Source organism: Variovorax sp. GW822-FHT04A09, from assembly GCF_058801005.1.
In genome coordinates this window covers 1352462-1463298 of the sequence record NZ_JBXAMV010000001.1, presented here as the reverse complement: position 1 = coordinate 1463298, position 110837 = coordinate 1352462, and the positions used below count along the sequence as shown (strand labels likewise).

Below are 110837 nucleotides of genomic sequence, written 5' to 3'. Positions count from 1 at the left end.
GCTCGGGCACCCCGCACAACTTTCCCGACCAGCAAGCCGCATGGAACCAGGGAAAGATGGACCGCTGGATCCAGTTCAAGAACCAGGCCACGATGGGCTACTACCTGCGCGAGGACATCCCGTTCCAGTTCGCGCTGGCCGATGCCTTCACGGTGTGCGATGGCTACCACTGCTCCATCCTCACCGGCACCGACCCCAACCGCATCGTGTTCTGGTCGGGCTCCAACTTCAACCCGGAGCTGCGCAAGAAGGGCATCAACAGCACCGACACCGACTCCGAACCCGTGAACTCGCGCTGCTGGCCCAAGCCGTCCAACTGGGTGGCGGGCCGTCCGCAGGAGGCCGACGGCTCGGGGCAGAAAGACCCGATCAAGGGCGACTACAACTACAAGTACGTCAACAACGCCTTCAAGTGGGACACGCTGCCCGACGTGCTGCAGAAGAAGGGCGTCAGCTGGCACATCTACCAGAACATGAACAACAACTGGACGGGCGCCATGCACGGCTGCCTGGCCTTCGAGAGCTTTCGCACCGCGCAGCCGGGTTCGCCGATCTATGAGCATGGCCTCACGGGCGGCCCCGAGGCGGCCGACGGCGCCACCAACTTCCTGGCCCAGCTCAAGCAGGACGTGATGACGGGCAAATTGCCGGACGTCTCGTGGGTGCTGCCCACGCAGGCGCTGGCCGAGCACCCCGGCAGCAGCGAAGGCACGGCCGGCGCCGCCGACTTCATCGCCGACGTGCTGGACGCGCTCACGTCCAACCCGGCCGTGTGGAGCAAGACCGCGCTGTTCGTGACCTTCGACGAGAACGACGGCTTCTTCGACCACCTGGCCATGCCGGCCGTGCCCTCGTACGACGCCAACGGCACGCTCATGGGCAAGTCGACCGTGCCGCTGGAGGGCGAGTACTTCGACGCCTCGGTGGGCAGCTACCTGGCCGCCGCCGACAACACCACCACCGGCAAGATCCGCCCCTGGGGCCTGAGCTCGCGCGTGCCGATGTACGTGGTATCGCCGTGGAGCAAGGGCGGCTGGGTCAACTCGCAGGTGTTCGACCACACCTCGGTCGGCCGCTTCCTCGAGAAGCGCTTCGACATCACGGTGGACGCGATCAGCCCGTGGCACCGCGCCGTGTGCGGCGACCTCACGACCTGCTTCGACTTCGTGAGCCCGAACGACCCGGTCGTTCCCAAGCTGCCCGACACGAGCAACTTTCCCGCGATCAATGCGGCGCAGCGGCTGCTGCCCACGGCCCCTGTGAGAAACGCCCCCGCCACGCCGCAGCCGCTGTACCAGGAGACCGGCACGCGCTTCTCGCGCGCGCTGCCTTACGAACTGCACACCAGCGCGCGCGTCGAGGCGCGCGGCCTCGTGCAGCTGGTGTTCGCGAACTCGGGCACGCAGGGCGCCGTGTTCCATGTGTACGACAAGCTGCACCTGGACCGCATCCCGCGCCGCTACACGGTCGAAGCCGGCAAGCAGCTGGCCGACTACTGGAACACCGGCGCCAGCGACAGCGGCAAGTACGACCTGTGGGTCTACAGCACCAACGGCTACGTGCGCAGCTTCCAGGGCGACGCACTGGCCTTCGACACCGCCGGCTTCAAGCCTGAGGTGCAGGTCTGCTACGAACCGGTCGACGGGCAGGTCTACCTGAAGGTGCACAACACGGGCAAGGCGGCCGGCAAGGTCACGGTGACGGCCAACGCGTATCGCAACGACGGCCCCTGGACGCTCGAGGTCGCGCCGGGCGCGACCGGCATGCTGCACTGGAGCCTGGACAAGAGCGGCTACTGGTACGACTTCACCGTCAGCGCCGGGCACACCGAGCGCCGCTTCGCGGGCCGCGTCGAGACCGGCAAGCCCGGCGTCAGCGATCCGGCCATGGCCCTGCACCTGAAGGCCTGAGCGTCATGAAGCGCAAGAACAACAGCACGCACACCCTGCTCGGGCTGGCAGTGGCCCTCGGCTCGGCCGCCGGCATGGGCGTCGCCTCGGCCCAGCTGATCACCTGGGACCCGGCCAAGGGCAACCTGGGCATCGGCGACAAGGCCGGCACGACCGGCGTCACGGGCAGCAACGACCTGGCCTTCGGCAAGGGCGCGGGCAACAACGTCAGCACCAACTGGAACCTGGCCATCGGCGAGGGTGCCGGCACCGGCGTGTCGGGCAAGAACGCCAACCAGGCCATCGGCTACTACGCGGGCACCAACGTGGTCGGCGGCTGGAACCAGTCGATGGGCCGCAGCGCGGGCCAGAACGTGACCGGCGACTACAACAACGCCGTCGGCTTCTGGGCCGGCACCGACGTGAAGGGCAACGGCAACGAGGCCTACGGCAGCAACGCCGGGCGCAACGTGACCGGCAACGCCAACCAGGCCTACGGCGGCGATGCGGGCCGCAACGTGACCGGCAGCAACAACCTCGCCACGGGGCAGGGCGCGGGCAGCGGCGTCACCGGCTCGGGCAACCAGGCCTCGGGGCAGATGGCCGGCGCGCAGGTGGCGGGCAGCAACAACGTGGCCATGGGCCAGGCTGCGGGCGGCGGCGTGCAGGGCAACCAGAACCTGGCGCTGGGCACGGCGGCCGGCCAGGGCGTGGTGGGCAGCCACAACATCGCGCAGGGCAGCGGCGCAGGCCAGAACGTCATGGGCAGCGGCAACATCGCCATCGGTGCCGACGCCGGCGTGTACGTCAACGCGAACCAGGCGATCTCGCTGGGCAGCGCGGCGCGCGCGAGCGCCGACAACGCCATTGCCGTCGGCAGCAACGCATCGGCCTCGCATGCCAACAGCGTGGCGCTCGGCGCGGGCAGCACGACCACGCGCGGCGCGCAGTCGAACTACGTGGCCGTGGGCATGAGCGGGCTGCAGTCGTCGACCGGCGAAGTGGCGCTGGGCAACCGCCAGCTCACCGGCGTGGCGCCCGGCAGCGCGCCCGATGACGCGACCAACGTGGGCCAGGTGCAAGGCATGGTGCAGCAGGGCGTGAGCACTGCCAACGCCTACACCGACAGCGTCGCCGCGCAGGGCCTGCCGCTGGGCAAGGCCTACACCGACTTCACTGCTGCGCGACTGCAAAGCCAGATGGACGAGAACGCGCGGCGTGCCTATGCCGGTATTGCAGGCGTCGCCGCGATGGAAGCTGCGCCTGTCGTGCCGGGGAAGATCAGCTATGCCGTGGGGCTGGGCAACTTCCGCAGTGAAAGCGCGATGGGGGGATCGATCCGTCGCACCTCGCAGAATGGGCGCTACAGCGTGACGCTTGGCGTTGGTGCGAGCAGTTCGGGCGTGGTGAGCCGGGTGGCGTTCACCGGGGTGTTCGACTGATCTTGTTCAGGGCGACGATCCCGCCGACGGGGTACCTTGCTCCGCGAATGTCCTCCGGCCTGCGGCCTCCCCCTTAATTTCGCTGCGCAAGGCACCCCATCGACGTGATCGTCATCAGCAGTGGTCGTTGATCGGCGAGCACCAGCCGCGTACCCTGTGCTCAGGACACTGGGTGCTTCCCGCAGCGAAATCAAGGAGGAGGGGCGCAGCCCCGGGGGACATTCGCGGAGGGAAGTACCCGGTGGCCTGTGCACGCGCCCTGAAGAAACTCACTCCCGCGTGAGAACGAAGCGCTTCTGAATCCCGCCAGCCGCAGAAGGAGCAACCCACAAGTCGAACTCACCCGGTTCAACAACAGGCTTCATGTCCCGCCCCAGAAACTGCAGGTCGTCATTGCCGACAGCGAACTCGACCACCTCCGAAGCACCCGGCGCAATCCGCACCTTGCGGAAATTCTTCAGCTCGCGCACCGGCCGCGTCACGCTCGCGGCGCGCTGCGCCAGGTACAGCTGCACCACTTCTTCCGCCTCGCGCGTCCCCGTGTTGGTGACGGTCGCGCGCACGCGCAGGGTCTTGCCCATGGCCAGGCGGTCCGTGCTCAGTTCGACCTGGTCGTAGCGCACCGGCGCATAGCCGATGCCGAAACCGAAGGGGTACAGCGCCTCGTTCGTCGCGTCCAGGTAGCGGGTCTTGAAGGCCGTGCCCGGTGCGCTCTCGGGCGAGGGGCGGCCGGTGCGCTTGTGGGCGTAGTAGTAGGGCACCTGGCCCGCAGTCTGCGGAAAGCTCACGGGCAGGCGGCCCGAGGGATTGGCGTCGCCGAACACCACGTCGGCGATCGCGTGGCCGGTCTGCACGCCGAGGAACCACGTCACGAGGATGGCGCGCGCATCGCGCACGGCCCCCTTGAGCGCCATCGCGCGGCCGTTGCTCAGCAGCACGACCACCGGTTTGCCCGTGGCGGCCACGGCTTCGGCCAGGTCCTGCTGGGCCTGCGGCAGGCCGATGTCGCTGCGCGAGCGCGACTCGCCCGACATCTTCTGGCTCTCGCCGATGGCCAGCACCACCACGTCGGCCTCGCGCGCGGCGGCCACGGCGGCTTCGATGCCGCCGGTCAGCGGCGATTCGACGTTCGCGCCGCGCGTGACGGTCAATCGCGAGGCCTCGGTGCCCAGCGCGGCATGCAGGCCTTCGTCGATGCCCACGGGCGCGGACTGGCCCGGGAACAGGCTCCAGGAGCCCATCAGGTCCTTCGTGCCCTCGGCGAAGGGGCCGATCAGCGCGATCTTCTGCGGGCCGGTTTTCGCCAGCGGCAGCAGCTGGCCCTCGTTCTTCAGCATCACGATGGAACGGCGCGCGCTCTCGCGGGCCAGTGCGATGAACTCGGGGTTCTCCACGCGCTGTGCGGCCGGCGGACCGTCGAGGCCGCGCATCGGGTCATCGAAGAGGCCGAGCTTGAGCTTGACCCGCAGCACGCGCCGCACGGCCTCGTCGAGCCGCGTCATCGGCACCTCGCCCGAGGCCACGAGGTCGGGCAGATGGCGGATGTACAGGCCGCTTTGCATGCTCACGTCGGTGCCGGCCATGAAGGCCAGCTTGGCGGCCTCGCGGCCGTTGGCGGCGTGGCCGTGCTCGATGAGCTCTTCGTCGGCCGTGTAGTCGGACACCACGAAGCCCTTGAACTTCCACTCGTCGCGCAGCACGCCGGTGAGCAGCGCGGGGTTGGCGGTCGAAGGCACGCCGCCGATCTCGTTGAAGGCGCTCATGACCGACAGCGCGCCCGCGTCGATCGCCGCGCGAAACGGCGGCAGGTAGACCTCGCGCAGCGTGCGCTCCGAGATCTCGCTCGTGTTGTAGTCGAGCCCGCCCTCGGCCGCGCCGTAGGCCGCGAAGTGCTTGGGCGTGGCCAGCATCGAGTCGGCGTTCGCGAGGCTGCTGCCCTGGAAGCCGCGCACGCGCGCCGCCGCGAACTGGCGTGCCAGGTACGGGTCTTCGCCCACGCCTTCGAGGCCGCGGCCCCAGCGTGCATCGCGCGCGATATCGACCATGGGCGCGAAGGTCCAGCGAAAGCCGTCGGCCGTGGCCTCGACCGCCGCCGCGCGCGCGGTGCGCTCGGCCAGCGCGGGCTCCCAGCTCGAGGCCTCGGCCAGCGGCATCGGGAAGATGGTGCGAAAGCCGTGGATCACGTCGGCGCCGAAGATCAGTGGAATGCCCAGCCGCGACTCGCGCACCGCCACCTGCTGCAGCCGCCGCTTGCCTTCGAGGCCGGCGTTGTTGAACAGGCCCGTGAGGCGCCCGTTGCGCACGTCCTCGGTTTCCTGCTGCCCGTTGCGCCAGCCGGCCTGCGGGTTGTTCGGGATGTTGATGTCGGCCGGGCCGTAGAGGCTGAGCTGGCCGGCCTTTTCCTGCAGCGTCATGCGCGCGATCAGCGATTCGATGCGGGCTTCGGTCGCGTCGGAGGGCTTCAGGTCTTTGGGAATGGACGCCGCGGCAACGGGGAGGGAGAGGGCGGACAGGACGAGGGCGAGAACGGCGGCTTTTCGAACATGCATGGCCGCCTATTCTGCAGACAACACCCGCCAGCCCCGGCCAGCGGGTTTCCGCCCTGGGCGTAGGGCCTTGTCCGACCCGGCCCCTTCACGCCATGCCGGTCAGTCCGCACTCAGCCGCAACCGGCTCGGCAGTCGCTTCTCGATCGCGAACTTCAGGAGCGCCGCGCAGCGGAAGATGCCGTGCGCGAACTTGCCGTAGGGCAGCGTGAGAAAGAGCGCCATCACCACGCCCAGGTGCACCGCCAGCAGCAGCGCCATGAAGCTCGTGTCGCGCCACGCGAGCAGGGCCAGGCCCGTGAGGCTCGTGAGCAACAGCAACGCGATGAAGCCGCGGTCCATCGGCCGCTGCGCCGCGTCGCCGTGCGCGGCATGGCGCCGCAGGTTGAGCCACAGCAGGCCGACGGGGCCGATCACGAGGCCGATGCCGCCCGTGGTGCCCAGCAGCACGGGCAGGCTCGTGAGCGCATAGGGCGCGTGCAGGCCGAGCAGGTAGTGGTACAGCGTCGCCACGCCGGTGGAGGCGAAGCACAGCATGAAGCCGTAGAAGGTGAAGTGATGGAAGCGCCGGCGCCAGAGCGTGAAGCGGTCATCGGCGTTGTTGCAGCCTTCGCCGTGGCCGCCATCGAGGTACTTCAGGCGCAGCGCGTCGTGCGCGGCTTCGGCGCTCGCTGCGCGGCGCACGCCCGGCAGGTCGGGCGCGTTGCCCGGGTCGTTCGCGGGCGAGACCTCGCGCCAGAAGCGGCGCGTGCCCATGGCCAGCGCGAACATCACGAACAGGAACACCGCGCCGAACACCAGTGCCAGGAAGTTGTGCGGAAAGATCGCGTAGAAGTTGCCCGCGAGCGGCGCGTGCAGGAGCGAACCCGACATCGCCACGGCCAGCACAAGGAACAGCGCGAGCCCGCCCGCCAGCGCCAATGCGACGGTGAGCCCGGCCCGCTTGTAGAGCGCGCCCATCGCGGGCGGCCAGGCGTAGTCGTGGTAGGTCTGCAGGCGCACCTGCGCCATCGCCTGCGGCACGTTCACGGCGAACTCGTGCGGCGGTGCGTACTGGCAGGCATGCAGGCAGGCGCCGCAGTTGTGGCACAGGTTGGCGAGGTAGTGCGTGTCGGCCTTGCCGAATTCGAGCCGGCGCGTCATGGCGGGGAACACGGCCCAGAAGCCTTCGCAGTAGCGGCAGGCGTTGCAGATCTGCAGGATGCGAGCGACCTCGCCCTCGGAAGCAGTGAGCGGCAGGGCGGGCTGGATCGGGATGACGCGCTGCGATGGCGGGGTACTGCCGATGCCATCGGCATCCGTACGGGCGCGTGCGACGAGGTCAGTGAGCTGCTGCAAGGGCGGTCTCCGGAGAGTTCTTCGAATGGTTTTTTGCCGCACGCGCAGCCTGCGTCCCGGCGATGCGCCCGAAGGCCGTGCCGATGCTCATGCCCACGCCGGCCGTGTAGCCCTTGCCCAGCACGTTGCCGGCCATCATTTCGCCGGCCACGAAGAGGTTGGGGCTCGGGCGTCCGCCGAAGCGCACGGCGGCGGTCTCGTCCACCTTGAGGCCCAGGTACGTGAAGGTGATGCCGGGGCACACGGGGTAGGCGTAGAAGGGCGCGGTGTCCAGCGGGCGCGCCCAGTGCGTCTTTGCCGGCGCGATGCCCTCGGTGTGGCAGTCGTCCAGCGCCGTGTGGTCGAAGCGGCCGACGCGGCAGGCGGCGTTGTAGTCCTGCACGGTGCGCACGAAGGTGGCTTCGTCCAGGCCGATCTTCTGCGCCAGTTCGCCGAGCGTGCCCGCCTGCGTGCCGGGGAACACCGGCGGCATGAAGCGCCCGACCGCCTGCTGGTCGATGACCGACCACGCGATCTGCCCCGGCTGCTGCGCCACGAGCCGGCCCCAGATCGCATAGCGCTTGGGCCAGAAGTCTTCGCCCTCGTCATAGAAGCGCTGCGCCTCGCGGTTGACCACCACGCCGAGCGACACGCAGTCGATGCGCGTGCAGATGCCGCCGTCGTACAGCGGCGCACGCGCGTCGATGGCCACCATGTGGCCCTGCGACGGATCGCCGATGCTGTCGGCACCCGCGTCAATCATGTGCCTGAGCAGCACGCCCTGGTTGAAGCGCGTGCCGCGGATGAGGAAGTTGTCGGCTGGCCACTCGCCGCGCTCGTTCTGCCCCCACGCCTCGCGCAGCCAGTCGCGGTTCGATTCGAAGCCGCCCGAGGCCAGCACGCAACTCTTCGCCGCGATGCGCTCGCCGGCCTCGGTGCGCACGGCCACGAAGCGCTCGCCGTCGAGCTCGACCGAGGCCACTGGCGTGTCGTAGCGGACCTGCACGCCGAGCGCTTCGGCGCTGCGGTAGTAGGCGTTGACGAGCGCCTTGCCGCCGCCCATGAAGAAGGCGTTGGTGCGCGCCACATGCAGCGCACCCGACAGCGGCGGCTGGAAGCGCACGCCGTGGCGGCGCATCCAGTCGCGGCAGTTCGATGAGGCGCGGATCACGAGGCGGGCGAGGCGCTCGTCGGTGAGGCTGCCGGTCACTTTCAGCAGGTCTTGCCAGTACTCCTCTTCAGGGTAGGCCTCGACCAGCACGTCCTGCGGCGCGTCGTGCATGCAGCGCAGGTTGCGGGTGTGCTGCGAATTGCCGCCGCGCCATTCTTTGGGCGAGGCTTCCAGCAGCAGCACCGAAGCGCCGGCTTCGCGCGCCATCAGCGCGGCGCACAGCGCGGCATTGCCGCCACCGACAACCAGTACGTCTATCACTCGTGGGTCTCCTTGGAATGCAGGAGACTTTAGGCAGCACGGCCTTCACGGGAAAGACCGATCGAGGCAACAGGTGTTCAGCTTTCGAGAAGACTTGCACCGGCCCAGCGGCCTTCGCTGACCAGCGTGCGCGCCGTTTCGGCGACCATCACGCGCGCGGCCAGCGCGGCGGGCGAAAGCTCGTCGTCCGACAGGCTCACGAGCAGGTTGCGGCGCCCGACGTGCGCGTCGGCAATCTGCGTGAGCGCGAGGTCGTCGCGGTCGTGCCGCGCGGTGGCGGCGCCGGGCTGGATGGTGGCGCCGTGGCCGGCACGCACCGCGTCCATCAGCAGCGCGAGGCCGTCGACCTCGGCCACGATGCGCGGCGCCACGCGCGCCCGCGCAAAGGCGGCCATCAACGTGGCGCGCAGGCCGTGGCTGCCGCTGGGCAGGATCAGCGGCACCTCGGCCAGCTGCGACAGGCGCACCTTCTTGCCCGTGGGGCGCGGCGTGAGTGCGGGCGACGCGATCACGAAGAGCTTTTCGGCCAGCAGCGGCGACACGCTCCAGCGCCGCGGCGTGTCGGTCTGGAACAGCACGGCCAGGTCGAGCTGGCGCGCGTGCAGCATGGTCGTGAGGTGGCCCGACAGCGCCTCGACCATGTGCAGCCGCACCTCGGGGTAGCGCGCCTGCATGGCCTGCATCAGCGGCACGCCCAGCACGGTGGCGGTGGTGGGCGCCAGGCCCACGCTCACATGGCCCGACAGCCGCGCCTGCTGCGCCGCGCGCACGGCGTCGTCGGCGTGGCGCAAGGTGAGTTGCGCCTGGTGCAGGAAGGCCAGGCCCGCGTCGGTGGGCATGACGCCGGTCGAATGGCGGCGCAGCAGGCGGGTCGAGAGTTCGCTTTCGAGCCGGCTGATCTGCTGGCTCAGCGCCGAGGTGACCACCCCCAGCTCCACCGCCGCGCGGCCCATGCTGCGCAGCTCGCAGACCTTGACGAAGTAGCGCAGTTGTCTCAGTTCCATGCGCGCATCATGGCGCAGGCACGGCGGCGGGCTGGCCGCGCCGCAGCAACAGCCATCCGAACAGTGGGGCGGTGATGTACATCACGACCGAGTAGATGGCGGCCGGCAGCGCGAGCGGAAAGCTCCCCAGCACGCTCACCGCGATGAAGATGGCGAGCGTGGAGTTGTGGATGCCGATCTCGTAGCTGATGGCGGTGGCCAACGGCTTGTCCAGGCCGGCCGCGCGGCTCAGGTAGTAGCCCGCCAGCAGGCTCACGAGGTTGAACAGCAGCACCGGCACGCCGATCTCGGCGAAGGTGGTGGTGATGTTCTTCCACTCGTTGGCAATGGCGAGCACCGTGACCACCGCGAGCACCACGGCGCTGAAGATCTTGGTCGGCTTTTCCATGCGCGCCGCGAAGTCGGGCTTTCGCGACGCGACCATCATGCCGATGGCCACCGGCACCAGCACGATGGCGATCACCTCGACCAGCTTGCGCGTCTGCAGCGGCACCACCTGGCCGCTTTGCGCGAAATGGCCAATGGCCCAGTTGGCGATGAGCGGCAGCGTGACGATCGACAGCAGCGTGTTCACGGCCGTGAGCGAGATGTTCATCGCCACGTTGCCGCCGAACAGGTGCGAGAACAGGTTGGCCGAGATGCCGCCCGGCGAGGCCGCCAGCAGCATCAGCCCGATGGCGAACACCGGCGACAGGCCGAAGCCCACGATGATCGCGTAGCAGGCCAGCGGCAGGCCGATGACCTGCAGCACGAGCGCGATGGTCACGGCCTTCGGGTGCTTGAACAGGCGCCGGAAGTCGTCGAGCGAGAGCGACAGCCCCAGCCCGAACATCACGAGCGCGAGCGCGCCGAACAGGAACCGGGTCACGATGAGCGTGGTGTCCATGCGGTGGTGTCTCCTCTTGGGTTCTTCTGCTTAAAAAAATGGCTGCCGGCACCCGTCGCGCGGGCGCTGGCAGCCGTGGAAACCGGGATCGACGTCTGTCTTATTGTTTGTAGCTGTCGTCGATGCGGTCGAGTTTGCGGATCAGCGAAGGCCAGACGAACATGCCGCCCAGGCCGCCGCTTTGCACCTTCATGGCCTGGCCCACGCCGTCGATGATCCGCGGGTCCACGTGCGTGAGTTCACCGCCGCCGGCCTGCGCGGCGATCTGGATCTGGCAGGTGTTCTCGAAGGTGTACATCGAAAGGAAGGCGTCGGCAATGGTCTTGCCGCAGGTCAGCAGGCCGTGGTTGCGCAGCATGAGGAAGTTGGCGTGGCCCATGTCGGCCTGCAGGCGCGGCTTCTCGTCGTCGCGGAAGGCCACGCCTTCGTAGTCGTGGTAGGCCAGCGAGGCCAGCACGAAGGTCGACTGCTGGCTGATGGGCAGCACGCCGTTCTTCTGTGCGCTCACGGCGATGCCGGCGCGGGTGTGGGTGTGCAGCACGCACTGGATGTCCTCGCGCGCGGCATGCACGGCGCTGTGGATCACGAAGCCGGCCGGGTTCACGGGGTAGGGCGAGTCGATGATCTTGTTGCACTGCTGGTCGACCTTGACCAGGCTCGAGGCCGTGATCTCGTCGAACATCAGGCCGTAGGGGTTGATCAGGAAGTGGTGCTCGGGGCCGGGCACGCGCGCGCTGATGTGCGTGAAGACGAGGTCGCTCCAGCCGTACAGCGCCACCAGGCGGTAGCAGGCGGCGAGGTCGACGCGCAGCTGCCATTCTTCGGCGGAGACGAGCTTCTGGATTTCGGAGGCGGAGGTGGCGTTCATGGGAGGTCCTTGGTCTTGATCAGGCAGCGGTCGGTTCTTGCAGAACGGTCTTGTAGACGCTCTGCTTGGGCTGCGCCATCAGGCGGCGCAGCATGGGCTCGAACTCGCTGATGGGCAGGGTCTCGGCCTTCGGGTCGAAGGCCGGGTTGTCGTAGAGCGCGCAGAACTCGGCCGTGCGCTCGTAGTGCGGGTGGTCCTTGAAGCTGTCGCGCATGTCGCGGTCCAGCCCGATGTGGTGGAAGAAGTAGTGGCCCTGGAAGATGCCGTGGTTCTGCACCATCCAGTGGTTGGCCTCGCTCACGAAGGGCTTGAGGATGGCGGCGGCGATGTCGGGGTGGTTGAAGCTGCCCAGCGTATCGCCGATGTCGTGCAGCAGCGCGCACACCACGTACTCCTCGTCGCGGCCGTCGCGCAGCGCGCGCGTGGCGGTCTGCAGCGAGTGCGTGTAGCGGTCGACCGGAAAGCCGCCGTAGTCGCCTTCGAGGATCTGCAGGTGCTTGATCACGCGCGCGGGCAGGCCGCCCGCGAACTGCATGAACTCGCCGCCGATCAGTTGCCAGTCTTCGCGCGTGCTGTCCTGCATGCGCTTGAAACTTGCCCGTGCGTTCATCGTGTGGGGTCTCCGTTCTGGGGGGATGGCGGCCACTGTAGACCTGCGCTTGACCTTCAACTGTCAAGAATTTGACAATGCGAGGTTCTGGTAAACCCGCCTCCGGGCGCCTTTTCTCTTCCCTTTTCCCCCATGGCCACCTCGACCAAGCCGCGCCTGTCGGCCGCGCACCGCGCCGCGCTCGACGGCAACCCCTGGTTCACCAGCATGCCGCGCGCGCAGCGCGACGCGCTGCTGGGCGCGGCCGAGTTGCTGCATGTGCGGCGCGGCACCATGGTGTTCCGCCAGGGCGACCCGATCCATGCGGCGGGCGGTGGCTTCTACGGGCTGGTGGCGGGCACGATCAAGATCTCGTCGCTGCGCCAGGACGGGCGCGAGGCGATCCTGGCGGTGCTGGAGCCGGGCAACTGGTTCGGCGAGATCACGCTCATCGACGGCTCGCCGCGCACGCACGACGCCACCGCGCTCGAAGCGCTCGATCTGCTGGTGGTGCCGCCCGAGGCCTTCGTGCGGCAGATGCGCGACGTGGTGTTTTCCAACGCCATCGCCGCCATGCTGGCCGCGCGCGTGCGCATGCTCTACGGCCTGGCCGAAGACGCCACCTTGCGCAGCCTGCGCGCGCGCGTGGCGCACCGGCTGCTGGTGCTGGCGCGCGGCGATGCCACGCAGTCGGTGCACCTGCGGCACGAACTCATGCTGTCGCAGGAGGCGTTGGCCATGATGCTCGGCGTGACGCGCCAGACGCTGTCCAAGGAGCTCAACGCGCTGGCCACCGAGGGCGTGGTGTCGCTGGGCTACGGGCGCATCGAGCTGTTGTCGCTCGAGGCGCTGCAGGGGCTGGTGCGCACCGGCTGAGGGTCTTGTCACAGCGCGGGCAGGGCGCAGGCGTATAAGACTTTCCCGGCCCGTCATTCCGGCGGCCCGGTGTCTTATTTCTTCACTGGAAGGTGGCGAATCATGAGCAACAACAAACCGACGGTCGTCCTGGTCCATGGTTTCTGGGGTGGTGCGGCGCACTGGCACAACGTCATCGTGGAGCTGCTGCGCAAGGGCCACACGGCCATCCGCGCGGTCGAGCTGCCGCTGACCTCGCTGGCCGACGACGCCGAGCGCACGCGCAAGATGGTGGCGCAGGTGCAGGGGCCGGTCTTGCTGGTCGGCCACTCGTACGGCGGCGCGGTGATCACGCAGGCCGGCGACCTGCCCAACGTGGTCGGGCTGGTCTACATCGCTGCCTTCGCACCCGACGCGGGCGAAAGCCCCGGCGGCATCACGCAGGAGCATCCGCCCGTGGCCGTGCCCAACCTGGCGCCCGACAGCGACGGCTACCTGTGGGTGATACCCGAGAAATACCACGAGAGCTTCTGCCAGGACCTGAGCGCCGAAGAGGGCCTGGTGATGGGCCTGACGCAGAAGGCGCCGCTGGCCAGCACCTTCGGCGACACCATCACGGCGCCGGCCTGGAAGAAGAAGCCGTCGTGGTACCAGATCTCGAGCGAGGACCGCATGATCTCGCCCGTGAACCAGGAGCGCATGTCGGCGCGCCTGGGCGCGAAGAAGGTCATCACGCTGGCGGCCAGCCACGCCTCGCTGGCCTCGCAGCCGCAGGCCGTGGCGGCGCTCATCGACGAAGCCGCGAGCGCTGCCTGAGGCCGGCTACGCGCAGCGCTCGGTGCGCTGCGCAGCCGTCGGGCGGGCCCGCCAGCCGAGGAACGCCACGGCGCAGGCCGCCGCGACCACGATCGCCACGGCCACGCCCATCACCGAGAAGAAGGCCTGGTCGAAGGCCGTGTGCGCGAGTGCCACGAGCTGCGAGGCGATCGGCGCGGGCAGCGTTTCGGCGGCCAGCAGCGCGGCGTCGATGCTGTCGCTGGCCGAAGCCGGTACGGCCAGGCCGTCTGGAATGACCAGCGCGGCGGTGTAGCTCGCCGAGAGCACGCTGCCCAGCAGCGCGATGCCCAGCACGCCGCCGAGTTCGTACGACACCTCTTCGATCGACGCTGCCATGCCGGCGTGTTCCACGGGCGCGTTGTTCATGACCGCGTTGGACGCCGCCGTGATGGTCGCGCCCACGCCCAGCCCCAGCAGCACCAGGATGGCCGGCTTGAGCAGGCCTGCGGCATCGACCGCCAGTGCCAGCGCGCACAGCGCCAGCGCCGTGGTCACGAGGCCGCCCAGGATGACGGGGCGCGAGCCGACGCGTGCCAGCAGCAGGCCCGCGAGCGGCCCCGCCACGAAGGCGGCCAGCGGCAGCGGCAGCAGGGTGAGGCCCGCCTGCAGCGGCGTGAGGCCGACCACGAGCTGCAGCCGCTGGCTGAACACCAGCTCGACACCGATCAGCGCCACCGAGGCCACGATGGCTGCGATCACGCCGCCCGAGAAGTAGGCGTTGCGGAACAGGCGGAAGTCGATCAGCGGCGCGCTGCTGCGCCGCTGGCGCCGCACGAAGAGGGCCATGGCCACCACGGCAAGCACGCCGGTGATGGCGGCTGTCGTGACCGAGGGCGCGAACTTGGTGAGTTCCTTGATGGTCAGCACCAGGAAGACCAGCCCCGCCAGCACCTGCACCGAGCCGATGAAGTCCCACGGGCGCGTGCCGGTGTTCTTCTGCGTCGGCAGCAGCCACAGGGCCAGCACCAGCGCGAGCACCACCACGGGCACGTTGATGAGAAACACAGAACCCCACCAGAAGTATTCGAGCAGCACGCCGCCCACGACCGGCCCGAGCGCCGCGCCGCCCGAGGCCACCGAGGCCCACACGCCGATGGCCACGGCGCGCTCGCGCTCGTCGGTGAACACCAGCCGCAGGATCGCCAGCGTGGCCGGCATCATCATCGACGCGCCCACGCCCAGCAGAGCCCGCGCGGCGATCAGTACGGCCGGGTTCGGCGCGTAGGCCGCGCACAGCGAGGCGATGCCGAACACGGAAAGACCCGCGACGAACATGCGCCGGTAGCCCACGCGGTCGCCCAGCGCGCCCATGCCCAGCAGGAAACCGGAGACGACCACGGTGTAGGCGTTGAGGATCCAGAGCTTCTCGGTGGCCGACGCGGCCAGGTCGTGCGTGAGCGTGGGCAGCGCCGTGTAGAGCACGGTCATGTCGACCACGATCAGCAGCAGCGCCATCGAGACGATGCCGAGCGTGATCCATTTCTTGGCGGTGGGGTTCAAGCCATTCATGGCGTGGCCCTCCGGTCGTGCGACTGTGCGGTGGTGCCGTCCAGTTCCTTGAGCATCGTCACCGAGACCGTCGCGCAGCCGCGTGCGTGGAAGAAGTCGTGTGCACGCGCGTTGCCGATGCCGCTTTCGAGAAAGAGGCGCTGGATGCCGTGGCGTTGCAGCTCGGCGCAGACCCAGTCGAAGAGCCGGCCGCCCAAGCCCAGGCCCTGGAAGCGCGCGTCGACGACGAGGTCGTCGAGCGTCGCGAAGCTGCGGGCGGCGCGGCGGGTGTCGTCGATCGAAACCAGCGCGAAGCCGGCCAGTGCGCCGTCGGTTCGCGCGACGGCCACGCGTGCGGTGGCGGTGGACGGGTCCAGCGCCAGGGTCTCGCGCACTTGCGCCATGAAGACGGCGGGCAGGTCGGCGCGCCATTCGCCGAGGGCCACGGCGCGCTGCTCCTGCAGCTCCGAGTGGGAGATGTAGAAGGGGGAAAGTTGCTGCAGGAACAGGGCGGTCAACGCCTGCGCCTGGGAAGGATCGCTGCACCAGCTCAGTTCGAACGCCGGTGTCGTCTTGTTGTTTGCATTCGTCATGGCGCCATGTTGCGCCATTAAAATGAATGAATAAAGATGAAATCCATCTGATAAATAGATGAGTAGGTGGCCGAAATGGAATGGACCGTCGACCAATTGCGCCAGTTCGTGACGACCGCCGAGTGCGGTTCGTTCTCGGCCGCGGCGCGCCATCTGGGCAAGGCCCAGTCGGCCGTGAGCACCGCCATCGGGCTGCTCGAGGTCGACCTCGGCGTGGCGCTGTTCGACCGCTCGCGCCGCAACGCGCAGCTGTCCGACGCGGGCCGGGTGTTGCTGCTGGAGGCGCGCGAGCTGCTGCGGCAGGCCGAGCAGCTCGACCAGCGCGCCCGCTCGCTGCATGAAGGTGACGAGGCCGCGCTGTCGCTGGCGCTGGACGAAGCCCTGCCGTACACCGCCATCGGCACGCTGATGCGCGAGCTGTCGGTGAAGTTTCCGAGCCTCGAGCTCACGCTCTTGAACGGCACCGCGACCGAGGTGGCCGATTACGTCGAGCAGGAGCGCGCCAGCGTGGCCTTTCACTTCGACCGCGGCCCGGTGCGCGCCAGCTTCGACCAGCGCCACATCGGCAGCGTGCGCCAGGGCGTGTTCGTGGCCAGCGACCATCCGCTGGCCGACGGCCGCACGGTGCGGCGCCAGGACCTGGCGCGGCAACGCCAGCTGCTGATGCATGCGGACGACGTGCACGAGGTGGCCTACAGCCCGCGCGTGTGGCGCTCCGACAGCTTCTACAGCACGGCCGAGATGGTGGCCGACAACCTGGGCTGGGCCGTGCTGCCCATCAACATCGCGCGCTACGAAGGCTTCAGCAAGGCGCTGAAGGAAGTGCCGTGCCCGTCGCTGGCCTTGCCGCGCTTGTCGGTGCGCATGCTGTGGCTGCAGGGGCGTCCGCTCGGCGCGACGGCGCTGTATGTGCAGCAGCGCTTCACCGAGCTGCTGCGCGACAGCGCCGTGTGAGGCGCGTCAGCGGAGCACGCGGCCGTCGGCCGAGATGCTGATCAGGTCGATGCTGCGCACGTTGTCGCGCAGGCCGGGGCGCAGGTTGATGCGGAAGCCGCCCACGTCGTAGTCGGTCATCGCCGTCATCGTGCGCTGCAGGGTGGCGGTGTTGAAGCCGCGGCCCGCGCGGCGCACGGCCTCGCCCGCGGCCTTGGCGGCGATGAAGCCCTCGAGCCCTTCGTACGACGCGGTCTGGTCGGAGTTGTCGACCGCCGCGAGGTACTCCTTGACGATCGGAATGGCCGAGGGGCGCGGCGAGGGCACCACCTGCGAGATCACGATGCCGCCGATGTCCTTGCCCAGCTCGGCGTAGAGCGGGTCGATGCCGACGATCGAGAAGGCCATGAAGTTGCCCGTGTAGCCGCTCTTGCGCAGCTTGCGGATGGCGCCGGCCGTGGTGCCCGAGAGCGACACCAGCACGATGGCCTGGGGTGTCTGCTGCTGCACGGTCTTCAGCGCGGCGTCGAGCTTGTCGGCGCCGGCGGGCACCAGCGCGCTCGCGACCAGCGGCGGCAGCTTGAGTTCGGTGACGGCCTGCTGCACGGCGGCCAGGCCGGCGCGGCCCATGGCGTCGTCGTCGCCCACCAGCGCGATTCGCTGTTGCCCCACGGTGGCGCACTGGCGCACGATCTTGAGGGCCTCGTCGATCATGCCGGGGCGCACATGGAACACGTTCGGATGCTCGGGGCCGCGCAGCGTGTCGGACGCGGCAAAGGGCGCAAAGAGCAGGCTGCCCTGCTGCGTGGCCACCTTGGCGCCGGCCTCGCTGCTGGCGGTGCCGACAAAGCCGAACAGCATGTCGGCCTTGTTCGCGCCCAGCAGCGTGCGGGCGTTGGTGGTGGCGCGCGCGGCGTCGTAGCCGTCGTCCAGTTGCAGCAGCTTCAGCTGCAGGCCGGTGGCGGCGTTGCGTGTGTTGAAGTCGCTCACGGCGAGCCGGCTGCCGGCCGCGAAGGCGTTGCCGATCTCGTTGGCGCTGCCGGTGAGCGGCACCGACTGGCCGAGCAGGACGACGCGGGCCCCGGCGGCGGCCGGGCGTGGCGTCTGTGCCAGCAAGGGACGGGTGATGCCGAGGCCGCTTCCCAGAAGCAGCATTGCGGAGGCTTTTCCCAGCCATGTCCTGCGAGACGCGTTCATTGGCTACCTTTTGCTAACAATAGTAAAAAAGTGTAGCAATTTCGAGGCCAGGGCGGAAGGCGCGGGTGCTCCAGAATTGCCCTGATGAAAACAACTGTGTCCTGGGTTCTGGGAGGGATGTGCGCGGCGCTCGCCGGTTGCGTGGTGCCGCCCCCATCGAAGGTGGTGGAAAAGGCGCTGCCCGCGCCGGAGGTCTTCGTGCCCGTGGCGGCGCCGCAGCCGCCGCAACCGATGATCGAGCCGCCACCCCTGCCGCCGCCATCGACGATCGAGCCGCCACCGCTGCCACTGGCGGGGCCGCCGATGGCCTTGCCGCCGGGGCCGACCCTCATGGCGGCGCCGCGCGCCGATTCGCGCGTTGCGGCGGACGCGGTCGTGACGGAGCCGGTGATCCGCCGGCGCCGCTACCCCAGCTACCCGTCCGCGCTGGTGGAAGAGGGCATCGAGGGCCTGGTGGTCACGGCCTTCTTCGTCGGCGTGGACGGCAAGCCCGAAGACATCCGCGTCGAACGCTCGCCGCACCCGCTGCTGTCGCAAGCGGCGACCGATTCGCTCAAGGGATGGCACTTCGACCCGGCGCGCACGGCGGACGGGCGTGCGGTGCGCGCCCGCATGCGGCTGCCATTCCGCTTCAAGCTCGTCGAGTGAGCGGGGGAAGGTGACGCGCGCTCAGGCGCGTTTTTCGAACACCAGGTCCCACACGCCATGGCCCAGCTTGAGGCCGCGGTTCTCGAACTTCGTGAGCGGGCGGTACGCCGGCTTGGGCGCGTAGCCGGTGTCCGGCGCGGTGTTGCGCAGCAGCGGCTCGGCGCCCAGCACTTCGAGCATCTGCTCGGCGTAGGGCTGCCAGTCGGTGGCGCAGTGGATGTAGCCGCCGGGGCGCAGGTGCTGCGCCAGCTTGGTCACGAACTCGGGCTGGATCAGGCGGCGCTTGTTGTGGCGCTTCTTGTGCCAGGGGTCGGGAAAGAACACGTGCACGCCGGCCAGCGTGCCGGGCTGCAGCATGTGGTCGATCACGTCGACCGCGTCGTGCGCGCAGATGCGGATGTTCGAGATCGACTGCTCGCCGATGCGCTTGAGCAGCGCGCCCACGCCGGGCTCGTGCACTTCGCAGCACAGGAAGTTGGTCTCGGGCAGTACCGTGGCGATGTGGGCTGTGGCCTCGCCCATGCCGAAGCCGATCTCCAGCACCGTCGGGCCCACGCGGCCGCCGAAGGCCGCCGTGAGGTCGAGCCGCTCGGGCGTGTAGGGCACGAGGAACAGCGGGCCCAGCTCGGCGAAGGCGCGGGCCTGGCCGTCGGTGGTGCGGCCGGCGCGCTTCACGAAGCTCTTGAGGCGGCGGTGCAGCGGGTGCGGCTTGCCGTCGGTGGCGTCGTCTTCGGGGGAGGCGGGCAGGTCGTCGCCGGGCGGGAGGTCGTTGGACACGGTGTCGGGAATGTTCATGAGGGCCGCGAATTGTAGAGATCGCGCCATTCGGGCACCCAGCCGGCCAGGGCGGCGGTGCAGTGGCCGGCGGCCGTGGGGCGCAGGCCGAGGGCGCGCGCGGCGGTGTCGAGCGCGGCCAGCGCGGCGTGCGGCGTGGCGGTGTCGATGGCCGTGGCGCCGTTCTGCTTGGAGAGCTTGTCGCCGTCCGCGCCGCGCACCAGCGGCGTGTGCAGGTAGCTCGGCGTGGGCAGGCCGAGCGCCTGCTGCAGCAGGATCTGGCGCGCCGTGTTGTCGGCCAGGTCTTCGCCGCGCACCACGTCGGTCACGCCCTGTTCGGCGTCGTCGACCACCACGGCCAGCTGGTAGGCCCAGGGGCCGTCGGCGCGGCGCAGCACGAAGTCGCCGACCTCGCGCTGCACGTCCTGCTGCTGCGGGCCGAGGCGGCGGTCGTGCCAGTGCAGGTCGCCGGCCGGCATGCGGTGCGCGGCAAAGCGCCAGGCGCGCGCGGGCTTGCCGTGCAGGCCGTCGCGGCAGGTGCCGGGGTAGACGCGCTCGCCGTGGCGCTTGTGCGCATGGCCGAGCCGGGCCAGGGCCAGGTCGATGTCCTTGCGCGAGCAGCCGCAGGGGTAGGTGAGGCCGCGCGCCTGCAGCGCGGCCAGCGCCGCTTCATAGTGCGCGGTGCGCTGCGTCTGCCACTCGGGCGGTTCGTCGGGGAGCAGGGCGCAGTCGGCGAGCTGGCGCAGGATGTGCTCGCCCATGCCGGGCAGGCAGCGCTCGGTGTCGGCGTCCTCGATGCGGACCAGCCAGCGCGCACTGTCGCCGCGCGCACGCACGTCGAGCCAGCTCGCGAGCGCGGCCACCAGCGAGCCGGCGTGCAGCGGGCCGGTGGGCGAGGGGGCGAAGCGGCCGGTGGCCCGCATCCTTTCTTGGAGGACTTAGAGAACGGCCAGGGCCAGCGACAGGCCCGACACGAAACCGTCTTCCACGCGGTGGCCGATGCACCAGTCACCCGCGATGCCGATGCGCGCCTTGGCGTCCCACAGGTGGGTCTGGCCGACGGGCACCTGCGTCTGCGCCTCGGGCCAGCAGCGCGCCTTGGCGTGGCTGGGCGTGGCGTGGATGCCGGTGATCTCCGAGAAGGCGCGCAGCAGCTTGGCCTCGATGCGGGCGGGCGTGTCGCGCAGGTGTTCTTCCGACCATGTGGCGCTGGCCTGCAGGGTCCAGCGCTCGACGCGCTCGCGGCCGGGCTTGGACGATTCGCGCGCCAGCCACGCCACACGGTGGTGGGTGCTGCGCGCCACGTTCCATTGCGGGCCGAGGTGCGACATGTTGGCCTGGTTGGCCTGGGGGAAGGCGATCATCAGCGTCCAGCAGGGCGCGATGCGCACGGGTTCGATCCTGCGGCTCAGCGTGGCCGAGCGGTCGCCGCCGGCGAGCAGCTCGCGGGTGCGCGCGGGCGGCACGGCGAGCAGCACGGCGTCGAAGCCGGAGTACACATGCTGCGAATCGTCGGCGCCGGCGGTGCGCAGCTGCCAGCGGGTGGCGTCGAGCGCGTCGGGCTCGATGCGGGTGACTTGCGTGCCGGTGACGAGCTGCTCGCCCAGCGGCGCGGCCCAGTGGGCCACGAGCGCGTCCATGCCGGGCTGGGCGACCCAGTGCGGCTCCAGCGAGGGCAGCGCCGCCTCGGCCACGCGGCCGTGGGCGTCGAGCACGCGCACGAGGTTGGCGCTCCAGGGGCGGCACAGCGCGGGCGTGGTGGCCAGCACCTGTGCAAAGCGCGGATCGCGCACGGTGAAGTACTGCGCGCCGCTGTCGAAGCGGCCGAAGGCTGTGTCGATGCTCGCCATCCGCCCGCCCGGCGTGGCCTCGCGTTCGAACACCGTGACGCGGTGCCCGGCCTGCATCAGCGTGCGGGCACAGGCCACGCCGGCAATGCCGGCGCCGATCACGGCGAAGTGGCGGGCGGCGGCGGGAGTTCGGTGGCGGTCGGCGGTGGCGCGGGCTTTGGCTTTGGGCATGGCGGACTCTTTTCTTTTGACAGGGTGATGACGGAGGAGGCCGTGCACACTCTACCTCGGTCTGCGCGCGTCCCCGGGCTGGGGGCGACCCTTATGCAGCCGCGTATTGCGGCCGCGCATCGCGTGGCGTTCAGCGGCCCCGGTGCCGTTCGAGCAGCGCCTTGCGCGTGCCCTCGTGCTCGAACTGCGCGAGCCACCATTCGAGCGCGCGCCCCGGCTTGCCCGCGCTACGCACGCGCCACGCGCAGTGCATGGTGCCCAGCGGAGGCTGGCGTTCGGTCTGCAGTTCGACGAGATGGCCGGCCTCGATGTAGGGCCGCGCCATCGGCTCGGGCAAAAAGCCGCCGCCCAGGCCGTGCAGCTGCGCGGCGATCTTGGCCTGCATGCTGGGCACGGTGAGCACGTCCTGCCCGCCGACGAGGTTCACGGTCATGCTCGGCCCGCTGCGCACCGAGTCGGCCGCGGCCACCGCGCGGTGCTGGCGCAGCACCGCGTCGCTCAGCGGCTGCGGCAGGCGCGCGAGCGGATGGTGCGGCGCCACCGCGAACACGAAGCGCAGTTCGCCGATCGGCCGGCTGCGGATGCCGGTGGCGGTGAAGGCCAGGCTCGCGGCATCGAGCACCGCGCCGATGGCCAGGTCGGCCTCGCCGCTGGTCAGCGCCTCGATGGTGCCGAGCAGCGTCTCGTCGCGCAGCTTCAGGCGCGTGGGCGGCTCGAGCGCGAAGAAGGCGGTGCACAGGTCGAGCAGCGGGTCGCGTGCGATCACGCTGTCGACCGCGATGGTCAGCATCGGCTCCCAGCCGGTGGCCACGCGCTTCACGCGGTTGGCCACGGCGTCGATCTCGCCGAGCAGGCGCGCGGCCTCGCGCAGCAGTTCGGCGCCGGCCTCGGTGATGCGGGCCTGGCGTGCGCTGCGGTCGAACAGCAGCACGTCCAGGGCGTCCTCGATCTGGCGCACGCGGTAGCTCAGCGCGCTGGGCACCAGGCCGAGCGCGCGCGCGGCGGCGGCGAAGCTGCCGGTGGTGGCTACCGTCTGCAGCATGGCCAGCGCGTCGGGGGTGAGGACGTCTCGGGCGCTCGTCATGGGGTGGGCTCTATCGTTCAAATAATTTGAATGATGCCATCAAAACCGGGCGTCTTTCAGAGGGGGGTGGAGGTCCAGAATTCTTCTCATCCGCTGCGCATCCGGCGCGGCCCACGACGAAAGCCCCGGCGCCCGAACCGGGTGGGGCAGCAAGGAGTTCGATATGTTGCAAGTGCGTAAATCCCAGGAACGCGGTTATGCCGACCATGGCTGGCTGCGCTCGTTCCACAGCTTTTCCTTCGCGGGGTACTACGATCCGGCCTACATGGGCTTCGGCAACCTGCGGGTGATCAACGAAGACCGCGTGGCGGCGGGCGCCGGCTTCGGCACCCACGGCCACCGGGACATGGAGATCATCAGCTACGTGCTCTCGGGCGAACTCGCGCACAAGGACAGCATGGGCAACATCGAATCCATTCCGCCGGGCGACGTGCAGCGCATGAGCGCCGGCCGTGGCGTGATGCACAGCGAGTTCAACCACAAGGCCGACCAGACGACGCACTTCCTGCAGATCTGGATCGAGCCCAAGGAACGCGGCATCACCCCCGGCTACGAGCAGAAGCAGTTCAGCGACGCCGAAAAGCGCGGCACCCTGCGCCTGGTGGCCTCGCCCGACGGCCGCGACGGCTCGGTGACGGTGAACGCCGACGCGCGCCTGTTCGCCGGCCTGTTCGACGGCAGCGAAACCGCCAGCCTGGCGCTCGACCCGCAACGCAAGAGCTACGTGCACCTGGTGCGCGGCGAGCTCGAAGTCAACGGCCAGAAGCTCGTGGGCGGCGACGCCGCGATGCTCGAAGGCGAATCGCAACTCACGCTCGGCGCCGGCAAGGATGCCGAAGTGCTGGTGTTCGACCTGACGGCCTGAGACGGCGTCTTTTTTCCTGTCCCTTTTGCTTCAACAACCAACGAGGAGTTTCACCATGGCCATTACCACCACAACCACCGCCCCCAACGCCGCCCAGGACACCCTGGCACTCATCGGCCGCGTGCTGCTTGCAGCGCTGTTCGTGCCCGCAGGCTTCGGCAAGCTCATGGGCTTTGCCGGCACCGTGGGGTACATCTCCTCGGTGGGCGCGCCGCTGCCGCAGGTCGCGGCGGTGATCGCGATCGTCGTGGAGCTGGGGCTCGGCCTGCTGCTGCTGGTCGGCTTCAAGACGCGCGTGTCGGCGATCGTGCTGGCGATCTTCACCGTGGCCGCGGCCGTGATGTTCCACAACTACTGGGGCATGCCTGCCGACAAGGCCTTCGTGAACCAGCTGATGTTCTTCAAGAACATCGCGATCGCAGGCGGTCTGCTGGCCTTCGCTGCCTTCGGCGCCGGCCGTTTCAGCATCGATAAAAAGTAAGCTCGCTCCACCCAGGCCGCGCGCACCTCGTGGGCGCGGCCTGCTGACTTCATCGCTTCTTTGAGGAAATCCGCTTCATGGCAAACATCGTCGTTGTCTTCCATTCCGGCTACGGCCACACCCAGCGCGTGGCCCAGGCCGTGGCCGACGGGGCGGGCGCGCAGCTGCTCGCCATCGACGCCGACGGCAGCCTGCCGGCCGGTGGCTGGGAGACGCTGGCCGCGGCCGACGCGATCATCTTCGGCTCGCCGACCTACATGGGCGGCGTCAGCTGGCAGTTCAAGAAATTCGCCGATGCGTCGTCCAAGGTCTGGTACACGCAAGGCTGGAAAGACAAGCTCTTCGCCGGCTTCACCAACAGCGCCACGATGAACGGCGACAAGGTCACGACCATGACCTACCTGTGGACGCTGGCCATGCAGCACAGCGGCATCTGGGTCAGCATGGGCATCCTGCCGACCAACAACAAGGCGGCCACGCGCGACGCGATGAACTACGTCGGCGGCTACGGTGGCCTGCTCACGCAGTCGCCCTCGGACGCGAGCCCGGCCGAGATGCCCAAGGGCGACCTGGAAACCGCGCGCGCCTTCGGCGAGCGCGTGGGCGCGGTGGCAAGATCACGCGCATAACGCCCCACCGAACTTCGCCCACAAGGACACCACGATGACCGACACCATCCCCGAAATCCAATTGCTGCGGCCCCACGACAAGGACCTGGGCGGTGGCTTCAACGTGCGGCGCGTGCTGCCGGCGGCGCAGCGCCGCTCGGTCGGGCCCTTCGTGTTCTTCGACCACTTCGGCCCGGCCACCGAGCAGCCCGGCAACGCGCACGACGTGCGCCCGCACCCGCACATCGGCCTGTCGACGGTCACCTACCTGTTCGAGGGCGCGATGATGCACCGCGACAGCCTCGGCAGCGTGCAGGAGATCCAGCCCGGCGCCATCAACTGGATGACCGCGGGGCGCGGCATCGTGCACTCCGAGCGCAAGCCCGAGCGCCTCTTGGCCGACACTTTCGTGAACCACGGCCTGCAGCTGTGGGCCGCGCTGCCGCAGGCCCATGAAGAGGTCGAACCCAGCTTCGAGCACACGCCGGCCGACGCCATTCCCGAGCTGACGGTGCAGGGCGTGCCGGTGCGCGTGCTGGTGGGCGAGGCCTTCGGCGTGCGCTCGCCGGTGAAGACGCTGGCGCAGACGGTCTACCTCGATATCGCGCTGCCGGCCGGCGGCCGTTTCGAGCTGCCCGCGCTGGCGCCCGAGCTGGCGGTCTACATGGTCGACGGCGATGCGAGCGTGAACGGCGAGCCGGCGCCCGCCCACACGATGGCGGTGCTGCCCGACGGGCAGGGCGCGGTGTTCACTGCCGACGCCGCTGTGCGCCTGATGGTGATCGGCGGCGAGCCGCTGGACGGCCCGCGCTACATCACCTGGAATTTCGTCTCGAGCCGGCGCGAACGCATCCTCGAAGCCGGCGCCGACTGGGCCGCGCAGCGCATGGGCCACGTGCCCGGCGAGACCGAGTTCATTCCGCTGCCGGGCAAGCCCTTCGGCGTGCGCGAGCCCGACACGGGCACGACGCCGGTCTGAAGCTCTTGCCTATTGCTTGATGCCGATGTCCGGGTCTTCCGAGGCCCGGGCGCTGGCGTCGGACGCGCGCGCGCTGAGGTCGGGCGCCAGGGCCCGGCGGCCGTCGAACACGAAGCAGTCGCCGTGGTAGTGCGCGCCGCCGACGTCCTCGAAGTACTTGAGGATGCCGCCTTCGAGCTGCAGCACGTGTTCCACACCTTCCTCGCGCATGAGGATGGCGGCCTTCTCGCAGCGGATGCCGCCGGTGCAGAAGCTCACCACGGTCTTGCCTTCGAAGTCGGCGCGGTGCGCCTTCAATGCGGGCGGGAATTCGGTGAACTTGGTGATGCGCCAGTCGATCGCGCCGTCGAAGGTGCCTTCGTCGACCTCGAAGTCGTTGCGCGTGTCCAGCATCACGATCTCGCGGCCCTCGTCGTCGTGGCCCTGGTCGAGCCAGCGCTTGAGCGTGGGCGCGTCCACGCCGGGCGCGCGGCCGGCGGCGGGCTGGATCGCGGGGTGGTCCATGCGGATGATCTCGCGCTTGAGCTTCACCAGCATGCGCCGGAAGGGCTGCGTGGCCGACCAGCTTTCCTTGGTTTCGAGGTCGGCAAAGCGCGCATCGGCGCGCAGGTCGGCCAGGAAGGCGTGGATGGCCTGCGCCGTCCCCGCCAGAAACAGGTTGATACCTTCGGGCGCCAGCAGGATCGTGCCCATCAGGCCCAGGGCCTGCGCGCGCTCGCGCAGGGTCTCACGCAGCACGGGGCTGTCGTTGATGCCCACGAACTTGTAGGCGGCGATATTCAAAATCTCTTGCACGGGGCGGGATTGTAGGGATCACCGCACCACATCGTGGGGTGGCGCTTCCTACAATCGGCGGATGTTTGTTCACCTGCGTCTGCACACCGAGTTTTCCGTCGTCGATGGCACGAATCGAATCGACGAAGTCATCAAGGCCGCCGCTGCCGACAAGCAGCCCGCGCTGGCCATCACCGACCTGAACAACCTGTTCGGGACGGTCAAGTTCTACAAACAGGGCCGGGGCAAGGGCGTCAAGCCCGTCATCGGCGCTGAAATCTTCATCGACGGGCTGGGCAAGGAGCCCGGCGCGCTGACCCGCCTCATTCTGCTGGTGCAGAACATGGAGGGCTACCTCAACCTGTCGGAGCTGCTGGCCCGCGCCTGGACGCAGAACGTGAGCCGCGGCCAGTCGCAGGCGGCCTGCAAGCTCGAATGGCTGCAGGAGCTGCAGGGCGGTTTGATCGCACTGTCGGGCGCGCAGGCCGGGCCGCTGGGCCAGCCGCTGCTGCAGGGCCAGGAAGAGCGCGCCGCCGAGCTGGCGCTGCAACTGGCGGGCATGTTCCCGCACCGCTTCTACATCGAGCTGCAGCGCGCCGGCCGTCCCGAGGACGAGCCGCACGTGATCGCCGCCGTGAAGCTCGCCGCCCGCCTGAAGCTGCCGGTGGTGGCCACGCACCCGGTGCAGTTCGCCGAACGCCAGGACTACGAGGCGCACGAAGCGCGCGTGTGCATTTCCGAAGGCGAAATCCTCGGCAACCCGCGCCGCGTGCGCAAGTTCACCGAAGAGCAGTACTTCAAGTCGAGCGCCGAGATGCAGGCGCTGTTCGCCGATGTGCCGAGCGCGCTGGCCAACACGGTCGAGATCGCCAAGCGCTGCAATCTCACGCTGGTGCTCGGCAAGCCGCAGCTGCCGGACTTTCCCACGCCCTTCATCAGCGAAGGTGTGCGCATGCCGATCGGCGAGTTCTTCCGTCAGGAGTCGTTCGAGGGCCTGGAGGTGCGGCTCAAGCACCTGTACCCCGACGAAGCCAAGCGCGATGCCGAACGGCCGCGCTACGTGGAGCGCCTGGAGTTCGAGATCAACACGATCCTGAACATGGGCTTCCCCGGCTACTTCCTGATCGTGGGCGACTTCATCAAGTGGGCCAAGGAAAACGGCTGCCCCGTGGGCCCGGGCCGGGGCTCGGGTGCGGGCTCGCTCGTGGCCTACGCGCTGAAGATCACCGACCTCGACCCGCTTGAATACAAGCTGCTGTTCGAACGTTTCCTGAACCCCGAACGCGTCTCGATGCCCGACTTCGACATCGACTTCTGCCAGGGCAACCGGGACCGCGTGATCGACTACGTGAAGGACAAGTACGGCCGCAACGCCGTGAGCCAGATCGCCACCTTCGGCACCATGGCCGCGCGCGCGGCCATCCGCGACGTGGGCCGCGTGCTCGACATGAGCTACATGTTCTGCGACGGCATCAGCAAGCTGATTCCGAACAAGCCGGGCATGTCGGTCACGCTGCAGTACCCGCCCGAAAAGAAGATCGAAGGCGACAAGAACAACTACGCCATCGAGATGGAGCCGCAGCTGGCGGAGCGCATCGAGAAGGAAGAAGAAGTGCGCATGCTGGTCGAGCTCGCGCAGAAGCTCGAAGGCATGACCCGCAACATCGGCATGCACGCCGGCGGCGTGCTCATCGCGCCGGGCAAGCTCACCGACTTCTGCCCGCTGTACCAGCAGCCCGGCAGCGAATCGGCCGTGAGCCAGTACGACAAGGACGACGTCGAAGCCATCGGCCTCGTGAAGTTCGACTTCTTGGGCCTGGCCACGCTCACGATCCTGGAGATCGCGCGCGAGTTCATCATGAAGCGCCACAAGGGCCAGGAGAACTTCGCGTTCGAGAACATCCCGCTGAACGACGGGCCAACCTACCGCCTGTTCTCCGACGGCAAGACCGAGGCCGTGTTCCAGTTCGAATCCCGCGGCATGCAGGGCATGCTGAAGGACGCGCGGCCTACGCGCCTGGAAGACCTGATCGCGCTGAACGCGCTGTACCGTCCGGGCCCGATGGACCTGATTCCCAGCTTCGTGGCGCGCAAGCACGGCCGCGAAGACGTGGAGTACCCGCATCCGGCCGTGGCCGAGATGCTCTCCGAGACCTACGGGATCATGGTCTACCAGGAGCAGGTGATGCAGACCGCGCAGATCCTGGGCGGCTACTCGCTGGGCGGCGCCGACTTGCTGCGCCGCGCGATGGGCAAGAAGAAGCTCGAGGAAATGGCCGAGCACCGCGAGAAGTTCCGCGCGGGCGCCCTGGCCACGCACGGCATCGTGCAGGACAAGGCCGACGAAATCTTCGACTTGATGGAGAAGTTCGCGGGCTACGGCTTCAACAAGTCTCACGCCGCCGCCTACTCGCTGCTGGCGTACCACACGGGCTGGCTCAAGGTCCACTACACGGCCGAGTTCTTCTGCGCGAATATGACCGTGGAAATGGACGACACGGACAAGCTCAAGCTCTTGTTCGAAGACGCCCAGAAGAACTTCAACATCACCTTCGAGCCGCCGGACGTGAACCGCGGCAACTACCGCTTCGAGCCGGTCACCAACCGGATCATCCGCTACGGCCTGGGCGCCGTGAAGGGCACGGGCCAGCTCGCGGTCGAGGCCGTGGTGCGAGCGCGCGAAGAGGGTGGGCCGTTCAAGAGCCTGTACGACTTCTGCGTGCGCATCGACCGCCAGCGCATCAACAAGCGCACGGTCGAGGCGCTCATCAAGGCTGGCGCGTTCGATGCCATCCAGCAGAACCGCGCCTCGCTCATCGCCTCGGTCGACCGCGCCTTCGAGTTCGCCATTGCCACGGCGGCCAACGCCTCGCAGGCCGACATCTTCGGCGACTGCGAACACGGCTCGGCCACGCAAGAACCCGACCTGGTCGACGCCACGCCCTGGGGCGTGAAAGAGCGCCTGACCTTCGAGAAAACGGCGGTCGGCTTCTACCTGTCGGGCCACCTGTTCGACGAGGTCTCGCACGAGGTGCGGCGCTTCTGCAAGCGCGAGATCGGCGACCTGCTCGACAGCCGCGACCCGCAGGTCATTGCCGGCATCGTGAGCGACTTCCGCGTCATCAACGGACAGCGCGGCCGGCTGGCGATCTTCAAGCTCGACGACAAGTCGGAATCCATCGACGCCACGGCCGACGAAGCGCTCATCAACGCCAACCGCAACACGCTGAAGGATGACGAGCTCGTCATCGTGAGCGGCAAGCTGCAGCCCGCGCGCGGTGGCTTCGAGGCGCGCTTCCAGGTGCAGCAGGTGTGGGACCTGGCCTCGGCGCGCTGCCGCTTCGGCAAGTTCCTGCGCGTGGCGGTCAACGGCAAGGTGCCAGAGATCGCGCGCCTCCTGAAAGACTTTCCGGCTCGCACCGAGCAGACCGAGGTCGGCGACCTGGTGCACGGCCTGCCCGTGCGTCTGTCGATGGCGCGGGGCGGGGCGCAGGTCGAGCTGCAATTGGGCGAGCGCGCCAAGTTCTTCCCGACCGATGCGGCGCTCGCGAGCTGGACCGCGCAGGCCGAAGCGGGCAAGGCGCAGGTCATCTACGATTGATCGGGCCGCGCGGCCCCGGGGAACCTCGGGGCCCGCGCGCGGTCCATCAGTCTGTTGCAACCTGGCCTTGGGCCACTCACAGGAGGAATGACCGCATGCATTTCAAGAAGATCCTCAAGACCACCGCGTTGACGTTCGGCGTGGCGCTGCCCATGGCCGCGGCCTGGGCCCAGTACGCCGGCCCGAGCTCGGTGCCGAACCTGACGGTCAAGCAGCTGATCGAGACCGGCCAGGACGACCAGCACGCCACGGTGCGCGGCTTCATCGTTTCGCACGACGGCGGCGAGCACTACACCTTTGCCGACGACACGGGACGCCTGAAGGTCGAGATCGACGCGAAGTACTTCCCGCCGGGCGTGAAGATCGACGACAAGGTGCGCGTCGAGCTCAGCGGCGAGTTCGACAAGGACCGGCTCACCGGCAAGACCGAACTCGACGTCAAGCGCGTCATCACCGTCCTGCGCTGACCCCCGCCTTTTTCCCGAGCGCCTGCTCGACCTGGTCGAGCACGGCCTCGGGGGCGTGCAGCCAGTCCTTGGCCAGCACCTGCATCACCTGCCAGCCGAAAGCGTCGAGGATGCGCGGACGCGAGACGTAGCGCTCCAGCACGTTGTGGCGCGTGCCTTCTTGCGCCGCACCGTCCACGAGGAGGCCCAGCGCATAGTGGCCCTGGCCCGATGCGCGCACCGCGAGGTCGCAGCGAAAACGCGACTGCCCCACCTGTTCGTCCACCGCATGGCCGCGCGCGCGCAGCGCCTGCGCGATCTGCGCTGTGACCTCGTCCGTGCGCGCATGCCGCGCCACGTGGCCGCGCGCCAGCGGGTTCATGCCTTCGAGCACGCGCCGCGCCGTGTCCTCGTCGCCGCGTGACAGGCATTCGGCATAGCGCAGGAAGTTCTTCAGCGCGGCCGCGCCTTCGTTGTGGTCGTTGGTGATCGCCTCGTGGCGGATGGTCGAGACCACCGCCATGTGGTGCTTGGCGCGGCTGAAGATCACGTTCAGCCGCTTCTCGCCGCCGCGCTGGTTGATGGGGCCGAAGTTCATCAGCATGCGGCCCTCGGGGTTGGGGCCGTAGCAGATGCTGAGGATGATGATGTCGCGCTCGTCGCCCTGCACGTTCTCCAGGTTCTTGATGAAGAGGCCGCAGAACTGGTCGTCTTCCTCGCGCACGTACTCGGCCTCCAGCCGTGCCGCGAAGTCGGCATCGACTGCGCCCAGCGCGTTCAGCTCTTCCTCGATCTCGCCCTGTTGCGCCTCGGAGAACGCCACAATGCCCAGGCTGCGCCCGGTCTCGCGCTGGAGCAGCTCGCGCACCAGCTGCGCGATGTGGCGTGCCTCGCCGTCGTTGATGCGGTTCTCGTACACCGCATCGGCCACGCGGTGGAAGCTGATGGCGCGCGAGAGCAGGGCGTCGACCTGCGCCTTCACGGACTCGTCCGTCGGGCTGCGCGACTGCACCACGATCTCGCCGCGTTCGGGCGCGGGCAGGCTGCGGTCGGGAATGGTGTACAGGTTGCCCGCGTAGAAGGCCGCGTTCGAAAAACCGATGAGCGATTCGTAGCGACTGCGGTAGTGCCAGGCCAGCAGCGTGGCCGGCAGGTTGCGCGCGCCCTGGTTCAGCAGGCTGTCGGCGTCGAGCACGACGGCGATGCGTTCGCCTTCCTCGCCGCTTTCTGCATCGTCGCCTGCCACCGACACGGTGTCTTCCTCGGCGTCGCGGCCCGACGAGAAGAAGCTCGTCGGCGGCAGCTGCATCTCGTCGCCCACCACGATGATCTGCGGCGCGCGGTACAGCGCGGGCACGGCTTCCTCGACCGGGATCTGGCTGGCCTCGTCGAAGATCACCACGTCGAACAGGTCGGCCGCGAGCGGCAGCGTGTCGGACACCGACAGCGGGCTCATGAGCCAGATGGGCTTCATGTCGCGCACTACGCGGCCGGTGTCGCCACTGGCCAGTTCGCGGATCGCCTTGTAGCGCATGGTCTTGCCGAACTCGTGCTCGAGTTCGCGGCGGCCGGCGTTGTAGCTCTTCTTGAAGACCTTGCCGTCGGCGTCGAGCTGGCTGGCGGGCAGGGCGCTCTTTTGCACATGGTCGCGGAAGCGCTGGCGCACCGCGGCGGCGAGCGTGCGTGCGTTGCGTTCGAGCAGCTTGCGTTCGCCTTCGCCCAGGCGCTGTGCGTGGCGCGCGAGTGTGGCGCCGTCGAAGCGCGGCAGCCAGCGTTCGGTGCGGTACACGCGCTCCAGCCCTTCGCGCGCGACGGCGTACTCGATGGCCTCGGGCGGTAGCGGCAGCGTGCGCAGCGCGGCGGCCACGGCCGGGTCGGCGTCGGCCAGTTCCTGCAGCGGCTGGAGCACCGACGGCAGCGCGTCGGCCTGGTCGCGCAATGTGCGGGCCAGCGCGTCGAGCGCATCCAGCGGTTGTGCGCCAGCGTCGTGTAGCAGGTCGTGCCAGAGGGCGTCGAGCGTGTCGACGCGCGGCGCGGCGGCGACGAGCTGCTCGACGCTGCGGCGGCCCGCGTCGGTGCGCAGGTGGACCTGGAACGCCGCGCGCAGGCCGGCGCCGGCGTCGATGCCGCGCATCGCCTGCAGCTGCTGCGCGAAGGCCTCGGCGTCGGTGCAGCCGTAGTCGGCTTCGAGGCGCGCCGCCTGCTGGTCGAGCGCGGTGCGCGCGGCCTGTTCGGCGCGCAGGTCTTCGAGGATCTGGCTGGGCTGCGGACGCACGGCATGGGCGGCGAAGTCATAGCGGCGCTTGAGTTCGCCCGACAGGCGCCACCACGAGGGCTGCAGCCAGCGCAGCAGCGAGCCTTGCTGCGTGCGGGCCTGCGCCAGCGCGGCGTCGGTGTCGCCGGGCGAGAGCTTGTCGCGCCAGTGGGCGGTGCGCTGCAGCTGCGCGTCGAGCGCCTGCTGCAGCGTGCGTCTTTCGTTCAGGGCGGTGCCGAGCGCGAGGCTGCTCGGGTGCGCCGCATCGAGCAGCGCCAGCTGGCCACGTGCGGCCAGCGCGGCGACGCTGCGCGCATCGGCCACCACGGCCAGCGCATCGCGCCACAGCACGCCGGCCTCGGCCAGCGGCGGCCAGGCATCGACCAGCGCATCGCGGCAGGGGGCGCTCAGGTCGATGGCGCGTTCGCTGCGTTCGACCAGCCGCGCCAGCGGTTTTTCCTGCGCCAGCAGCGAGGGCGCGAGCTGCGCGAACACATGCTGTGCGAAGCTGGGCGCGCCCAGGCTTTCGGTCACGGCCAGGTGCAGGCGCGACACCAGCTCCGCATGCCGGCGCCAGGCCGCGAAGGCGGGCAATGCTTCGGCCTGCAGCGGCGTGAGCGACGGGTCGCCGGCCTTGAGCGCCACCAGCCGCGAGAGCAGCTCGCGCAGTGTCACGGCGATGTGTTCGGGCACGTCGTGCATGGCGGCGTCGAAGCGCTCGAGCGCGCGCAGGTCGAGGTCCATCGCGTCGAGCACCTGGGTGCGCTCGGTGCTTTCCTGCGCCAGCGTGCCGGGCGCCTCGAGCCACAGCTCGTAGGTCTTGCGCAGGTTCTGCACGAAGGCCTTCTTGTCGCCCTGGGAGTCGTGGATCATGCAGCACAGCTCGTCCAGCCCCTGCTGGCGCAGGCGGTGGAACACGACGTCGATGGCGGCGCGCTTCTCGCAGACGAAGAGCACACGCTGGCCGCGGCCCACGTAGTCGGCGATCAGGTTGGTGATGGTCTGCGACTTCCCCGTGCCCGGCGGGCCCTGGATGATGTAGCTGGTGCCGGTGCGCGCCAGCGCCACCGCGGCGGTCTGCGTGGCGTCGGCCTGCACCACGGGCCACTGGTCGGCCAGCGGCAGAGCGGGCGGCGTCTCGCCGTCGACGCGGCGCGGCTGCAGCGAGAACACGCGGTCGAAGGCCTCGCTTGCCAGGTCGGATTCGGCCAGCCCCGAGTAGTCGCGCACCAGCGACATCTTGCGGTGGTTGAAGTTGCCCAGCGTCACGGCCGTGAGGTCGATGTCCCACTGGTAGGGGTTGCCGCTGCTCTCGCGCAGCGCGAAGGTCTTGCGCTCGGTGTCGCTGGTGTCGGTCGTGGCCGTGGCCGCCATCTGCGGCACGCGCGGCTGCGGCGCGCCGCCGATGGCCTCGCGCACCGGCAGCGGCACGGGGCGCACGCGCGCATGGAACAGCTGCAGCCCGCGCGGGCGGAAATCGTCCTGCGCGTAGCTGAAGTCTTGCGCGGCCACCGGCACCGCCGAGGGCGAGCGCACGCGGGTGCGGCGCTTGAACTGTTCGAGCCGCTGGCGCGCGCGCTGGTGCATCACGGCGATCTCGGGCTGCTTCACGAGCCGCAGCTGCACGCCGGGCTCGCTCTGCGCGATCTGCGCCGACAGCTGGGCGTGGAACTGTTCGAGCGAGGTCTCGCGCAGGTCCACCGTCTCGGGCAGCGCGATGCCGTAGAGCTGGCGCAGGTGGTGGCGCAGCGTGGGGTTCACCTGCGCCTCGCTGGCCGAGGCTTCGAGCAGGTACTGGTCGCGCACGCCTTTCTTGCGCGTGAGCTCCACCGGCAGCATCAAGAGCGGCGAGGCGATGCGCTCGGCGCGTTCGGCCTCGCCCTCCTTGAGGTTGTGCCAGCGCAGGAAGGCGATCACCAGCGACAGCTGAGAGAAGCCGTACTCGGCCCGGTCGCGCCGTGCCTCCTGCAGGATGCGGTCGAGCGCGCCGGGCAGGTAGGGTTGGTCTTCGAAGCGCAGCCAGCGCGCCAGTGGCACGGGGTCGCAGCTGGCGATGTCGGTGGCAAAGCGGCCGTCCCACACGCACAGCTGGTCGGTGCGGATGCTGTTGAGGTCGACCACCAGCGGCACGCTGGCGACGGTGAGGTTCACATGCGCCTGCGTCGGCTTGAAGTACAGCAGGCGGTTGCGCCGCGAGAGGTCGAACAGGCGGTCGCGCAGGTGCAGCTGGATCGCCTGGCGGCGCTGGCCTGCGCCGTCCCTTGCCGGCGCGATGCGGTCCAGCCCGAGGTCGACGGGCTGGTCGCGGTAGGTCTCGAGGCGGCGGATGACCGAGGGCAGGTCGCGCGCACGTTCGTGGCGGTCGAGCGCGGTCATCTCGAAGATCACGGCGGCCACCACCGGGTGCAGCCGGCGGTTCAGCTCGAACAGGTTGCCGCGGTGCGTGGCGAAGCGGGTCAGGTCGTCGCCATCGGTGAAGTCGAGCCCGCAGGACAGGCTGGCCAGCACCTGGCCCAGGCACAGGATGTCGCCGAGCGCGTCGTGGTGGCCCAGGCGCAGCTCCCACGCGGCGTAGCCGGGCAGGTAGACGGGGCGCGTGGGCACGGTGTCGGGGCCGGCCTCGGGCATCACCGCGAGGTTCTCGAGCGCGACGCCGGCGTCGGCATCGACGGTCAGGCGCGTTTCGCCGACCACGCGCAGCACGGAGGCGGCGGGTTGTTCGAGCGGCGCGATGGCCTCGGGGTGGCGGCGCGGCGCGGTGCCGTCGGGCTGGGCCAGTGCCAGCGCGGGTTCGGCGGGCGCGTCGGTCACGCGGTAGGCAAAAGCGCTGCCGAGCGCGGCGACGTGGCCGAGTTCGTGCAGGGCCGAGACCTCGCGCAGCAGCGGCAGCACGAGCTTGAGCACGTCGTCGGTCTGCAGGCCGCCGTGGGCCTCGGCGGTGGCGAGCAGTTGCAGGAGCGGGGCGGGAGCGAGGGTCATGCGGCGGCGGCCTGCGAAGAAGATGTGGCGGCCCTGTCGAGCAGGGCGGCGGCGTCGCGTTTGACGCGGGTGAAGTTGCGCTTGGACAGACCCAGGTCCTTCAGCACGCGCTGTTCGAAGGGCGTGTCGCAGCCGAGCGCATCGGCCAGGCCCAGCGCGGCGGCGAGGGTGACGTCGTCCATCTCGGGATCGGCGGCGACGAAGTCGACCAGCACGCTGGCCAGGTAGTCGTGCAGGCCGGTGGGCGCGGGTTCGGGCGGGGGCATGGCCGAGGTGGGCGGCGTGAAGTCGGGGAAGAAGCGGCGTGCATGCGCCAGCAGCGAGTCCGACTGCAGCACGGACCGCTGCAGCAGCTGCGCCAGGGTGCCGCGCGTGAGCGCGCTCACGCGCTGCTGGCCGAGCATGTCGAGCGTGCCCAGGTCGAGCGGGCCTTCGAGCGCGGCGGCCAGCCATTCGTCGGCGTCGTGTTCGCGGCCGGCCCACAGGCGCAGCGCGCGGGCGCGCACGAACACCTCGGGGTGGCTCACGCCGCGCGTCTGCAGCGCCTTGTTGTTGGGGTCTGCGCAGATTTCCTCGGCCTGCGCCAGGTAGCTCGCCACGTTGACCTGCGTGAGGCCCGTCTCGATCTTGATGAGCGCGCTCACGGCGGGCTCGAGCGCGCCGCAGGCCACGCAGCCGCCGCGGTCGGCAAAAGCCTCGGTGTACAGCGCATGGCGCCGCGCGGCCTGCAGGTGGCTCGCGTCGGCGCGCGGGTCGGCCGCCGTGGCGTGCAGCAGGCGGTCGACGACGTGGTGCTTGCCGCCGTCGCGCTCCCACAGCAGGTAGTGCGCCAGCTCGTGGCCGAGCACGGCCTGGCGCTCGGGCGACTGCAGCTTTTCGAGCAGCGGGCCCGAGAGCACGATGTGCGCCTCGCCCGGCACGACGTAGATCGCGGCGTTCATGGCCGCGCCGTCGCCGGACGGGGCCTGGTAGAGCGTGATGCGTGCCGTGACGCCCAGGCGCTGCGCGGCCAGCGTGGCGTCGGCATGCAGGTCGGGGTGCGCGTCGGCGTCGAGGCGGTAGGCGCTGCGCAGCAATTCGGCACGCATGGCGGCCGTGTGTTCTTCGCGCGCTTCGGCCGAAGCGGCCCAGCGCCAAGCCTCGGGTTCGTTCGCCTGGAGGTGGGCGGCCAGTGCCTGCTGGTAGGGCAGCGGCGTCAGGTCTTGGAGGCGAACGGCAGGGAAAGAGTCGACCATGTCAGGAGCGCCAGCAACAATGAGTTGCCGACGATCCTAAACGAGCGGGTGGTGTCGCTTGCAATCACCCACGATGTGGGTGATTGCGGGTGTCAACGCTTGGGCTTGAGCGTGACGATGAGCGACGGGAAGATGCGCCCGTCCGTGTCGCGCGGCAGCTTGTCGGTCTTGCGCAGGCCGCGCTCGGCCGCTTCGTCCCAGGCCGGCAGGCCGCTGGACTTGGCGAGCTTGACGCCGACGATGGTGCCGTCGGGTGCCAGCCGCACTTCGAACTCGGCCTCGGGGTTGCCGTTCACGCTGTCGGCATCGGGGAAGGTGATGTTCGGGCGGACGGCGGCGGCGATGCGGCCGGCATAGCCGCTGGACGGGCCGGACGAACGCTGGGCGTTGCCCTTGGCATCGTCGCTGCCGCTGGCGCCTGCCAGGCCCTGCATGCGCTTGAGCGTCGCAGCGCGGTCGGCGGCGGCCTGCTTGGCGGCTGCCTCCGCCTTCTTCGCTTCGGCCTGCTTGGCCTCGGCTTCCTGCTGCTTCTTCTGCTCGGCCAGCTTCTTCTGCTGCTCTTTCTTGCGCTCGGCTTCGTCTTCGGCGCGCTCCTTGGCCTCGAGCTCCTTCTTCTTTTGCTGCTGCACGCGCTGCTGCTCGAGCTCGCGCTCCTTCTGCGCCTTCTGTTCCTTGAGCTTCTTCTCGCGCTCCAGTGCGATGTCGGGCGCAGGGGCGGGCGCCGGCTCGGGCGGCTTGACGGCCGGGGGAGGCGGCGGGGGCGGAGCGGGTGCAGGCGGCGGTGGTGCGGGCACGGGGGCCGGCGGCTCCGGCACCGACAGGCGCGGGGCGGCCTGCATCACCGTGGTCGACCACAGCTCGGCATCGACCGCGCCGTCGTCGGCTTCGCTGCGCCAGCGCACGCCCCAGGTCAGGGCGGCGATCAGCAACGCGTGGGCAATGAGGGCAAGCGCAACCGCGCGGGGCGTGCCGCGTTGCGGCGGCGGCGCGAACTCGGGGCGATCCAGGGCGAGCGACATGCCTTATTTGCCGCCCGTGGTCGTGACCGACAGCCCCACGCGCTCGATGCCGTTGCGCTTGAGCTGGTTCATCGCCTTCACGACGGTTTCGTACTTCACCGACTTGTCGGCGCTGATGACCACGGGGCGCTGGGCGTCGCCGCCTTGCGCGGCCTTGGCCGCCGAGCCGATCTGCGTCATGGGGATCGACGCGCCGCCGGTGCCGGTGGACGGGTCTTTCTTGATCTGCACTTCGTCGTCGCTCTTGATGACGATCTCGATGGGCTTGTCCGGCTGCTTGTTGGCCCGATCGACCGTCGGCAGGTTGATCACGCTCGGCGTGATGAGCGGGGCCGTGACCATGAAGATGATCAGCAGCACCAGCATCACGTCGATGAACGGGACCATGTTGATCTCGTTGATCGTGCGGCGGCCGCGGCCCCGGGATGAAACGGCGGGCATGTCGTCGCGTCCTTTGTCTTGTGCGCGCCGCTCTTCAGCGGTTCGCGGCGGTGACCGAGGCGGCGGGCGTCACGGCGCCGGGGTTGGCCGAGAGGTTGCGCTGCAGGATGTTGGAGAACTCTTCGATGTAGGTCTCCAGGGCGATGGCGATCTTGTCGATCTCGCGCGCGAAGCGGTTGTAGCCGACCACCGCAGGGATGGCGGCGAACAGGCCGATGGCCGTGGCCACCAGCGCTTCGGCGATGCCGGGCGCCACGGTGGCCAGCGTCACCTGCGTGAGGGCGGCCAGGCCGGTGAAGGCATGCATGATCCCCCAGACCGTGCCGAAGAGGCCCACGTACGGCGACACCGAACCGACGGTGGCCAGGAACGACAGGTTCTGCTCGGCCGCATCGAGTTCGCGCTGGAAGCTCGCGCGCATGGCGCGGCGGGCGCCGTCGAGCAGTGTGGCCGCGTCGGTCACGTGGCGCTCGCGCAGCTTCTGGTACTCGCGCATGCCGGAGGCAAAGATGCGCTCCATGGGGCCGGCGAACTTGGCGTTCTGCGCCGCCGAGGCGAACAGCTCGTTCAGGCTGGTGCCCGACCAGAACTCGCGCTCGAAGTCGTCGTTGAGCACGCGGATGCGCTTGAGGGCGAAGTACTTGCGGATGATGGCGGCCCAGCTGGCGACCGACACGATCACCAGCAGCAGCACGACCAGTTGCACCACGAAGCTGGCGTGGAGCAGGAGATTGATGATGGAGAGATCTTGGTTCATGGCTTGAAAGGTTGAGTCATGGAGCCGCTGGAGTGCTCGAGGGTTCCCGAAACTTGGGCCGGAATGCGCGCAGGGCGCAAGGTGGCGGCGTCCACCCAGCCGATGCGGATCGTGCCTTCGCAAAGCAAGACCGGTGCCGCGGCCCCGGTGCGTTCTTGCTCTGTTTTTGATAGCACGCGCTGACCGATTATCAACGACGCCGTGCCCAGTTGCCGCAGCTCGGCTGTAACCAGCAGTTCGTCGTCCAGCCGCGAGGGCCGATGGTATTTGAGCTGCGTTTCGCTCACCACGAACTGGCCGCCGGTGGCTTCCTTGAGCTTGCGCTGCTCGACGCCCAGGGAGCGCAGCCACTCGGTGCGACCGCGCTCCATGAACTTCAGGTAGTTGGCGTAGAACACGATGCCACCCGCATCGGTGTCTTCCCAGTAGACGCGGATCGGAAACTCGAAAGTCACTTGCATGCCTCCGTGCTTCGCACTGCGGCGCGAGCTTGCTTGGGGCGGCCCGGCGCTACGCTCATTGGGCGATCATGGCCCGCAGGCGCTCGACCGATTCCTGCAGGTGCGCCATCGAACTGGCGGTGGAGAAGCGCACGAACTTCGCGGTCTCGGCGGTGCCGAAGTCGCGGCCCGGCGTCACGGCGAGGTGGGCGCGCTTCATGGTCTCGAAGGCGAAGTCCCAGCTGCCCGAGATGCCGAGCTTGTCGGCCACGCTCGTGCAGTCGGCCCAGGCGTAGAAGGCGCCGTCGGGCACCACGGGCACGTTCAGGCCCAGGGCGTTCAGTTGCGGAATGAACCAGTCGCGGCGCGCCTTGAACTCGGCGCGGCGGCGTTCGTACTCGGCGATGCTCTCGGCCTCGAAGCAGGCCAGCGCGGCGTACTGCGACACCGTGCTCGCGCAGATGAAGAGGTTCTGCGCCAGGCGCTCGACCACCGGCACCAGCACTTCGGGCACCACCAGCCAGCCCAGGCGCCAGCCGGTCATGTTGAAGTACTTGCTGAAGCTGTTGATGCTGATGACGTTGTCGTCGATGGCCAGTGCCGTCTGCCCGAACGCATCGTCGTACGACAGGCCCAGGTAGATCTCGTCGATCAGCGTGATGCCGCCGCGCTGCGACACCACCTCGTGGATGCGACGCAGCTCGTCGGGCGCGATCGAGGTGCCGGTCGGGTTCGAGGGCGAGGCCAGCAGCACGCCGCGGGTCTTGTCGGTCCAGGCGGCCTCGACCTTGGCGGCGGTGAGCTGGAAGCGCTCCTCGGCCGTGGTCGGCACCAGCACGGCCTTGCCGTCCGCTGCGCTCACGAAGTGGCGGTTGCAGGGGTAGCTCGGGTCGGGCATCAGGATCTCGTCGCCCGATTCGATCAGCGCGAGGCAGGCCAACTGCAGCGCGGCCGAGGCACCGGCCGTGACGACGATGCGGCGCGCCGGCACGTCGACGTTGAAGCGCTGCTTGTACCAGCCGCTGATGCGTTCGCGCAGGTGGTCCAGGCCGGTGGCCTGCGTGTACTGCGTGGCGCCGGCGCGCACGGCGCGGGCGGCGGCTTCCTGCACCAGGGGCGGGGCGGTGAAGTCGGGCTCGCCGATGTTCAGGAAGATCATCGGACGGTCGGTGTGGGCCACTTCGCGGGCCAGCACCCCAGCGGCTTTCGCCACCTCCATCACGTAAAACGGTTCGATGCGCTGCGCGCGCGTCGAGATCCTCATGGGCGCGCCTTGCCGGTGGCCCGGTCGGCTTCCACTTCGAGCGGACGCAGCTGCGGTGCCAGGCCGTTGAGCACGGCGTTCACGTACTTGTGGCCGTCGGTGCCGCCGAATTCCTTGGCGAGTTCGATGCACTCGTTGAGCACCACGCGCCACGGCACGTCGGGGCAGTTCTGGAACTCGTACACGCCAATCCACATCACGGCGTGCTCGATGGGCGAGATTTCGGCGAACTTGCGGTCCAGCAGCGGCAGGATCAGCGCGTCGAGCTGCTCGGCGCCGTTGATCGAGCCGTGCAGCAGCGCGTCGTAGTGCGCCGCGTCGGCCTTGTGGAAGCCCGCGAGGTCGCGCGTGAAGTGGTCGATGTCGGTCGGGTCGTTGCGGCCCACCAGGTGCTGGTAGAGCGCCTGCAGCGCGAACTCGCGCGCGCGGCTGCGGTTCGACTTGGCCGCGGCCTTGCGTGCGCCCGTGCTGGTGAGGCCGGTGCGCGACTGGCGGGGCTTGGCGGACTTGGAGGTGTCTTCGGTCATGAAAGGGTGGCCAGCAGTTGTGCCATCTCGACCGCCACCTGGGCTGCGTCGCGGCCCTTGTCGGTCTGGCGGGCGACGGCCTGTTCGAGGTTTTCGGTCGTGAGGATCGCGTTGGCGATGGGCAGGCGGTAGTCGAGCGCGACGCGGCTCACGCTCGCGCCCGATTCGTTGGCCACCAGTTCGAAGTGGTAGGTCTCGCCGCGGATGATGCAGCCCAGCGCCACGAGCGCGTGGTAGCCGCCGCGCTCGGCGAGCGCCTGCAGCGCCACGGGCACTTCGAGCGCACCGGGCACCTGCACGTGATGGATGTCGGACGCGGCCACGCCGAGCGCCTCGAGCTCCGACAGGCAGGCCGCGGCCAGTGCGTCGGTGATGTCGGCGTTGAAGCGCGCCTGCACGATGCCGATGCGCAGGCCTTTGCCGTTGAGCGTGATCTCGCCCTTGTTGGAACCTTGCATGGTCGTTCAGTCTTTCGTGAGGTAACCGGCGATCTCGAGGCCAAAGCCGGCGGCCATGCTCGGCATGCGACGCGGCGCGCCGAGCAGGTTCATCTTGTGCACGCCGCATTCGCGCAGGATCTGCGCGCCGATGCCGTAGTTGCGCAGGTCCATGCGACCGCGCTCGGGCGCTTGCGCGGGGCGCGCGGTGCCGTCGAACTGCGCGAGCAGCTCGGCCGCGGTTTCGCCGCAGTTCAGCAGCACGGCCACGCCCTTGCCTTCGTTCGCGATGTGCGAGAGGCTGGCGTCCAGGCTCCAAGAGTGCATCGGGCGGTTGACTTCGAGCGCGTCGAGCACCGACAGCGGCTCGTGCACGCGCACCGACACCGTCTCTTCGGGGGGCCACTGGCCGCGCACCAGTGCCAGGTGCACGCCGCGGCTGGGCTTGTCGACGAAGGCGTGGGCGGTGAAGGTGCCCCAGTTGGTCTGGATTTCGCGGCAGCCGACTTTTTCGACCAGCGATTCGACACGGCTGCGGTGCTCGATGAGCGCGGCGATGGTGCCGATCTTGATGCCGTGTTCGGCCGCGAAGATCTGCAGGTCGGGCAGGCGGGCCATCGTGCCGTCTTCGTTCATCACTTCACAGATCACCGAGGCGGGCGAGCAGCCGGCCATGGCGGCGAGGTCGCAGCCGGCTTCGGTGTGGCCGGCGCGCATGAGCACGCCGCCGTCCACCGCCTGCAGCGGGAAGATGTGGCCGGGCTGCACCAGGTCGGCGGCCACGGCGTTGCGCGCCACGGCGGCCTGCACGGTGCGGGCGCGGTCGGCGGCCGAGATGCCGGTGGTCACGCCTTCGGCTGCCTCGATGGAGACGGTGAAGGCGGTGGAATGCTTGGCGCCGTTGCGCTGGACCATCGGCGGCAGCTGCAGCCGCTCGCACATCTCGCGCGAGAGCGTGAGGCAGATCAGGCCGCGCGCGTGGCGGGCCATGAAGTTGATGGATTCGGCGGTGATGTGGTCGGCGGCGATGACGATGTCGCCTTCGTTCTCGCGGTCTTCCTCGTCCACGAGGATGACCATGCGGCCGGCGGCCAGCTCGGCCACGATGTCTTCGACCGGGGAGATCGGTGCGGGTGCACGGTCGGCGCGCGGGGCGCCGATCGGCGTGACGGAGGCGTTCATTTCGAAGTGTCCTTGGGAGACGTAGGAGAGGGTGTGAGCATGCCGGCCTGAAGCATGCGCTCCACGTAGCGCGCCACGGTGTCGATTTCGAGGTTGACCTTCGAGCCGGCCTTCAGGCCGCCGAGGGAGGTGTTTTCCACGGTGTGCGGGATCAGGTTGATGCTGACCTCGGCACCCTCGGCGATGTCGCTCACGCCGTTGACCGTGAGGCTCACGCCGTTGATGGTGATCGAGCCCTTGTAGGCCAGGAAGCGGGCGAGGGCGGGCGGTGCGACCACGCGCAGCTCCCAGCTTTCGCCGACCGGCGCGAAGAAGCTCACGTGGCCGATGCCGTCCACGTGGCCCGAGACGATGTGGCCGCCGAGGCGGTCGCTCGCGCGCAAGGCCTTCTCGAGGTTGATGCGGCTGCCTTCGTCGGTCAGGCCGGCCGTCTTGTCGAGGGACTCCGCGGAAATGTCGATGGTGAATTGCCCGCGTTCAGGTGCGAGCGTGGTGACCGTCATGCAGGCGCCGTTGAGCGCGATGCTGTCGCCGAGCCCGACGTCGTCGAGGTAGCCGTCGGGCACCTCGATGCTGAGTCGCTTGCCGTAGGAGGAGGAGGTGCCGAGGTCGTGGATGGCGGCGATGCGCCCCACGCCGGTGATGATTCCGGTGAACATTTCCACATTTTCGCAGACATCGAGGGGTCTTCGGCCCGAAGGGCCGGTTTGCGGCTGCGAATGTGCCGCGCCGCGTGGGCGGCGGCTCAGAAGCGGTCGCGGCCGGCGACGCGCGCGACGATGCGCAGGTCGGGCCCCAGCATGTCCACCGACTTGAATTCGAGCGGCAGCGCACCCGCCAGCGAGGTGAGCGGGCCCTCGGCATGCAGGTGGCTGGCGATGTCGAGCCCGCTGCCGATCAGCTTGGGCGCCAGGTACACCAGCAGTTCGTCCACGCAGCCTTCGCGCAGCAGCGAGCCGTTGAGCTTGTGGCCCGATTCGACGTGCAGTTCGTTGACGCCGCGCGCCGCGAGGTCCTGAAGCATCGCGGGCAGGTCGACCTTGCCGTGCAGGTTGGGCAGGCAGGTGATGGTGGCGCCGCGGGCTTCGAGCGCGGCCGCCTTTTCTTCGTTGTGCCGGCTGGCAGCGTAGATCCAGACGGCGCGGCCAGCTATGAAAATGTGAGCGTCGGGCGAGGTCTGGAGGTGGCTGTCGACCACCACGAGGTGGGGCTGGCGCGGCGTGTCGACCAGGCGCACGTCCAGCCGCGGGTTGTCTTCGAGCAGCGTGCCGACGCCGGTCAGCACCGCGCCGGTGCGGGCCCGCCAGGCGTGGCCGTCGGCGCGCGCGGCCTCGCCGGTGATCCACTGGCTCACGCCGTTGTGCAGGCCGGTGCGGCCGTCGATCGAGGCCGCAATCTTCATTCGAACCCAAGGCTGCTGGCGGATCATGCGGCTGAAGAAGCCGATGTTGAGCTCGCGGGATTCGTTGGCGCCCGGTCCGACTTCGACCTCGACGCCCGCCGCACGTAGGCGCGCGAAGCCCTGTCCCGCCACGAGCGGGTTCGGGTCGGCGAGCGAGGCCACGACGCGGCGCACGCCGGCGGCGATCAGTGCGTCGCAGCAGGGGCCGGTGCGGCCGTGGTGCGAGCAGGGTTCGAGCGTGACGTAGGCGGTGGCGCCCGCAGTCGAATGGCCTTGGGCTTGCGCGTCGCGCAGCGCCATCACCTCGGCATGCGGGCCGCCGGCTTGTTGCGTGTGGCCCTGGCCGATCACGCGGCCGTCGGCGTCGCACAGCACGCAGCCGACGCGCGGGTTCGGGTCGGTCAGGCGGATCGCGGAGGCGGCGAGCCGCAGAGCGGTCGCGATGTGGGAGGCGTCGTGTCGGGAAGAGGACATGGCGGGTTCGTTCACGCCTTCTCGGGGGTCAGATGTCGCGCAGCAGCTGCCGGAACTCGTCCACGTCCTCGAAGCTGCGGTACACCGAGGCAAAGCGCACGTAGGCGACCTTGTCGAGTTTCTTGAGTTCGCGCATCACGAGTTCGCCGACCTTCGTCGAATCGATTTCGCGCAGGCCGCTGGCCAGCAGCTTCTGTTCGATGCGCAGCAGGGCGTTGTCGATCTGCTCGATGCTCACGGGCCGCTTGCGCAGCGCCAGCATCATCGAGGCGCGCACCTTGGTCGAGTCGAAGTCGGCGCGGCTGCCATCCTTCTTGACCACGACGGGGAAGTTGACGTCGGGGCGCTCATACGTGGTGAAGCGCTTGTCGCAGGCGCTGCACTGGCGGCGCCTGCGGACGAAGTCGGCGTCTTCCGAAACGCGGGTCTCGACGACCTGCGTTTCGAGATGACCGCAAAAAGGGCATTTCATGCGGCCAGTGCTTCTCTTCTTCTATTTACGAAATCAACGGTAGACAGGGAAGCGGCTCGTCAAGGCGTGGACCTTGGCGCGCACTGCGTCGATGTTCGCCGCATCGCGCGGGTTCTCGAGCACGTCGGCCACCAGGTTTGCCGTGATGCGGGCCTCTTCGTCCTTGAAGCCGCGCGTGGTCATGGCGGGGGTGCCGATGCGCACGCCGCTGGTGACCATCGGCTTTTCCGGGTCGTTGGGGATCGCGTTCTTGTTGATCGTCATGTGGGCGGCGCCCAGCACGGCTTCGGCTTCCTTGCCAGTGATGCCCTTGGAACGCAGGTCGACCAGCATGACGTGGCTTTCGGTGCGTCCGCTCACGATGCGCAGGCCGCGCGAGGTGAGGGTGTCGGCCACGATCTGGGCGTTCTTGACCACCTGTTGCTGGTAGGCCTTGAACTCGGGCGTCAGGGCTTCCTTGAACGCGACGGCCTTGGCGGCGATCACGTGCATCAGCGGGCCGCCTTGCAGGCCGGGGAAGATGGCGCTGTTGATCGCCTTCTCGTGCTGCGACTTCATCAGGATGATGCCGCCGCGCGGGCCGCGCAGGCTCTTGTGCGTGGTCGAGGTCACGATGTCGGCGTGCGGCACCGGGTTGGGGTACACGCCCGCGGCCACGAGGCCGGCGTAGTGGGCGATGTCGACCATGAAGATCGCGCCGACGTCCTTGGCCACCTTGGCGAAGCGCTCGAAGTCGATGTGCAGCGAATAAGCCGAGGCGCCCGCGATGATCAGCTTGGGCATGTGCTCATGCGCCTTGCGTTCCATCGCGTCGTAGTCGATGGCTTCGTTGGCGTCCAGGCCGTAGCTCACCACGTTGAACCACTTGCCGCTCATGTTGAGAGGCATGCCGTGGGTCAGGTGGCCGCCTTCGGCCAGGCTCATGCCCATGATGGTGTCGCCGGGCTTCAGGAAGGCGAGCATCACGGCTTCGTTGGCCGAGGCACCGCAGTGCGGCTGCACGTTGGCGGCGTCGGCGCCGAAGATCTGCTTGACGCGGTCGATGGCCAGTTGCTCGGCCACGTCGACGTGCTCGCAGCCGCCGTAGTAGCGCTTGCCCGGGTAGCCTTCGGCGTACTTGTTGGTGAGCTGCGAGCCCTGGGCCTGCATGACGGCCGGCGAGGCGTAGTTCTCGCTGGCGATCAGCTCGATGTGATGTTCCTGGCGCGCGTTTTCGGCTTGAATCGCGGCCCAGATTTCGGGATCGGTCTGTTCGACCAGGATATTGCGTTGGTACATGGCAGTCCTTTGAAGACGAGGTCCTTGTTCAACCAAACAAGGGCTGCCCAGGCGAACGGCTGAACGCCTGTTGTGGCCAGGCGGCACGCTTCCCAGTGGTATTCCACGTCAGCGCGTGGCACCTTTTTCAGGGTGCTGCGCCTATCGCCAGTCGCGTACAGGCCGAGTGTAGCGCAGGCCCGCACGCATCCGGGCCGGGAGGGCCGGCAAGGCCTCAGGAAACTGCGGAGAGCAGGGCGACCTTGGCCGGTTCGCTGCCGGTGGCGGGCTCTTCGCCTGCAGGCTTGGCCGGTGCCACGACCGGAATCGGCTGTGCGCGCGCCGTGGTCGGCGGCGGCACGACCATCGTCGACGGCGCACGGCCGGCGGCGACCTGGCGCAGGCGCTCGTGTTCGGCCAGCACCTTGGCGGCATAGCCGCCGTCGTCGTCGAGGTTGGCGGCGCCCACGTAGTAGCGCAGGCCGCCTTCGAGCGAGCCGGCGCGGGCGATGCATTCCTGCAGCACCTTCACGCCGACGCGCATGTTGGTCACGGGGTCGAAGGCGGTGAGCGTGCCGCCCGCGCTTTCGTACTTGTCGCCGTGAACGCGGGTCATGACCTGCATCAGGCCCTGGGCGCCGACGTGGCTTTGCGCGAACGGGTTGAAGCTGGACTCGATGGCCATGATGGCCAGGATCAGCGTCGGGTCGAGCTTGGTGCGCTTGCCGATCTGGTAGGCCTCGGAGACCAGCACGCTCAGCGGCTCGGCCGCGACGCGGTACTTCTTGCTGAGCCAGTAGGCCACCGCCGCCTGCTGCTTGGGCAACTCGTCGGGGCTTGCGGCCGTGGTGCGCTCGATGGCGGTCGGTTCCAGGTCGGTGGGTTCGGGCGCGGGCTTGCGCGACTGCAGCCAGCCCATCAGTTGTTCCTCGCCGGTCTTGCGCAGGTCGGGGCGCGCCACGAGGGCGAGGGCCGCGAACACGATGGCCAGGCCGACCAACGCAAACCCGTTGTGGGTGATTTCAAAAAAGCCGTCTGCCACATCGGACACGAAGGTCCGTAGCCCGCGGGCTGTGGCATCAAACGCCTTGCTCATCGCTTTTTTCCTTTCTGTGCGGCACCTGGCATGCAGCGCCTGAAAGGGCGGTGGATGAAGGCAGCGGCGCTTGGATTGGTATGTACGAATCAGGCTCCGCGCATGGAGGGTGTGTGGGGTAGGGAGCGCGGCGGCCTGATCACGCCGGTGGAATTCGGCAGCGGATTCAGGGAGGCCCTGCTGCGTCCGGCAGCAAGGGCAGGCGGGATTCTATCGTGGCTAAATACACGGTCAAGCATAAGGATTTGGTTTCATATGTTAATAAATGCTTGAAGAATCCCCTCGTTCGAGGGGGCTCCAGGGGGAGCTGGCCTACGGGAAATCCCTTGGAAAAAGGGATTTGCAAAGGAAGGGTGGGACGCCTAATCTGGACGGGCCTGAGGTTTCAGGCGTTTTTCCGAAGTCAGGCAGTCCGAGGTGCAAGTCAAGGACTCGAACGATGGAGGACTCCACGGCGGCAATCTCTTGCTGCCAGCACGGCGGGAACCATTACTTCCGGTCGCGCGAATCGATGGCATGGGTTTTGAGCCCGCCATCAAGCCCGGTGACAAGACACTTCGTCGACTCACCGGGCTTTCTTGTTTGTGGGGCTCACACTTTCGGCCTACCGATCCTGTCGAGGGGCGCGCGGGCATCGCAATGCCTCGCCAAAAGGGAACGCATTCACGTTTTCGCAGACTTTGTTGGCATCTGTTTGCGGCACACTTCTGCGGATGGATGCTGCTTCGATCAAACAGAACAAATGGGTGCGGCGTGGGGTTGTCGCGTTGCTGGTGGTGTTGGCCCTGTGGGTCATCGCGTGGCTGGCGGTGCCGCCGATTGCCAAGAGCCAGCTCCAGAAGATCGCGAGCGAAAAGCTGGGCCGGCAGGTTACCGTCGGCAAGATCGACTTCAAGCCCTGGACGCTCGAGCTCGCACTGAATGACCTGCGCATCGCCACCGCCGACGGCAAGCAGCCGCAGGTGGCCATCAAGCGCATCTATGCCGACGCCGAACTGCAATCGCTGTTCCGCCTTGCGCCGGTGATCGACGCGGTGACGGTCGAGGCGCCCGCGGTGCTGCTCACGCACCTGGCCGACGGCAAGTACGACATCGACGACATCCTGGCCAAGCTGGCCTCGGGCCCGCCGCCCGATCCGAAGGCCGAGCCCGCGCGCTTCGCGATCTACAACATCTCGATCAAGGACGGCGCGGTCGACTTCGACGACCAGACCGTGAAGCGCCGGCACGAGTTGCGCGGCTTCATGCTGAACGTGCCGTTCCTGAGCAACCTCGCCTCCAAGCGCGAGATCAAGACCGAGCCCAAGCTGGCTTTTGCGCTCAACGGCAGCCAGTTCGACTCGGCCGCCTTCACGACCCCGTTCGCGCAAAGCCGCAAGACCGACGCCCACGTGCAGTTCAAGGGGCTCGACCTCGTGCCCTACCTGGGCTACATCCCCGGCGGCCTGCCGGTGAAGCTGCAGGCCGGCAGCCTGGATGCCGACCTGAAGATCGATTTCCAGCAGACCAACACCATCGGCCTGAAGATCACGGGCACGGTCGAGGCCCATGGCGCCAAGCTGGGCGACGCGCGCGGGCGCGACCTGCTGGGCTTCGACTCGCTCAAGCTGGCGCTGGCCGACGTGCGACCGCTGGAGTCGGTGTTCCACCTGAGCGAGGTCGCGCTGGCCAAGCCGCAGCTGGTGGTGGCGCGCGACGCCGCCGGCCAGCTCAACCTGATGGCCACCGACCCGGCGACCGGCGCGGCCGAAAAGGCGGCGCCGCTGCCCGCGCCCGCCGCCAGCGCCCCGGGCGGCAATCCGGCCGCCGAGAAGCCCAAGCTCAAGGTGCAGGTCGACAAGATCGCGCTCGACGGCGGCCGTGTCGGCTGGCGCGACGAAACCGTCAAGCCCGCCGCAGCTATCGACCTCACCGACCTCGGCATCAACCTCACGGCCGTCACCTGGCCCATGGAAAAGCCCGCGCAGTTCGACGGCAGCACCACCGTCGCGGGCGCCACGCTGAAGTTCAAGGGCAACGCCACCGACAAGGTCGCCGACGTGCAGACCGAGGTCGAGGCGCTGCCGCTGTCGCTGGCCGCGCCGTACCTGGCGCAGAGCCTGGAGCCCACGCTCGACGGCAAGCTCAGCGGCCAGATCGACGTGTCCTGGGCCCAGCCCGACCTGAAGTTCAAGGCGCGCCGCCTGGCCGCCGACGGCCTGGCGCTGACCCAGGCCAAGACCGCGCTGGCCAGCGTCGGGCGCTTCGAACTGGTCGACGCCGAGGTCGACATGACCAGGCACACCTTGAACATCGCGTCATTCACCGCGACCAACCCCAAGGTGAGCGTCGAGCGCGACAACGAGAAGCGCTGGATGTTCGAGCGCTGGCTGAAGACCCCGGCCGGCGGCGCCAAGGTGGCGGCGCCCAAGCCGGCCGACGCCGGCGCGGCGCGCCCCAATAGCGCCAACACCAAGCCCTGGGCGCTGACGCTGGGCACGCTGGCGGTCGACAACGGCAGCCTGTCCTATGCGGACAAGGCCGGCTCGGCGCCGGTGGCGATCGAGGTCACGGCCTTCAAGCTGCTGGCCCAGAAGATCGCACCCGATACGAACACCGTCTCGCCGCTGCAGGTGTCGGGTCGCATCGGCGCGGGCCGCCGCGCGGACCCGGGGCGCTTCGACTACAAGGGCAACATCGTGCTCAAGCCGCTGGCGGCCGAGGGGCGGCTCGAGGTGGCGTCCTTCCCGGCGCATGCCTTCAAGGCCTATTACGCCGACGCGCTCAATGTGGACATCCGCCGCGCCTTCGCGAACTACCGCGGCACGGTGCGCTACGCGAGCGCGCCGGCCGGCATGAGCCTGAAGCTGGCCGGCGACACCGCGCTGGACGACTTCCGCGCCAACAGCGTCTCGCTGACCCAGTCGCCGGGCTTCGACCGCAACAACAGCCAGCTGTTGAGCTGGAAGACCCTGAGCCTGCGCGGCCTGCAGGTCAGCCTCGCACCCAACGCGGCCCCGACGGTGGACGTGCGCGAAACCACGCTGACCGATTTCTTCGCTCGCGTGATCGTCGACCCCACCGGCCGCCTGAACCTGCTGAGCCTGACCAAGAAGGGCGAGGAAGCCTCGAAGGCCGCCGCGGCCGCCGCCACCGAAGCCAGCACCAGGAAGGGCCCGGGTGGCACGACCACCACGACCCGCGCGCCGGCCGCCTCGGCACCGCAGCGGGCTTCGGGCGGTGCGCCGGTGTCGGCCGAAGCCATGGTCGGCGGCGCGCCCGAGCCTGCGCCGGCTGCGTCCGCACCCGTCGTGGCTGCCGCGCCGGCGGCCGACAGCGGCCCGGCACCGGTCATCAACTTCGGTCCGATGAGCCTGGTCAACGGCAAGATCGACTTCACCGACCTGTTCGTCAAGCCCAACTACTCGGCCGACCTGAGCGAGCTGACCGGCAAGCTCAGTTCCTTCTCGTCGAACCCGCCGAACGGGCAGGGCGGCCGGCCGGCGCTGGCCGACCTCGAGTTGCGCGGCAAGGCGCAGCAGACCGCGGCGCTGGAAATCACCGGCAAGCTCAACCCGCTGGCCAAGCCGCTCGAGCTCGACATCACGGCCAAGATGCGCGACCTCGACCTCGCGCCGCTGTCGCCGTACTCGGTGCGCTACGCGGGCCACGGCATCGAGCGCGGCAAGATGAGCATGGACGTCAATTACAAGATCGCGCCCGACGGCCAGCTCACCGCCACCAACAAGCTGGTGCTCAACCAGCTGAAGTTCGGCGACGAGGTGGCCGGTGCGCCCAACAGCCTGCCGGTGCGCCTGGCCGTGACCCTGCTGGCCGACCGCAACGGCGTGATCGACGTCGACCTGCCGCTGCGCGGCTCGCTCAACGACCCGCAGTTCAGCATCGGCCCGCTGATCTTCAAGGCGGTGGTCAACCTGATCGTCAAGGCCGTGACCGCGCCGTTCAGCCTGCTGACCGGCGGCCTGGGCGGTGGCGGCAGCGGCGACTCGAGCGCCATCACCTTCGAGCCTGGCAGTTCCACGCTCAGCAGCGGCGCGAAAGAAAGCCTGGACAAGGTCGTGAAGGCCCTGACCGAGCGGCCGACGCTGCAGATGACGGTGGTGGGTACCTCCAGCCTCGAGAAGGAGCGCGACGCCTACCAGCGCCAGCGCCTGCGCCAGCTGACCCAGGCCGAGAAGCGCCGCGTCGCCGTGCGCGGCGGCCAGACCGGCACCGAGGTGGCGCCGGTGACCGATGCCGAATACCCGGAGCTGCTCACGGCCGTCTACAAGCGCTCCGACATCACCAAGCCGCGCAACATGGTCGGCCTGGCCAAGGACCTGCCGGTGAAGGAAATGGAAAACCTGTTGCTGGCCAGCGTGCCGGTCGACGAGGAATCGATGCGCCAACTCGCCGTCGAGCGTGGCGCCGTGGTGCGCGACTACCTGCTGGCGCAGAAGCTGCCGAGCGAGCGCCTGTTCCTGGGGGCCGTGCGCACCACGGCCAGCGGCAACGACTGGAAGCCCGGCGCCGAGCTGAGCTTGACCATGAAATAGCCGGCGGGGCTTGGCTTTCGCCTCGCCTTGCCATATATCTTGCGGGCCCTTTTCAACCCGCTGAACGGTGCGCGCCGCAGTTCCGACACGGAATTCGGCGGGCTGTTCGCCAACTGGGTGAAAATGTCGATGTGCGCCGGCCTTTGCCGGCGCCTTCGCTTTCTCTACCAAGACAACGATTTCGCGCAGTGACCTCTACTTCTTCCAAGCCACACGACCTCCAGGCCCTCGACACGCTCACCGGCGGCGCCTTCACCGCGCCGACCTCGGGCGAGCGCGCCGCGCGCATCCGCGACTGGCTCGCGGGCAACCCTTCGTCCGAGCAGATGCAAGAGGTCTTCAAGGAGTTGAGCGGCCGCGACAAGGGCGCCGCGCGCCTGCTGCGCGAAAAGCTCGACGAAATCAAACGCGCCAAGGGCCAGGAAGCCATCGCCGCCGAATGGGCGCAGAAGGCCGAAACGCTGCTGGCGCAGTCCAAGCTCAACATCGCCGACGCACTGGCCTGGCAGCGTGACGCCGCCAAGGCCGGCGCGCCGCTGTCGCGCGAACCGCTGGCCGGGCTGAAGGCCCAGTTGGCCGAGCGCGTCAAGGGCATCGAAGACCTGCAGCACCGCGCGCAGGTCCACCGCGAAGCCGCCGTCTTGCTGGCGCAGCGCTTCGAAGTGCTGTCCACCAAGGGCTGGAAGGACGCCCAGGCCGCCGAGGAATCGCTGCGCGCCGACGTGACCCACTGGCAGCAGCAGGCCGCCGACATCGTGGCCGATGCCAACTGGAACAGCCTCGACGCCAAGTTCGCCCCCCAGCTCGAAGCTTCCAAGTCGCAGCTGCTCGTGGTGTCCGATTCGTTCCACGGCGCGCTGGCGCAGGCCGTGGCCGCAGCGGCCGATGCCGCCGCGCCACTGCCGCCGGTGCCCGTCTGGGCCGACGAACTGCGCGCCGCACGCGGCGAAGTGGTGGCGCCCAAGCCCGCCGCGCCCGCCCGTCCCGCCGCACCCAAGGTCGACCCGGCCGTGCGCGCCGCGGCGCAAGACGCCGTGCAGGCCGCCCTCGCCAAGCTCGAACAAGAAACCGCCGAAGGCCACGGCAAGGCCAGTGCCGGCGCCGCCGCTGCGCTGCGCGCCGTGCTCAAGGAACACGGCAAGCTGGTCGACGCGCCGCTCGAAGCCCGCGTGCATGCCGCACTGGTCGCCGCCGGCGAACTCGAAGGCTGGCAGCGCTGGAGCGCCGACAAGGTGCGCGAAGACCTCGTCGCCAAGGCCGAAGGCCTGCTCAAGCGCCCCGAAGGCCAAGCCCTTGGTGGCCGCAAGATGCAGGAAACCCTGCGCGCCCTGCGCGACCAGTGGAAGCAGGCCGACCAGGGCGGCGTGCCGAACCACGCGCTGTGGAAGCGTTTCGACGAAGCCTGCAACGAAGCCCACAAGGTGGTCGAGGCCTGGCTCGAGAAGGTGCGCGCCGATGCCGCCGAGCACCGCGCCCTGCGCGTCGCGCTGATCGAAGAGGTCAAGGCCTGGGCCGCCGCCCATGCCGGCGCCACCGACCTGAAGGCGCACAACCGCGCGCTGCACCAGTTCGCCGACCGCTGGCGCGATGCCGGCCACGTGGGCGAGAAGGTGTTTGCCGAGCTGCAACCGCTGTGGAATGAAGCCTTCGGCGCCGCCCGTGCCCCGTTCGAAACCGCGCAGAAGGCCAGCGTCGAACGCCGCCAGGCCATGATCGCCGAGGCCACCGAGCTGGGCGCCCAGCCGATGCTGCGCATCGACGCCGTGAAGGCGCTGCAGCAGCGCTGGCAGCACGAGGCGCAGAGCGTGCCGCTCGATCGCCGCCACGAACAGAAGCTGTGGGACGCGTTCCGCGCACCCATCGACGAAGCCTTCAACCGCAAGACGGTCGAGCGCGAAAAGGCATCGGCCGCCATGAGCGAGCACGACCGCCATGTGCTCGATGCGTCCAAGGCGCTCGACGCGGCCAATGCCGGCGGCGACGCACAGAAGATCCGCGCCGCCATTGCCGGCCTCGAAGCTGCACTGCGCGGTGAAGTGCCCGCTCCGGCACCCGCCACCACGAGTGACGGCCCCTCGGTCGGCGCGACAGGTGTCGAAGCCCCCGGCCAGGCCGCCGCCGAGTTCGGCGAAAGCGCCGAGCAGACGCCGGGTTCGAGCGATGCCGAAGCCACGCCGTCCGCACCCGCGGCAGCAGTGGCCGACGCGCCCGACCTGGTCGCTCCCGCAGACGGCGCCGATGCTTCGGCCCGCAGCGACAGCGCCGCGCACGAAGCAGGTGAAGCCGCAAGCGTCGCACCGGCCGCGCCGCCGAAGCCCGCACCCAAGCCCGTGGTCGCCATGCGTGGCGACGACCGGCCGAGCAGCAAGAAGGCCGAAGCCGCACCGGCCGCTCGCGGCACGGGTCGCTTCGGTGATCGCCGCGACGGTGGCCGTCCCGGTGCCGGCGGCCCCGGCCGCCCGAACGACCGTGGCGGCCCACGTCCCGATGCCCGTGGTGGCGATCGCGGCGCACCGGGCGGTGGCCGTTTCGGCGACCGTCCGCCGCGCGAAGACCGCGGTCCGCGCTTGGGTGATGCCGCCTTCCGCGCGCAGCGCGAGGCGCTCGAGCGTGCCGACATGGCGCTGCGCAAGCTGGCCGCGCAGGCCCACGGCGAAGCGCTCACGCAGGTGCTCGGCGCCTGGGAGCAGCGCGATGCCGCGCGCCTGCCGAGCGTGCAGGAACTCGGCCGTGCCGTGACGCCGGCCGTGCGCACCCAGTGGTCGCAAGCCGTGGGCGCCGCACCGACGGCCGCCGCGGGCGATGCCGCCGAAGCGCTGCTGCGTCTGGAGATGGCCGCCGAAGTGCCGACGCCCGCCGAGCAACTCGACGCACGCCGCGCGCTGCAGCTCAAGCTGCTGACGAAGCGTGGCGATCCGACGCCGGCCCAGACCTGGGGTCAGGACGCCGGCAAGGTGCTCGCCGCCGCGCACGACGCCGCCACTGCGCGCCGTCTGCAGAACGCACTGAAGGCCTTGTTGCGCAAGTAAGGCGCCAGCGCGCATTCACGAGAAGGAGCCCGCCGCGTGCGGGCTTTTTCATGCGTGTCGATCCGTCCCGGCTCAAGGCAATTTGGCCAGGATCTTGTCCATTTCTCCGGCGGTATAGGCGCGCAGGGAGCGCGTGCGCACATTGCCCTGCATGGCGATGGCCAGACTGAATGCACAGAGCGCCTGCTCGTCCTCGGACTCCAGCACGCAGACCACATCGCAGTCGCCCATGGTCCAGAAGATCTCGCGCATGTTGACGCCGAGCTTCTGGGCGGTTTCCTTGGCGGCGGCAGCGCGTTTGGTGGTTTCCTTGACGCTCTGGATGCCCTTGTCCGTGAAGCTCAGCATGCCGATATAGGTCACCATTTTCTGCTCCTGTGTTGTTATCCGCGGGGGACGAATCACATGAAGCAACGCCGCCCCCGATGGCGACGCTCCAGGTCATCGGGCGCGCAGCGGTGCTGTGGAGGGCGATGGCCGCAGCGATGCTACGCCTGGGGCCTGCAAAGGCAAGGCGCTCCCGATCAGCGCCTACTCAGGACGAGGTATGCGGACCGCGATCGCGCGCGCAAGCAAGGAAACCAGATGTGAGGGGCGGTCAGGCCTGCGCAGGCCGAAAGAACGCATCGAAGAGAGCCAGCACCGCCGGGAAGTCCCGAGCGAAGTTCGGCCGGTTCACGAAGTAGGCCTCGCAGGCCACCGCGAAGAACTCGCTGATCGAGGTCGCACCGTAATCGTCGAGCCAGGGCGGCTCGGCGCCGAAGCGTTCGGCGAGGATGGTCTTTTCGCGGAAGTCGTCGTAGGCCGGCTGCAGCACGGCCATCCAGGCCGCACGCGCCTCGCGCGCGCTGCTTCGGCCCATGAAGCCGGCCGGCAGCGGCGGGCAGCCGTCGGCGATGCCGTTGCGCATGTCGATCTTGTGGGCGAACTCGTGGATCACGACGTTGTAGCCGCCCTCGCTGCTGACGCTGCTCGCGAGCACGTCCTGCCAGCTGAGCATCACGGGGCCCTGGTCCATCGCCTCGCCGGCGACGACCTCTTCGTATTCGTGCACGACCAGCGCGTCATCGACGACCTTGCGCGGCGCCACCACTTCGGAGGGGTGCACCACGATGCCGACGAAATCGTCGTACCAGTCGAGCCCGTCCTTCAGGTGCAGCACCGGCAGCACGGCCTGCGCCGCGATGGCCAGCGCCACCTCGTCGGTGATGACGAAGCCCTGCGTGCCGTGAAATTCCTTGTCCCGCAGGAACTCGGCCGCGAGCGTGCGCAGTTGTTGCTGCTGCGCGGGCGGCAATTCGCCCAGGAAGGCGTAGCGCGTGAGCGTGGCGCGCCAGGCGGCGTCGGGAATCGGGGGCAGGGTGCGCAGCCGGCGCAGCCACTTGAACATCGGCGTTCGGTGTGCTTACCGCAGGTCGACGCGCTGCGCGCCGGCGGCCGACAGGCACAGCAGCTGCGCGCGCGGCGGGTGCGCGGCGGCGTCCCAATCGCTCAGCACGATGCGACGCAGGCCGTGGCCCAGGTCGTGGACGGCGGGGCGGTGGGTGTGGCCATGGATCAGCGCGCTGGCGCCCGCGTGCTGCAGCCATTGGCGGGCAGCGTCGGCGTCCACGTCGGCCCAGAGGGTCGAGGGATCGCGCTTGCGGTCTTCGCTCTGTGCACGGATGGCGCGGGCGAGGGCGCGGCGCTCTTCCAGCGGGCGCGCGAGGAACGCGGCCTGCCATTCGGGCGTGCGCACCTGGGCGCGAAACTGGAGGTAGTCGGTGTCTTCGAGGCAGAGCGCGTCGCCATGGCTCAGCAGCCAGCGTTCGCCGTGCAACACCAGCACCGTGGGGTCGTCGAGCAGCGTCAGGCCGCATTGCGCGGCAAAGGCCTTGCCGACGAGGAAGTCGCGGTTGCCGTGCATGAAGAACACCGGCATGCGCTGTGCGGTGCGCTGCAGCAGCTCGGCGCACTGTGCCTCGAAGCCGGGCTGGGCGGCGGCATCGTCGCCCACCCACACCTCGAACAGGTCGCCGAGGATGACCAGCGCATCGGCAGGCGTGGTCTGCAGGTAGCCCTGCCAGGCCTCGAAGGTGGCCAGCTCGCTGGCCTGCAGGTGCAGGTCGGAAATCAGGTCGACGGTGCGCCACGCGGGCGGCGCCACCAGCTCGGAGAAAGCCGGGTTCGCCACCGGGGTCATGCCGCTGCGCCGTGCCTGAGGTGCATCACTCGACAGTGACGACTGCCTTTTCGATCACGACGTCCTCGAGGGGCACGTCGTCATGGAAGCCCTTGCGGCCCGTCTTCACGGCCTTGATCTTGTCGACGACATCGGTGCCGCCCGTGACCTTGCCGAACACCGCGTAGCCCCAGCCCTGGGCAGAGGGGGCGGTGTGGTTCAGGAAGCCGTTGTCGGCCACGTTGATGAAGAACTGGGCGGTGGCCGAGTGCGGTGCGCTCGTGCGGGCCATGGCCACGGTGTAGTTGGCGTTCTTGAGGCCGTTGTTGGCTTCGTTCTCGATCTCGGCGCCGGTGGGCTTTTGCTTCATGCCGGGCTCGAAACCGCCGCCTTGCACCATGAAGCCGGGGATCACGCGGTGGAACACCGTGTTGTCGTAATGGCCCTTCTTCACGTACTCGATGAAGTTGGCGGTCGACTTCGGTGCCTTCACGCCGTCGAGTTCGAGCGTGATGACGCCGTAGTTCTTGATGTGCAGTTCGACTTGGGGGTTGCTCATGAGTTAGCTCCTTCTTCGGAAACGGGATTACTTCGCCAGCGTGGCGGACTTGATGGTGAGGGTTTCGACGGGCACGTTCTGCATGCCGCCCTTGTTGCCGGTCTGCACGGCGCGGATCTTGTCGACCACGTCGGTGCCGGCGACAACCTTGCCGAACACGGTGTAGCCGTAGCCGTCGGGGTTGGGTGCGTTGAGCGAGTCGTTGTTCTTCACGTTGATGAAGAACTGCGAGGTGGCCGAATTGGGGTTGCCGGTGCGGGCCATCGCGATCGTGTACTTGTCGTTCTTCAGGCCGTTGTTGGCCTCGAGCGGGATCGGCGGGCGCGTGGGCTTTTGCTGCAGGTCGGCCGTGAAGCCGCCGCCCTGGATCATGAAGCCGTCGATGACGCGGTGGAACACCGTGCCGTCGTAGTGCTTGTCCTTGACGTACTGCAGGAAGTTTTCGACCGTCTTGGGGGCCTTGGCCGCATCGAGCTCGACCACGATGTCGCCCGCCGAGGTGGCGAGCTTGACGCGCGGCGCGGCCTGCTGGGCGTGCGCGCCGGCGGCGACGCCGAAGGCCAGGGCCGCGGCCAGTGCGAGGGCGCCGCGGCGGCTGAAACGGGAAAGTGCAGAGGTCGTCAAATGAGGCTCCGTGTGCGGGTGGAGGGGAGGGCGGTGGGCCTGCGATGGCGCAGGTTGGGAGGCAACTGTGCGCGCACCGCCGGATTGCAAGAGGCTGTTACTTGGTCGTGCGGCCCACAGGCTTGCGCACTTCGGGCGGCGCGGCCGGCAGCACGGCCGCATCGGCCGCGGCCTTGGGCGTGAAGATCTGGCGGATCAGCGCGAGCTTGGGCGCGACGCTCGCATTGGTGGTCGCGAACTGCTGGGCGCGCTGGTATTCCTGGGCCGCCAGGCGCGCGTACACGTCGCCGAGGTTTTCATGCGCGGTGGCGTAGTTGGGGCTGAGCTTGAGCGCGGTTTCGAGCGCGGCGCGGGCCTGGTCGAACTTGCTCTGCGACGCGTACAGCGCTGCGAGGTTGTTGTAGGGCTCGGGCAGTTCCGGGAAATCCTGGGTGAGCTGCGTGAACGCGGTGATCGCGTCGGCGGTCTTGTTCTGCTCGGTGAGGATCACGCCGCGCAGGAAGCGCATCTGCGGGTCGCGCGGCTTGCCGGCGATGTAGGTGTCGGCCTTGGCCAGCGCCTCGGCGGACTTGCCCTGGCGCAGCAGGAGGTTGACGTCGTCGTAGTCGTTGGCGTGCGCGGCGAAGCCCCACAGACCGAAGAGCAGTGCAAGGGCGATGGGGAGTCTGGAGAACGCGGCGTGCTTCATGAAGCCTCGGCAGGATTGGGGGAGAGCGGGGGCCTGGAGAACACCCGGATGCTGCGCGGCGGCAGCCGTTTATACTGCGTCGCATTGTAGCCGAGGGGCCACGTCGAACCCCTCGTAGCCACGCCCCCCGTCACCCCTGAAATACACCGTTGTTCGCCCGTACCGCACGTGCGCGAATCAACGCTTTCCGAGTCCCATGAGTCTGCGCATCTACAACACGCTGTCGCGTGAATTGGAGGATTTCTCCCCCCTGCAACCTGGACAGGTTCGCATGTACGTGTGCGGCATGACCGTCTATGACCTGTGCCACATCGGCCACGCCCGCATGATGATGGCGTTCGACGTGGTGCAGCGCTGGCTGCGCGCCAGCGGCTATGCCGTGACCTACGTGCGCAACATCACCGACATCGACGACAAGATCATCGCCCGCGCGGTCCAGCGCGGCATCACCATCCGCGCGCTGACCGACGAGGTGATCGCGGCCATGCACGAGGACATCGGTGCGCTGCGCATCGAGCCGCCGACCATCGAGCCGCGCGCCACCGAATACGTGCCGCAGATGCTCGGCATCATCGAGACGCTGGAACGCAAGGGCCTGGCCTACCGTTCGGACAACGGCGACGTGAACTACGCGGTGCGCAAGTTCCCGGGCTACGGCAAGCTCTCGGGCAAGTCGCTCGACGAACTGCATGCGGGCGAACGCGTCGCGGTGCTCGACGGCAAGCAGGACCCGCTCGACTTCGTGCTCTGGAAATCCGCCAAGCCGACCGAGCCCGACGACGCCAAGTGGGACAGCCCCTTCGGCACCGGCCGTCCGGGCTGGCACATCGAGTGCTCGGCCATGAGCTGCGCCACGCTCGGAGAGACTTTCGACATCCACGGCGGCGGCGCCGACCTGCAGTTCCCGCACCACGAGAATGAAATCGCGCAGAGCGAAGGCGCCAACGACAAGCCGCTGTCGCGTTTCTGGGTGCACAACGGCTTCGTGCGCGTGGACAACGAGAAGATGTCCAAGAGCCTGGGCAATTTCTTCACCATCCGCGAAGTGCTGCAGAAGTACGACGCCGAGAGCCTGCGCTTCTTCCTCGTGCGCACGCATTACCGCAGCGCGCTGAACTACAGCGACGCGCACCTCGACGACGCGCGCAACTCGCTCAAGCGCCTGTACACCGCGCTCGACCTAGTGGCGCCAGGGGCCGTGGTCATCGACTGGACGCAGCCCCACGCGGCGCGTTTCAAGGCGGCGATGGACGAAGACTTCGGCACGCCCGAAGCCATCGCCGTGCTGTTCGAGCTGGCCGGCGAAGTCAATCGCACGAAATCCGCAGACACCGCGGGCCTGCTCAAGGCGCTGGCCGGCACGCTGGGCTTGCTGCAAGGCGATCCGAAGGCGTTCCTGCAAGCCGGCACCACGCTCGACGAAGCCACCATCCAGGCGAAGATCGATGCACGCGCGGCGGCCAAGGCGGCGAAGAATTTCGCCGAGGCCGATCGCATTCGCCAGGAACTCCTCGAGCAGGGCATCGTGCTCAAGGATTCGCCCACGGGAACGACCTGGGCGGCTGCACAGTGAACGGAACGACGAACCCCGTACCCGCCACCCAGCAGACCAGCGTGCGCATCTACACGCCGGACTATTGGGAGGAAGCCTGCAAGCACCTGGCCAAGAAAGACCGCGTGATGAAGCGGCTCATTCCGAAGTTCGGCGAGGCCTGCCTCGAGTCGCGCGGCGACGCCTTCACCACGCTGGCGCGCAGCATCGTGGGCCAGCAGATCTCGGTGAAGGCCGCGCAGTCGACCTGGGACAAGTTCGCGGCGCTGCCGCGCAAGCTGACGCCGGCCAACGTGCTCAAGCTCAAGGTCGACGACATGCGCGGCGCCGGGCTGTCGGCGCGCAAGATCGAATATCTGGTCGACCTGGCCCTGAATTTCGATTCGGGCACCGTGCACGTCGACCGCTGGAAAGACATGTCGGACGAGCTCATCATCGAGGAGCTCGTGGCCATCCGCGGCATCAGCCGCTGGACCGCCGAGATGTTCCTCATCTTTCACCTGATGCGCCCGAACGTGCTGCCGGTCGACGACCAGGGCCTGCTCAACGGCATCAGCGTGAACTATTTTTCGGGCGACCCGGTCAGCCGCAGCGATGCCCGCGATGTCGCCGTGGCCTGGGCGCCGTATTGCAGCGTGGCGACTTGGTATATTTGGCGATCGCTGGACCCCGTGCCGGTCGTTTACTAAGGATCACCCCCAGGCTTCGCGCACTTCGTGTCGCTTCGCCAACCCCCTTCGAGGGGGCAGCACCGGAGGCCCGACAAAGCCGGTTCCTCGGTGTTTCTGGAATGAATGCAAAAGAGCCGGATGGCCGGTCAATTGATGAAATAAACAGGAGAAGACGTTGGCGAAACGAACCTTCCTCGACTTCGAGCAGCCCATTGCTGAACTCGAAACAAAGATCGAAGAACTGCGCTATGTACAGACCGAATCGGCGGTCGACATCTCGGAAGAAATCGATCAGCTCGGCAAGAAAAGCCAGCAACTCACCAAAGACATCTACAGCGACCTGACGCCCTGGCAGATCACCAAGATCGCGCGGCATCCGGAGCGCCCGTACACGCTCGACTACGTCAACGAAATCTTCACGGACTTCGTCGAGCTGCATGGCGATCGCCATTTCTCCGACGACCTGTCGATCGTCGGTGGTCTTGCACGCTTCAACGGCGTGCCCTGTATGGTGCTCGGTCACCAGAAGGGCCGCGACACGAAGGAGCGCACCGCGCGCAACTTCGGCATGAGCAAGCCCGAGGGTTACCGCAAGGCGCTGCGTCTCATGAAGACGGCCGAGAAATTCAAGCTGCCGGTATTCACCTTCGTCGATACGCCCGGCGCCTACCCCGGCATCGACGCCGAAGAGCGCGGCCAGTCGGAAGCCATCGGCCGCAACATCTTCGAGATGGCGCAGCTCGAGGTACCCATCATCGTCACCATCATCGGTGAAGGCGGTTCGGGCGGCGCGCTGGCCATTTCGGTGGGCGATCAGCTCGTGATGCTGCAGTACTCGATCTACTCGGTGATCAGCCCCGAAGGCTGCGCGTCCATTCTCTGGAAGACCAGCGACAAGGCGCAGGAAGCCGCAGATGCCCTGGGCATCACGGCGCACCGCCTGAAGGCGCTGGGCCTGGTCGACAAGATCGTCAACGAACCCGTCGGCGGCGCGCACCGCGACCATCGCCAGATGGCCGCGTTCCTCAAGCGCGCGCTCAACGACGCCTTCCGCCAGGTCAGCGACCTGAAGACGAAGGAACTGCTGGACCGCCGCTACGAGCGCCTGCAGAGCTACGGCCGGTTCAACGACACCAAGGCCGACAACAGTCGCTGAGCGGCTTTCCCTTTTCCATCATGAGCGAAGCCTTCGAACGCGCCATGGCCGCGTTCGAACCGGCGAGCCTGCCGCTGGCCGTCGGCTTCAGCGGCGGCGCGGATTCGACCGCTTTGCTCGCGGCCTGCGCGGCGCGATGGCCGGGGCAGGTGATCGCCTTCCATGTGCATCACGGCCTGCAGGCGGCGGCCGACGACTTCGAGCGGCAGTGCGCGCGGGTCTGCGAGTGCCTGGGGGTGCCGCTGGTGACGCACCGGGTCGACGCACGGCACGCGTCGGGCGACAGTCCCGAGGATGCGGCGCGCCGGGCGCGCTACCAGGCGTATGCCGCCATGGCGCAGGCCGATGGCGCGCGGCCCGCGGTGTCGTCCATCGCACTGGGGCACCATGCCGATGACCAGGTCGAGACGCTGCTGCTGGCGCTGTCGCGCGGCGCCGGCCTGCCGGGCCTGGCCGCCATGCCGGCGCATGCCGTGCGCGACGGATTGAGCATCCACCGACCGCTGCTCGCGGTGCCGGCGGCCGACATCCGTAGCTGGCTGGCGCAGCAGCAGTTGCCGTGGATCGAAGACCCGAGCAACGCCGACGCGCGCTACACCCGCAACCGCATCCGCGCCGTGCTGCTGCCTGCATTGGCAGAAGCCTTTCCGCAGTTCCGCGCTACCTTCGCGCGCAGCATCGGCCACGCGGCGCAGGCCCAGCAGCTGCTGGGCGAACTGGCCGCGCAGGACCTTGCCGCGGTGGGAGAGCCGCCGCAGATCCGGCCGCTGCAGGCGCTGTCCCGGGCGCGCCAGGCCAACGTGCTGCGCCACTGGCTGATGCAGTCGCACGGCTGTGCACCGAGCGCGGCGCAGCTCGACCAGCTGCTGGACCAGGTCCGCGCCTGCACCACGCGCGGCCACCGCATCCACCTCAAGGTGGGCGCGGGCTTCGCCGAGCGCAGGGGAGAGCGGCTGCATTGGTACAATGCCCCGCCCTCGCTGAAGACTTCGCTCTGACGGCTTGCAGGGCGCCGCTTTCCAGGCGGCCCTTTATCTTTCTCTGATTTCATCCATGGCATTGATCGTTCACAAATACGGCGGCACGTCGATGGGCTCGACCGAGCGCATCCGCAATGTCGCCAAGCGCGTCGCCAAATGGGCGCGTGCGGGTCACCAGATGATCGTGGTGCCCAGCGCCATGAGCGGCGAAACCAACCGCCTGCTCGGTCTTGCCAAGGAGCTCTCCCCGGGCAAACCCGGCGTGGCCTATCACCGCGAACTCGACATGCTCGCCTCCACCGGCGAACAGGCATCGTCGGCACTGCTGGCCATGGCGCTGCAGGCCGAGGGCGTGGAGTCGGTGAGCTACGCGGGCTGGCAGGTGTCGGTGCGCACCGACAACTCGTACACCAAGGCCCGCATCGAGAGCATCGACGACGCCAAGGTGCGCGCCGACCTCGCAGCCGGTCGCGTGGTGGTCATCACCGGCTTCCAGGGCGTGGACGACGAAGGCAACATCACCACGCTGGGCCGTGGCGGCAGCGACACCTCGGCCGTGGCCATCGCAGCGGCCATGAAGGCCAGCGAGTGCCTGATCTACACCGACGTCGACGGCGTCTACACCACCGACCCGCGCGTCGAGCCCGACGCGCGCCGCCTGACCACCGTGAGCTTCGAAGAGATGCTTGAGATGGCCAGCCTGGGCTCCAAGGTGCTGCAAATCCGCTCGGTGGAATTCGCCGGCAAGTACAAGGTGCCGCTGCGTGTGCTTTCGAGCTTCACCGCATGGGACATCGACATCAATGAAGAGGCCAAGTCCGGCACGCTGATCACTTTCGAGGAAGACGAAAACATGGAACAAGCCGTCGTATCCGGCATCGCATTCAATCGCGACGAAGCCAAGATCTCGGTGCTCGGCGTGCCCGACAAGCCGGGCATCGCGTATCACATCCTCGGTGCCGTGGCAGACGCCAACATCGAAGTCGACGTGATCATCCAGAACCTGAGCAAGGACGGCAAGACCGACTTCAGCTTCACCGTGCATCGCAACGAGTTCGCGCGCACGGTCGAACTGCTCGAGTCGAAGGTGATGCCTTCGCTGGGCGCCACCGAAATCGTGGGTGACACCAAGATCTGCAAGGTCAGCATCGTGGGCATCGGCATGCGCAGCCACGTGGGTGTCGCGAGCAAGATGTTCCGTGTGTTGAGCGAAGAGGGCATCAACATCCAGATGATCTCGACCAGCGAAATCAAGACCTCGGTCGTGATCGACGAAAAATATATGGAATTGGCAGTGCGCGCACTGCATAAAGCGTTCGATCTGGACCAACCGAGCGCTTAAGTAATGGCATAATTGCGGTTGCTTTCAGGAACTGTGACCGAGTGGCCGAAGGTGCTCCCCTGCTAAGGGAGTATGGGGTGTAGAGCCTCATCGAGGGTTCGAATCCCTCCGGTTCCGCCAGGATTGGCTTCCTGATCACCTTGCAGTGATCAAACAGCCCAAAAGAGCCCCGCCAGTCGGGGCTTTTTTGCGTCTGCGCGCGACGCGTGCGCGTGGCTGCCCGCCGAAAAGGCGAGGCGATGTCTTCAGGACGGCTGCGGTTCGAGCGCGGACAGCGCCGCGATCGGCGCTGTGCCCACATGCAGTTCGCAAGGATCACAAGGCACCGCAATCTGCCGGCCGTCGAAGCGCACCCGCACATGCGGATAGGTCGCTCCGGTGATGGTGCCGAGCCGGCCTTCGCAGACGACGCGATCGCCGCGACGGAACGACCGGCCGAACCGGAGCTTGATTTTTTCAAAACTCATTTCAGTGTCTCCTGGGTGTGCATCCGATGCTCAGCGCACCGGGTCGGGTTCGAGCGGTGGCCGCACGAGGGTCGCGGCCGTGTCCTGGAGGATCAGCGCGTGATCCGGGTCGTGGCTGAGGTAGGGGCTGGTCAGCAGTTGGCCGATCAGCCGGTCGAAGTGGTAGCGGACCTTGGCCGGCTCGGGGTGCGCGGCGTACAGCGCGCGCAGCATCGAGACGACGGCGCTGGTCTGCGTGGTCAGGACCTCCATGGAACCCAGGCGGCCCGCCGCTTCGAAAACTGCTTGTTGGTCTGAGGGGGGCATCCGGGCCTCCTTTTTGGGGCGTTGGCGTGTCCAACGCAAAAAGAGGCTGAAAGGCTTACTTCTCGGGGCTTTCTCCCCAGAATTGGTGATGTCCCGCCTTTGATTTGTGACTTATTTCACGAATTTAGGCTCACTGCCGCTGGGCAGGCGCAGACCCCAACACCTCGGCCAGCACCCGCAAGGCGTCGGTCGCCAGGTCCGAAAAGCGCACCGAGCAGGCCAGCATGAGGTTCAGCGGCAGCCCGAAATCTTCGATCAGCGTGCCCTCGGGGTCGCGCAGGCTGCCGTCCGGGTCGCGGCCGACGACGCCTGCCGTGGCGGCGCGCTGCGCATAGGTGCCCGGCGGGACGCCGTAGGCGGCCACCGGAAGGCCCAGCGCAATGGCCACGCCGACCTCGAACACCGTGCCCGAGTCCGGCTCCAGCCCGCGAAACGGCGCGAGGTTGGCAATGACGCCGTCGGCCGACCGCAGCAGCTTCATGTTTTCCTCGTAGATCCGGCGCGCGGGGTCGGGGCCGGCCGCCTTGCCGTCGAACGGCGGCACGGCCGTCATGCCGAGCGCGTCGCAGGCCAGCGCCAGCGCGGCAAAGTACTGCGCGGCGTCGGGCCGGAACACGTCGGGGCCGGCGAGGTAGACCCGTGGACGCGTGGAAGAGGAGGGCATCTGTCGAGTATGCGACCGCCCCCGGCCAGCACCAACGGGAAGGGCTGCGGCCCGGTTGGTTACTTCTTCATCGCCTTGACTTCGGCCATGCCCTTGCTTTCGTCTGCCTTGGCCTGCTTCACGCAGGTCGACTTGGCTTCGCCCTTCTGGTCGTCGCATCTTTCCTTGGCGACGCTGTAGGCCACTTCTACCTTGGCTTCGGCCACCTTGCGTGCGTTGCCGTCGCTGGGCTTCATCTTCTGGTCGAGCTCGGCCTTGGCGATCTTTTCCTTGCCCTTGGCTTCCTCGACGCAGACGTCCTTGGCGTTGTCCTTCATGGCATCGCAAGCGGCGCGGTCGGTCTTGTAGTCGGCCGAGATTTTGTCGCGGGCCGCCTTGTATTCGGCGACCGCCGGATCGACGGTGGCCGCGGGCGGCGGATTCACTTGCGCTTGCACCGACACAGCCGTGAGACAGGACACGGCAACGGCGCACATCCACATGAGCTTTCTTTGCATGGTCATCTCCTTGAAGGCGCCGGCGGTTGCCTCATTGCGACAAGCGCAAGAGAACCGGCGCCCGAAAACCATCCTAGGAACCGACGGCGCGACAGCGGTAGGACGCCTCGCGAAGCCGCCGTCAGCGCATGCTGACGCTCAGTGGCCTTCCGTTGTAGCCTGCGCGCGCATCTCGCTGCGCAGGGCGCGCTGTCCCGAGGCCAGGGCGAGCTCGTAGCTCTCGACCGGGTCGAAGGCGCAGCGAAGGACGGTGGGATGCGCACCGTCGGTGTCGGTTTCGAGCAGCCGCCAGACAAAGGATCCGGGAGCCGGCTCGTCGATGATGAGTTCGATCGGATGTGTCATGGCCCCACCATGTCCGCTCGCATGGCGCCTGTCTGTAGGCGAAGGCCGACCGATGCCGCGCCGTGCCCCCAGAACCCCCAGATCTGGTGATGGCCGCAGCGCCGCCGCGAGGGGACACTGCAGCCTCGCGCGCGAAGCCTGGGTGATGATTCGGGCATGCTTGCCCCCTTGTCCGAACGGTCCTGATGCCCGCTTTCCCTCCCCACCCCGACGGCCCGGCGATGACGCCGCCGCCCAGCCCCGACCTGCCGGCGCCCGTGCTCATCGTCGAGGACGACGCGCTGATGCAGCGGCGCATCGTCGGCATCCTGAACCAGCTGGGCTACGGCAACGACGTGCTGGTGCTCGCGGCCACGCTGGCCGATGCGCGCATCGAACTCGCGCGGCAGTCGTTCGCGCTGGCGCTGGTCGACCTGGGCCTGCCCGACGGCAACGGCGTGGAGCTGATCGCGCAGATGAGCGCGCCGACCGGTGCGGCAATGAACGCCGACGACGGCCCCGGCATCCTCGTGATCTCCGCCTGGAGCACCGACGACCTGATCCTCAACGCGCTGCGCGCCGGCGCCACCGGCTACGTGCTCAAGGAGCGCGACGACCTGGAGCTGCTGCTGTCGATCCGCAGCGTGTTGCGCGGCGGGGCACCGATCGATCCCTTCATCGCGCGGCGCATCCTCGACCTCACGCAAGCGCCGCCGGCCACGCCGGGGCGCGTCGGCGAAGATGTGCTGACCGCACGTGAACTGCAGATCCTCCAGCTGGTTGCCGAAGGCCTGACCAACCGCGAGATAGCCGAGCAGATCTTCCTGTCGCGGCACACCGTCGAATGCCACATCAAGAACATCTACCGCAAGCTCACCGTTTCCTCGCGCACGCGCGCCGTTTTCGCAGCGCGTTCGCGTGGCTTGCTGGCCTGAGCCTGTGGTGGTTGTTCGCGCACGCGGCCGCGGCGGCCGAGGCGTGCGCGCCGCACATCGACAGCGTGCGGGCCGTGCGCGCCACCGCCGGCGCGGGGCCTGACGCACCGCCGCCCATCGACGGCTGGCAGCCGGTGTCGCTGCCCGACCACTGGGCCACGCGCTGGCCCGGCTTCGAGGGCATCGCGTGGTACCGCATCGACTGGCAGCGCCCCTGCGCGGGCCGCGACGACGCGCCGCAGCTGGGCGTGGCTTTCGACTACCTGAGCATGGCCGGCGCGATCTCGCTGAACGACAACCTGCTCTGGCGCGACGCCAGCCTGGTCGAGCCGCTGAGCCGCAGCTGGAACACGCCGCGTGTCTTCTTCCTGCCGGCCGCCGCGTTGAACCCCGGCACCAACACGCTGTGGGTGCAGGTGGTGGGCGGCAGCATGTACGGCTCGGGGCTGGGCCGCGTGGTGCTCGGCCCGGCGGACGCGGCGGTGGCGTACCACGACGAACGCCGCCTGTTCGCGCGCGTGCTGCCCGCGGTCAACCTCGTCATCTCGATCACGCTGGGCTGCTTCTTCCTCGTGCTGTGGCTCATGCGCCGGCAGGAGGTTGCCTACGGCTGGTACGCGCTCAGCGCCATCGCCTGGCTGGTGTTCGCGAGCAACACCGTCGTCAGCACCTTGCCGTGGCCGTTCGCCTCCACCGACGCCTGGTCGCGCTGGATCACGGCCTGGATGGTCCTGTACGTGAGTTGCTTCTGCATGTTCATGTGGCACTTTGGCGGCCAGCGCTTTCCGCGGCTGAGCCGCGCACTGTGGGCCGTGGCCGCGCTGGCCGTGGCGGCGATCGCGCTGTTGCCGCAGCCCGAGTTGTCGGTCGCAACGTTGGCGGTGTTCATCGTGTACTCGCTGCTCTTCATGGCCGTGCGCGTGCAGTTCATCCTGCGCGCGCTCGACACCAAGAAAACCGAGCACCTGCTGCTGGCCCTGTGCGCCTTCGGCTTCCTGGTGGCTGCGGTGCACGACGCGCTGATGATCCTGCGCGTCATCGATGACCGCTTCGGCTACACCGTGGTCACGGCGCCGTTGATCATGATCGGCATGTCGCTCATTCTTGCGGGCGGCTTCACGCGCAGCCTGCGGCGTGTCGAGAGCTTCAACGATGATCTCGCGCGCGAAGTGCGCGGGGCACGCACCGAGCTGGCCGACACGCTCAGCCGCGAGCATCGGCTCGAACTCGACAACGTGCGGCTGCACGAGCGCCTGAGCGTGGCGCACGACCTGCACGACGGCCTGGGCAGTTCGCTGGTGCGCTCGATCGCGCTGGTGGAGCAGTCGGGCGAGGCGCTGCAGCGGCCGCAGTACCTGTCGATGTTCAAGTCGCTGCGCGACGACCTGCGCCAGATCATCGACACCCACAGCGGCGGCGCGGCCCCGGTGGCCGCCACGCCCACGCAATGGCTGGCGCCCATGCGCCACCGCTTCGGCCGCCTGTTCGAGGAGATGGGCGTGCGCAGCCACTGGCAGACGCCCGCGGCCTGGCCCTGCGCGCTGTCCGCGCGCCAGGTGCTGGGCCTCACGCGCCTGCTTGAAGAGGCACTGGCCAACGTGGTGAAGCACAGCCGCGCGCGCACCCTTCGCGTGCAATTGCTGGCCGACGGCGAAGCGGGCGTGCTGCTGAGCGTCGAGGACGATGGCGTGGGCTTCGATGCGGTGGCCATGGCCTCATCGATCGGCGGACTGGGCCTGCGCAGCATGCAGGCGCGTATGGCCCGCATCGGCGGCACGTTGCAGATCGACGCGGGCGACGGCGGCACGCGGCTGGCGGCGAGGGTGCGGGCACCCGTGACAGGCGCAGGCAGCAGCTGAGTCCCGCTGCGCGCGTGATCAGCGCGCCTTGCGGAACGCGCGCACCTCGGGTGCCGGATGGTCTTCGATGTGCTGCAGCAGGAAGTCCAGAAACTCCTGCGCCGACGGCGAGAGCCCCCGGTCCTTGTTGAGCCACACCTGGAACTTGCGGCTGAGCACGGGCGTGACGAGCGGGCGGAACTCGAGCTTCTGACGCTGCAGCAACTCGCCGGCATACGGCAGGCAGGTGGTCACGCCCAGTCCGTGCTCGACCATGCTCAAGGCCGTCGTCAGGAAGGCGACTTCATGCGTCGGGCTGAACTCCAGCCGGCCCGGCGACGCATACAGCTCGGCGCTGAGCAGCTGCGTGTACTCGCCCTGCAGCGAGATCACGGGGTAGCGGACCAGGTCGCTCCAGGCGACTCGCTGCTTCTTGGTGAGCGGATGCCCCGGGGGCAGCACCGCGAGGAAGGGCAGGGTGAAGAGCGTGCGCGCCACGACGTTGGCAGGGGCGTCGCGCTCGGGGCCGATGGCCAGGTCCACGTCGCCGTTGATGAGCCGGCCCAGCACGCTTTCGACCATCGAGTCCTGCAGGCGCACGCGGATGCCGGGGTACTTCCGGGCGAAGGCGGCCATGATTTCCGGCATGACCGTGCACGCCATCACCTGCGGCACCGCGATGCGCACGGTACCGGTGCGCAACTCGCGCAGGTCGGACACCGCATCGAGCGCCATGCCCAGGTCCTGGAGGATGCGCTCGGCCATCGGCAGGAACACCTCGCCCGCGCTGGAGAGCTGCAGCTTGCGCGTCGTGCGATGAAGCATCTGCACGCCCAGGTTCGACTCCAGGTCCTTGATGAGGCCGCTCAGCGCCGACTGCGTGATGTGCAGCCGCAAAGCCGCCTCGGTCACGCTGCCGGCGCGGGCCACCGCGATGAAGGCGCGCAATTGGCGCAACGTGACATTCATCGGTTTGTCCGATAAGTGGGAAAGAAATATCTGATTGAACCATGAATAAAGCTCGCATCCAATCGCAGCGCCATCACAACAACCACTGCCAGGAGACATCGTTCATGCCCGTTTCTCATCGCCTTGCGCGCCGCGGTTTTCTTTCGCTCGCGGCCGCCGCGCTTGCTTTCGCGGGGGCTCCCGCGCAAGCGCAGGCGCAGGCCTTTCCGTCCAAGCCGATCAAGTGGATCGTCGGCTACCCCGCCGGCGGCGGCAGCGACTTCCTGGCTCGCACCATCGGCGCGCAGATGTCGGTGCAGGCCGGCCAGCCGGTGATCGTCGACAACCGGGCCGGTGCCGGCGCCATCATCGGCGCCGAGGTCACGGCCCGGTCGCCGGGCGACGGCTACACCGTGTTCACGGCCGACAACGGCGTGCTCGTGTACAACCCCGCGCTCTACAAGAAGCTGCCCTACGCCGTCGATCGCGACTTCGCGATGCTCGGCCTGATGGCGCGCACGCCCCTCGTGCTGGTGGCGGCACCGTCGACGAACCTCAAGACCATCGGCGCCCTGATGGAGCAGCTCAAGAGCAAGCCGGGCACGCTGTCGTACGCCTCGCCGGGCAACGGCAGCCCGCACCACCTGGCGATGGAGCTGTTTTTGAGCCGCAGCGGCCTGTCGACGATGCACGTGCCGTACCGCGGCGCCGCGCCCGCGCTGCAGGATGTGATGGGCGGACAGGTGCCGCTGATGGTGGTGGACACCTCGTCGGGGCTCAGCGCCATCCAGTCAGGAAAGGTCATTCCGCTGATGGCCTTCAGCGCCAAGCGCCTGCCGATCCTGCCCGCCGTGCCCACGGTGGGCGAGCAGGGCTTCAAGGATTCGGAAGCCTACGCATGGCAGGGACTGGTGGTGCCGGCCAGCACGCCCGCCGCCATCCAGGAGCGCCTTTCCAAGGAGATGCAGGCCGCGCTGGCCAACGAGGGCGTGCGCAAGCGGCTGCAGGAAGGTGGCTGGGAGCCGGTGCCGAGCGACAGCGTGCTGATGAAGACCTATGCCTTCGCCGAGACCAAGAAGTGGCACGCGCTGATTCGTGAGCGCGGCATCTCGCTGGACTGAAGACGCCGCCTCGCGATGAGGCGGGCCGAGGGGCGCCGGCGGTGTTGTAGCCTGTCGCCCCATGGATTCCCTCATCGCCGCCTCCGCGCGCGCGCTCGCTGCCGGCGACGCGCTGGGCGCCCTCAAGCGCGTGGCCCTGCGCGACGACCCACCGGCGCTCGCGCTGCGCGGCATCGCGATGGCCCAGCTCGGCGAGCACCCGCGAGCGCGCGAGCTGCTGCGGCGGGCCGCGAGCGGCTTCGGTGCGCACGAAGAACTGGCGCGCGCACGTTGCGTCGTCGCCGAGGCCGAGGTGGCGCTCGCGATGCGCGACCTCGGCGGCTCGCCGCGCGCGCTGACCGCGGCGGCCGCCACGCTCGAGGCGCGCGACGACCTGGCCAATGCGCTGCAGGCGCGGCTCATCGCGGCGCGTCGGTTGCTGCTGCTCGGCCGGCTCGACGAGGCCGCCGCCGCGCTGTCGCTGCTCGACGGGCACAGCCTGCCGCCGTTGCTGTCGGCGGTGGCCGAGTTGGCATCGGCCGAGCTGGCCTTGCGTTCGCTGCGCACCGCCGCGGCACGCGCGGCGCTCGACCGCGCGCACGATGCGGCCTGGCGTGCGCGCGTGCCGGCGCTGCTGGCCGAGGTGGCGGAAGCGCGCGGCGCGCTCGAACGTCCCGCCGCACGGCGCATCGCTGCCGGCGGTGAACAGGCCCTGCGCCTTGAGGAGGTCGAGGCGCTGCTCGCGTCCGATGCGCTGGTCGTCGATGCCTGCCGCCGCGGTGTCGGAGGCGGCGACACCTGGCGTTCGCTCGCACGCCGGCCCGTGCTGTTCTCGCTGGCGCGTGCGCTGGCCGCGGCCTGGCCCGGCGATGTCGACCGTGACACGCTGATCGCCGACGCCTTCCGCACCCGCGACCCCGACGAGACGCACCGCGCGCGCCTGCGCGTCGAGATCGGCCGGCTGCGCGCGCTCGTCAAGCCGATGGCGCGCATCGAGGCCACGCCGCAGGGCTTCATCCTCCAACCTCTGGATGCGCGTGCGGTCGTGGTGCTGGCACCGCCCATCGATGGCGAGCAAGCCTCGCTCGTGGCGCTGCTGTCCGACGGCGCGGCCTGGTCGACCTCGGCGCTCGCGCTGGCCCTGGGCGCGAGCCAGCGCACCGTGCAGCGGGCGCTGGCCGACCTCGAGGCGGAGCGGCGCGTGCGTGCCATCGGACAGGCGAGGGCGCGCCGCTGGCTGGCCCCGCCGCTGGCGGGATTCACGACGATCTTGTTACTCCCCGCTGCGCTGCCGATTGAATAGAGTCGGGCTCATGCGCTACCCCCTGTGGCGCACCTACAGGAGCCCACCATGAGCAGCAGCAACAGTCAGAGCAAGAAAGCAGCAGGCAAGGACCGTTTCGAAGGCGCCGTGCAGGCCGCGCAGATCGTGCGCGAATACGGCCCGTTCGAAGGCGTGGAGCGCATCCACGGCGTGACGCACGACGGCCACCAGGTGTGGGCCGCCACCGGCGGGCAACTGGTCGCCTTCGACCCCGCGAGCGGCGAAGCCACGCGCCGCATCGATGTCGCCTGCGACGCCGGCACTGCCTTCGACGGCACCTGCTTCTATCAGATCGTCGAGGCGCGCATCGACAAGATCGATGCCGCCACCGGCAAGGTGCTGGCCTCGATTCCCGCGCCCGGCAACGGCTCCGACTCGGGCCTCACCTGGGCCGAAGGCAGCCTCTGGGTGGGCGAGTACCGCGACCGCAAGATCCACCAGATCGACCCGGCGACCGGCGCGATCCGCCGCACCATCGAATCGAACCGCTTCGTCACGGGCGTGACCTGGGTCGACGGCGAACTCTGGCACGGCACCTGGGAAGGAGACCAGAGCGACATCCGCCGCATCGACCCCGCCAGCGGCGACGTGATCGCGCGGCTGGAAATGCCCACCGGCGTCGGCGTGAGCGGCCTGGAGTCCGACGGCGCGGGGCTCTTCTACGCCGGCGACGGCCGGGCCAGCAAGGTCCGCGCGGTGCGCCGCCCGAAGACGGCCACGGCCTGAACGAAACGCAAGCCAAGGAGCACACACCATGAACACCACAATGAATCACCCCGTCGTGACCCCCGAGCGCTGGATCGACGCGCGCAAGTCGTTGCTGGCGCGCGAGAAGGAACTGACCCAGCTGCGCGACCGGATCGCCGAGGAGCGCCGCGCGCTGCCGTGGACGCGCGTCGAGAAGGCCTATGTCTTCGACACGCCCCAGGGCCGCCGCCCGCTGGCCGACCTGTTCGAAGGCCGCCGCCAGCTGCTGGTGCAGCACTTCATGTTCGGCCCCGACTGGGAGCAGGGCTGCCAGAGCTGCTCGTTCATGGCCGACCATTCCGACGGCATGCGCGTGCACCTCGAACACCGCGACGTCACGCTGGTGGCCGTCTCGCGCGCGCCGCTGGCCCGCATCGAGGCTTTCCGCCAGCGCATGGGCTGGCAGTTCGCCTGGGTTTCGTCGCACGACAACGACTTCAACCACGACTTCGGCGTGAGCTTCACGCCCGACGAAATGGCCAGCGGCGCGGTTGCCTACAACTACGTGAAGCAGCCGTTCCCGAGCGAGGAAGCACCCGGCGTCAGCGTGTTCTTCAAGGACGACGCCGGCGACGTGTTCCACACCTACTCGACCTACGGTCGCGGCGTGGAAGTGATGATGGGCACCTACAACATGCTCGACCTCGTGCCCAAGGGCCGCGACGAGCACAACCCGTCCTACGCGATGGACTGGATCCGTCACCACGACCGCTACGAGCCCACGCCCGTTGCGGCGGCGGGTGGCTGCTGCCACGCGCAGTCGTAAAGAAGCGCGCGACCTGGCGTGCTGATCGGTCCATACCATGGCAAGCCTCTGGCCCTGGCTGGCGGTGGCGGGAATGGGCGTCCTGCACGGCCTGAACCCCACCACCGGCTGGATGTTCGCCGCCGCCTGGGGCCTGCGCTCGCACGACCGGGCGCAGGCGCTGCGGGCGCTGTGGCCGATCGGCGTCGGGCACGTCGCCTCGGTGGCGCTCGTGGTCATTGCGGTGGCCTTCGGCCTGTCGATGGACCGGGGCCTGCTGCAGCGGCTGGCCGGCGGGTTGTTCGCGGGGGTCGCGCTCGTTCACCTGTCGGGGCACCTGCCCGCCATGGCGCGTGCGCCGGCGGGGCATGCGGGGTTGGCGCTGTGGTCGTTCATGATGTCCACCGCGCACGGTGCCGGGCTGATGCTGGTGCCGGCGCTGATCCCGCTGTGCATGGGCGATGCAGCGAAGGGCGCGATGAGTGGCTCGCTCGTGCCGGCGCTCGCGGCCGTTGCGCTCCACACGGCGGCGATGCTGGCCACCACCGGGCTGATGGCCGTCGGCGTCGGGGCGGGCGTGGGCTGGCTGCGGCGCTTCACACGGCGATCACCTGCGATGCCGCACTGAACGCGCGATGCGCGCAAAGCGCATAAGCAAACGCGAAAACCGGCGTTCCATTCGAGCGGCCTGCGGCGCAACACTCGAAGGCTCTCGACCCCACAGGCCTTCGGATGCCCGGTACCTTCACTTCCCCGCGCAAGCGGCTCGGCTTCTTCAGCCGGCTGCTCGACGATGTCCCCGCCGCCGAGCGCTACCGCCTTGTCACCGCGCAGATCGCCCACGCCGAGGCCTTCGGCTTCGATTCCGCGTGGGTGGCGCAGCACCATTTCCATGAGCACGAGGGCGGCCTGCCGTCGCCCTTCGTCTTCCTCGCCCACGTCGCCTCGCGCACGCGGCGCATCCGCCTGGGCACAGGCATCGTCACGCTGCCGCTGGAGAACGCGGTGCGCACGGCCGAAGACGCGATCGTGCTGGACCTGCTCTCGGGCGGCCGGCTCGAAGTGGGCGTCGGCACGGGCGGCACGCCGGCGTCCTTCGCGGCCTTCGGGCTGGACAGCGACGACCGCGCGGCGCTGTTCGAGCGGCAGCTCGCCACGGTGCGCGACGCCTGGGCCGGCCGGCCGCTGCCCGGCGGCGACACGCTGTACCCGGCGGGTGCGCAGCTGCTCGGCCGGCTCTGGCAGGCCACGTTCTCGGTGAGCGGCGGCACGCGCGCGGGCACGGCCGGCGACGGGCTGATGCTTTCGCGCACGCAGCCGCGTACCGCGCAGGCGCCCGATGCATCGCTGGCCGACCTGCAGGACCCCATCATCGACGCCTACCTGGCCGCACTGCCGCCGGGGCGCACGCCGCGCATCGTGGGCTCGCGCAGCGTGTTCGTGGCGGACACCCGCAAGGAGGCGCTGCGCCTGGCCGAGACCGGGCTGCGCCGCGCGGTGGTGCAAGCCGCCGCCACCGGGCAGATCGGCTTGGCCGACCGCGTCCGCGCCGATGCGCCGCTCGAGCAGCTGATCGCCGCGTACGACGTGCATGTCGGCGCGCCCGACGATGTGATCGCCTCGCTGCGCGCCGACCGCACGCTCGCGCGCGTGACCGACCTCGTGTGCCAGGTGCATTCGGTCGATCCGCCGCACGCGGCCATCCTGCGTTCCATCGAACTGACCGCCACGGTCGTCGCACCCGCCTTGGGCTGGGCGCGCGATACGGGCGTGCCGGACCTTCAATCGCTTGCGCTTCTCTAGGCTGTTGTTTCCATGAATGCCGTTGTTTCTTCTTCTCCCCTTCCCGAGGCTGTCGACGTGATCGACCAGCTGGTGGGCATCGCGCCCGGCAGCGCGCTCGACCGCCTGCGCGCGCAGCGCGAGCAGGCGCGCACGCAGGCGCAGCAGAGCTACCTGGCGCTGTTCGCGCCGACCGAGCCCGTCGCCGGGCACTTCGAGATCGCAGACCGTTTCGCTGTCGCGACCTTCGTCGCCGGATTGCATGGGCAGCCCGAGGTGGCGCGCTTCTATGCCGAGGCCTTGGCGGGGCAGGGCGTGGCGAGGGCCATCGAGGCCGAGGTCGCACGCGGTGCCGCGCAAGGGCCGTATGGCCGCTATCCGGAAGGTCCGCTCAGCGTGGAAGACGCGGCCGGCCCCGTCTACGCCGTCGATGCGGCGCAGCGCGCGGTGCTCGGCGAGCGCCTGTCGGCCGGCCTTGCGCATGCGCACCTGCTCGTCTTCCACCCGCGCGACGCCAGCCCGGCCGCGCTGCAGGCGCTGCTCGACGCGGGATGGCGCACCACCGAGATCGTCACCTTGTCGCAACTGGTGGCGTTCCTCGCGTTCCAGATTCGCGTCGTCATCGGCCTGCGCGCGCTGGCCACCCCTTCTGCATGAGCGCCCCATGAGCACCGAATCGACCCTGACCCATCCCGGCAACACGCACCCGCGCACCTTCACGCAGGCGCAGCTCGAATGGCTGCCCTGGCTCGAACCGCTGCCGGAAGACGAGCTGACCGAGCGCCACTACGCGGGCCTCGTGGACGCCTCGCGCGCCAAGTCGCCGTACTTCCGCCTGCTGGCGCGCGACCCGGACATCCTTGGCGCGCGCACCCGCACCGACAAGGACATCTTCTACAACCCCGACGCCGGCCTGCCACGCGCCGAGCGAGAGCTCTCGGCCGCCGCGGCCTCGCGCTTCAACGGCTGCATCTACTGCGCATCGGTGCACGCGCGTTTCGCCTCGCACTTCTCGCAGCGCACGGACGACGTGCAGCGCCTGCTCGACGAGGGCGTGCAGGCCGACCTGGGCGCGCGCTGGAATGCGATCGTGCAGGCCTCGGTCGCGCTGTCGGCCACGCCATCGACCTTCGGGCCTGCGCACGTTGACGCCTTGCGCGCGCAAGGGCTGGACGACCTGGCGATTGCCGACGTCGTGCATGGCGCGGCCTTCTTCAACTGGGCCAACCGCCTGATGCTCTCGCTGGGCGAACCGCAGGCGCCTGCTGCCACGTAGGCCCGCGCGGCCGCGCGCAGATTTGTTGCGGCGGCAAGTGAGCGGGATCACAGTCGGGCGTGCGGCGTGCCCTTGGGTCGGCACGATGACCCGCATGCACACCGACGCTCCTGGGTACGCAACGACACGCCACGGCCGCGCGCCCGCGCCCGGACCGTTTTTCGGCAATCCCTTCATCCGTTGCCGATGCGGACTGGCCGGCCTGGAACGCATCCACCGACGGCCGTGGATGAAGTTCCTGCCCGGCCTGCGTTTCTATCGCTGCAGCAGTTGCGGCAAGCCGCAATTGGCGCCGAAGCGCGCGGTGCGCGACGCGGTCATTGCGCACAGGAGCGAGCAGCAGAACCAGCGCTAGCTGGTGTGGTGTCCCGCAAATAGCTGCGCATGAAATCGCGCCTTTCACGCCAGGGCGATGTTGCAAATCCTCGCCAGGACGCTGCTGGCGCTCAGGCGTCTTCGTCCGACGTCTTCGCTTGCAACTGCTGCTGGCGTTCGGCAATCGCCATGTCGCGCGCCACCTCGTAGCCGAGCGTGCGCACCGAGAACGAGCGGCTCACGCTGCCCTTGCCCGCCGTGTAGGTGATCGCCACCCAGTACCCGGGATGGCCCGCGCGCGGCGTCTTGAACTGCACGCCGCTGACGCCGCTCGTGTTGTTGCGTCGCACGATCTCCGACTTCGAGCGCTTGGGCGGCAGTGCCGCTTCGTCGTCGGGCGGCGGGCGCCGGCGGATGGCTTCTTCGGCGGGATGCAGCCGCGCGAGGCCGACCATGCGGCCGAGCTGGCGTTGCCGTTCGCCGATGGCATGCGCGCGGGCCGCGGGGCCCCAGTCGGCGAGGTCGAATTCGGCGCGCAGGATTTCCTCGTTGCCGAGGTAGGTCTTGGCCAGCCAGGCCACCGGCTTGCCTTGTGCGGACAAGCGGCTGAAGACGCCGGGCTCGCCCGTCTTGTTGTTGCTGCGCAGGGTCTGCGCGCGGTCCTTGCGCGCGACCGGCGGATGCTCCTTCACGATGGTGTCGCGCCAGGCCTGGGCGCGTCGCAGCGCCTGCTGGGGGCCGCCGTAGCTGGCGTGGCCGAAGAGGCGCGCGTAGCGCACGCCGTTTCGCACGAGCGACACCTCGAAGCCCCAGGGGCGGGGCGAAATGCCATACATGTCGACGGGGTTCGGAATTCCTTTGGGCATCGTCGGTGCTGTCCTTGTGTCAGGGCCGATGAGGGCGGCGCGTCATGGCGCTTCGGGGCTGTCGCCGTTCCAGGCACAGAGTTCGTCGGAGAGCTCGTGGGCGTCCGGCGGCAGGCTGCCGAAATCGGTCGAGGCGAAGGTCGGCGGCACGTGCACGCCCTGGTCGTCGCGGCGCACCAGCCCGCGGCTTTCCATGTCGCGCATGGTCTTGTTGACGACCTCGCGCGAGAGCCCCGAGTACGACGCGATCACCGCCTGCGTGATGCGCTTGTCGTAGCCGCCCGTGGCGGCCGGCGCCAGCTGCGTCAGCTCGTGCAGCACGCGGCTCACGAGGCTTTCGGACGACAGCGACGAGATGCGGCGCAGCTGCCCGCGCACCATGGCGACGCGCTTCATCGCGATCTCCAGCAGGCCCATGGTCACCTCGGGGTACAGCGCGCACAGCCGGCGCACCGCGGCCACCGGCAGGTGGTAGACCGACGAGGGCAGGGCGGCCACCAGCGTCGAGGTGGCCTGGTAGCTGTTCTCGCCCAGCGAGGGGCCGAGGAAGAAATCGCCGCGGCGGATGAAGTCGGTCGTCACGTCCCTGTCGACCGCGCGCAGCAAGCCTGTGGCCACGCAGTAGATGCGGTCGGTGTGCGTGTCCGCCTGCAGCACGATCTCGTTGCGCCGGTAGGAATGCAGCGCGCTGCTGCGAATCAAGGCGGCGCGCTCGTCGGGCGGCACGCTGGCGATCAGGGGATGGAGATACATGGCCAAGGGGGTTGCGAGACCATCGGCGGTTCGTTCTCATGGGCGAATCCACGGGCGGCGGTCAAGGAACAGGACGGTGCGGCGTCCCCGGGGCGACTCGCCATCGGGCGCCCCTTCGCCGGGCCGGGCTGCGATGGGCTGAAGGCGGCAAGGCCATCTCAGCCGGGCTGGAGCTGCGCGAACAGCGTGTCGATCCGGGCCCGTTCCTCGGCACCTCGCAGACAGCGCTCGCGCAGCCACAGGGCATCTCCCTGCCGCGCGATGCGCAGGTCGTACACGTGTTCGATGTCGTCCACCACGACGTCGCTCGCAGGCCGCGCCCTGGCCGTGGGCGCGGGATGCGGTTGTGCGGCCCACAGCGCCAGTTCGATCTCGGCCGGGCTCATCGGGCCGCTGTCGCGCAGGGCGATCCAGTCGGCATGCAGCTGCGGCTGCGCGGCGATGCCCTTCACGAGGATCGGCTCGCGCCCGAGCGCGGCCAGCAGGTCGTCCAGCCGCGCGTGGCGGGTTCGCAGCAGAAAGCAGTCGTCGCGCAGGCAGCTCAGGTCGGTGTCGCCCGACGGCGGGAAGGCCGCGAAGAGTCGGCGCCGAATCTCGCGGCTCACACCCGCCGCCACCTCCGGGCCGTCGGTGTCGGCCAGTTGCGCCAGGTTGGCGATGAAGACCAGCGCACACACCCGGTCCGCCGGTGGGGGAGACGAAGGCCGCACCACTTCGGCATCGCGGCGCAGCGCTGGCAGGCAGGACGCCAGCGCTGCGCGCCATCGCGTGCCGAAAGGTTCGAGTTCCGTGAAAAACAAGGCAGCCATTTCATCCCCAGTAGAGAGAGTTCCGGTTGACGTTCGATCCGAAGGAATGCTAAGAATCGCGCCCTTCTTTGACATTCGCTTTCGCGGCGCGGATGTGTCGCGAGTCACATCCGGATGCAATTGCCCGCCGCGAGCGCCGGCCGAAGGGCGAAGCGGGCCCGACCGACATGCCGACCGGCGATCGGCAAGGCGTGAAACCGTGGCTTGCGCCGGTCGGCGCGGTGCGTCATCCCCCCGAACACCCGGGCTGTTATCTCTGTTATCGTTTGTAAAAATTATCCGAGGTCCACGCGGACCTGTCAGGAAAAAAATCGGGAGTTCCCGTTCGTGACCCGCGGCTTCTGGCGTGGCGCCGGCTGCATGGAGGAAGAGGGGCGTGCCGCATGTCCGACACCGACAGTCGCATCCAGCGCTTTCACACCGGCATGGTGTCGCGCAAAGACGGGTTCGCCTTCTGGGCCGACGAGATCGGCCCGCACGTGGGGCGGCTGGACAGCCCCGAGCGCAGCCACTTCCAGCAGGAACTCACCATCGTCGACACGGCCGGGATGGCCTTCATGCGCGTGCACGGCAGCGGCGCGACCATCGAGCGCACGGGCCCGAGCCAGCTCATGGGCGCCGAGGTCTATCCCTATCACCTGCTGATCAAGCTCGACGGCGGCCTGGCCATCAGCGAGCAGCGCCAGCGCATCGAACTGGCCGCGGGCGACATGGTCCTGATCGACTCCTGGCAGCCGCTGCGCCTGCGCTCGACCGAGGCCACCAACTCATGGACGCTGGGCCTGTCGGAAGCGGTGGTGAACCGCTGGCTGCCGCATGCGGACCAGTCCACCGACCTGCGGCTGGCCGGCGCCAAGGGCTGGGCCGGGATGCTGTCGGGCTACCTGCGGGCGCTGGACGTCGAGCACCTGTGCAGCATCCAGAGCCCCGCGCAGCGCCAGCTGCTCGGTGAGCACCTGATGTCGATGCTGTCGTTCTCGCTGGAACAGAACGGGCTGAGGGCGCAGCCGGGTGCGCTGGGCGAGCGCGTGTCGCCGCGCGACGGCGACCTGCACGCCCGCATGCGGGCCTGGATTCGCGAGCACCACGCCGACACCGAGATCGACGCGCAGAAGCTGGCTGCCAGCTTCAACGTGTCGGTGCGCTACGTGCACAAGGTGTTCGCCAAGGCCGGCCGCGGCATGACTTTTCTCGAAACCCTGCAGAACGACCGGCTCGAGGCCGCGGCCCGCATGCTGCGCAGCCCCGAGGGCGCGCGCAGGTTCGTCGCCCAGGTCGCCTACGACTGCGGCTTTGCGGACCCGGCCTACTTCGGCCTCGTCTTCCGCAAGAAGTACGGCTGCACGCCGCGCACCTTTGCCCTGCAGCAGGGGCAGGCCGCGGCAGACGGCACGTTGCTCGTCAGCTGACCGGCGCGCCGCCGGCCCGGCCGCCCTGGCCGGTGGATGGGTGCATGGCGTGGCCGCCGTGCCCGATCCTCATATTTCTGTTCTCTTCATTCATACCTGTGAACTTTATTTGGGAATAGATTCACTTCCCAAGGAATTGCGCCGGCTGGAAATGCATTCGTAAAAAAATGCGTCTGCCTTCAACAATTCAGAGCAATTTATTCCTGAAGGGTTGAATGATGAAAGTCGATTTCCCCGCCAACGGGGCAAAAATAGAAGTTTGTGACGCCACGGTGTGCAAGGTAATTTTCAATGTTTGAGCAAAACTCCCCGCACATTGCAGTGTTGGACCCCTCTCCCCGAACGCGGTGGCACGCCAGTCGTGCCGTCAAGATGCTGGGTTATACGCCCGTCGTATTTGCGCATGTCGACGAATTGATTTCGCAGGTGGCGCCCGGCGGTAATTTCGAGGCGATGCTGCTTTCAATTCCCTCGGCACCCGACGACGTACAAAAACTCGTGGGCCAGGTGCGTGAAACGCTGCGTTATCACACGCCATTGATCATGAGCGCGCGCAAGCGGCAGATCCGCGGGTTGTCGCTGTTGCACGCCGGCCCCGACGACGCCGTGCTGCCGGAGCCGTCGACCTTCGAGGAGATGTACTTCATGCTCGAATTCTTCCTGCGCCAGCGCAACCGGCCGGTGGTGCCGCGCAGCCTCGACTGGCAGGAGTTCAGCCTGTTGTCGCCGTTCGACATGGTCGACGTGGCCGGCACCGAGATTCGCCTGACGCCGATCGAATTCGACCTCGCGGCCGAATTCTTCCGCCACATGAACCGGCCGCTGGACCGGGAGCACCTGGAAATGATCGGCTGGCAAAGCGGCGTGGCCGCCGGCTCGCGCACGCTGGACGCCAACGTGTCGAAGCTGCGCCGCAAGCTCGGGTTGTATGTCGACCAGCCGCACGGCCTGTCGCTGCACGCGGTGTGGGGCATGGGCTATCAATTGAGCCAGCTGGGCAAGCGCGAGGCGCCCGGCACCTGGACGTTCCCGGCGGATTTCCGGGTGGCGTCGGCCGCGCCGTCGCAGCTGTCGACCTGAACGGCGATTCAGCGCGCGGGCGACGGCTGCTGTGGCGGCTGCGCCAGCACCCAGCGCGCGAGCACCTGCGCGTCGGCCTCCGACACCAGCGACTGCCGCGGCATGATCACGCGGCCCCAGGTGCCGACGCTGCCGTTGCGGATCTTCTCGGCCAGCCGCGCCGGCGCGGCGGCGTCGCCCCGGTAGCGCTCGGCGATCTGCGCGAAGCCCGGCCCGACCTGCTTGTGCACCAGGCCATGGCAGGCCATGCAGGCGTTCTTGCGGGCCAGGTCGACAGCGGAAAGTTGCGGCTGCTGGGCTGCGGCACCGAAGGATGCGGCAGCGAGTGCGATCGAGAGAAAGTGGGGCGCGGAAAGCCGGGGAATACAGGGCATGGAGGGGAAACCGGGGAGGGGTGAAAACTGTACCTTGCCCAGTCGCAGGCCCCGGATCGCCGCCCGAATGCCCCGTCTGGAGGTCGTCTCTCATTCGCGACAAGTCGATTCAAGAGTAACTATATGTATGGTTAAATCCCTCGCAACTACCGCGAAGAGGACGAGGGATTCCCATGAAGCTGCCGCTCAGCATTGCATTGGCCACCGTGGTTCTGGCCGGATGCGCCAGCGCACCGCCGCCCGGGCCCGGCCAGGGCACCGGCATGTCGTACGTGCCGATGGTGGCCATGGAAGGCGTGGACAAGGTGCGCTACGACAGCGACGTGGCCGACTGCCGCACGGCCGCCACCCGCATCACCGCGCGCAGCGAATCGGGTGACGCCATGTGGGCCGCGCTCGGCCTGGGCCTGATCACGGTGCATGGCCAGGGCATCGTCGCCGCGGCCTCCTACACCGGCATCAGCGCCGCCGTCATCGACTGGAACACCCGCCCCAGCAGCGCGCTGATCGCCGAGCACCAGCAGATCGCCATCGTCCATTGCATGGCCAAGCGCGGCTACCGCAACCTCGACCCGAACGTGCAGGACACGTTCTACGGCAACACCTTCAACCCCGTGCTTGCGCTCAAGCCGCGCCGCACGGGCATCGACACCTACAACGTCGAGCGCCTGGCCAAGGCCGGCCGCTGCAATGTGCAGCCGCGCGCCGAGCTGACGGCCAAGGGCCCGGGCTACGAGAGCTACAGCGTGCCGTGCACCACCGGCGTGGCCTGGGCCGTGCGCTGCGAGTTCGGCAACTGCCGCGTGCTGGCGCAGACGCCGATGCGCCCGGCGGCGGCACCCGTGCGCCGCTCCTGAGCCGGCCGCTCCACCTCCAGGCTCACTTCACGACCATGCCCTTGAGCGCCGGGTCGGGCGGCGGGGCCTTCAGCTTCATGTCGCGCAGCGTCTTCACGAGCAGCTGCGCGATCATCATGTTGCGGTGCCGCTTGCTGTTGGCCGGGATCACGTGCCACGGCGCATGGTCGCTCGAGGTGGCGGCCAGCGCGTTCTGATAGGCCTTCTGGTAGTCGGCCCACTTGGTGCGCACCTCGAGGTCGCCCATGCTGAACTTCCATTGCTTGCCGGGCGTGTCGATGCGGGCCTGCAGCCGCTCGCGCTGCTCGTCCTTGTCGATGTGCAGCATGCACTTGACGACGATGGTGCCGGTCTCGGTGAGCAGCCGCTCGAAGTCGTTGATCTGCGCATAGCGGCGGCGGGCCTCGTCGCCGTCGATCCAGCCTTCGACCACGGGCACCAGCACGTCCTCGTAGTGGCTGCGGTTCCACACCATGATCTCGCCGGTGCGCGGCACGGCGGCGTGGCAGCGCCAGAGGTAGTCGTGCGCGCGTTCGTCCTCGCTCGGCGCCTTGAAGGCCGTCACCCGCACGCCCAGCGGCGAGGTGCGCGAGAACACCCAGCGCACCGTGCCGTCCTTGCCGCTGGTGTCCATGCCCTGCAGCACCAGCAGCACCTTGCGCCGGCCTTCGGCATGCAGCACGTCCTGCAGTTCGTCGAGCTCGACGGCCAGGGTGTCGAGCTCGGCGCGCTGGGCCGACTCGTCGCCCGTGAGAAAGGGCGAGTCGTCGGGGTCGATGCGCGAGAGCTTGAACTTGCTGCCGACGCGGTACTTCTTGAACTTGGACATCTGCGGACGCTCCGTCAAAAAAGAAACGAAGCCCGCAGGGTACGCGAATCAGCGCTGCGGGCGCCCGCGTGGAGGCGGGTGGTCGTCGTCGCCGTTGCTTTCGTCGATCGACGCGCTCCAGCGGTTGTCCCACTCGGCCTGGTGGCGCACGCCGTCGATCTCGCGCCGGTCGCGCTTGGTGGGGCGGCCCTGCTCGATGGCCAGGGCCGGCTCGCTGCCCATGCGGCGCTGCTCGCGGAAGGCGGCCTGCGCCGCCAGGCTCTCGGGCGTTTCCTCGTACAGCTGCTGGGCCACGGGCGCCGGGCCGCGCTGGCCGCTGAGGCCGCGCACGGTCACGGTCCGCGTGAGCGGGCCCAGGCGCATCGCGACGGTGTCGCCGGCCTTGACCTCGCGCGAGGCCTTGGCGACCTCGCCGTTCACCTGGATGCGGTTCTTGCCGATTTCGTCCGCGGCCAGCGAGCGGGTCTTGAAGAAGCGGGCGGCCCAGAGCCACTTGTCGATGCGCAGACGGTCCATGAAGGTCGGAAAAGAAAGGTCAGCCATTGTGGCGCGACAGCGGCAGCCGCACCACGGCGTCGAGCCCGGTCACGCGGTCGGTGCCGCCGGGGTTGGGTACCGTGCGGTTGTCGAGGCTGATGCGTCCACCCAGGGCCAGAACGATCTCGCGGCAGATCGCCAGGCCCAGGCCCGAGCCGCTCGCGGTGTTGCCGGCCGAGAACGGCGCGAACAGGCGCTGGCGCAGCTCGGCGGAAATGCCCGGGCCGTCGTCGCGCACGGTGAGCACGGCCTCGTCGCCCTCGGCCTGCACGCGCACCGAGAGCGGCGCGCCGGCGGGACTGTGCTTGATGGCGTTGTGCAGCAGGTTGCGCGTGAGCTCCTGCAGCATCCACTGGTGCGCGCGCACGGTCACGGCGTCGTCGGCGGCCAGCTCGAAATCGAGCGCCTTGTCGGCCACCAGCGGCGACAGGTCGAGCGCGATGTGGCGCACCACGTCGCCCAGGTCGAGCAGCGCCGATTCGGGCTGCTGGCGCAGCTGCTCCACCTTCGCCAGCGACAGCATCTGGTTGGCCAGCGTGGTGGCGCGCTCGACGGTCTGGCTGATCTCGACCAGCGCCTGCTCGGGCGCTACGTCGCCGCGGCGCGCCGACTGCACCTGCGCCTTCAGCACCGCCAGCGGCGTGCGCAGCTGGTGGGCGCTGTCGCGCACGAAGCGCTTCTGGTGGTCGAGCAGGCGTTGCAGCCGGCCCATGACCTCGGTGGTGGCGTCGATCAGCGGGCGCAGCTCGGCCGGGGCGCCGGGCGCGTCGATGGGCGAGAGGTCGTCTTCGGGGCGCCGCTCGATGGCTTCGCCGAGCTCGCGCACCGGCCGCGTGGCGCGCTGCACCACGACCACGGTGACCAGCGCGATCACGCCCATCAGCAGCAGCTGGCGCCAGAGCATGTCGAGCAGCAGCTTGCGCACGAGTGTTTCGCGCAGTTCCAGCGTCTCGGCCACCTGCACCACGGCCATGCCGCGGCCGCGCGCGCTGGCCACCGGCTGCAGCATCACGGCGACGCGCACCGGCTGGCCGCGGAACTCGGCGTCGTAGAAATCGACCAGCGCCGCATACGCCCCGCGATCGGGGATGCGCCCGCGCCAGAAGGGCAGCTCGGCAAAGCCCGAGACCATCTCGCCGTCGAGCGCCGACACCCGATAGAACAGCCGGCTGCGGTTGTCGGCCTCGAAGGCCTCGAGCGCGGAGTAGGGCACGATCGCGCGCAGCCGCGCCATGTCGTCGTAGCCTTCCACGTCGAGCTGCTCGCCGATGGTCTTGGCCGAGGCCAGCAGCGTGCGGTCGTAGGCGGTGGTGGCGGCCGCCAGGCTCTGGCGGTACAGGCTCACGCTGTTGATCACGACGAACACGGCCACCGGCACCAGGATGCCGAGCAGGAGCCGCGCGCGCAGGGACGACATCGTGCGCCGCAGGGCCGCCCTCAAGTCTCGGCCCGCAAGAGATAGCCCAGGCCGCGCATCGTCATCAGCACGGTGCCGGTACCCACCAGCTTCTTGCGCAGGCGGTACACGACCACCTCTATGGCCTCGTACTGCACCTCGGATTCGCCCGGGAACACCAGCTCGAACAGGCGCTCCTTGGTGACCGCGTGGCCGGGTTTCATCATCAGCGCCTTGAGCAGCGCGAGCTCGCGCGGCGTGAGCTCGAGCAGTTCCGAGCGGTGGTACACGGCGCCGTTGTCGGGCTCGAAGCGCAGGCTGCCGACCTCCAGCGGGTTCAGCGTGGGGTCGGGCCCCGCGCTCAGGCTGCGCCGGCGCAGCGCGCGGATGCGGGCCTCGAGCTCGTCCAGGTCGAAGGGCTTGGGCAGGTAGTCGTCCGCGCCGGCGTTCAGGCCCATGATGCGGTCGCCCACCGTGCCGCGCGCGGTCAGCAGCAGCACCGGCGTGCGCAGGCCCTCGGCGCGCGCCTGGGCCAGCACCTGCAGGCCGTCGACGTGCGGCAGGCTCAGGTCGAGCGCGACCACGTCGGGCTCGACGGCGCGCCACTGCGCGATCGCCTGCGCGCCGTCGCCGCAGATGCGCACGTCGATGCGGCGGCGCCCGAGGGTGCGCTGCAGGGTGATTTGCATCGAGGGGTCGTCTTCGACGAGCAGCAGCTTCATACGGGCAGGGGTCGGTACTTCGGTGTTTTCCCCAGTCTGGTGGACAGCCAACTGACAGCGGGGCGGCGCATGATAGCGGCTCAGGTCCAAGTCAGGTTCCATCCGTTCCCAAGTTCTCAGGAGACACCAACGATGCGTCGCGATACCTTTTTGAAGTCCCTGGCCGCACTGGCCGCTGCCGGCGCCTTGCCGCTGTCGGCGCGCGCTGCCGCCAACGTCAAGATGATGATCCCGGCCAACCCGGGTGGCGGCTGGGACACCACCGGCCGCGCGCTGGGCAAGGCCCTGACCGACGCCAAGGTGGCCGACACCGTCGCCTACGACAACAAGGGCGGTGCCGCCGGTGCGCTGGGTCTGGCCCAGTTCGTCAACGGCTCCAAGGGCGACGCCAACGCGCTGATGGTCATGGGCTCGGTCATGCTGGGCGGCATCATCACTGGCAAGCCGCCGGTCAACCTGTCGCAGGCCACGCCCATCGCGCGCCTGACCACCGAATACAACGTGTTCGTGCTGCCGTCGAACTCGCCCTTCAAGACCATGAAGGACGTGGTCGAGCAGCTCAAGAAGGACCCTGGCAGCGTGAAGTGGGGCGGCGGTTCGCGCGGCTCCACCGAGCACATCGCCGCGGCCATGATCGCGCAGAAGGTCGGCGCCGATCCGTCGAAGATCAACTACGTGGCCTTCCGCGGAGGTGGTGAAGCCACCGCCGCCATCCTGGGCGGCAACGTCACCATCGGCGGCAGCGGCTACAGCGAGTTCGCCGAGTACATCGCCGCCGGCAAGATGAAACCCATTGCTGTCACCTCCGCCCAGCGCCTGCCGGGCATCAATGTGCCGACCCTGAAGGAACAGGGCATCGACGTCGAGATCGGCAACTGGCGCGGCGTGTACGGCGCGCCCGGCATCTCGGCCGAGCAGCGCAAGGCCCTGACCGACATGGTGCTGGCCGCGCTCAAGAGCCCGTCGTGGGCCGAGTCGCTCAAGAAGAACGACTGGACGCCGGCCGTGCTGTCGGGCGACGCCTTCGCCAAGTTCGTCGACGACGACTTCGCCAGCCTGCGCGCCATCATGGCCAAGTCCGGCATGGTCTGAGTTTGAGTTTGAGTCGCCCCCAGGCTGCGCGCACTTCGTGTCGTGCACGCCAACCCCCTTCCGGGGGCAACACCCGCGGCCCGGCAAAGCCGGCTTGCGGTGTTTCTGGAAGGGGCCTTCTTTTTCCCCACGACTGCGGGAGCAAAAAATGACAACTCCAGAATCCTCGGTCTCACATTCCGCTGAGGCCACCTCCGGCGCGGCCCGCTGGCCGCAATACGTCGTCGGCCTCGGCGTGCTGCTGACCGGCGCTGCGCTGGCCTTCGGCGCCATCGGCATTTCTTCCGAAGCCGGCTACGGCGGCGTCGGCCCCAACTTCCTGCCCTGGATGATCTCGATCGTCCTGATGGTCTGCGGCGCGTGGATCACCTGGGAAGCGTTCAGCGGCGGCTTTCGCGAGCTCGACGCCCCCTCCGGCGCCGACACCGCCTACTGGCCCGGCTTCATCTGGGTGGCGGCGGGCCTGCTGCTCAATGCGGCGCTCATCACCAGCATCGGCTTCATCCTGAGCTGCGCGCTGTGCTACCTGCTGGCCGTGCAGGGCCTGCGCCGCGCCGCCGGGCAGGCCAAGGTCAACGCACCGGCCACCTGGGTCACCGACTTGGTGACCGGCCTGGCGATCTCGGCCCCGGTCTTCTGGATGTTCACCAAGTTCCTGGCCATCAGCCTGCCGGGTCTCACCAGCACCGGCTGGATCTGAGCGGAGCCACGCCAAATGGATATCTTCAACGCACTGATGACCGGCTTCGCGGCCGCGATCACCCCCATCAACCTGCTGTGGTGCCTCATCGGCTGTGCCCTGGGCACGGCCGTGGGCGTGCTGCCCGGCATCGGCCCCGCCGTGGCGGTGGCGATGCTGCTGCCGATCACCGGCAAGGTCGACATCACGGCCTCGATGATCTTCTTCTCGGGCATCTACTACGGCGCCATGTACGGCGGCTCGACCACCTCGATCCTGCTGAACACGCCCGGCGAAACCGCCAGCATGGTCACGGCGATGGAGGGCAACAAGATGGCCAAGAGCGGCCGCGCGGGCGCCGCGCTCGCCACCGCGGCCATCGGCTCCTTCGTGGCCGGCACCATCGCCACCGTGGTCGTCACGCTGTTCGCGCCCTTCGTGGCCGACTATGCCGTGCGCCTGGCGGCACCCGAGTACTTCCTCTTGATGCTGCTGGCCTTCACCACGGTGAGCGCGGTGCTCGGCAAGAGCACGCTGCGCGGCATGACGGCGCTGTTCGTCGGCCTGGCCATCGGCTGCGTCGGCCTGGACCAGATCACCGGCCAGGGCCGCTACACCGGCAACATGCCCGAGCTGCTCGACGGCATCGAGATCGTGCTGGTGGCGGTGGGCCTCTTTGCGGTGGCCGAGGTGCTGTACGCCGTGCTGTACGAAGGCCGCGTGGTCGAGGGCCAGAACAAGCTGACCCGCGTGCACATGACCGGCCGCGACTGGAAGCGCTCGATTCCCGCCTGGCTGCGCGGCGCGGCCATCGGCACGCCCTTCGGATGCATTCCGGCCGGCGGCACCGAGATCCCGACCTTCCTGAGCTACGCCACCGAGAAGAAGCTCGCGAAAGACCCGCAGAACAAGGCCGAGTTCGGCACCACCGGCGCCATCGAAGGCGTGGCCGGCCCCGAGGCCGCCAACAACGCCACCGTGACCGCCGCGCTGATTCCGCTGCTCACGCTGGGCATTCCCACGTCGAACACCACGGCCATCATGCTGGGCGCGTTCCAGAACTACGGCATCCAGCCGGGCCCGCAGCTGTTCACGACCTCGGCCGCACTGGTCTGGGCGCTGATCGCCTCGCTGTACATCGGCAACCTGATGCTGCTGGTGCTCAACCTGCCGATGGTCGGCCTGTGGGTGAAGCTGCTCAAGATCCCGAAGCCGCAGCTGTACGCCGGCATCCTGATCTTCGCGACCGTGGGTGCGTACGGCATGCGCCAGAACACCTTCGACCTGTTCCTGCTGTTCGGCATCGGCCTGCTGGGTGTGGTGATGCGGCGCTTCGACTTCCCGACCGCCCCCGTGGTGGTCGGCATGATCCTCGGCCCGCTCGCCGAAGCCAACCTGCGCAACGCGATTGCCATGGGGCAGGGCAGCCCGATCGTGTTCTTCCAGCGCCCCGAGTCGATCGTGGTGATCATCGCCATCGTCGCCGTGCTGGTGCTGCCGCGCCTGGCCAAGCGCATGAGCGAACGCAAGCTGAAGCGATTGGCGCAGCTGGACGCCTGACGCGACCGACCTTCCTTTTTCGGTTCACATGCCGCGGGCGATTGGCGCCCGCGGCATTTTTTTTTGAATGCGCCTGCGGCGCCAAGGGGCTTGGCTGCGCAGTCATCACCGCGTCGCCGCATGTCCCCAGAATGGCGGCTTCGTTCGGGGTACCGCTTGCATCGCCCGCATTCCATGCCCGGTACGGCAGGGGTGTGACGAGGTATTCCCATGAAGAGTCCACAGACTCTGGCCTGGCTGCTGCTTGCGGCCAGCGTGGCGGCGGAAGTCGCCGGCACCATCGCCCTTCGCCACGCCGAAGGTTTCACCCGCCTGTTGCCATCGCTGCTCACCGCCGCCTGCTACGCCGGCGCGATCTGGCTCATGTCGCTCGCGGTGCGCGTACTGGATGTGGGGCTGGGCTACGCGGTCTGGGCCGGTGCCGGCACCGCGCTGATCGCGGTCGCCGGCATGGTCTGGTTCGGTGAAGCGGTCACGCTGACGCGCGTGGTCGGCCTGCTGGCCATCGTGGCAGGCGTGGTGGTGCTGAACATCGAGGCGCGGTAGCGGGCCCACCGCTGCCCGCGCTCGGAGGTCTCAGCGCTGCGGCGCCTCGACCAGGTCGTCGTCGATGTGCGGATCGGCCGGCTGTCCGCGCACCTTGCGCACGGTGCGGCGGATCCAGTGCTCGATGTCGTCCACGTAGGTGAACACGGCCGGCACCACCAGCAGGCTCAGCACCGTGGAGGTGATCAGCCCGCCGATCACCGCCATCGCCATCGGCGAGCGGAAGCTCGAGTCGGCGGTGCCGAAGCCCACGGCAATCGGCAGCATGCCGGCGCCCATGGCGAGCGTGGTCATGATGATGGGCCGCGCGCGCTTGTGGCAGGCGTCGCGCAGCGCGTCCCAGCGGCTCATGCCGTGGTCGCGGCGCGCCACGATGGCGTACTCCACCAGCAGGATCGAGTTCTTCGTGGCGATGCCCATCAGCATGATCAGGCCGATCAGCGAGGGCATCGACAGCGCCTTCTGCCCGATCAGGAGGCCCACGAAGGCGCCGCCCAGCGCGAGCGGCAGCGCGCACAAGATGGTCACCGGGTGCAGGAAGTCCTTGAACAGCAGCACCAGCACGATGTAGATGCACAGCACGCCCGTGAGCATCGCCAGGCCGAAGCTGGCGAACAGCTCGGTCATCACTTCGGCGTCGCCCACCTCGGCGATGCGCACGCCGGGCGGCAACTTCTGGATCGAGGGCAGGGCCTCGACGGCGGTCTTGGCGTCGCCCAGGCCCACGCCCGACAGCTCGATCTCGAAGTTGACGTTGCGCGAGCGGTCGTAGCGGTCGATGACGGCCGGGCCGCCTTCCATCGTGAGCGAGGCCACCTGGCTCAGCATGACGGGGCCGCGTGCGCCCGGCACCGACAGGCGCCCGATGAGGTCGAGGTCTTGCCGCGCGGAGTCTTCGAGCTTCACCACGATCGGCACCTGCCGCTGCGCGAGGTTGAGCTTGGCCAGCGCCTGGTCGTAGTCGCCCAGCGTGGCCACGCGCAGGGTCTCGGCGATGGCCGAGCTGGTCACGCCCAGGTCGGCGGCGCGCGCGAAGTCGGGCCGCACGGCGATCTCGGGGCGGATCAGGCTCGCGGTCGAGGTGATGTTGCCCAGGCCGGGAATGGTGCGCAGGTCTTTCTCGACCGCGCCGGCGGCGGCCGACAGCGCCACCGGGTCTTCGCCCGTGAGCACCAGGATGTACTTCTCGCCCGAGCCGCCCAGGCCCACGGTGCTGCGCACGCCGGGCAGGGTCTCGAGCGCGGTGCGGATCTCTTTCTCGATCACCTGCTTGCGCGGCCGGTCGCCGCGCGGGTCGAGCTGGATCGTCAGCGTGGCCTTGCGCGTCTCGGGCGTGCCGAAGTTCGCGAACGGGTCGCCGCCGGCGCTGCCGCCCGCCACCGTGGTGTAGACGCTCTTCACGTGGTTGATCTTCATCACGCGGCGGCGCGTTTCCTCGGCCGCGGCCGTGGTCTGCGCCAGCGTGGAGCCCGGCGGCAGCGACAGGTAGACCTGCGTCTGCGAGTTGTCGTCGGCCGGGATGAAGCCGGTCTTGAGCAGCGGGATCATTGCCAGCGAGCCGAAGAAGAAGAGGGTGGCCATCACCATCGTCTTGAAACGGTTGTGCGTGCTCCACGTCACGGCGCGCATGTACCAGCGCAGCCAACCCGGCTCCTTCTCGGCACCGACGATCGGCTTGAGGATGTAGGCCGCCATCATCGGCGTGAGCACCCGCGCCACCACCAGCGAGGCGAACACCGCGAGCGAGGCGGTCCAGCCGAACTGCTTGAAGAACTTGCCGGCCACGCCGCTCATGAAGGCCGTGGGCAGGAACACCGCGATCAGCGTGAAGGTGGTGGCGATCACGGCCAGGCCGATTTCGTCCGCCGCCTCCATGGCCGCCTGGTAGGGCGACTTGCCCATGCGCAGGTGGCGCACGATGTTCTCGACCTCCACGATGGCGTCGTCCACCAAGATGCCGACCACCAATGAGAGCGCGAGCAGCGAGATCACGTTGACCGAGAAGCCCAGCAGGTACATGCCGACGAAGGCCGGAATCACCGACATCGGCAGCGCCACGGCCGAGACGAAGGTGGCGCGCCAGTCGCGCAAAAAGAGCCACACCACGATCACCGCGAGGATGGCGCCCTCGTACAGCAGGTGCAGCGAGCCGTCGTACTCTTCTTCCACCGGGTCGACGAAGTTGAAGGCCTCGGTCAGCTCGATGTCGGGGCGCTGCACGCGCAGGTCGGCCAGCGCCTTTTGAATGGCGCGGCCCACTTCGACCTCGCTGGCACCGCGGCTGCGGGCCACTTCGAAGCCCACCACCGGCTTGCCGTTGAGCAGCGCGGCGGCGCGCGGCTCGGCGATGGTGTCGCTGATGCGCGCCACCTGGTCCAGGCGGATGCGGCGGCCGTCGCTCAGCGCGATCTGCATGTCGGCGAGCTGGTCGGCCGACTGCACGGTGGCCATGGTGCGCACCGGCTGTTCGCTGCCGCCCAGGTCGATGCGCCCGCCCGCGCTTTCGGTCTGCACCTGGCGCAGCTGGCGCGAGATGTCGGCCGCCGAGGCGCCCAGCGCCTGCAGCTTGGCCGGGTCGAGGTCGATGTGCACCTGGCGCGTGACGCCGCCCACGCGGTTCACCGCGCCCACGCCGGGCAGCGCGAGCAGTTTCTTGGTGATGTCGTTGTCGACGAACCAGCTCAGCGCCTCGTTGTCCATGCGCGACGAGGCGATGGTGAAGGCCAGCACCGGCTGGGCCGCGAAGTCGAGCTTGGTGACGACCGGGTCGCGCACGTCGGCGGGCAGGTCGGCGCGCACCTTCTGCACGGCCGAGCGCACGTCGTCCACGGCCTCCTGCACGGGCTTCTCGAGGCGGAACTCCACGATCAGCGTGGCGGCGCCGTCCTGCACCTTGGTCGTGATGTGCTTCAGGCCCTGGATGGTGGCGATGGAATTCTCGAGCTTGCGCGCGACGTCGGTCTCCAGCTGCGAGGGCGCGGCGCCCGGCAGCGAGGCCGAGACGGTGACGGTCGGCAGGTCGATGTCCGGGAAGTTCTGCACCTTCATGGCGTTGAACGACAGCAGCCCCCCGAAGGTGAGCAGCACGAACAGCATCACCGCCGGAATGGGGTTGCGTATGGACCAGGCGGAAACGTTCATGGCGTGTTCCTTGTGTTGGCTTATTTAGGCGAAGGGGCGGAGGCCCCCGCCTTCGCCGGGGTGGCGGCCGCGGCGGCCGCGGGCGTGGCATCCACCACGCGCACCAGGTCGCCGTCGTTGAGGAAGCCCGCGCCTTGCACCACGATCTGCACGCCCTCGGGCAGGGCGCTGGTGATCTCCACGCGGTCCTTCAGGCGGCGGCCGGTCTGCACCTTGAGCTGCGCCACGCGGCCGTCGGGCAGCAGCGTGAAGACGTTGTTGAAGCCGTCGCGCGGCACGATCGCGCTTTGCGGCACGGTCGGCGCGGAACTGCGGCCGAGCTCGAAGTCGCCGCGCGCGAACATACCGGCCTTCACGCCGGTGTTCTGCTGCACGTTGGGCAGGTCGACGTAGACCAGCGCCGCGCGCGTCTGCGGATCGACCGTGGGCGCGATGCTGCGCACCGTGCCCTTCACCTGCGCGCCGCTGGCGCTGACCACGAAGGCCGGCGTGCCCACGGCGACGCGGCCCAGCTCGGCCGAGGTGACTTCCGCGCGCCATTCGAGCCGGCCCTGGCGGATCAGCCGGAACAGCTCGGTGCCGGCGCCCACCACGCTGCCCACCGTGGCGGTGCGCGCGGAGATCACGCCGTCGTCGGGCGCCAGCACCTGCGTGTTGCGCCCGCGCACCTGCTGCGCGGCCAGCACGGCCTCGGCCGCCTCGGCGCGCGCCTTGGCGGTCTGCTCGGTGGTCTGGTACTGGTTGATCTGCTGCTGGCTCAGCGCGCCCGTGGCCTGCAGCGTGCGGGCGCGCGCGGCGTTGCCGGCGGCGTCGGCGGCCGAGGCGCGGGCCTCGGCCAGCGAGGCGCGTGCCTGCGCGATGTCGGCCTGCACCGTCTCGGGCGAGAACACCGCGAGCACCTGGCCCTTCTTCACGGTGTCGCCCACGTTGACGCGCACCTCGGCCAGCTTCAGGCCGTTCGATTCGGAGCCGATCACGGCCTCCTGCCAGGCCGCCACGTTGCCGTTGGCCGCCAGCGTGACGGTCAGCTCGGTGGCTTCGGGCCTGGCGACCGAGACGGTCAGGGCCGGGCGCTGCGCGGGGCCTTTTGCCGCAGGCGCGGCCTTGTCGTCGGCCGGCTTGCGGGTGAGCCACAGGCCGGCGGCGACAACGACGATCAGCGCCAGCAGCGCGAGGACAAGGGTGGAACGCTTCATTGTTTTCATGGCGACGTCGCGACCTTGGCGGCCGGGGTGGTGGTCATAGAGGACGATGCTTCGGCGGGGCGGCTCCAGCCGCCGCCCATCGAGCGGTACAGGGAGACCCAGGCTTCGGTGCTCTCGCGCTGCAGCGAGACGCGCGCGGTCTGCGCGGCGAACAGCGTGCGCCGCGAATCCTCGAGCTCGAACAGGCTGGCCAGGCCGCTGCTGTAGCGGGCCTGGGTGGCGTCGAACGAGGCCTGGTAGTTCTTCACCGCGCTGTCGGCGTCGGTGCTGCGCGCGGTGGTGGCGTCGAGGTTCACCAGGGCTTCCTCGACCTCGCGCACCGCCTGGCGCACGTTGGCGCGGTAGAGCGACACGGCCTCGGTGTAGCGCGCCTTGGCCGCCTCGGCGTTGGCCGCGCGCGCGCCGCCGTCGAGCAGCGGCACGGTGAGCGACAGCGGCCCGACCGTCCAGGTGTCGAGCGATTCGCGAAAGCCGCTGGTGCGGATCTGCATGCGGCCGATCGAGCCCGAGAGCGTGAGCTTGGGGTAGCGCTCGGCCTCGGCCGAGCCCACCTCGGCGCTGGCCGAGGCCACGCCGAGTTCGGCCGCGTACACGTCGGGCCGCTGCGAGAGCGCCTGCGCCGGCACGCTGGCGATGGCGCCGACCACGGGCAGCGCGCGCTGCGTGGGCGAGGCCGCGAGCTTCTGCGCGAGCGTGGGCTCGTCGAGCCCGCTGAGTGCGACCAGTGCCTTGCGCTGCACCGCGCACAGGGCGCGCTGTTGCGTGAGGCGGCCCGAGGCGTCGGAGGCACTGGCACGCGCGAGTGCCGCATCGGCCGGCGCGGTGAAGCCGGCGCGCGCCGACAGGTCGGTGAGCCGCGCCGTTTCGCCGCGCGACTTGGCGTCGGATTCGGACACGTTCAATTGCTGCTGGCAGGCGCGTTCGGCGAAATAGGCGTTGGCCGTTTCGGCCGCCACGGCGACGCGGGCGTCGTGCCACTTGGCGGTGGCGCTGTCCAGCTTCTGCTGGGCCGCGTCGCGGTCGGCGCGCAGGCGGCCGAACAGGTCGATCTCCCACTTCGATTGCAGGCCGGCCTGCAGCGTGGTGACCGGCGCGGCGGCGGCGCTGCTGCTGCTACTCGAAGAGCCGCCCGATCCGAACGACGAGCCCGAAACTCCGCGGCTGGCCGACGCCGTGCCGTCCAGGCTGGGCAGCAGCGCCGCGCCGGCCTGCACGCGCGTGGAGCGCGCCTCGGTCACGCGCGCCGCGGCGCTCGCGAGGTTGGGGCTGGCGGTTTCGGCGGCGGCGATCAGCTCGACCAGCAGCGGATCATCGAGCTGGCGCCACCACTCGGCCAGCGCGGCGAGCGAGCCGCCGTGGGGCAGGGGCGCGTGCCATTGAGCGGGGAAGGGCGCCTGCACCGCGGCGGGCGGGCGCGTCAGGCCGCAGCCGGCAAGGCCGAGGCCCAGCGGCAGGCTCAGAACAAGGGCAATCCGTCGGAGTCGTCTCATGGCTTCTTTCTCTGCTCGGCGGCCACCTGGCGGCGGCGTGCGGTTTCGGCCTGGACCAGCGCCATCGCGTAGCCCGTGAGCCGGTCGGCCCAGGTGTCGATGGCGCGCGGCGTGCGCAGCAGCGACGGGCGCAGGGCCTCGATGAAATCCTGGCTCACGTACAGCTGCATCGACAGCCCGGTGATCGCGAAGGTCAGGCGGTGGATGTCGTCGTCGGCGCGCTCCACCTGCAGGTGGCGGCACAGCAGCTCGACGATGGCGCGGTGCGGGCCCTTGATGTCGCGCTCCAGTTCCTTGGCCCACTGGCTGGTGGGCTCCAGCATCTCGCGCATGTGCAGCTGGATGCACTGGCGCACGATCTCGCCCTGCTTGAGCGGATCGATCATGGCCGCCATGCAGATGCGCAGCGTGGCTTCGAGCGACTGGCCGGGCACGTTGCAGGCGGCCACCAGGTCGTTCGAATCGCTGCCCATCGGCTCGTTGAAGGTGGCGGAGTACAGCCCCTCCTTGTCGCCGAAGTAGTAGCTGATGGCCGAGACGTTCACGCCGGCCTCGCGCGCGATCTCGCGGATCGAGGTCTTGGCGAAACCGTTCTGGGCGAACAGCCGCAGCGCGGTGTGCAGCAGGCGGTGGCGCGCCTCGGCGCCGTCGCTGCGGGGGGCGCGGCGCGGCGAGGGCACGGGCGTTGGCGTGAGGGGATCCCTGGCGTTCATCGGCGCGATTAGAGCATGATTGAAATCAAACGATTGATTTACTTAAGGCTTGCTGAAGGCTTTTGTTTTTGGTTGCATGTGGGCCTGCGCGCGGCAGGGGCGGGGGCCGCACACAGTACGATCCGCGCATGTCCGTCGCTCCCTCCGCCGCCGCACCGCCGCCCGCCTTGCCCCTGGACGCCGAAGGCATCCTCGCGCTCGCCGCGCGTTCGATGTTTCATCTGTTTTCGAGCATCAGCCAGGGCATGTTCCTGGTCGACCGCAGCGGGCGCATCGTCTGGGTGAACGAGGGCTACCGGCGCTTCCTGCCGGCGCTGGGCTTTTCGTCCATCGACGAGTTCATGGGGCACATGGTCGAGGACGTGATCCCGAACACCATGATGCGTCGCGTGCTCGAAACCGGCGAGCCGATCCTCATTGACCTGCTGACCAACAAGGCCGGCACCTTCGTCGTGAGCCGCATTCCGCTGCGCGAGGAGCGCGAAGACGGGGAGGGCCTGGGCAAGGTCATCGGCGCCATCGGCATCGTGCTGTTCGACCAGCCCGAGACCACGCTGCAGCCGCTCATCAGCAAGTTCGCGCTGTTGCAGCGCGACCTCGATGACGCCCGCCGCGAGCTGGCCAGCCAGCGCAACAACCCGCTGTACCAGCACGCGCCTGACGGCCAGCGCCGTTCCAAGTACACCTTCGCGAGCTTCATCGGCAGCAGCCCGGCGGCCGTGGAGGTGAAGCGCCACGCGCGCCGCGCCGCGCAGTCCACCAGCCCGGTGCTGCTGCTGGGCGAGACCGGCACCGGCAAGGAGCTGCTGGCGCATGCGATCCATGCGTCGTCCACGCGCGCCAAGGGCCAGTTCGTCAGCGTCAACATCGCGGCCGTGCCCGACACGCTGCTCGAGGCCGAGTTCTTCGGCTTCGCGCCCGGCGCCTTCACCGGCGCCGACAAGCGCGGGCGCGAAGGCAAGTTCAAGCTGGCCGACGGCGGCAGCCTGTTCCTCGACGAAATCGGCGACATGCCGCTGGGCCTGCAGGCCAAGCTGCTGCGCGCGCTGCAAGAGGGCGAGATCGAACCGCTGGGCTCCAACAAGCTGATTCCCTTCGACGCCCGCGTGATCGCCGCCACCTCGCGCGACCTGCCCGAGCTGGTGCGCCGCGGCCTGTTCCGTGAAGACCTGTATTACCGCCTCAACGTGCTGCCGCTGCGCGTGCCGCCGCTGCGCGAGCGGCGCAGCGACATCCCGGCGCTGGTCGAGGCGCTGGGCGAGGACATGGCGCTGCGCAGCGGCGAGGCGCCGCCCGAGCTCACGCCCGACGCGCTCGCGCTCCTGGCCGGCCAGCACTGGCGCGGCAACATCCGCGAGCTGCGCAACGTGCTGGAACAGGTGACGATGCGCAGCGACTCGCAGCGCATCGACGCGGCGCAGCTCGAACGCATCCTGCGCGAGGCCGGGCTGGAGCAGATCGAGGCACCCGACACCTCGCACAGCCTGCGCGACGTCGACCAGGAGGCCGCGTTGCTGCGCCCGCTGTCGCAGCAGGTGGCCGAGCTGGAGCGCAAGGCGATCGCTGCCGCGCTCGAAAGCACCGGCGGCAACAAGCTCGCGACCTCGCGGCTGCTGGGCATCTCGCGCGCCACGCTGTACGAGCGCATGACGGGGATGGGACTGTCATGAGCGTGAAAGCACTGCGTTCCACCTTCGGTCCGAACTGCCATTGGTGCGGGCTGCCGATGGACTTCGACGAGCCGCACGGACGCCCCGAGTCGGCCACCATCGAACACCTGCTCGACGCCACGCTGGGCGGCGTGCGCCAGCAGAAGCACCGGCGCCTCGCGCACGCGGTGTGCAACCACACGCGCAACGAGCTGCGGATGCGGGCCGAGCGCGAGTTCGAAAGCTGGCTCGCGGCGCGCCGCGACTCTGCTGGGAAACCCTGACTGATCAGCAGACAGTTGTCTGAAATAAAGACAACGCGAATGCACTGAAATCAGGCGAAACCGGTTGCGCCCGAATGAGGAAGCCTTTGTTATCAATGGCTTAGGCGGGTGGCACGAACTGTGCAATATTCAGTCACCTTTATCAGGAGACAAGACATGCACCGTCGCCACCTCATCGCCCTGGCCGCCCTGGGCGCCACCGTTGCCACCATGCCCGCCTGGGCCCAATCGAACGAGATCCGCATCGCCCACGTCTACAGCAAGACCGGCGCGCTGGAGGCCTACGGCAAGCAGACGCAGACCGGCCTGATGATGGGCCTGAACTACGCCACCGGCGGCACGATGATGGTCAACGGCAAGAAGCTGGTGGTCATCGAGAAGGACGACCAGGGCAAGCCCGACCTGGGCAAGTCGCTGCTGGCCGCCGCGTACTCCGACGACAAGGCCGCGCTCGCGGTCGGCCCGACCGCTTCGGGCGTGGCGCTGGCCATGCTGCCGGTGGCCGAGGAGTACAAGAAGATCCTGATCGTCGAGCCCGCCGTGGCCGACTCGATCACCGGCGACAAGTGGAACAAGTACATCTTCCGCACCGGCCGCAACTCGAGCCAGGACGCCATCTCCAACGCCGTGGCCATCGACAAGGCCGGCGTCACCGTTGCCACGCTGGCGCAGGACAACGCCTTCGGCCGTGACGGCGTGAAGGCCTTCGGCGCCGCGCTGAAGAAAGCCAAGCTCGCGCACGAGGAGTACCTGCCGCCCGCCACCACCGACTTCACGGCCGGTGCACAGCGCCTGATCGACAAGCTCAAGGACCAGCCGGGCCGCAAGATCATCTGGATCGTCTGGGCCGGCGCGGGCAACCCGTTCAAGATCGTCGACCTCGACCTGAAGCGCTACGGCATCGAGATCGCCACCGGCGGCAACATCCTGCCGGCCATGGCGGCCTACAAGTCGCTGCCGGGCATGGAAGGCGCGGCCTACTACTACTTCGGCATCCCGAAGAACCCGGTGAACGAGGCCATGGTCGCGGCCCACTACAAGGAATTCAAGACGCCGCCGGACTTCTTCACGGCCGGCGGCTTCTCGGCCGCGATGGCGGTGGTGACGGCGCTGAAGAAGACCAACGGCGACACCGGCACCAACAAGCTCATCAGCACGATGGAAGGCATGAGCTTCGACACGCCCAAGGGCAAGATGACCTTCCGCAAGGAAGACCACCAGGCGATGCAGTCGATGTACCACTTCAAGATCAAGGCCGACCCCGCGTTCGCGTGGGGTGTGCCGGAGCTGGTGCACGAAATCAAGCCCGAAGAGATGGACATCCCGATCAAGAACAAGCGCTGAACACGGCGCTGATCGTTCCCTGAACCCGCGGCGCGCATGCAGGCGCCGCCCCCTTTTCGCCCCGGATGGCCGCCGGGCGAAGCGCCAGCCTGCGTCCGCGCACGGCGGCGCGCTCCACGGTCGATTCGTCAGTCTGCAAGCAAGCGTTCGATACACAAACCAATAGGAGACAGCGATGCCAGCGATGCGATGGAACAACTGGAAGGGGTTTGCCGCAGCAGCGGTGATCACGGCGGCGGCGCAGGCCGCGACAGCGGCCGTGCCGCTGCCGGCACTGGGCGCCAACCCGGCGGAGGTGAGCGTGTCCGGCCTGTCGGCCGGCGGCTTCATGGCGGTGCAGCTGCACGTGGCCTACTCGGCCACCTTCAAGCGCGGCGCGGGCGTGGTCGCCGGCGGTCCGTACTACTGCGCCGAAGGCTCGGTGCTCAACGCCACCGGGCGCTGCATGACGCACAGCACCAGCATCCCGGTCTCCACGCTCGTGAGCACCACCAACAGCTGGGCCGCCAGCGGTGCGATCGACCCGGTGTCGAACCTCAGCAACTCCAAGGTCTACCTGTTCTCGGGCACCTCGGACAACACCGTCAAGCAGCCGGTGATGGACGACCTGAAGACGTACTACCAGAGCTTCGTGCCGGCCGCCAACACGGTCTACAAGAACAACCTCGGCGCAGGCCACGCGATGGTCACCGACGACTACGGCGGCGCCTGCAGCACCACGGCCGCGCCGTACATCAACAACTGCGGCTTCGACCTCGCGGGCGAGATCCTCACGCAGCTGTACGGTCCGCTGAACCCGCGCAACAACGGCGCGCTGGGCGGCACCTTCACCGAGTTCAACCAGTCGGAGTTCGTCTCCGGCCACGGCGTGGCCGCCACCGGCTGGCTCTACGTGCCGCAGGCCTGCACCACCACCTCGTGCCGCGTGCACCTGGTGCTGCACGGCTGCAAGCAGAACTACACGGACGTGAGCGACCAGTACGTCAAGAAGACGGGCTACAACCGCTGGGCCGACACCAACAACATCATCCTGATCTACCCGCAGACCAGCACCGCGGCCACCAACAGCTGCTGGGACTGGTGGGGCTACGACAGCGCCAACTACGCCAAGAAATCGGGCCCGCAGATGGCGGCCATGAAGGCCATGATCGACCGCGTCACCGGTTCGGCCGGCGGCGGCGGGCTGCCGGCGCCCACCGGCGTGGGCACCTCGGGCGCGACCAGCAGCAGCATGGTGATCGGCTGGGCCGGCGTCTCGGGCGCTTCGGGCTACAACGTGTACCGCGGCGGCAGCAAGGTCAACGCTTCGCCGGTGGCCGGCACCAGCTACACCGACACCGGCCTGGCCGCGTCGACCAGCTACAGCTGGACCGTGGCCGCGCTGAACGCGAGCAACGTCGAAGGCGCGATGTCGGCGGCCGCCACGGGCGCGACCACGGCGGGCCCGGGCGGCGGCGGAACCTGCTACACCGCGAGCAACTACGCGCACACCATGGCCGGGCGCGCCTATGCGCTGTGGGGCCTGACCTATGCCAACGGCTCGGGCCAGTCGATGGGCCTGTGGAACATCTACGCCATGACCACGCTGAAGCAGACGGGCACCAACTACTACGTGATCGGCACCTGTTGAGGCCGCTCACCCATCGCTGATTTTTTCGATTCGCAAGGACCTTTCCACAATGCTTGAGACCCGGGATCTGACCATCCGCTTCGGAGGGCACGTGGCCGTCAACAGCGTGAGCTGCGCATTCGCGCCAGGCACGCTGACGGCCATCGTCGGCCCCAACGGCGCGGGCAAGACCACTTACTTCAACCTGATCTCCGGGCAGCTCAAGGCCACGGCCGGCACGGTGTCGCTCGACGGGCAACCGTTGTCGCACCTGTCGCCGTCGGCGCGCACGCACGCCGGGCTGGGGCGCGCGTTCCAGCTCACCAACCTGTTCCCGAACCTCACGGTGCTGGAGAACGTGCGGCTCGCGGTGCAGGCCACGCGCGCCGGCGCGCACCGCCACGGGCTCAACCTGTGGAGCATCTGGAGCGATCACAAGGCACTGACCGAGCGCGCCGAGCAGATCCTGGCCGACGTGGCGCTGGAGCCGCGCGCCCACGCCACGGTGGCCAGCCTGCCGCACGGCGACCAGCGCAAGCTCGAGGTGGCGCTGCTGATGGCGCTCGAACCCAAGGTCTTCATGTTCGACGAGCCCACGGCCGGCATGCATGCGGCCGAGGCGCCCGTCATCCTCGACCTGATCCGCAAGCTCAAGCAGGACAAGACCAAGACCATCCTCCTGGTCGAACACAAGATGGACGTGGTGCGCGAACTCGCGGACCGCATCATCGTGCTGCACAACGGCACGCTCGTGGCCGACGGCGAGCCGGCCGAGGTGATCGCCTCGCCGGTGGTGCAGGAGGCCTACCTGGGCATCGCGAAGGAGGCCGCATGAGCACCGAAAATTTGCTGACCCTGGAAGGCGTGCAGACGCACATCGGGGCGTACCACATCCTGCACGGCGTCGACCTGGCCGTGCCCAAGGGCCAGCTCACCATGCTGCTGGGCCGCAACGGCGCGGGCAAGACCACCACGCTGCGCACCATCATGGGCCTGTGGCATGCGTCGCAGGGCAGGGTGCAGTTCGCCGGCAAGGACATCACGGCCCTGCACACGCCTCAGATCGCTGAGCTCGGCGTGGCCTACGTGCCCGAGAACATGGGCATCTTCTCCGACCTCACGGTGAAGGAGAACATGGTGCTGGCCGCGCGCGGCGCCAAGAACGCCGACGCCATCGACGACACGCGCCTGAAGTGGATCTTCAAGCTCTTTCCCGCGGTCGAGAAGTTCTGGAACCACCCGGCCGGCAAGCTGTCGGGCGGACAGAAGCAGATGCTGGCCGTGTCGCGCGCCATCGTCGAGCCCCGCCAGCTGCTCATCATCGACGAGCCCAGCAAGGGCCTGGCGCCCGTGATGATCAACAACATGATCGAGGCCTTCGGCGAGCTCAAGGCGAGCGGCGTGACGATCCTGCTGGTAGAACAGAACATCCACTTTGCCCAGCGCCTGGGCGACACCGTCGCGGTGATGGACAACGGCCGCGTGGTGCACAGCGGCTCGATGGCCGCGTTCTCCGCCGATGCGCAACTGCAGCAATCGCTGCTCGGACTCGCCCTATGAAAATCGACTTCGACTGGAAGCCACTGCTTCTTGCCCCCATCCTTGCGCTCGTCGCGTTGCCGCTCACGGGCTCGGTCTCGACCTGGCTCACGCTCACGGTGGCGGGGCTGGCGATGGGCATGATCATCTTCATCATCGCCTCGGGCCTCACGCTGGTGTTCGGCCTGATGGACGTGCTCAACTTCGGCCACGGCGTGTTCATTGCGCTGGGCGCCTTCGTGGCCAGCAGCGTGCTCGGCCTCATGGGCGACTGGACCGGCTCGGGCGAGCTGTGGCGCAACCTCGTGGCCGTGTTCCCGGCCATGCTGGCCGCGATGGCGGTGGCCGGCGCCATCGGCCTGGCCTTCGAGCGCTTCATCGTGCGGCCGGTGTACGGCCAGCACCTGAAGCAGATCCTCATCACCATGGGCGGCATGATCATCGGTGAGGAGCTCATCAAGGTGATCTGGGGTCCGGCGCAGATTCCGCTGCCGCTGCCCGAGGCGCTGCGCGGCTCGCTGCTGGTGGGCGATGCGGCCATCAGCAAGTACCGCCTGCTCGCGGTGGCCGTGGGCGTGGTGGTGTTCGGCGTGCTCGCCTGGACGCTGGGCCGCACCAAGATCGGCCTGCTCATTCGCGCTGGCGTGCAGGACCGCGAGATGGTCGAGTCGCTGGGCTACCGCATCGGGCGCCTGTTCGTGGGCGTGTTCGTGGTGGGCAGCGCGCTGGCCGGCCTGGGCGGCGTGATGTGGGGCCTGTTCCAGCAGAACCTGGTGCCGCAGATGGGCGCGCAGGTCAACGTGCTGATCTTCATCGTGATCATCATCGGCGGGCTGGGCTCGACCGGCGGGGCGCTGCTGGGCGCGCTGCTGGTGGGGCTCATGACGAACTACATCGGTTTCCTGCTGCCCACGCTCACGCAGTTCGCGAGCATCTTCCTCATGGTGGCCGTGCTGCTGTGGCGCCCGCAGGGCGTGTACCCCGTGGCGAACCGTTGAGGAGAAAGCCGTCATGTTCCTGAAACGACTTCTTTCCAACGACATGCCGAAGAGCCGCCTGCTGGCGTTGCTGCTGCTGGCCCTGTTCCTGGCGCTGGCCTTCGCGCCGTTCCTGTTCCCGGGCGTGAAGGCGCTCAGCGTCGCGGCCAAGATTCTGGTGTTCGTGGTGCTGGTCGCGAGCTTCGACCTGCTGCTGGGCTACACCGGCATCGTGAGCTTCGCGCACACGATGTTCTTCGGCATCGGCGCCTACGGCATCGCCATCTCGGCCTCGCGGCTGGGGCCCAACTGGGGCGCGGTGCTGATGGGGCTGGGCGCGTCGCTCGCGATCTCGCTTGTACTCTCGCTGGCCATCGGCCTGTTCTCATTGCGGGTGCGCGCGATCTTCTTCGCGATGATCACGCTGGCCGTGGCCTCGGCGTTCCAGACGCTGGCCTCGCAGCTGTCGGACTTCACCGGCGGCGAAGACGGCCTGACCTTCAAGCTGCCCGAGCTGATCTCGCCGAGCTTCGAGTTCGCCGAAGAGCCGTTCCTCGGCGTCTCGCTCGACGGGCGGCTGCTGTGCTACTACCTGCTGTTCGTGGCGGCGGTGGTGCTGGTGCTGGCAATGCTGCGCATCGTGAACTCGCCCTTCGGCCGCGTGCTGCAGGCCATCCGCGAGAACGAGTTCCGCGCCGAGGCGATCGGCTACCGCGTGGTGGTGTACCGCACCACGGCCGCCGTGCTGTCGGCGCTGTTCGCCACGCTGGCCGGCGCGATGCTCGCCATCTGGCTGCGCTACAACGGGCCGGACACCTCGCTGAGCTTCGAGATCATGATCGACGTGCTGCTCATCGTGGTGATCGGCGGCATGGGCACGATCTACGGCGCGGCCATCGGCGCGGTGCTGTTCGTGGTAGCACAGAGCTACCTGCAGGACCTGCTGCGCCTGGGCAACGAGGCCGCCAGCGGCCTGCCGTGGCTCGCGGCGCTGCTGTCGCCCGACCGCTGGCTGCTGTGGCTGGGCGTGCTGTTCGTGCTGTCGGTGTACTACTTCCCGACCGGCATCGTCGGCAAGCTGCGGGCGAGGGCGGCGAAATGAGCGACGGCAAGAACAACAGCACCATGACGCCGTCATCGCACATCTCGCCGACATCGCACTACGCGCAACTCGCAGGCCGTGAAATCCACTGGCTCGATTGGGGCGCGGCCAACGCCCCCGTCGTCATCGCCTGGCACGGCCTGGCGCGCACCAGCCGCGACATGGACGAGCTGGCGCAGCACTTCGCCGCGCGCGGCTTTCGCGTGATCTGCCCCGACACGTTGGGGCGCGGCCTGAGCCAGTGGAGCCCGTCGCCCGACGACGAATACACGCTCGCGTTCTACGCGCGCCTGGCCAATGCGCTGTGCGACGAGCTGCGGCTGGGCCGCGTGCACTGGGTGGGCACCTCGATGGGCGGCGCCATCGGCACGGTCTGCGCCTCGGGCCTGTTCGAGCCGCGCATGAAGGCGCGCATCGCCAGCCTCACGCTGAACGACAACGCGCCGCAGCTCGCGCAGGCCGCCATCGAGCGCATCCGCGCCTATGCCGGCGACCCGCCGGCCTTCGCCACGGTGGCCGAGCTGGAGGCCTTCTTCCGCACGGTCTACAAGCCCTACGGCTGGCTCAGCGACGCGCAGTGGCGCCGGCTGACCGAAAGCTCCACGCGCCGCCTGGCCGACGGCCGCGTCACGCCGCACTACGACCCGGCCATGGTCAAGCAGTTCAGCGCGCACGACAACGATTACCTGATCTGGCCGCACTACGACGTGATCGAGGCGCCGGTGCTGTGCCTGCGCGGCGCCGAGTCCGACCTGGTGCTGCCCGAGGTGATCGACGAGATGCACCGGCGCGGGCCGGGCGCGGCCGGGCGCCTGCAGGTGATCGAGGTGCCGGGCTGCGGCCATGCGCCCGCGCTCAACGTGCCGGAACAACTGGACCCGATCGAGGGGTTTATCCGCGCGGCCGGTCGTTGAAGGCAGGGCGCGATCACAATCGCGCCGACTTCAACTCCAAGATCACCTCGCCATGGCCCTCTCGATGTACGACCTGTCCGTGCCGGTTTTCACCCGCGGACTCGGCCAGCTGACCCACCTGCTCGACAAGGGCCTCGCGCATGCGAAGGCCCAGGGCATCGACCCGGCGACGCTGGTCGACGCGCGCCTCGCGCCCGACATGCTCACGCTGGCCGGCCAGATCCAGCGCGCGAGCGACGCCTCCAAGCTGGGCACGGCGCGCATCGCGGGCATCACGGCCCCGAGCTTTCCCGACGAGGAAAAGACCTGGGACGACCTGCTGGCGCGCATCGTGAAGACGCAGGATTTCCTGGCGAGCGTGGACCGCACGCTCATCGACGGCCACGAAGAACGCCCCGTGACCATCAAGGCGCGCGAAGGCGAGGCGCACTTCACCGCGCAGCGCTACCTGCTGCAGTTCGCGCTGCCGAATTTCTTCTTCCACGTGACCACCGCCTACGACGTGCTGCGCCACAAGGGCGTGCCCATCGGCAAGCTGGACTACCTCGGCCGCTTCTGAGTTCGCTCAGGCGCGGCGGGCCGCCAGCGCGTACATCAGCGGAATGCGCGGCATGCCTTCGGGCGGGGCCATGCGGCGTCCACCGAGTTCGCGCATGCCCTCGAAGGGCTTCCAGCCGTTGGTGTACGGGTACTCCTCGAAGCGCTCGATGGCCAGTCCCGCCTGCGCGAGCGCGGTCGTCACCTGGCCCACGCCCCAGGTGAACTCGAAGCTCGGGTGCGGGTTGCGAAAGCCCTGCACGCCGGGCATCGGCCGGTCGTCGGCCACGAGGCCGTCGCCCGATTCGGCCACGTAGTCGCCCACGCCTTCCTCGGGCACGGGCGCGTCGTTGAAGTAGTCGTAGTGGAACTTCCACTGCGGGTCGAACACCAGCGCGAACGGGTGGAACTCGACGATCACGAAGCGACCGCCGGGCTTGAGCAGCTGCGCCACGCCGCGCGCCCAGGCACCGAGGTCGGACAGCCAGCACAGCGTGCCGTACGAACAAAACACGAGGTCGTGGCGCTCGTCGCGCGCGGCGGCGGCCTCGAAGTAGTCGTAGACGTCCGCGCGTTCGAAGCGCGCCGCAATGCCCGACTCGGCCGAGAGCCGGGTGGCGAAGTCGATGGCTTCGTCGGAGATGTCGACGCCGGTCACGCGTGCGCCGCGCTGCGCGATGCTCAGGCTGTCCTGGCCCGCGTTGCACTGCAGGTGCAGCACCGACAGGCCGTTCACGTCGCCGAGCAGGGCGCTTTCCTCGGGGAACAGCGTGGAGCCGCCCGCGCGGAAGAAGGCGGCCTGGTCGCCCTTGTGGCTGTTGTGCGCCACCGTGGCGGCGTTCCACGACTGGCGGTTGGCTTCGTGCAGGTCTTTCTTCATGGCGTGGTCGTGTCGGGTCGGGTGGGCCAGCCCGCCAGGTGACGTTCGGCGATGCCCGTGAGCGCGGTGATCCACGCCGGGCTGTCGTTGAGGCAGGGGATGTAGCCGAAGCGCTCGCCGCCCGCGTGCAGGAAGGCTTCGCGGCCTTCCATCGCAATCTCTTCGAGCGTTTCGAGGCAGTCGGCCGGAAAGCCCGGGCACACCACGTCGACGTGCTTCACACCGCTGGCGCCGAGTTCGCGCAGGGTCGGCTCGGTGTAGGGCTCCAGCCACTTGGCGCGGCCGAAGCGCGACTGGAAGGTCGTGCGGTACTGCGTGGACGCCAGGCCCAGCCGTGCCGCGAGCAGGCGCGCGGTCTCGAGGCACTGCGTTTCGTAGGGGTCGCCCAGCGCGATGTTGCGCGCGGGAATGCCGTGGAAGCTCATCACCAGCAGCTCGCCGCGGCCTTCGGTCTTCCAGTGCTTCTCGATGCCCTGGGCCAGCGCCTCGATGTAGGCCGGGTCGTCGTGGTACTGGTTGACGAAGCGGAACTCGGGCACGTGGCGCTGGCGGCGGCTCCAGGCGTTCACGGCGTCGATCACGCTGGCCGTGGTGGTGGCCGAGTACTGCGGGTAGGCCTGCAGCACCAGCACGCGCGTGGCGCCCTCGGCCTGCAGTGCATCGAGCCGCGAGGCGATCGACGGGTTGGCGTAGCGCATCGCGTCGCACACCGTCACGCGGTGGCCGCGTTCGCCGAGCCAGCCGGCCAGCAGGGTGGCCTGCTTCTGGGTCCAGACCTTGAGCGGCGAGCCCTCGGGCAGCCAGATGCTGGCGTACTTCGCGGCCGACTTCGCGGGCCGCGTGCGCAGGATGATGCCGTGCAGGATCAGCGCCCACAGCGCCCTGGGAATCTCGACCACGCGCGGGTCGCCCAGGAAGTCGGCGAGGTAGGGGCGCACCGCGGCGGCGGTGGGGGCATCGGGCGAACCCAGGTTGCACCAGAGCACGGCGGTGCGGTCGTTCTTGCTGTTCTGACTGTCTTGGGGGGCGAGAGGCATGCGATATTCTCGGGCATGACTTCCGCTTCCCCGGCGCCCGGCGGCGCCACGCCGCTCGACATCTCGCGCATCTCGGCGATCACGCTCGACCTCGACGACACCCTGTGGCCGATCTGGCCGACCATCGAGCGGGCCGAGCGCGTGCTGCACGAATGGCTGCTGCGCGAGGCGCCCAAGACGGCCTCGCTGCTGCTCACGCCGGGCGTGCTGCGCGAGCTGCGCGAAGCCACCGCCAAGGAGCGCTCCGACCTCGCGCACGACCTGAGCGCGCTGCGCCGCGAGTCGATCCGCACGGCGCTCGTGCGCGCGGGCGAAGACCCGGCGCTGGCCGACCCGGCCTTCGACGCCTTTTTCGAAGAGCGCCAGCGCGTCACGCTGTACGACGACGCACTGCCGGCGCTCAAGTGGCTCAGCGAGCGCTACCCGCTGGTGGCGGTGTCGAACGGCAACGCCGACATCCACAAGACCGGCGTCGGCCGGTGGTTCCGCACCGCCTTCAATGCGCGCGCCTTCGGCAGCGGCAAGCCGCATGCGCCGATCTTCCGCGCCGCGGCGGCCTCGGTCGGCCTGCTGCCGAAAGACGTGCTGCACGTGGGCGACGATGCCGCGCTCGACGTGGTGGGCGCGCTCAACGCCGGCATGCAGGCCGCCTGGCTGGTGCGCGACGAGCGCCCGTGGGAGCACGGCGCGCGTCCGCAGCTGATCGTGCCCAACCTGCACGCGCTGTGCATCGCGCTGGGCGCTTGAACCTCAGCGGAACACGGGGCGGAAGAAGCTGCGTTCGTAGCTGACGATGCAGCGGGTCTCTTCGGCGTAGCGGAAGGCGGCCTGGCAGTCGGCGTCCTGCATCGAGTCGGCGCGGTAGGTTTCGTACGCGGCCAGGCTCGGGAAGCTGAACATCGCCAGCGCCACGTTGTTGGCGCCTTCGGACGGCAGGAAGTAGCCGTGG

The 110837-nt window shown here is 68.9% G+C and carries 105 protein-coding genes, 1 tRNA gene and 1 riboswitch (2 of these 107 running past the window's edge); of the genes, 49 read left to right on the top strand and 57 right to left on the bottom strand.

The window, feature by feature from the left end:
* On the top strand, positions 1 to 1910 hold the 3' portion of the coding sequence (locus AC1RLW_RS06615) for a phosphocholine-specific phospholipase C (RefSeq protein WP_493192526.1). It extends 343 nt beyond the left edge of the window; 1910 of the gene's 2253 nt are visible here — the last part of the coding sequence; the start codon falls outside the window, past its left edge; the stop codon is at positions 1908 to 1910.
* A 5-nt stretch (positions 1911 to 1915) separates the two neighbouring features.
* Positions 1916 to 3331: a YadA family autotransporter adhesin gene (locus tag AC1RLW_RS06610; RefSeq protein ID WP_493192525.1), complete on the top strand. Its 1416-nt coding sequence runs from the start codon at positions 1916 to 1918 to the stop codon at positions 3329 to 3331.
* A gap of 269 nt (positions 3332 to 3600) precedes the next feature.
* Here the strand turns inward: AC1RLW_RS06610 and AC1RLW_RS06605 are convergent, their stop codons facing one another.
* The 7 genes from AC1RLW_RS06605 to AC1RLW_RS06575 all read right to left on the bottom strand — a co-directional run bounded on the left by AC1RLW_RS06605 (position 3601) and on the right by AC1RLW_RS06575 (position 11994).
* Positions 3601 to 5880, bottom strand: a complete 2280-nt coding sequence (locus AC1RLW_RS06605; protein ID WP_493192524.1) for a glycoside hydrolase family 3 N-terminal domain-containing protein — start codon at positions 5878 to 5880, stop codon at positions 3601 to 3603.
* A 99-nt stretch (positions 5881 to 5979) separates the two neighbouring features.
* Positions 5980 to 7215, bottom strand: a complete 1236-nt coding sequence (tcuB, locus tag AC1RLW_RS06600) for a tricarballylate utilization 4Fe-4S protein TcuB (protein ID WP_493192523.1) — start codon at positions 7213 to 7215, stop codon at positions 5980 to 5982.
* Positions 7199 to 8626, bottom strand: a complete 1428-nt coding sequence (gene tcuA, locus AC1RLW_RS06595) for an FAD-dependent tricarballylate dehydrogenase TcuA (protein ID WP_493192522.1) — start codon at positions 8624 to 8626, stop codon at positions 7199 to 7201. The genes tcuB and tcuA overlap by 17 nt, the downstream gene beginning before the upstream one ends.
* Before the next feature lie 77 nt (positions 8627 to 8703).
* A complete protein-coding gene (locus AC1RLW_RS06590) occupies positions 8704 to 9630 on the bottom strand; it encodes a LysR family transcriptional regulator (protein ID WP_493192521.1) in 927 nt (308 codons plus the stop codon).
* Between the two features lie 7 nt (positions 9631 to 9637).
* Positions 9638 to 10516: a bile acid:sodium symporter family protein gene (locus AC1RLW_RS06585; RefSeq protein ID WP_493192520.1), complete on the bottom strand. Its 879-nt coding sequence runs from the start codon at positions 10514 to 10516 to the stop codon at positions 9638 to 9640.
* A gap of 100 nt (positions 10517 to 10616) precedes the next feature.
* Positions 10617 to 11384, bottom strand: coding sequence for a class II aldolase/adducin family protein (locus tag AC1RLW_RS06580; RefSeq protein ID WP_070060369.1), 768 nt, complete (start codon positions 11382 to 11384; stop codon positions 10617 to 10619).
* A gap of 19 nt (positions 11385 to 11403) precedes the next feature.
* Complete coding sequence (locus AC1RLW_RS06575) at positions 11404 to 11994, bottom strand: HD domain-containing protein (protein WP_062478352.1); 591 nt, start codon at positions 11992 to 11994, stop codon at positions 11404 to 11406.
* A gap of 132 nt (positions 11995 to 12126) precedes the next feature.
* Between AC1RLW_RS06575 and AC1RLW_RS06570 the strand changes: the two genes are divergently transcribed.
* Both AC1RLW_RS06570 and AC1RLW_RS06565 read left to right on the top strand, forming a co-directional pair.
* Positions 12127 to 12849, top strand: coding sequence for a Crp/Fnr family transcriptional regulator (locus AC1RLW_RS06570; protein ID WP_062478356.1), 723 nt, complete (start codon positions 12127 to 12129; stop codon positions 12847 to 12849).
* 102 nt (positions 12850 to 12951) lie between these two features.
* The gene (locus AC1RLW_RS06565; protein ID WP_062478359.1) at positions 12952 to 13644 is read left to right on the top strand and encodes an alpha/beta hydrolase; all 693 of its coding nucleotides are present in this window, start codon (positions 12952 to 12954) and stop codon (positions 13642 to 13644) included.
* 6 nt (positions 13645 to 13650) lie between these two features.
* On the opposite strand, the gene AC1RLW_RS06560 is transcribed toward AC1RLW_RS06565, so the two are convergent.
* Together AC1RLW_RS06560 and AC1RLW_RS06555 are read right to left on the bottom strand one after the other, a co-directional pair.
* Positions 13651 to 15174: an MFS transporter gene (locus AC1RLW_RS06560; RefSeq protein ID WP_493192519.1), complete on the bottom strand. Its 1524-nt coding sequence runs from the start codon at positions 15172 to 15174 to the stop codon at positions 13651 to 13653.
* Positions 15171 to 15746, bottom strand: coding sequence for a GNAT family N-acetyltransferase (locus AC1RLW_RS06555; RefSeq protein WP_493192518.1), 576 nt, complete (start codon positions 15744 to 15746; stop codon positions 15171 to 15173). Before AC1RLW_RS06555 ends, AC1RLW_RS06560 begins: the two co-directional genes overlap by 4 nt.
* A gap of 75 nt (positions 15747 to 15821) precedes the next feature.
* On the opposite strand from AC1RLW_RS06555, the gene AC1RLW_RS06550 reads away from it, so the two are divergent.
* Positions 15822 to 16700 (top strand): LysR family transcriptional regulator, encoded by an 879-nt coding sequence (locus AC1RLW_RS06550; RefSeq protein ID WP_070060373.1) that lies wholly within the window; start codon positions 15822 to 15824, stop codon positions 16698 to 16700.
* A gap of 6 nt (positions 16701 to 16706) precedes the next feature.
* Here the strand turns inward: AC1RLW_RS06550 and AC1RLW_RS06545 are convergent, their stop codons facing one another.
* Positions 16707 to 17876 carry an ABC transporter substrate-binding protein gene (locus AC1RLW_RS06545; protein ID WP_159272104.1) on the bottom strand — a complete coding sequence of 390 codons (1170 nt, stop codon included), beginning with the start codon at positions 17874 to 17876 and terminating at the stop codon, positions 16707 to 16709.
* Positions 17877 to 17960: 84 nt separating this feature from the next.
* On the opposite strand from AC1RLW_RS06545, the gene AC1RLW_RS06540 reads away from it, so the two are divergent.
* Positions 17961 to 18524: an energy transducer TonB gene (locus AC1RLW_RS06540; RefSeq protein ID WP_493192517.1), complete on the top strand. Its 564-nt coding sequence runs from the start codon at positions 17961 to 17963 to the stop codon at positions 18522 to 18524.
* A gap of 21 nt (positions 18525 to 18545) precedes the next feature.
* On the opposite strand, the gene trmB is transcribed toward AC1RLW_RS06540, so the two are convergent.
* The 4 genes from trmB to AC1RLW_RS06520 all read right to left on the bottom strand — a co-directional run bounded on the left by trmB (position 18546) and on the right by AC1RLW_RS06520 (position 22403).
* Positions 18546 to 19319 (bottom strand): tRNA (guanosine(46)-N7)-methyltransferase TrmB, encoded by a 774-nt coding sequence (gene trmB, locus AC1RLW_RS06535; RefSeq protein WP_062478378.1) that lies wholly within the window; start codon positions 19317 to 19319, stop codon positions 18546 to 18548.
* A complete protein-coding gene (gene gluQRS, locus AC1RLW_RS06530; RefSeq protein ID WP_493192516.1) occupies positions 19316 to 20221 on the bottom strand; it encodes a tRNA glutamyl-Q(34) synthetase GluQRS in 906 nt (301 codons plus the stop codon). Before gluQRS ends, trmB begins: the two co-directional genes overlap by 4 nt.
* A gap of 15 nt (positions 20222 to 20236) precedes the next feature.
* Positions 20237 to 21319 (bottom strand): NAD(P)/FAD-dependent oxidoreductase, encoded by a 1083-nt coding sequence (locus tag AC1RLW_RS06525; RefSeq protein ID WP_493192515.1) that lies wholly within the window; start codon positions 21317 to 21319, stop codon positions 20237 to 20239.
* 130 nt (positions 21320 to 21449) lie between these two features.
* A complete protein-coding gene (locus AC1RLW_RS06520; protein ID WP_095947849.1) occupies positions 21450 to 22403 on the bottom strand; it encodes a LysR family transcriptional regulator in 954 nt (317 codons plus the stop codon).
* A 163-nt stretch (positions 22404 to 22566) separates the two neighbouring features.
* Between AC1RLW_RS06520 and AC1RLW_RS06515 the strand changes: the two genes are divergently transcribed.
* From AC1RLW_RS06515 to AC1RLW_RS06500, 4 genes are all read left to right on the top strand, one after another.
* Complete coding sequence (locus AC1RLW_RS06515; protein WP_492685477.1) at positions 22567 to 23268, top strand: pirin family protein; 702 nt, start codon at positions 22567 to 22569, stop codon at positions 23266 to 23268.
* 55 nt (positions 23269 to 23323) lie between these two features.
* Positions 23324 to 23749: a DoxX family protein gene (locus AC1RLW_RS06510; protein WP_172438299.1), complete on the top strand. Its 426-nt coding sequence runs from the start codon at positions 23324 to 23326 to the stop codon at positions 23747 to 23749.
* A gap of 77 nt (positions 23750 to 23826) precedes the next feature.
* Positions 23827 to 24378: a flavodoxin family protein gene (locus AC1RLW_RS06505; RefSeq protein ID WP_493192514.1), complete on the top strand. Its 552-nt coding sequence runs from the start codon at positions 23827 to 23829 to the stop codon at positions 24376 to 24378.
* Positions 24379 to 24412: 34 nt separating this feature from the next.
* Complete coding sequence (locus tag AC1RLW_RS06500) at positions 24413 to 25336, top strand: pirin family protein (RefSeq protein WP_095745023.1); 924 nt, start codon at positions 24413 to 24415, stop codon at positions 25334 to 25336.
* A 9-nt stretch (positions 25337 to 25345) separates the two neighbouring features.
* Here AC1RLW_RS06500 and AC1RLW_RS06495 read toward each other — a convergent pair whose 3' ends face one another.
* Complete coding sequence (locus AC1RLW_RS06495) at positions 25346 to 26131, bottom strand: sulfurtransferase (RefSeq protein ID WP_062481623.1); 786 nt, start codon at positions 26129 to 26131, stop codon at positions 25346 to 25348.
* A 61-nt stretch (positions 26132 to 26192) separates the two neighbouring features.
* Between AC1RLW_RS06495 and dnaE the strand changes: the two genes are divergently transcribed.
* Complete coding sequence (gene dnaE, locus AC1RLW_RS06490) at positions 26193 to 29711, top strand: DNA polymerase III subunit alpha (RefSeq protein ID WP_493192513.1); 3519 nt, start codon at positions 26193 to 26195, stop codon at positions 29709 to 29711.
* Positions 29712 to 29806: 95 nt separating this feature from the next.
* Positions 29807 to 30178, top strand: coding sequence for a YgiW/YdeI family stress tolerance OB fold protein (locus AC1RLW_RS06485; RefSeq protein WP_083259096.1), 372 nt, complete (start codon positions 29807 to 29809; stop codon positions 30176 to 30178).
* Here AC1RLW_RS06485 and AC1RLW_RS06480 read toward each other — a convergent pair.
* The 15 genes from AC1RLW_RS06480 to AC1RLW_RS06410 all read right to left on the bottom strand — a co-directional run bounded on the left by AC1RLW_RS06480 (position 30162) and on the right by AC1RLW_RS06410 (position 47393).
* Entirely contained in the window at positions 30162 to 35390 is a 5229-nt protein-coding gene (locus tag AC1RLW_RS06480) for an AAA domain-containing protein (protein ID WP_493192512.1), read from the bottom strand. The genes AC1RLW_RS06485 and AC1RLW_RS06480 overlap by 17 nt on opposite strands.
* Positions 35387 to 36625, bottom strand: coding sequence for a SprT-like domain-containing protein (locus tag AC1RLW_RS06475; RefSeq protein ID WP_493192511.1), 1239 nt, complete (start codon positions 36623 to 36625; stop codon positions 35387 to 35389). Before AC1RLW_RS06475 ends, AC1RLW_RS06480 begins: the two co-directional genes overlap by 4 nt.
* Positions 36626 to 36717: 92 nt before the next feature.
* Positions 36718 to 37644 (bottom strand): cell envelope integrity protein TolA, encoded by a 927-nt coding sequence (gene tolA / locus AC1RLW_RS06470; RefSeq protein WP_159277190.1) that lies wholly within the window; start codon positions 37642 to 37644, stop codon positions 36718 to 36720.
* A 3-nt stretch (positions 37645 to 37647) separates the two neighbouring features.
* The gene (locus AC1RLW_RS06465) at positions 37648 to 38085 is read right to left on the bottom strand and encodes an ExbD/TolR family protein (protein WP_492685484.1); all 438 of its coding nucleotides are present in this window, start codon (positions 38083 to 38085) and stop codon (positions 37648 to 37650) included.
* A 34-nt stretch (positions 38086 to 38119) separates the two neighbouring features.
* Positions 38120 to 38842 (bottom strand): protein TolQ, encoded by a 723-nt coding sequence (gene tolQ, locus AC1RLW_RS06460; RefSeq protein ID WP_070060387.1) that lies wholly within the window; start codon positions 38840 to 38842, stop codon positions 38120 to 38122.
* The gene (gene ybgC / locus AC1RLW_RS06455) at positions 38839 to 39297 is read right to left on the bottom strand and encodes a tol-pal system-associated acyl-CoA thioesterase (RefSeq protein ID WP_062481580.1); all 459 of its coding nucleotides are present in this window, start codon (positions 39295 to 39297) and stop codon (positions 38839 to 38841) included. The genes tolQ and ybgC overlap by 4 nt, the downstream gene beginning before the upstream one ends.
* Before the next feature lie 61 nt (positions 39298 to 39358).
* Positions 39359 to 40546 (bottom strand): pyridoxal phosphate-dependent aminotransferase, encoded by a 1188-nt coding sequence (locus tag AC1RLW_RS06450; RefSeq protein ID WP_062481568.1) that lies wholly within the window; start codon positions 40544 to 40546, stop codon positions 39359 to 39361.
* Positions 40543 to 41073, bottom strand: coding sequence for a transcription antitermination factor NusB (gene nusB, locus AC1RLW_RS06445; protein ID WP_062481565.1), 531 nt, complete (start codon positions 41071 to 41073; stop codon positions 40543 to 40545). Before nusB ends, AC1RLW_RS06450 begins: the two co-directional genes overlap by 4 nt.
* Entirely contained in the window at positions 41070 to 41531 is a 462-nt protein-coding gene (ribH, locus tag AC1RLW_RS06440) for a 6,7-dimethyl-8-ribityllumazine synthase (RefSeq protein ID WP_056582067.1), read from the bottom strand. The genes nusB and ribH overlap by 4 nt, the downstream gene beginning before the upstream one ends.
* Before the next feature lie 6 nt (positions 41532 to 41537).
* The gene (gene ribBA / locus AC1RLW_RS06435; protein WP_493192510.1) at positions 41538 to 42692 is read right to left on the bottom strand and encodes a bifunctional 3,4-dihydroxy-2-butanone-4-phosphate synthase/GTP cyclohydrolase II; all 1155 of its coding nucleotides are present in this window, start codon (positions 42690 to 42692) and stop codon (positions 41538 to 41540) included.
* Entirely contained in the window at positions 42689 to 43351 is a 663-nt protein-coding gene (locus tag AC1RLW_RS06430; protein ID WP_493192509.1) for a riboflavin synthase, read from the bottom strand. The genes ribBA and AC1RLW_RS06430 overlap by 4 nt, the downstream gene beginning before the upstream one ends.
* An 86-nt stretch (positions 43352 to 43437) precedes the next feature.
* Complete coding sequence (gene ribD / locus AC1RLW_RS06425; protein WP_493192508.1) at positions 43438 to 44568, bottom strand: bifunctional diaminohydroxyphosphoribosylaminopyrimidine deaminase/5-amino-6-(5-phosphoribosylamino)uracil reductase RibD; 1131 nt, start codon at positions 44566 to 44568, stop codon at positions 43438 to 43440.
* A gap of 28 nt (positions 44569 to 44596) precedes the next feature.
* Complete coding sequence (gene nrdR, locus AC1RLW_RS06420) at positions 44597 to 45040, bottom strand: transcriptional regulator NrdR (RefSeq protein ID WP_007836918.1); 444 nt, start codon at positions 45038 to 45040, stop codon at positions 44597 to 44599.
* 33 nt (positions 45041 to 45073) lie between these two features.
* The gene (gene glyA / locus AC1RLW_RS06415) at positions 45074 to 46318 is read right to left on the bottom strand and encodes a serine hydroxymethyltransferase (RefSeq protein WP_056582058.1); all 1245 of its coding nucleotides are present in this window, start codon (positions 46316 to 46318) and stop codon (positions 45074 to 45076) included.
* 38 nt (positions 46319 to 46356) lie between these two features.
* Positions 46357 to 46483: riboswitch (ZMP/ZTP riboswitch) on the bottom strand.
* Positions 46484 to 46532: 49 nt separating this feature from the next.
* Positions 46533 to 47393, bottom strand: a complete 861-nt coding sequence (locus tag AC1RLW_RS06410; protein ID WP_062481551.1) for a lytic transglycosylase domain-containing protein — start codon at positions 47391 to 47393, stop codon at positions 46533 to 46535.
* Positions 47394 to 48106: 713 nt separating this feature from the next.
* Here AC1RLW_RS06410 and AC1RLW_RS06405 point away from each other — a divergent pair.
* Both AC1RLW_RS06405 and AC1RLW_RS06400 read left to right on the top strand, forming a co-directional pair.
* Positions 48107 to 51928, top strand: coding sequence for a DUF748 domain-containing protein (locus AC1RLW_RS06405; RefSeq protein WP_493192507.1), 3822 nt, complete (start codon positions 48107 to 48109; stop codon positions 51926 to 51928).
* A gap of 188 nt (positions 51929 to 52116) precedes the next feature.
* The gene (locus tag AC1RLW_RS06400) at positions 52117 to 54957 is read left to right on the top strand and encodes a DUF349 domain-containing protein (RefSeq protein WP_493192506.1); all 2841 of its coding nucleotides are present in this window, start codon (positions 52117 to 52119) and stop codon (positions 54955 to 54957) included.
* A gap of 72 nt (positions 54958 to 55029) precedes the next feature.
* Here the strand turns inward: AC1RLW_RS06400 and AC1RLW_RS06395 are convergent, their stop codons facing one another.
* The 6 genes from AC1RLW_RS06395 to AC1RLW_RS06370 all read right to left on the bottom strand — a co-directional run bounded on the left by AC1RLW_RS06395 (position 55030) and on the right by AC1RLW_RS06370 (position 58989).
* Entirely contained in the window at positions 55030 to 55323 is a 294-nt protein-coding gene (locus AC1RLW_RS06395; RefSeq protein WP_095745032.1) for a GYD domain-containing protein, read from the bottom strand.
* Between the two features lie 232 nt (positions 55324 to 55555).
* Positions 55556 to 56347, bottom strand: coding sequence for a M90 family metallopeptidase (locus AC1RLW_RS06390; RefSeq protein ID WP_493192505.1), 792 nt, complete (start codon positions 56345 to 56347; stop codon positions 55556 to 55558).
* A gap of 15 nt (positions 56348 to 56362) precedes the next feature.
* On the bottom strand, positions 56363 to 57139 hold the full coding sequence (locus AC1RLW_RS06385) for a UDP-2,3-diacylglucosamine diphosphatase (RefSeq protein WP_070060415.1): 777 nt from the start codon (positions 57137 to 57139) through the stop codon (positions 56363 to 56365).
* A 25-nt stretch (positions 57140 to 57164) separates the two neighbouring features.
* Positions 57165 to 57677: a peptidylprolyl isomerase gene (locus AC1RLW_RS06380; RefSeq protein ID WP_070060416.1), complete on the bottom strand. Its 513-nt coding sequence runs from the start codon at positions 57675 to 57677 to the stop codon at positions 57165 to 57167.
* A 27-nt stretch (positions 57678 to 57704) separates the two neighbouring features.
* Complete coding sequence (locus AC1RLW_RS06375) at positions 57705 to 58301, bottom strand: peptidylprolyl isomerase (protein ID WP_369632594.1); 597 nt, start codon at positions 58299 to 58301, stop codon at positions 57705 to 57707.
* A gap of 97 nt (positions 58302 to 58398) precedes the next feature.
* Positions 58399 to 58989 (bottom strand): tetratricopeptide repeat protein, encoded by a 591-nt coding sequence (locus AC1RLW_RS06370; RefSeq protein ID WP_139705495.1) that lies wholly within the window; start codon positions 58987 to 58989, stop codon positions 58399 to 58401.
* Positions 58990 to 59185: 196 nt separating this feature from the next.
* Between AC1RLW_RS06370 and cysS the strand changes: the two genes are divergently transcribed.
* From cysS to AC1RLW_RS06340, 6 genes are all read left to right on the top strand, one after another.
* A complete protein-coding gene (gene cysS / locus AC1RLW_RS06365) occupies positions 59186 to 60562 on the top strand; it encodes a cysteine--tRNA ligase (protein WP_493192504.1) in 1377 nt (458 codons plus the stop codon).
* Positions 60559 to 61230, top strand: a complete 672-nt coding sequence (locus tag AC1RLW_RS06360) for a DNA-3-methyladenine glycosylase family protein (protein WP_095947831.1) — start codon at positions 60559 to 60561, stop codon at positions 61228 to 61230. Before cysS ends, AC1RLW_RS06360 begins: the two co-directional genes overlap by 4 nt.
* Before the next feature lie 157 nt (positions 61231 to 61387).
* Positions 61388 to 62368 (top strand): acetyl-CoA carboxylase carboxyltransferase subunit alpha, encoded by a 981-nt coding sequence (locus tag AC1RLW_RS06355; protein WP_056582036.1) that lies wholly within the window; start codon positions 61388 to 61390, stop codon positions 62366 to 62368.
* Between the two features lie 20 nt (positions 62369 to 62388).
* The gene (tilS, locus tag AC1RLW_RS06350; RefSeq protein ID WP_493192503.1) at positions 62389 to 63366 is read left to right on the top strand and encodes a tRNA lysidine(34) synthetase TilS; all 978 of its coding nucleotides are present in this window, start codon (positions 62389 to 62391) and stop codon (positions 63364 to 63366) included.
* Positions 63367 to 63421: 55 nt separating this feature from the next.
* On the top strand, positions 63422 to 64690 hold the full coding sequence (locus tag AC1RLW_RS06345) for an aspartate kinase (RefSeq protein WP_062480939.1): 1269 nt from the start codon (positions 63422 to 63424) through the stop codon (positions 64688 to 64690).
* A gap of 27 nt (positions 64691 to 64717) precedes the next feature.
* A tRNA-Ser gene (locus tag AC1RLW_RS06340) sits at positions 64718 to 64810 on the top strand.
* A 125-nt stretch (positions 64811 to 64935) separates the two neighbouring features.
* On the opposite strand, the gene AC1RLW_RS06335 is transcribed toward AC1RLW_RS06340, so the two are convergent.
* The 5 genes from AC1RLW_RS06335 to AC1RLW_RS06315 all read right to left on the bottom strand — a co-directional run bounded on the left by AC1RLW_RS06335 (position 64936) and on the right by AC1RLW_RS06315 (position 66969).
* The gene (locus AC1RLW_RS06335) at positions 64936 to 65157 is read right to left on the bottom strand and encodes a hypothetical protein (RefSeq protein ID WP_493192502.1); all 222 of its coding nucleotides are present in this window, start codon (positions 65155 to 65157) and stop codon (positions 64936 to 64938) included.
* Between the two features lie 30 nt (positions 65158 to 65187).
* Entirely contained in the window at positions 65188 to 65463 is a 276-nt protein-coding gene (locus tag AC1RLW_RS06330; protein WP_070060422.1) for a hypothetical protein, read from the bottom strand.
* A 130-nt stretch (positions 65464 to 65593) separates the two neighbouring features.
* Positions 65594 to 66127 (bottom strand): nucleoside 2-deoxyribosyltransferase, encoded by a 534-nt coding sequence (locus AC1RLW_RS06325; protein WP_062480933.1) that lies wholly within the window; start codon positions 66125 to 66127, stop codon positions 65594 to 65596.
* Positions 66128 to 66186: 59 nt separating this feature from the next.
* The gene (locus AC1RLW_RS06320; protein ID WP_493192501.1) at positions 66187 to 66624 is read right to left on the bottom strand and encodes a hypothetical protein; all 438 of its coding nucleotides are present in this window, start codon (positions 66622 to 66624) and stop codon (positions 66187 to 66189) included.
* Positions 66625 to 66762: 138 nt separating this feature from the next.
* The gene (locus AC1RLW_RS06315; RefSeq protein ID WP_095745046.1) at positions 66763 to 66969 is read right to left on the bottom strand and encodes a hypothetical protein; all 207 of its coding nucleotides are present in this window, start codon (positions 66967 to 66969) and stop codon (positions 66763 to 66765) included.
* 185 nt (positions 66970 to 67154) lie between these two features.
* Between AC1RLW_RS06315 and AC1RLW_RS06310 the strand changes: the two genes are divergently transcribed.
* Both AC1RLW_RS06310 and AC1RLW_RS06305 read left to right on the top strand, forming a co-directional pair.
* The gene (locus AC1RLW_RS06310; RefSeq protein WP_492685498.1) at positions 67155 to 67883 is read left to right on the top strand and encodes a LuxR C-terminal-related transcriptional regulator; all 729 of its coding nucleotides are present in this window, start codon (positions 67155 to 67157) and stop codon (positions 67881 to 67883) included.
* Between the two features lie 11 nt (positions 67884 to 67894).
* Complete coding sequence (locus tag AC1RLW_RS06305) at positions 67895 to 69742, top strand: sensor histidine kinase (RefSeq protein WP_493192500.1); 1848 nt, start codon at positions 67895 to 67897, stop codon at positions 69740 to 69742.
* Between the two features lie 18 nt (positions 69743 to 69760).
* Here the strand turns inward: AC1RLW_RS06305 and AC1RLW_RS06300 are convergent, their stop codons facing one another.
* Complete coding sequence (locus AC1RLW_RS06300; protein ID WP_159272076.1) at positions 69761 to 70690, bottom strand: LysR family transcriptional regulator; 930 nt, start codon at positions 70688 to 70690, stop codon at positions 69761 to 69763.
* A 104-nt stretch (positions 70691 to 70794) separates the two neighbouring features.
* Between AC1RLW_RS06300 and AC1RLW_RS06295 the strand changes: the two genes are divergently transcribed.
* The 9 genes from AC1RLW_RS06295 to AC1RLW_RS06255 all read left to right on the top strand — a co-directional run bounded on the left by AC1RLW_RS06295 (position 70795) and on the right by AC1RLW_RS06255 (position 77998).
* Positions 70795 to 71790 (top strand): Bug family tripartite tricarboxylate transporter substrate binding protein, encoded by a 996-nt coding sequence (locus AC1RLW_RS06295; protein WP_159277175.1) that lies wholly within the window; start codon positions 70795 to 70797, stop codon positions 71788 to 71790.
* A 61-nt stretch (positions 71791 to 71851) separates the two neighbouring features.
* A complete protein-coding gene (locus AC1RLW_RS06290; protein WP_493192499.1) occupies positions 71852 to 73072 on the top strand; it encodes a helix-turn-helix domain-containing protein in 1221 nt (406 codons plus the stop codon).
* Positions 73073 to 73120: 48 nt separating this feature from the next.
* A complete protein-coding gene (locus tag AC1RLW_RS06285) occupies positions 73121 to 73819 on the top strand; it encodes a Vgb family protein (protein WP_493192498.1) in 699 nt (232 codons plus the stop codon).
* A 28-nt stretch (positions 73820 to 73847) separates the two neighbouring features.
* The gene (locus tag AC1RLW_RS06280; protein ID WP_493192497.1) at positions 73848 to 74606 is read left to right on the top strand and encodes a DUF899 domain-containing protein; all 759 of its coding nucleotides are present in this window, start codon (positions 73848 to 73850) and stop codon (positions 74604 to 74606) included.
* Between the two features lie 37 nt (positions 74607 to 74643).
* On the top strand, positions 74644 to 75213 hold the full coding sequence (locus AC1RLW_RS06275; RefSeq protein ID WP_493192496.1) for a hypothetical protein: 570 nt from the start codon (positions 74644 to 74646) through the stop codon (positions 75211 to 75213).
* Positions 75214 to 75317: 104 nt separating this feature from the next.
* Positions 75318 to 76388 carry a putative FMN-dependent luciferase-like monooxygenase gene (locus AC1RLW_RS06270; protein ID WP_493192495.1) on the top strand — a complete coding sequence of 357 codons (1071 nt, stop codon included), beginning with the start codon at positions 75318 to 75320 and terminating at the stop codon, positions 76386 to 76388.
* Between the two features lie 12 nt (positions 76389 to 76400).
* Positions 76401 to 77024, top strand: a complete 624-nt coding sequence (locus AC1RLW_RS06265; RefSeq protein WP_493192494.1) for a CMD domain protein — start codon at positions 76401 to 76403, stop codon at positions 77022 to 77024.
* Between the two features lie 7 nt (positions 77025 to 77031).
* Positions 77032 to 77643 (top strand): alkylhydroperoxidase domain protein, encoded by a 612-nt coding sequence (locus AC1RLW_RS06260; RefSeq protein ID WP_493192493.1) that lies wholly within the window; start codon positions 77032 to 77034, stop codon positions 77641 to 77643.
* Positions 77644 to 77737: 94 nt separating this feature from the next.
* Complete coding sequence (locus AC1RLW_RS06255; protein WP_493192492.1) at positions 77738 to 77998, top strand: hypothetical protein; 261 nt, start codon at positions 77738 to 77740, stop codon at positions 77996 to 77998.
* Positions 77999 to 78089: 91 nt separating this feature from the next.
* On the opposite strand, the gene AC1RLW_RS06250 is transcribed toward AC1RLW_RS06255, so the two are convergent.
* The 3 genes from AC1RLW_RS06250 to AC1RLW_RS06240 form a co-directional block, all read right to left on the bottom strand.
* Positions 78090 to 78824: an AP2 domain-containing protein gene (locus AC1RLW_RS06250; RefSeq protein ID WP_493192491.1), complete on the bottom strand. Its 735-nt coding sequence runs from the start codon at positions 78822 to 78824 to the stop codon at positions 78090 to 78092.
* 42 nt (positions 78825 to 78866) lie between these two features.
* Positions 78867 to 79577: a Crp/Fnr family transcriptional regulator gene (locus AC1RLW_RS06245; protein ID WP_095745057.1), complete on the bottom strand. Its 711-nt coding sequence runs from the start codon at positions 79575 to 79577 to the stop codon at positions 78867 to 78869.
* A gap of 158 nt (positions 79578 to 79735) precedes the next feature.
* Complete coding sequence (locus AC1RLW_RS06240; protein WP_493192490.1) at positions 79736 to 80386, bottom strand: hypothetical protein; 651 nt, start codon at positions 80384 to 80386, stop codon at positions 79736 to 79738.
* A gap of 383 nt (positions 80387 to 80769) precedes the next feature.
* Here AC1RLW_RS06240 and AC1RLW_RS06235 point away from each other — a divergent pair, with 383 nt between their 5' ends.
* Both AC1RLW_RS06235 and AC1RLW_RS06230 read left to right on the top strand, forming a co-directional pair.
* Positions 80770 to 81795, top strand: a complete 1026-nt coding sequence (locus tag AC1RLW_RS06235) for an AraC family transcriptional regulator (protein ID WP_157755034.1) — start codon at positions 80770 to 80772, stop codon at positions 81793 to 81795.
* A 291-nt stretch (positions 81796 to 82086) separates the two neighbouring features.
* Positions 82087 to 82875, top strand: coding sequence for a winged helix-turn-helix transcriptional regulator (locus tag AC1RLW_RS06230; RefSeq protein ID WP_095745059.1), 789 nt, complete (start codon positions 82087 to 82089; stop codon positions 82873 to 82875).
* Positions 82876 to 82883: 8 nt separating this feature from the next.
* On the opposite strand, the gene AC1RLW_RS06225 is transcribed toward AC1RLW_RS06230, so the two are convergent.
* Positions 82884 to 83249: a c-type cytochrome gene (locus AC1RLW_RS06225; protein WP_493192489.1), complete on the bottom strand. Its 366-nt coding sequence runs from the start codon at positions 83247 to 83249 to the stop codon at positions 82884 to 82886.
* 173 nt (positions 83250 to 83422) lie between these two features.
* Between AC1RLW_RS06225 and AC1RLW_RS06220 the strand changes: the two genes are divergently transcribed.
* A complete protein-coding gene (locus tag AC1RLW_RS06220) occupies positions 83423 to 84106 on the top strand; it encodes a hypothetical protein (protein ID WP_493192488.1) in 684 nt (227 codons plus the stop codon).
* Positions 84107 to 84128: 22 nt separating this feature from the next.
* On the opposite strand, the gene AC1RLW_RS06215 is transcribed toward AC1RLW_RS06220, so the two are convergent.
* From AC1RLW_RS06215 to AC1RLW_RS06200, 4 genes are read right to left on the bottom strand one after another with little or no spacing between them, the layout of a single operon-like run.
* Positions 84129 to 84935 carry a PPK2 family polyphosphate kinase gene (locus tag AC1RLW_RS06215; protein ID WP_493192487.1) on the bottom strand — a complete coding sequence of 269 codons (807 nt, stop codon included), beginning with the start codon at positions 84933 to 84935 and terminating at the stop codon, positions 84129 to 84131.
* A gap of 48 nt (positions 84936 to 84983) precedes the next feature.
* Positions 84984 to 85451 carry an RNA-binding S4 domain-containing protein gene (locus AC1RLW_RS06210; protein ID WP_062481157.1) on the bottom strand — a complete coding sequence of 156 codons (468 nt, stop codon included), beginning with the start codon at positions 85449 to 85451 and terminating at the stop codon, positions 84984 to 84986.
* Positions 85452 to 85470: 19 nt separating this feature from the next.
* Entirely contained in the window at positions 85471 to 86889 is a 1419-nt protein-coding gene (locus tag AC1RLW_RS06205; protein ID WP_172438295.1) for a sensor histidine kinase, read from the bottom strand.
* 20 nt (positions 86890 to 86909) lie between these two features.
* On the bottom strand, positions 86910 to 87590 hold the full coding sequence (locus AC1RLW_RS06200; protein ID WP_062481159.1) for a response regulator transcription factor: 681 nt from the start codon (positions 87588 to 87590) through the stop codon (positions 86910 to 86912).
* Between the two features lie 132 nt (positions 87591 to 87722).
* Here AC1RLW_RS06200 and AC1RLW_RS06195 point away from each other — a divergent pair, with 132 nt between their 5' ends.
* The 4 genes from AC1RLW_RS06195 to AC1RLW_RS06180 all read left to right on the top strand — a co-directional run bounded on the left by AC1RLW_RS06195 (position 87723) and on the right by AC1RLW_RS06180 (position 91467).
* The gene (locus tag AC1RLW_RS06195) at positions 87723 to 88682 is read left to right on the top strand and encodes a Bug family tripartite tricarboxylate transporter substrate binding protein (protein ID WP_070060440.1); all 960 of its coding nucleotides are present in this window, start codon (positions 87723 to 87725) and stop codon (positions 88680 to 88682) included.
* Positions 88683 to 88830: 148 nt separating this feature from the next.
* Positions 88831 to 89382: a tripartite tricarboxylate transporter TctB family protein gene (locus AC1RLW_RS06190; RefSeq protein ID WP_493192486.1), complete on the top strand. Its 552-nt coding sequence runs from the start codon at positions 88831 to 88833 to the stop codon at positions 89380 to 89382.
* 15 nt (positions 89383 to 89397) lie between these two features.
* Positions 89398 to 90921: a tripartite tricarboxylate transporter permease gene (locus AC1RLW_RS06185; protein ID WP_095745061.1), complete on the top strand. Its 1524-nt coding sequence runs from the start codon at positions 89398 to 89400 to the stop codon at positions 90919 to 90921.
* A 210-nt stretch (positions 90922 to 91131) separates the two neighbouring features.
* A complete protein-coding gene (locus tag AC1RLW_RS06180; protein ID WP_369632617.1) occupies positions 91132 to 91467 on the top strand; it encodes a DMT family transporter in 336 nt (111 codons plus the stop codon).
* Positions 91468 to 91497: 30 nt separating this feature from the next.
* Here AC1RLW_RS06180 and AC1RLW_RS06175 read toward each other — a convergent pair whose 3' ends face one another.
* From AC1RLW_RS06175 to AC1RLW_RS06160, 4 genes are read right to left on the bottom strand one after another with little or no spacing between them, the layout of a single operon-like run.
* Positions 91498 to 94608: an efflux RND transporter permease subunit gene (locus tag AC1RLW_RS06175; RefSeq protein WP_487847104.1), complete on the bottom strand. Its 3111-nt coding sequence runs from the start codon at positions 94606 to 94608 to the stop codon at positions 91498 to 91500.
* A gap of 20 nt (positions 94609 to 94628) precedes the next feature.
* Positions 94629 to 95813, bottom strand: a complete 1185-nt coding sequence (locus AC1RLW_RS06170) for an efflux RND transporter periplasmic adaptor subunit (protein ID WP_493192485.1) — start codon at positions 95811 to 95813, stop codon at positions 94629 to 94631.
* Entirely contained in the window at positions 95810 to 97303 is a 1494-nt protein-coding gene (locus AC1RLW_RS06165) for an efflux transporter outer membrane subunit (RefSeq protein WP_493192484.1), read from the bottom strand. Before AC1RLW_RS06165 ends, AC1RLW_RS06170 begins: the two co-directional genes overlap by 4 nt.
* Positions 97300 to 98016: a TetR/AcrR family transcriptional regulator gene (locus AC1RLW_RS06160; RefSeq protein WP_070060446.1), complete on the bottom strand. Its 717-nt coding sequence runs from the start codon at positions 98014 to 98016 to the stop codon at positions 97300 to 97302. The genes AC1RLW_RS06165 and AC1RLW_RS06160 overlap by 4 nt, the downstream gene beginning before the upstream one ends.
* A 128-nt stretch (positions 98017 to 98144) precedes the next feature.
* On the opposite strand from AC1RLW_RS06160, the gene AC1RLW_RS06155 reads away from it, so the two are divergent.
* The 10 genes from AC1RLW_RS06155 (at position 98145) to AC1RLW_RS06110 (ending at position 107993) form a co-directional block, all read left to right on the top strand.
* Positions 98145 to 99686, top strand: a complete 1542-nt coding sequence (locus AC1RLW_RS06155) for a sigma-54 interaction domain-containing protein (protein WP_062475896.1) — start codon at positions 98145 to 98147, stop codon at positions 99684 to 99686.
* On the top strand, positions 99683 to 99949 hold the full coding sequence (locus AC1RLW_RS06150; RefSeq protein WP_070060447.1) for a hypothetical protein: 267 nt from the start codon (positions 99683 to 99685) through the stop codon (positions 99947 to 99949). Before AC1RLW_RS06155 ends, AC1RLW_RS06150 begins: the two co-directional genes overlap by 4 nt.
* Before the next feature lie 156 nt (positions 99950 to 100105).
* Positions 100106 to 101293 carry a substrate-binding domain-containing protein gene (locus tag AC1RLW_RS06145; RefSeq protein WP_070060448.1) on the top strand — a complete coding sequence of 396 codons (1188 nt, stop codon included), beginning with the start codon at positions 100106 to 100108 and terminating at the stop codon, positions 101291 to 101293.
* 175 nt (positions 101294 to 101468) lie between these two features.
* A complete protein-coding gene (locus AC1RLW_RS06140; RefSeq protein ID WP_492726385.1) occupies positions 101469 to 102923 on the top strand; it encodes an extracellular catalytic domain type 2 short-chain-length polyhydroxyalkanoate depolymerase in 1455 nt (484 codons plus the stop codon).
* Positions 102924 to 102972: 49 nt separating this feature from the next.
* Positions 102973 to 103737 carry an ABC transporter ATP-binding protein gene (locus AC1RLW_RS06135; RefSeq protein ID WP_062475886.1) on the top strand — a complete coding sequence of 255 codons (765 nt, stop codon included), beginning with the start codon at positions 102973 to 102975 and terminating at the stop codon, positions 103735 to 103737.
* On the top strand, positions 103734 to 104462 hold the full coding sequence (locus AC1RLW_RS06130) for an ABC transporter ATP-binding protein (protein ID WP_095745068.1): 729 nt from the start codon (positions 103734 to 103736) through the stop codon (positions 104460 to 104462). The genes AC1RLW_RS06135 and AC1RLW_RS06130 overlap by 4 nt, the downstream gene beginning before the upstream one ends.
* On the top strand, positions 104459 to 105439 hold the full coding sequence (locus AC1RLW_RS06125; protein ID WP_493192483.1) for a branched-chain amino acid ABC transporter permease: 981 nt from the start codon (positions 104459 to 104461) through the stop codon (positions 105437 to 105439). Before AC1RLW_RS06130 ends, AC1RLW_RS06125 begins: the two co-directional genes overlap by 4 nt.
* Positions 105440 to 105452: 13 nt before the next feature.
* On the top strand, positions 105453 to 106520 hold the full coding sequence (locus tag AC1RLW_RS06120) for a branched-chain amino acid ABC transporter permease (protein WP_493192482.1): 1068 nt from the start codon (positions 105453 to 105455) through the stop codon (positions 106518 to 106520).
* Positions 106517 to 107434 (top strand): alpha/beta fold hydrolase, encoded by a 918-nt coding sequence (locus tag AC1RLW_RS06115; RefSeq protein ID WP_493192481.1) that lies wholly within the window; start codon positions 106517 to 106519, stop codon positions 107432 to 107434. The genes AC1RLW_RS06120 and AC1RLW_RS06115 overlap by 4 nt, the downstream gene beginning before the upstream one ends.
* Before the next feature lie 52 nt (positions 107435 to 107486).
* Positions 107487 to 107993: a DUF1993 domain-containing protein gene (locus AC1RLW_RS06110; protein ID WP_493192480.1), complete on the top strand. Its 507-nt coding sequence runs from the start codon at positions 107487 to 107489 to the stop codon at positions 107991 to 107993.
* A 6-nt stretch (positions 107994 to 107999) separates the two neighbouring features.
* Here AC1RLW_RS06110 and AC1RLW_RS06105 read toward each other — a convergent pair whose 3' ends face one another.
* The gene (locus AC1RLW_RS06105) at positions 108000 to 108851 is read right to left on the bottom strand and encodes a class I SAM-dependent methyltransferase (protein WP_493192479.1); all 852 of its coding nucleotides are present in this window, start codon (positions 108849 to 108851) and stop codon (positions 108000 to 108002) included.
* Positions 108848 to 109888, bottom strand: coding sequence for a ferrochelatase (hemH, locus tag AC1RLW_RS06100; protein ID WP_493192478.1), 1041 nt, complete (start codon positions 109886 to 109888; stop codon positions 108848 to 108850). Before hemH ends, AC1RLW_RS06105 begins: the two co-directional genes overlap by 4 nt.
* A 15-nt stretch (positions 109889 to 109903) precedes the next feature.
* Between hemH and AC1RLW_RS06095 the strand changes: the two genes are divergently transcribed.
* A complete protein-coding gene (locus tag AC1RLW_RS06095) occupies positions 109904 to 110635 on the top strand; it encodes an HAD family hydrolase (protein WP_095947797.1) in 732 nt (243 codons plus the stop codon).
* A gap of 3 nt (positions 110636 to 110638) precedes the next feature.
* Here the strand turns inward: AC1RLW_RS06095 and AC1RLW_RS06090 are convergent, their stop codons facing one another.
* Positions 110639 to 110837, bottom strand: partial view of an NIPSNAP family protein gene (locus AC1RLW_RS06090; RefSeq protein ID WP_062475864.1) — the 3' portion only. The gene runs 107 nt beyond the window's last position; the window shows 199 of its 306 coding nt (coding positions 108-306); the start codon falls outside the window, past its right edge — the gene reads right to left on this strand; the stop codon is at positions 110639 to 110641.

Coding starts and splice junctions, on each gene's coding strand:
- AC1RLW_RS06510 (WP_172438299.1), top strand. CDS start 23,324: ATGGCCATTACCACCACAACCACCGCCCCCAACGCCGCCCAGGACACC.
- AC1RLW_RS06395 (WP_095745032.1), bottom strand. CDS start 55,323: ATGGTGACCTATATCGGCATGCTGAGCTTCACGGACAAGGGCATCCAG.
- AC1RLW_RS06430 (WP_493192509.1), bottom strand. CDS start 43,351: ATGTTCACCGGAATCATCACCGGCGTGGGGCGCATCGCCGCCATCCAC.
- AC1RLW_RS06265 (WP_493192494.1), top strand. CDS start 76,401: ATGAATGCCGTTGTTTCTTCTTCTCCCCTTCCCGAGGCTGTCGACGTG.
- AC1RLW_RS06290 (WP_493192499.1), top strand. CDS start 71,852: ATGGATTCCCTCATCGCCGCCTCCGCGCGCGCGCTCGCTGCCGGCGAC.
- AC1RLW_RS06500 (WP_095745023.1), top strand. CDS start 24,413: ATGACCGACACCATCCCCGAAATCCAATTGCTGCGGCCCCACGACAAG.
- AC1RLW_RS06270 (WP_493192495.1), top strand. CDS start 75,318: ATGCCCGGTACCTTCACTTCCCCGCGCAAGCGGCTCGGCTTCTTCAGC.
- AC1RLW_RS06580 (WP_070060369.1), bottom strand. CDS start 11,384: ATGAACGCCACCTCCGCCTCCGAAATCCAGAAGCTCGTCTCCGCCGAA.
- tolA (WP_159277190.1), bottom strand. CDS start 37,644: ATGTCGCTCGCCCTGGATCGCCCCGAGTTCGCGCCGCCGCCGCAACGC.
- AC1RLW_RS06210 (WP_062481157.1), bottom strand. CDS start 85,451: ATGGACCGTCTGCGCATCGACAAGTGGCTCTGGGCCGCCCGCTTCTTC.
- AC1RLW_RS06295 (WP_159277175.1), top strand. CDS start 70,795: ATGCCCGTTTCTCATCGCCTTGCGCGCCGCGGTTTTCTTTCGCTCGCG.
- AC1RLW_RS06205 (WP_172438295.1), bottom strand. CDS start 86,889: ATGTCGTCCCTGCGCGCGCGGCTCCTGCTCGGCATCCTGGTGCCGGTG.
- hemH (WP_493192478.1), bottom strand. CDS start 109,888: ATGCCTCTCGCCCCCCAAGACAGTCAGAACAGCAAGAACGACCGCACC.
- AC1RLW_RS06185 (WP_095745061.1), top strand. CDS start 89,398: ATGGATATCTTCAACGCACTGATGACCGGCTTCGCGGCCGCGATCACC.
- AC1RLW_RS06130 (WP_095745068.1), top strand. CDS start 103,734: ATGAGCACCGAAAATTTGCTGACCCTGGAAGGCGTGCAGACGCACATC.
- nrdR (WP_007836918.1), bottom strand. CDS start 45,040: ATGAAATGCCCTTTTTGCGGTCATCTCGAAACGCAGGTCGTCGAGACC.
- AC1RLW_RS06540 (WP_493192517.1), top strand. CDS start 17,961: ATGAAAACAACTGTGTCCTGGGTTCTGGGAGGGATGTGCGCGGCGCTC.
- AC1RLW_RS06575 (WP_062478352.1), bottom strand. CDS start 11,994: ATGAACGCACGGGCAAGTTTCAAGCGCATGCAGGACAGCACGCGCGAA.
- AC1RLW_RS06170 (WP_493192485.1), bottom strand. CDS start 95,813: ATGAAAACAATGAAGCGTTCCACCCTTGTCCTCGCGCTGCTGGCGCTG.
- AC1RLW_RS06485 (WP_083259096.1), top strand. CDS start 29,807: ATGCATTTCAAGAAGATCCTCAAGACCACCGCGTTGACGTTCGGCGTG.
- AC1RLW_RS06450 (WP_062481568.1), bottom strand. CDS start 40,546: ATGAGGATCTCGACGCGCGCGCAGCGCATCGAACCGTTTTACGTGATG.
- cysS (WP_493192504.1), top strand. CDS start 59,186: ATGAGTCTGCGCATCTACAACACGCTGTCGCGTGAATTGGAGGATTTC.
- AC1RLW_RS06605 (WP_493192524.1), bottom strand. CDS start 5,880: ATGCATGTTCGAAAAGCCGCCGTTCTCGCCCTCGTCCTGTCCGCCCTC.
- AC1RLW_RS06520 (WP_095947849.1), bottom strand. CDS start 22,403: ATGACGAGCGCCCGAGACGTCCTCACCCCCGACGCGCTGGCCATGCTG.
- gluQRS (WP_493192516.1), bottom strand. CDS start 20,221: ATGCGGGCCACCGGCCGCTTCGCCCCCTCGCCCACCGGCCCGCTGCAC.
- AC1RLW_RS06105 (WP_493192479.1), bottom strand. CDS start 108,851: ATGAAGAAAGACCTGCACGAAGCCAACCGCCAGTCGTGGAACGCCGCC.
- AC1RLW_RS06160 (WP_070060446.1), bottom strand. CDS start 98,016: ATGAACGCCAGGGATCCCCTCACGCCAACGCCCGTGCCCTCGCCGCGC.
- AC1RLW_RS06585 (WP_493192520.1), bottom strand. CDS start 10,516: ATGGACACCACGCTCATCGTGACCCGGTTCCTGTTCGGCGCGCTCGCG.
- AC1RLW_RS06230 (WP_095745059.1), top strand. CDS start 82,087: ATGTTTGAGCAAAACTCCCCGCACATTGCAGTGTTGGACCCCTCTCCC.
- AC1RLW_RS06610 (WP_493192525.1), top strand. CDS start 1,916: ATGAAGCGCAAGAACAACAGCACGCACACCCTGCTCGGGCTGGCAGTG.
- AC1RLW_RS06390 (WP_493192505.1), bottom strand. CDS start 56,347: ATGTTCAAGTGGCTGCGCCGGCTGCGCACCCTGCCCCCGATTCCCGAC.
- dnaE (WP_493192513.1), top strand. CDS start 26,193: ATGTTTGTTCACCTGCGTCTGCACACCGAGTTTTCCGTCGTCGATGGC.
- AC1RLW_RS06565 (WP_062478359.1), top strand. CDS start 12,952: ATGAGCAACAACAAACCGACGGTCGTCCTGGTCCATGGTTTCTGGGGT.
- AC1RLW_RS06300 (WP_159272076.1), bottom strand. CDS start 70,690: ATGAATGTCACGTTGCGCCAATTGCGCGCCTTCATCGCGGTGGCCCGC.
- AC1RLW_RS06405 (WP_493192507.1), top strand. CDS start 48,107: ATGGATGCTGCTTCGATCAAACAGAACAAATGGGTGCGGCGTGGGGTT.
- AC1RLW_RS06115 (WP_493192481.1), top strand. CDS start 106,517: ATGAGCGACGGCAAGAACAACAGCACCATGACGCCGTCATCGCACATC.
- AC1RLW_RS06370 (WP_139705495.1), bottom strand. CDS start 58,989: ATGAAGCACGCCGCGTTCTCCAGACTCCCCATCGCCCTTGCACTGCTC.
- AC1RLW_RS06095 (WP_095947797.1), top strand. CDS start 109,904: ATGACTTCCGCTTCCCCGGCGCCCGGCGGCGCCACGCCGCTCGACATC.
- AC1RLW_RS06195 (WP_070060440.1), top strand. CDS start 87,723: ATGCGTCGCGATACCTTTTTGAAGTCCCTGGCCGCACTGGCCGCTGCC.
- AC1RLW_RS06180 (WP_369632617.1), top strand. CDS start 91,132: ATGAAGAGTCCACAGACTCTGGCCTGGCTGCTGCTTGCGGCCAGCGTG.
- AC1RLW_RS06110 (WP_493192480.1), top strand. CDS start 107,487: ATGGCCCTCTCGATGTACGACCTGTCCGTGCCGGTTTTCACCCGCGGA.
- AC1RLW_RS06550 (WP_070060373.1), top strand. CDS start 15,822: ATGGAATGGACCGTCGACCAATTGCGCCAGTTCGTGACGACCGCCGAG.
- glyA (WP_056582058.1), bottom strand. CDS start 46,318: ATGTACCAACGCAATATCCTGGTCGAACAGACCGATCCCGAAATCTGG.
- AC1RLW_RS06250 (WP_493192491.1), bottom strand. CDS start 78,824: ATGCCCAAAGGAATTCCGAACCCCGTCGACATGTATGGCATTTCGCCC.
- AC1RLW_RS06220 (WP_493192488.1), top strand. CDS start 83,423: ATGAAGCTGCCGCTCAGCATTGCATTGGCCACCGTGGTTCTGGCCGGA.
- AC1RLW_RS06140 (WP_492726385.1), top strand. CDS start 101,469: ATGCCAGCGATGCGATGGAACAACTGGAAGGGGTTTGCCGCAGCAGCG.
- tilS (WP_493192503.1), top strand. CDS start 62,389: ATGAGCGAAGCCTTCGAACGCGCCATGGCCGCGTTCGAACCGGCGAGC.
- AC1RLW_RS06145 (WP_070060448.1), top strand. CDS start 100,106: ATGCACCGTCGCCACCTCATCGCCCTGGCCGCCCTGGGCGCCACCGTT.
- ribD (WP_493192508.1), bottom strand. CDS start 44,568: ATGTCCTCTTCCCGACACGACGCCTCCCACATCGCGACCGCTCTGCGG.
- AC1RLW_RS06200 (WP_062481159.1), bottom strand. CDS start 87,590: ATGAAGCTGCTGCTCGTCGAAGACGACCCCTCGATGCAAATCACCCTG.
- AC1RLW_RS06245 (WP_095745057.1), bottom strand. CDS start 79,577: ATGTATCTCCATCCCCTGATCGCCAGCGTGCCGCCCGACGAGCGCGCC.
- AC1RLW_RS06260 (WP_493192493.1), top strand. CDS start 77,032: ATGAGCACCGAATCGACCCTGACCCATCCCGGCAACACGCACCCGCGC.
- AC1RLW_RS06480 (WP_493192512.1), bottom strand. CDS start 35,390: ATGACCCTCGCTCCCGCCCCGCTCCTGCAACTGCTCGCCACCGCCGAG.
- AC1RLW_RS06325 (WP_062480933.1), bottom strand. CDS start 66,127: ATGCCCTCCTCTTCCACGCGTCCACGGGTCTACCTCGCCGGCCCCGAC.
- AC1RLW_RS06125 (WP_493192483.1), top strand. CDS start 104,459: ATGAAAATCGACTTCGACTGGAAGCCACTGCTTCTTGCCCCCATCCTT.
- AC1RLW_RS06515 (WP_492685477.1), top strand. CDS start 22,567: ATGTTGCAAGTGCGTAAATCCCAGGAACGCGGTTATGCCGACCATGGC.
- AC1RLW_RS06165 (WP_493192484.1), bottom strand. CDS start 97,303: ATGAGACGACTCCGACGGATTGCCCTTGTTCTGAGCCTGCCGCTGGGC.
- AC1RLW_RS06555 (WP_493192518.1), bottom strand. CDS start 15,746: ATGACGAATGCAAACAACAAGACGACACCGGCGTTCGAACTGAGCTGG.
- AC1RLW_RS06570 (WP_062478356.1), top strand. CDS start 12,127: ATGGCCACCTCGACCAAGCCGCGCCTGTCGGCCGCGCACCGCGCCGCG.
- AC1RLW_RS06385 (WP_070060415.1), bottom strand. CDS start 57,139: ATGACCCCGGTGGCGAACCCGGCTTTCTCCGAGCTGGTGGCGCCGCCC.
- nusB (WP_062481565.1), bottom strand. CDS start 41,073: ATGACCGAAGACACCTCCAAGTCCGCCAAGCCCCGCCAGTCGCGCACC.
- ribH (WP_056582067.1), bottom strand. CDS start 41,531: ATGCAAGGTTCCAACAAGGGCGAGATCACGCTCAACGGCAAAGGCCTG.
- AC1RLW_RS06150 (WP_070060447.1), top strand. CDS start 99,683: ATGAGCGTGAAAGCACTGCGTTCCACCTTCGGTCCGAACTGCCATTGG.
- AC1RLW_RS06320 (WP_493192501.1), bottom strand. CDS start 66,624: ATGCAAAGAAAGCTCATGTGGATGTGCGCCGTTGCCGTGTCCTGTCTC.
- AC1RLW_RS06255 (WP_493192492.1), top strand. CDS start 77,738: ATGCACACCGACGCTCCTGGGTACGCAACGACACGCCACGGCCGCGCG.
- AC1RLW_RS06280 (WP_493192497.1), top strand. CDS start 73,848: ATGAACACCACAATGAATCACCCCGTCGTGACCCCCGAGCGCTGGATC.
- AC1RLW_RS06410 (WP_062481551.1), bottom strand. CDS start 47,393: ATGAGCAAGGCGTTTGATGCCACAGCCCGCGGGCTACGGACCTTCGTG.
- AC1RLW_RS06525 (WP_493192515.1), bottom strand. CDS start 21,319: ATGCCCAAAGCCAAAGCCCGCGCCACCGCCGACCGCCACCGAACTCCC.
- AC1RLW_RS06155 (WP_062475896.1), top strand. CDS start 98,145: ATGTCCGTCGCTCCCTCCGCCGCCGCACCGCCGCCCGCCTTGCCCCTG.
- AC1RLW_RS06175 (WP_487847104.1), bottom strand. CDS start 94,608: ATGAACGTTTCCGCCTGGTCCATACGCAACCCCATTCCGGCGGTGATG.
- ribBA (WP_493192510.1), bottom strand. CDS start 42,692: ATGAACGCCTCCGTCACGCCGATCGGCGCCCCGCGCGCCGACCGTGCA.
- AC1RLW_RS06330 (WP_070060422.1), bottom strand. CDS start 65,463: ATGCCCCCCTCAGACCAACAAGCAGTTTTCGAAGCGGCGGGCCGCCTG.
- AC1RLW_RS06215 (WP_493192487.1), bottom strand. CDS start 84,935: ATGTCCAAGTTCAAGAAGTACCGCGTCGGCAGCAAGTTCAAGCTCTCG.
- AC1RLW_RS06135 (WP_062475886.1), top strand. CDS start 102,973: ATGCTTGAGACCCGGGATCTGACCATCCGCTTCGGAGGGCACGTGGCC.
- AC1RLW_RS06285 (WP_493192498.1), top strand. CDS start 73,121: ATGAGCAGCAGCAACAGTCAGAGCAAGAAAGCAGCAGGCAAGGACCGT.
- AC1RLW_RS06590 (WP_493192521.1), bottom strand. CDS start 9,630: ATGGAACTGAGACAACTGCGCTACTTCGTCAAGGTCTGCGAGCTGCGC.
- AC1RLW_RS06225 (WP_493192489.1), bottom strand. CDS start 83,249: ATGCCCTGTATTCCCCGGCTTTCCGCGCCCCACTTTCTCTCGATCGCA.
- AC1RLW_RS06315 (WP_095745046.1), bottom strand. CDS start 66,969: ATGACACATCCGATCGAACTCATCATCGACGAGCCGGCTCCCGGATCC.
- AC1RLW_RS06335 (WP_493192502.1), bottom strand. CDS start 65,157: ATGAGTTTTGAAAAAATCAAGCTCCGGTTCGGCCGGTCGTTCCGTCGC.
- AC1RLW_RS06190 (WP_493192486.1), top strand. CDS start 88,831: ATGACAACTCCAGAATCCTCGGTCTCACATTCCGCTGAGGCCACCTCC.
- AC1RLW_RS06275 (WP_493192496.1), top strand. CDS start 74,644: ATGGCAAGCCTCTGGCCCTGGCTGGCGGTGGCGGGAATGGGCGTCCTG.
- AC1RLW_RS06545 (WP_159272104.1), bottom strand. CDS start 17,876: ATGAACGCGTCTCGCAGGACATGGCTGGGAAAAGCCTCCGCAATGCTG.
- AC1RLW_RS06235 (WP_157755034.1), top strand. CDS start 80,770: ATGTCCGACACCGACAGTCGCATCCAGCGCTTTCACACCGGCATGGTG.
- AC1RLW_RS06465 (WP_492685484.1), bottom strand. CDS start 38,085: ATGCCCGCCGTTTCATCCCGGGGCCGCGGCCGCCGCACGATCAACGAG.
- AC1RLW_RS06345 (WP_062480939.1), top strand. CDS start 63,422: ATGGCATTGATCGTTCACAAATACGGCGGCACGTCGATGGGCTCGACC.
- AC1RLW_RS06380 (WP_070060416.1), bottom strand. CDS start 57,677: ATGAGCAACCCCCAAGTCGAACTGCACATCAAGAACTACGGCGTCATC.
- AC1RLW_RS06120 (WP_493192482.1), top strand. CDS start 105,453: ATGTTCCTGAAACGACTTCTTTCCAACGACATGCCGAAGAGCCGCCTG.
- AC1RLW_RS06240 (WP_493192490.1), bottom strand. CDS start 80,386: ATGGCTGCCTTGTTTTTCACGGAACTCGAACCTTTCGGCACGCGATGG.
- AC1RLW_RS06560 (WP_493192519.1), bottom strand. CDS start 15,174: ATGAATGGCTTGAACCCCACCGCCAAGAAATGGATCACGCTCGGCATC.
- AC1RLW_RS06505 (WP_493192514.1), top strand. CDS start 23,827: ATGGCAAACATCGTCGTTGTCTTCCATTCCGGCTACGGCCACACCCAG.
- AC1RLW_RS06475 (WP_493192511.1), bottom strand. CDS start 36,625: ATGGTCGACTCTTTCCCTGCCGTTCGCCTCCAAGACCTGACGCCGCTG.
- tolQ (WP_070060387.1), bottom strand. CDS start 38,842: ATGAACCAAGATCTCTCCATCATCAATCTCCTGCTCCACGCCAGCTTC.
- trmB (WP_062478378.1), bottom strand. CDS start 19,319: ATGAACATTCCCGACACCGTGTCCAACGACCTCCCGCCCGGCGACGAC.
- AC1RLW_RS06310 (WP_492685498.1), top strand. CDS start 67,155: ATGCCCGCTTTCCCTCCCCACCCCGACGGCCCGGCGATGACGCCGCCG.